At 58.4% G+C, this 113,156-nt stretch carries 116 protein-coding genes, 2 tRNA genes and 1 riboswitch (1 of these 119 only partly in view); of the genes, 52 read left to right on the top strand and 66 right to left on the bottom strand.

All coding sequences use genetic code 11. The features are described from left to right. On the bottom strand, positions 1-534 hold the 5' portion of the coding sequence (locus tag BM079_RS01110) for a rhomboid family intramembrane serine protease (RefSeq protein ID WP_090129985.1). 63 nt of this gene lie to the left of the window's left edge; the window shows 534 of its 597 coding nt (coding positions 1-534); the start codon lies at positions 532-534; its stop codon lies beyond the left edge, outside the window. 158 nt (positions 535-692) lie between these two features. Here BM079_RS01110 and BM079_RS01105 point away from each other — a divergent pair, with 158 nt between their 5' ends. Next, a complete protein-coding gene (locus BM079_RS01105; RefSeq protein WP_090129983.1) occupies positions 693-2,081 on the top strand; it encodes an ethanolamine ammonia-lyase subunit EutB in 1,389 nt (462 codons plus the stop codon). Between the two features lie 15 nt (positions 2,082-2,096). After that, entirely contained in the window at positions 2,097-2,927 is an 831-nt protein-coding gene (gene eutC, locus BM079_RS01100) for an ethanolamine ammonia-lyase subunit EutC (protein ID WP_090129981.1), read from the top strand. Here the strand turns inward: eutC and BM079_RS01095 are convergent. From BM079_RS01095 to BM079_RS16685, 7 genes are all read right to left on the bottom strand, one after another. Continuing rightward, positions 2,915-4,441 carry a cobyric acid synthase gene (locus tag BM079_RS01095; protein ID WP_090129980.1) on the bottom strand — a complete coding sequence of 509 codons (1,527 nt, stop codon included), beginning with the start codon at positions 4,439-4,441 and terminating at the stop codon, positions 2,915-2,917. The genes eutC and BM079_RS01095 overlap by 13 nt on opposite strands. Next, on the bottom strand, positions 4,438-8,319 hold the full coding sequence (gene cobN, locus BM079_RS01090; protein ID WP_090129978.1) for a cobaltochelatase subunit CobN: 3,882 nt from the start codon (positions 8,317-8,319) through the stop codon (positions 4,438-4,440). The genes BM079_RS01095 and cobN overlap by 4 nt, the downstream gene beginning before the upstream one ends. Positions 8,320-8,357: 38 nt before the next feature. Then, the gene (gene cobW / locus BM079_RS01085; protein ID WP_090129976.1) at positions 8,358-9,467 is read right to left on the bottom strand and encodes a cobalamin biosynthesis protein CobW; all 1,110 of its coding nucleotides are present in this window, start codon (positions 9,465-9,467) and stop codon (positions 8,358-8,360) included. Between the two features lie 23 nt (positions 9,468-9,490). Further along, complete coding sequence (locus tag BM079_RS01080) at positions 9,491-9,922, bottom strand: cobalamin biosynthesis protein (protein WP_090129974.1); 432 nt, start codon at positions 9,920-9,922, stop codon at positions 9,491-9,493. Then, positions 9,922-11,277 carry a cobyrinate a,c-diamide synthase gene (locus BM079_RS01075; RefSeq protein WP_090129973.1) on the bottom strand — a complete coding sequence of 452 codons (1,356 nt, stop codon included), beginning with the start codon at positions 11,275-11,277 and terminating at the stop codon, positions 9,922-9,924. The genes BM079_RS01080 and BM079_RS01075 overlap by 1 nt, the downstream gene beginning before the upstream one ends. Continuing rightward, positions 11,277-11,843, bottom strand: a complete 567-nt coding sequence (gene cobO, locus BM079_RS01070) for a cob(I)yrinic acid a,c-diamide adenosyltransferase (RefSeq protein ID WP_090130745.1) — start codon at positions 11,841-11,843, stop codon at positions 11,277-11,279. Before cobO ends, BM079_RS01075 begins: the two co-directional genes overlap by 1 nt. Before the next feature lie 62 nt (positions 11,844-11,905). Then, positions 11,906-13,858 carry an AAA family ATPase gene (locus BM079_RS16685; RefSeq protein ID WP_090129971.1) on the bottom strand — a complete coding sequence of 651 codons (1,953 nt, stop codon included), beginning with the start codon at positions 13,856-13,858 and terminating at the stop codon, positions 11,906-11,908. A 194-nt stretch (positions 13,859-14,052) separates the two neighbouring features. After that, positions 14,053-14,263: riboswitch (cobalamin riboswitch) on the bottom strand. Between the two features lie 132 nt (positions 14,264-14,395). Between BM079_RS16685 and cobT the strand changes: the two genes are divergently transcribed. The 13 genes from cobT (at position 14,396) to BM079_RS01005 (ending at position 22,718) form a co-directional block, all read left to right on the top strand. After that, entirely contained in the window at positions 14,396-15,427 is a 1,032-nt protein-coding gene (gene cobT, locus BM079_RS01060) for a nicotinate-nucleotide--dimethylbenzimidazole phosphoribosyltransferase (RefSeq protein ID WP_090129969.1), read from the top strand. Beyond that, positions 15,424-16,206 (top strand): adenosylcobinamide-GDP ribazoletransferase, encoded by a 783-nt coding sequence (gene cobS, locus BM079_RS01055; protein WP_090129967.1) that lies wholly within the window; start codon positions 15,424-15,426, stop codon positions 16,204-16,206. Before cobT ends, cobS begins: the two co-directional genes overlap by 4 nt. Continuing rightward, positions 16,199-16,720: a bifunctional adenosylcobinamide kinase/adenosylcobinamide-phosphate guanylyltransferase gene (gene cobU / locus BM079_RS01050; protein WP_090129965.1), complete on the top strand. Its 522-nt coding sequence runs from the start codon at positions 16,199-16,201 to the stop codon at positions 16,718-16,720. Before cobS ends, cobU begins: the two co-directional genes overlap by 8 nt. Further along, a complete protein-coding gene (locus tag BM079_RS01045; protein ID WP_090129963.1) occupies positions 16,717-17,385 on the top strand; it encodes a histidine phosphatase family protein in 669 nt (222 codons plus the stop codon). The genes cobU and BM079_RS01045 overlap by 4 nt, the downstream gene beginning before the upstream one ends. A gap of 40 nt (positions 17,386-17,425) precedes the next feature. Beyond that, positions 17,426-18,367: an adenosylcobinamide-phosphate synthase CbiB gene (gene cbiB / locus BM079_RS01040; RefSeq protein WP_090129961.1), complete on the top strand. Its 942-nt coding sequence runs from the start codon at positions 17,426-17,428 to the stop codon at positions 18,365-18,367. Beyond that, positions 18,364-19,470, top strand: coding sequence for an aminotransferase class I/II-fold pyridoxal phosphate-dependent enzyme (locus BM079_RS01035; RefSeq protein ID WP_175489552.1), 1,107 nt, complete (start codon positions 18,364-18,366; stop codon positions 19,468-19,470). The genes cbiB and BM079_RS01035 overlap by 4 nt, the downstream gene beginning before the upstream one ends. Beyond that, the gene (gene bluB, locus BM079_RS01030) at positions 19,467-20,111 is read left to right on the top strand and encodes a 5,6-dimethylbenzimidazole synthase (RefSeq protein WP_090129957.1); all 645 of its coding nucleotides are present in this window, start codon (positions 19,467-19,469) and stop codon (positions 20,109-20,111) included. The genes BM079_RS01035 and bluB overlap by 4 nt, the downstream gene beginning before the upstream one ends. A gap of 160 nt (positions 20,112-20,271) precedes the next feature. Next, complete coding sequence (locus tag BM079_RS01025) at positions 20,272-20,796, top strand: hypothetical protein (RefSeq protein ID WP_090129955.1); 525 nt, start codon at positions 20,272-20,274, stop codon at positions 20,794-20,796. A 50-nt stretch (positions 20,797-20,846) separates the two neighbouring features. Next, positions 20,847-21,002 carry a YqaE/Pmp3 family membrane protein gene (locus BM079_RS01020; RefSeq protein ID WP_090129953.1) on the top strand — a complete coding sequence of 52 codons (156 nt, stop codon included), beginning with the start codon at positions 20,847-20,849 and terminating at the stop codon, positions 21,000-21,002. Positions 21,003-21,075: 73 nt separating this feature from the next. Continuing rightward, positions 21,076-21,729, top strand: a complete 654-nt coding sequence (locus BM079_RS01015; protein ID WP_090129951.1) for a metallophosphoesterase — start codon at positions 21,076-21,078, stop codon at positions 21,727-21,729. An 87-nt stretch (positions 21,730-21,816) separates the two neighbouring features. Then, positions 21,817-21,893 (top strand) — tRNA-Pro (locus BM079_RS01010). A gap of 186 nt (positions 21,894-22,079) precedes the next feature. Then, entirely contained in the window at positions 22,080-22,217 is a 138-nt protein-coding gene (locus BM079_RS16680) for a hypothetical protein (RefSeq protein WP_175489551.1), read from the top strand. Positions 22,218-22,364: 147 nt separating this feature from the next. Beyond that, positions 22,365-22,718, top strand: a complete 354-nt coding sequence (locus BM079_RS01005) for a hypothetical protein (RefSeq protein WP_139215231.1) — start codon at positions 22,365-22,367, stop codon at positions 22,716-22,718. 151 nt (positions 22,719-22,869) lie between these two features. Here the strand turns inward: BM079_RS01005 and BM079_RS16675 are convergent, their stop codons facing one another. After that, positions 22,870-23,013 (bottom strand): hypothetical protein, encoded by a 144-nt coding sequence (locus tag BM079_RS16675; protein WP_175489550.1) that lies wholly within the window; start codon positions 23,011-23,013, stop codon positions 22,870-22,872. 173 nt (positions 23,014-23,186) lie between these two features. Here BM079_RS16675 and BM079_RS01000 point away from each other — a divergent pair, with 173 nt between their 5' ends. Further along, entirely contained in the window at positions 23,187-24,026 is an 840-nt protein-coding gene (locus BM079_RS01000) for an alpha/beta fold hydrolase (RefSeq protein WP_090129947.1), read from the top strand. A 342-nt stretch (positions 24,027-24,368) separates the two neighbouring features. Beyond that, complete coding sequence (locus tag BM079_RS00995) at positions 24,369-25,151, top strand: amidohydrolase (protein WP_090129945.1); 783 nt, start codon at positions 24,369-24,371, stop codon at positions 25,149-25,151. A 69-nt stretch (positions 25,152-25,220) separates the two neighbouring features. Here BM079_RS00995 and BM079_RS00990 read toward each other — a convergent pair whose 3' ends face one another. Genes BM079_RS00990 through gloB form a run of 5 tightly spaced genes read right to left on the bottom strand, consistent with a single transcriptional unit; the run spans position 25,221 to position 31,599 of the window. After that, on the bottom strand, positions 25,221-26,819 hold the full coding sequence (locus BM079_RS00990; protein ID WP_090129943.1) for an ABC transporter ATP-binding protein: 1,599 nt from the start codon (positions 26,817-26,819) through the stop codon (positions 25,221-25,223). Then, complete coding sequence (locus tag BM079_RS00985; RefSeq protein ID WP_281243918.1) at positions 26,816-27,892, bottom strand: ABC transporter permease; 1,077 nt, start codon at positions 27,890-27,892, stop codon at positions 26,816-26,818. The genes BM079_RS00990 and BM079_RS00985 overlap by 4 nt, the downstream gene beginning before the upstream one ends. A gap of 3 nt (positions 27,893-27,895) precedes the next feature. Next, on the bottom strand, positions 27,896-28,966 hold the full coding sequence (locus BM079_RS00980; RefSeq protein WP_090129939.1) for a microcin C ABC transporter permease YejB: 1,071 nt from the start codon (positions 28,964-28,966) through the stop codon (positions 27,896-27,898). Between the two features lie 5 nt (positions 28,967-28,971). Beyond that, entirely contained in the window at positions 28,972-30,816 is a 1,845-nt protein-coding gene (locus BM079_RS00975) for an extracellular solute-binding protein (protein WP_322787929.1), read from the bottom strand. 15 nt (positions 30,817-30,831) lie between these two features. After that, positions 30,832-31,599 (bottom strand): hydroxyacylglutathione hydrolase, encoded by a 768-nt coding sequence (gene gloB, locus BM079_RS00970; protein ID WP_090129935.1) that lies wholly within the window; start codon positions 31,597-31,599, stop codon positions 30,832-30,834. Between the two features lie 129 nt (positions 31,600-31,728). Here gloB and BM079_RS00965 point away from each other — a divergent pair, with 129 nt between their 5' ends. Genes BM079_RS00965 through nudC form a run of 4 tightly spaced genes read left to right on the top strand, consistent with a single transcriptional unit; the run spans position 31,729 to position 34,687 of the window. After that, positions 31,729-32,676, top strand: a complete 948-nt coding sequence (locus BM079_RS00965; RefSeq protein WP_090129933.1) for a methyltransferase domain-containing protein — start codon at positions 31,729-31,731, stop codon at positions 32,674-32,676. A gap of 34 nt (positions 32,677-32,710) precedes the next feature. Then, positions 32,711-33,178 carry a ribonuclease HI gene (gene rnhA, locus BM079_RS00960; protein ID WP_090129931.1) on the top strand — a complete coding sequence of 156 codons (468 nt, stop codon included), beginning with the start codon at positions 32,711-32,713 and terminating at the stop codon, positions 33,176-33,178. After that, positions 33,175-33,909, top strand: coding sequence for a DNA polymerase III subunit epsilon (gene dnaQ, locus BM079_RS00955; RefSeq protein ID WP_090129930.1), 735 nt, complete (start codon positions 33,175-33,177; stop codon positions 33,907-33,909). Before rnhA ends, dnaQ begins: the two co-directional genes overlap by 4 nt. 1 nt (position 33,910) lies before the next feature. Further along, positions 33,911-34,687, top strand: a complete 777-nt coding sequence (nudC, locus tag BM079_RS00950; protein WP_245742777.1) for an NAD(+) diphosphatase — start codon at positions 33,911-33,913, stop codon at positions 34,685-34,687. Positions 34,688-34,711: 24 nt separating this feature from the next. Here nudC and BM079_RS00945 read toward each other — a convergent pair whose 3' ends face one another. Then, positions 34,712-35,038, bottom strand: coding sequence for an SCP2 sterol-binding domain-containing protein (locus BM079_RS00945; RefSeq protein WP_090129926.1), 327 nt, complete (start codon positions 35,036-35,038; stop codon positions 34,712-34,714). Between the two features lie 133 nt (positions 35,039-35,171). Between BM079_RS00945 and sohB the strand changes: the two genes are divergently transcribed. Next, the gene (sohB, locus tag BM079_RS00940; RefSeq protein ID WP_090129924.1) at positions 35,172-36,221 is read left to right on the top strand and encodes a protease SohB; all 1,050 of its coding nucleotides are present in this window, start codon (positions 35,172-35,174) and stop codon (positions 36,219-36,221) included. 77 nt (positions 36,222-36,298) lie between these two features. On the opposite strand, the gene BM079_RS00935 is transcribed toward sohB, so the two are convergent. Further along, the gene (locus BM079_RS00935; protein ID WP_227876013.1) at positions 36,299-36,571 is read right to left on the bottom strand and encodes an ArsR/SmtB family transcription factor; all 273 of its coding nucleotides are present in this window, start codon (positions 36,569-36,571) and stop codon (positions 36,299-36,301) included. 252 nt (positions 36,572-36,823) lie between these two features. On the opposite strand from BM079_RS00935, the gene BM079_RS00930 reads away from it, so the two are divergent. Beyond that, positions 36,824-37,516: a 7-cyano-7-deazaguanine/7-aminomethyl-7-deazaguanine transporter gene (locus BM079_RS00930; RefSeq protein WP_090129922.1), complete on the top strand. Its 693-nt coding sequence runs from the start codon at positions 36,824-36,826 to the stop codon at positions 37,514-37,516. 63 nt (positions 37,517-37,579) lie between these two features. After that, on the top strand, positions 37,580-38,377 hold the full coding sequence (locus tag BM079_RS00925; protein WP_090129920.1) for an alpha/beta fold hydrolase: 798 nt from the start codon (positions 37,580-37,582) through the stop codon (positions 38,375-38,377). A gap of 7 nt (positions 38,378-38,384) precedes the next feature. Here the strand turns inward: BM079_RS00925 and BM079_RS00920 are convergent, their stop codons facing one another. The 5 genes from BM079_RS00920 to BM079_RS00900 form a co-directional block, all read right to left on the bottom strand. Next, a complete protein-coding gene (locus tag BM079_RS00920; protein ID WP_090130743.1) occupies positions 38,385-39,824 on the bottom strand; it encodes a 3'-5' exonuclease family protein in 1,440 nt (479 codons plus the stop codon). A 161-nt stretch (positions 39,825-39,985) separates the two neighbouring features. Continuing rightward, positions 39,986-40,438: a manganese-binding transcriptional regulator MntR gene (gene mntR / locus BM079_RS00915; RefSeq protein WP_090129918.1), complete on the bottom strand. Its 453-nt coding sequence runs from the start codon at positions 40,436-40,438 to the stop codon at positions 39,986-39,988. A 211-nt stretch (positions 40,439-40,649) separates the two neighbouring features. Further along, positions 40,650-41,660, bottom strand: a complete 1,011-nt coding sequence (locus BM079_RS00910; protein WP_090129916.1) for an ABC transporter substrate-binding protein — start codon at positions 41,658-41,660, stop codon at positions 40,650-40,652. After that, on the bottom strand, positions 41,657-42,448 hold the full coding sequence (locus BM079_RS00905; protein ID WP_090129914.1) for an ABC transporter permease: 792 nt from the start codon (positions 42,446-42,448) through the stop codon (positions 41,657-41,659). The genes BM079_RS00910 and BM079_RS00905 overlap by 4 nt, the downstream gene beginning before the upstream one ends. Next, complete coding sequence (locus BM079_RS00900; RefSeq protein WP_090129912.1) at positions 42,445-43,215, bottom strand: ABC transporter ATP-binding protein; 771 nt, start codon at positions 43,213-43,215, stop codon at positions 42,445-42,447. Before BM079_RS00900 ends, BM079_RS00905 begins: the two co-directional genes overlap by 4 nt. Before the next feature lie 324 nt (positions 43,216-43,539). Here BM079_RS00900 and BM079_RS00895 point away from each other — a divergent pair, with 324 nt between their 5' ends. Then, entirely contained in the window at positions 43,540-44,388 is an 849-nt protein-coding gene (locus BM079_RS00895) for an aminoglycoside phosphotransferase/kinase family protein (protein ID WP_139215230.1), read from the top strand. 112 nt (positions 44,389-44,500) lie between these two features. Next, the gene (locus BM079_RS00890) at positions 44,501-46,210 is read left to right on the top strand and encodes a potassium/proton antiporter (protein WP_090129907.1); all 1,710 of its coding nucleotides are present in this window, start codon (positions 44,501-44,503) and stop codon (positions 46,208-46,210) included. A 61-nt stretch (positions 46,211-46,271) separates the two neighbouring features. Here BM079_RS00890 and BM079_RS00885 read toward each other — a convergent pair whose 3' ends face one another. The 3 genes from BM079_RS00885 to BM079_RS00875 all read right to left on the bottom strand — a co-directional run bounded on the left by BM079_RS00885 (position 46,272) and on the right by BM079_RS00875 (position 47,128). Next, complete coding sequence (locus BM079_RS00885; protein ID WP_090129905.1) at positions 46,272-46,511, bottom strand: hypothetical protein; 240 nt, start codon at positions 46,509-46,511, stop codon at positions 46,272-46,274. A 97-nt stretch (positions 46,512-46,608) separates the two neighbouring features. After that, positions 46,609-46,854: a hypothetical protein gene (locus BM079_RS00880; RefSeq protein WP_090129903.1), complete on the bottom strand. Its 246-nt coding sequence runs from the start codon at positions 46,852-46,854 to the stop codon at positions 46,609-46,611. A 183-nt stretch (positions 46,855-47,037) separates the two neighbouring features. Then, positions 47,038-47,128, bottom strand: a tRNA-Ser gene (locus tag BM079_RS00875). A gap of 146 nt (positions 47,129-47,274) precedes the next feature. Here BM079_RS00875 and BM079_RS00870 point away from each other — a divergent pair. From BM079_RS00870 to BM079_RS00845, 6 genes are all read left to right on the top strand, one after another. Next, a complete protein-coding gene (locus tag BM079_RS00870; protein ID WP_090129900.1) occupies positions 47,275-47,940 on the top strand; it encodes a Bax inhibitor-1/YccA family protein in 666 nt (221 codons plus the stop codon). Between the two features lie 102 nt (positions 47,941-48,042). Beyond that, positions 48,043-48,450 carry a sulfurtransferase complex subunit TusD gene (tusD, locus tag BM079_RS00865; protein WP_281243917.1) on the top strand — a complete coding sequence of 136 codons (408 nt, stop codon included), beginning with the start codon at positions 48,043-48,045 and terminating at the stop codon, positions 48,448-48,450. Positions 48,451-48,480: 30 nt separating this feature from the next. After that, on the top strand, positions 48,481-48,834 hold the full coding sequence (locus tag BM079_RS00860) for a DsrE family protein (protein ID WP_090129895.1): 354 nt from the start codon (positions 48,481-48,483) through the stop codon (positions 48,832-48,834). Between the two features lie 31 nt (positions 48,835-48,865). Beyond that, on the top strand, positions 48,866-49,153 hold the full coding sequence (tusB, locus tag BM079_RS00855; RefSeq protein WP_090129893.1) for a sulfurtransferase complex subunit TusB: 288 nt from the start codon (positions 48,866-48,868) through the stop codon (positions 49,151-49,153). Positions 49,154-49,203: 50 nt separating this feature from the next. Further along, positions 49,204-49,554, top strand: a complete 351-nt coding sequence (locus BM079_RS00850) for a TusE/DsrC/DsvC family sulfur relay protein (RefSeq protein ID WP_090129891.1) — start codon at positions 49,204-49,206, stop codon at positions 49,552-49,554. Between the two features lie 8 nt (positions 49,555-49,562). Next, a complete protein-coding gene (locus tag BM079_RS00845; protein WP_090129889.1) occupies positions 49,563-50,141 on the top strand; it encodes an acyl carrier protein phosphodiesterase in 579 nt (192 codons plus the stop codon). Here the strand turns inward: BM079_RS00845 and BM079_RS00840 are convergent. From BM079_RS00840 to wrbA, 7 genes are all read right to left on the bottom strand, one after another. Beyond that, entirely contained in the window at positions 50,127-51,326 is a 1,200-nt protein-coding gene (locus tag BM079_RS00840; protein ID WP_090129887.1) for a molybdopterin molybdotransferase MoeA, read from the bottom strand. The genes BM079_RS00845 and BM079_RS00840 overlap by 15 nt on opposite strands. Next, positions 51,316-51,840: a molybdenum cofactor biosynthesis protein B gene (moaB, locus tag BM079_RS00835; RefSeq protein ID WP_090129885.1), complete on the bottom strand. Its 525-nt coding sequence runs from the start codon at positions 51,838-51,840 to the stop codon at positions 51,316-51,318. Before moaB ends, BM079_RS00840 begins: the two co-directional genes overlap by 11 nt. Then, positions 51,837-52,157: a DUF1244 domain-containing protein gene (locus BM079_RS00830; RefSeq protein ID WP_090130741.1), complete on the bottom strand. Its 321-nt coding sequence runs from the start codon at positions 52,155-52,157 to the stop codon at positions 51,837-51,839. Before BM079_RS00830 ends, moaB begins: the two co-directional genes overlap by 4 nt. Before the next feature lie 129 nt (positions 52,158-52,286). Then, positions 52,287-52,922 (bottom strand): helix-turn-helix domain-containing protein, encoded by a 636-nt coding sequence (locus BM079_RS00825; protein WP_090129883.1) that lies wholly within the window; start codon positions 52,920-52,922, stop codon positions 52,287-52,289. Positions 52,923-52,964: 42 nt separating this feature from the next. Beyond that, on the bottom strand, positions 52,965-53,609 hold the full coding sequence (gene pdxH, locus BM079_RS00820) for a pyridoxamine 5'-phosphate oxidase (protein WP_175489549.1): 645 nt from the start codon (positions 53,607-53,609) through the stop codon (positions 52,965-52,967). A gap of 81 nt (positions 53,610-53,690) precedes the next feature. Beyond that, positions 53,691-54,101 (bottom strand): DUF2069 domain-containing protein, encoded by a 411-nt coding sequence (locus tag BM079_RS00815; RefSeq protein WP_090129881.1) that lies wholly within the window; start codon positions 54,099-54,101, stop codon positions 53,691-53,693. Positions 54,102-54,103: 2 nt separating this feature from the next. Further along, positions 54,104-54,715, bottom strand: a complete 612-nt coding sequence (gene wrbA, locus BM079_RS00810; RefSeq protein ID WP_090129879.1) for an NAD(P)H:quinone oxidoreductase — start codon at positions 54,713-54,715, stop codon at positions 54,104-54,106. A gap of 172 nt (positions 54,716-54,887) precedes the next feature. Here wrbA and BM079_RS00805 point away from each other — a divergent pair, with 172 nt between their 5' ends. Both BM079_RS00805 and smrA read left to right on the top strand, forming a co-directional pair. Beyond that, on the top strand, positions 54,888-56,132 hold the full coding sequence (locus BM079_RS00805; protein ID WP_090129877.1) for a YihY family inner membrane protein: 1,245 nt from the start codon (positions 54,888-54,890) through the stop codon (positions 56,130-56,132). A 137-nt stretch (positions 56,133-56,269) separates the two neighbouring features. Beyond that, positions 56,270-56,866: a DNA endonuclease SmrA gene (gene smrA / locus BM079_RS00800; protein ID WP_090129875.1), complete on the top strand. Its 597-nt coding sequence runs from the start codon at positions 56,270-56,272 to the stop codon at positions 56,864-56,866. Between the two features lie 118 nt (positions 56,867-56,984). Here the strand turns inward: smrA and metH are convergent, their stop codons facing one another. Then, positions 56,985-60,692 (bottom strand): methionine synthase, encoded by a 3,708-nt coding sequence (gene metH / locus BM079_RS00795; protein WP_090129874.1) that lies wholly within the window; start codon positions 60,690-60,692, stop codon positions 56,985-56,987. A 263-nt stretch (positions 60,693-60,955) separates the two neighbouring features. Here metH and nfuA point away from each other — a divergent pair, with 263 nt between their 5' ends. Beyond that, positions 60,956-61,543 carry a Fe-S biogenesis protein NfuA gene (nfuA, locus tag BM079_RS00790; RefSeq protein ID WP_090129871.1) on the top strand — a complete coding sequence of 196 codons (588 nt, stop codon included), beginning with the start codon at positions 60,956-60,958 and terminating at the stop codon, positions 61,541-61,543. Positions 61,544-61,656: 113 nt separating this feature from the next. Here nfuA and BM079_RS00785 read toward each other — a convergent pair whose 3' ends face one another. Then, a complete protein-coding gene (locus BM079_RS00785; RefSeq protein ID WP_090129869.1) occupies positions 61,657-62,622 on the bottom strand; it encodes a DNA-binding protein in 966 nt (321 codons plus the stop codon). Between the two features lie 315 nt (positions 62,623-62,937). Here BM079_RS00785 and BM079_RS00780 point away from each other — a divergent pair, with 315 nt between their 5' ends. The 3 genes from BM079_RS00780 to BM079_RS00770 are packed head-to-tail and all read left to right on the top strand — an operon-like array spanning position 62,938 to position 64,934. Beyond that, positions 62,938-64,035: a tyrosine-type recombinase/integrase gene (locus BM079_RS00780; RefSeq protein WP_245742776.1), complete on the top strand. Its 1,098-nt coding sequence runs from the start codon at positions 62,938-62,940 to the stop codon at positions 64,033-64,035. A gap of 37 nt (positions 64,036-64,072) precedes the next feature. Beyond that, entirely contained in the window at positions 64,073-64,483 is a 411-nt protein-coding gene (locus BM079_RS00775; protein WP_090129865.1) for a SufE family protein, read from the top strand. 55 nt (positions 64,484-64,538) lie between these two features. Beyond that, positions 64,539-64,934, top strand: coding sequence for a DUF2628 domain-containing protein (locus BM079_RS00770; protein WP_175489548.1), 396 nt, complete (start codon positions 64,539-64,541; stop codon positions 64,932-64,934). Here BM079_RS00770 and yidD read toward each other — a convergent pair. Genes yidD through BM079_RS00750 form a run of 4 tightly spaced genes read right to left on the bottom strand, consistent with a single transcriptional unit; the run spans position 64,925 to position 67,543 of the window. Then, a complete protein-coding gene (gene yidD / locus BM079_RS00765; protein WP_380059492.1) occupies positions 64,925-65,206 on the bottom strand; it encodes a membrane protein insertion efficiency factor YidD in 282 nt (93 codons plus the stop codon). The two genes, BM079_RS00770 and yidD, sit on opposite strands and share 10 nt — an antisense overlap. A 43-nt stretch (positions 65,207-65,249) precedes the next feature. Next, a complete protein-coding gene (gene hisI / locus BM079_RS00760; RefSeq protein ID WP_090129859.1) occupies positions 65,250-65,699 on the bottom strand; it encodes a phosphoribosyl-AMP cyclohydrolase in 450 nt (149 codons plus the stop codon). 20 nt (positions 65,700-65,719) lie between these two features. After that, positions 65,720-67,054 carry a dihydroorotase gene (locus tag BM079_RS00755; RefSeq protein ID WP_090129857.1) on the bottom strand — a complete coding sequence of 445 codons (1,335 nt, stop codon included), beginning with the start codon at positions 67,052-67,054 and terminating at the stop codon, positions 65,720-65,722. A gap of 45 nt (positions 67,055-67,099) precedes the next feature. Beyond that, on the bottom strand, positions 67,100-67,543 hold the full coding sequence (locus BM079_RS00750) for a Fur family transcriptional regulator (RefSeq protein WP_090129855.1): 444 nt from the start codon (positions 67,541-67,543) through the stop codon (positions 67,100-67,102). Positions 67,544-67,810: 267 nt separating this feature from the next. Between BM079_RS00750 and BM079_RS00745 the strand changes: the two genes are divergently transcribed. Next, entirely contained in the window at positions 67,811-68,326 is a 516-nt protein-coding gene (locus BM079_RS00745; protein ID WP_090129853.1) for a DUF1161 domain-containing protein, read from the top strand. A gap of 101 nt (positions 68,327-68,427) precedes the next feature. Here the strand turns inward: BM079_RS00745 and BM079_RS00740 are convergent, their stop codons facing one another. The 4 genes from BM079_RS00740 to gorA all read right to left on the bottom strand — a co-directional run bounded on the left by BM079_RS00740 (position 68,428) and on the right by gorA (position 72,385). Beyond that, positions 68,428-68,823 carry an ectoine synthase gene (locus tag BM079_RS00740; protein ID WP_090129851.1) on the bottom strand — a complete coding sequence of 132 codons (396 nt, stop codon included), beginning with the start codon at positions 68,821-68,823 and terminating at the stop codon, positions 68,428-68,430. An 81-nt stretch (positions 68,824-68,904) separates the two neighbouring features. After that, positions 68,905-70,167 (bottom strand): diaminobutyrate--2-oxoglutarate transaminase, encoded by a 1,263-nt coding sequence (ectB, locus tag BM079_RS00735; RefSeq protein ID WP_090129849.1) that lies wholly within the window; start codon positions 70,165-70,167, stop codon positions 68,905-68,907. Between the two features lie 53 nt (positions 70,168-70,220). Continuing rightward, positions 70,221-70,733: a diaminobutyrate acetyltransferase gene (gene ectA / locus BM079_RS00730; RefSeq protein ID WP_380059491.1), complete on the bottom strand. Its 513-nt coding sequence runs from the start codon at positions 70,731-70,733 to the stop codon at positions 70,221-70,223. Between the two features lie 290 nt (positions 70,734-71,023). After that, positions 71,024-72,385 (bottom strand): glutathione-disulfide reductase, encoded by a 1,362-nt coding sequence (gorA, locus tag BM079_RS00725; protein ID WP_090129845.1) that lies wholly within the window; start codon positions 72,383-72,385, stop codon positions 71,024-71,026. A 161-nt stretch (positions 72,386-72,546) separates the two neighbouring features. On the opposite strand from gorA, the gene can reads away from it, so the two are divergent. After that, complete coding sequence (gene can / locus BM079_RS00720; RefSeq protein ID WP_090129843.1) at positions 72,547-73,188, top strand: carbonate dehydratase; 642 nt, start codon at positions 72,547-72,549, stop codon at positions 73,186-73,188. A gap of 169 nt (positions 73,189-73,357) precedes the next feature. Beyond that, positions 73,358-74,395 carry a hydrolase gene (locus BM079_RS00715; protein ID WP_090129841.1) on the top strand — a complete coding sequence of 346 codons (1,038 nt, stop codon included), beginning with the start codon at positions 73,358-73,360 and terminating at the stop codon, positions 74,393-74,395. 20 nt (positions 74,396-74,415) lie between these two features. Here the strand turns inward: BM079_RS00715 and msrA are convergent, their stop codons facing one another. The 4 genes from msrA to BM079_RS00695 all read right to left on the bottom strand — a co-directional run bounded on the left by msrA (position 74,416) and on the right by BM079_RS00695 (position 81,780). Next, positions 74,416-75,021 carry a peptide-methionine (S)-S-oxide reductase MsrA gene (msrA, locus tag BM079_RS00710; protein WP_090129839.1) on the bottom strand — a complete coding sequence of 202 codons (606 nt, stop codon included), beginning with the start codon at positions 75,019-75,021 and terminating at the stop codon, positions 74,416-74,418. A gap of 123 nt (positions 75,022-75,144) precedes the next feature. Then, positions 75,145-79,239, bottom strand: coding sequence for an autotransporter assembly complex protein TamB (gene tamB / locus BM079_RS00705; protein ID WP_090129837.1), 4,095 nt, complete (start codon positions 79,237-79,239; stop codon positions 75,145-75,147). After that, positions 79,239-81,119 (bottom strand): autotransporter assembly complex protein TamA, encoded by a 1,881-nt coding sequence (gene tamA / locus BM079_RS00700; RefSeq protein WP_090129836.1) that lies wholly within the window; start codon positions 81,117-81,119, stop codon positions 79,239-79,241. The genes tamB and tamA overlap by 1 nt, the downstream gene beginning before the upstream one ends. Before the next feature lie 61 nt (positions 81,120-81,180). Continuing rightward, on the bottom strand, positions 81,181-81,780 hold the full coding sequence (locus BM079_RS00695) for a hypothetical protein (protein ID WP_139215229.1): 600 nt from the start codon (positions 81,778-81,780) through the stop codon (positions 81,181-81,183). A gap of 306 nt (positions 81,781-82,086) precedes the next feature. Between BM079_RS00695 and BM079_RS00690 the strand changes: the two genes are divergently transcribed. After that, entirely contained in the window at positions 82,087-82,716 is a 630-nt protein-coding gene (locus BM079_RS00690) for a superoxide dismutase (protein WP_090129832.1), read from the top strand. A gap of 72 nt (positions 82,717-82,788) precedes the next feature. Here BM079_RS00690 and BM079_RS00685 read toward each other — a convergent pair whose 3' ends face one another. Together BM079_RS00685 and galU are read right to left on the bottom strand one after the other, a co-directional pair. Then, complete coding sequence (locus BM079_RS00685) at positions 82,789-84,099, bottom strand: nucleotide sugar dehydrogenase (protein WP_090129830.1); 1,311 nt, start codon at positions 84,097-84,099, stop codon at positions 82,789-82,791. 2 nt (positions 84,100-84,101) lie between these two features. Next, positions 84,102-84,992, bottom strand: coding sequence for a UTP--glucose-1-phosphate uridylyltransferase GalU (galU, locus tag BM079_RS00680; protein WP_090129828.1), 891 nt, complete (start codon positions 84,990-84,992; stop codon positions 84,102-84,104). A gap of 640 nt (positions 84,993-85,632) precedes the next feature. On the opposite strand from galU, the gene ubiG reads away from it, so the two are divergent. Both ubiG and BM079_RS00670 read left to right on the top strand, forming a co-directional pair. Next, a complete protein-coding gene (ubiG, locus tag BM079_RS00675) occupies positions 85,633-86,352 on the top strand; it encodes a bifunctional 2-polyprenyl-6-hydroxyphenol methylase/3-demethylubiquinol 3-O-methyltransferase UbiG (protein WP_090129826.1) in 720 nt (239 codons plus the stop codon). Beyond that, the gene (locus BM079_RS00670) at positions 86,349-87,041 is read left to right on the top strand and encodes an HAD family hydrolase (protein ID WP_090129824.1); all 693 of its coding nucleotides are present in this window, start codon (positions 86,349-86,351) and stop codon (positions 87,039-87,041) included. Before ubiG ends, BM079_RS00670 begins: the two co-directional genes overlap by 4 nt. Positions 87,042-87,115: 74 nt before the next feature. Here the strand turns inward: BM079_RS00670 and ybgF are convergent, their stop codons facing one another. The 13 genes from ybgF to BM079_RS00605 all read right to left on the bottom strand — a co-directional run bounded on the left by ybgF (position 87,116) and on the right by BM079_RS00605 (position 98,020). Beyond that, the gene (gene ybgF / locus BM079_RS00665; protein ID WP_090129822.1) at positions 87,116-87,886 is read right to left on the bottom strand and encodes a tol-pal system protein YbgF; all 771 of its coding nucleotides are present in this window, start codon (positions 87,884-87,886) and stop codon (positions 87,116-87,118) included. A 14-nt stretch (positions 87,887-87,900) separates the two neighbouring features. Next, the gene (gene pal, locus BM079_RS00660) at positions 87,901-88,419 is read right to left on the bottom strand and encodes a peptidoglycan-associated lipoprotein Pal (protein ID WP_090129820.1); all 519 of its coding nucleotides are present in this window, start codon (positions 88,417-88,419) and stop codon (positions 87,901-87,903) included. 49 nt (positions 88,420-88,468) lie between these two features. Continuing rightward, positions 88,469-89,764, bottom strand: coding sequence for a Tol-Pal system beta propeller repeat protein TolB (gene tolB, locus BM079_RS00655; protein ID WP_090129818.1), 1,296 nt, complete (start codon positions 89,762-89,764; stop codon positions 88,469-88,471). Positions 89,765-89,868: 104 nt separating this feature from the next. Next, a complete protein-coding gene (tolA, locus tag BM079_RS00650; protein ID WP_090129816.1) occupies positions 89,869-91,110 on the bottom strand; it encodes a cell envelope integrity protein TolA in 1,242 nt (413 codons plus the stop codon). 9 nt (positions 91,111-91,119) lie between these two features. Beyond that, entirely contained in the window at positions 91,120-91,557 is a 438-nt protein-coding gene (gene tolR / locus BM079_RS00645; protein ID WP_090129814.1) for a protein TolR, read from the bottom strand. A gap of 10 nt (positions 91,558-91,567) precedes the next feature. After that, entirely contained in the window at positions 91,568-92,257 is a 690-nt protein-coding gene (tolQ, locus tag BM079_RS00640) for a protein TolQ (protein ID WP_090129812.1), read from the bottom strand. A gap of 11 nt (positions 92,258-92,268) precedes the next feature. After that, entirely contained in the window at positions 92,269-92,673 is a 405-nt protein-coding gene (ybgC, locus tag BM079_RS00635; RefSeq protein WP_090129810.1) for a tol-pal system-associated acyl-CoA thioesterase, read from the bottom strand. Positions 92,674-92,678: 5 nt separating this feature from the next. After that, on the bottom strand, positions 92,679-93,725 hold the full coding sequence (gene ruvB, locus BM079_RS00630; RefSeq protein ID WP_090129808.1) for a Holliday junction branch migration DNA helicase RuvB: 1,047 nt from the start codon (positions 93,723-93,725) through the stop codon (positions 92,679-92,681). Beyond that, entirely contained in the window at positions 93,722-94,360 is a 639-nt protein-coding gene (gene ruvA, locus BM079_RS00625) for a Holliday junction branch migration protein RuvA (RefSeq protein ID WP_090129806.1), read from the bottom strand. Before ruvA ends, ruvB begins: the two co-directional genes overlap by 4 nt. A 77-nt stretch (positions 94,361-94,437) precedes the next feature. After that, entirely contained in the window at positions 94,438-94,974 is a 537-nt protein-coding gene (ruvC, locus tag BM079_RS00620; RefSeq protein WP_090129804.1) for a crossover junction endodeoxyribonuclease RuvC, read from the bottom strand. A gap of 28 nt (positions 94,975-95,002) precedes the next feature. Continuing rightward, a complete protein-coding gene (locus tag BM079_RS00615; RefSeq protein WP_090129802.1) occupies positions 95,003-95,761 on the bottom strand; it encodes a YebC/PmpR family DNA-binding transcriptional regulator in 759 nt (252 codons plus the stop codon). A gap of 138 nt (positions 95,762-95,899) precedes the next feature. Then, complete coding sequence (gene aspS / locus BM079_RS00610) at positions 95,900-97,678, bottom strand: aspartate--tRNA ligase (RefSeq protein ID WP_090129801.1); 1,779 nt, start codon at positions 97,676-97,678, stop codon at positions 95,900-95,902. A 99-nt stretch (positions 97,679-97,777) separates the two neighbouring features. Beyond that, positions 97,778-98,020, bottom strand: coding sequence for an FmdB family zinc ribbon protein (locus BM079_RS00605; RefSeq protein ID WP_090129798.1), 243 nt, complete (start codon positions 98,018-98,020; stop codon positions 97,778-97,780). A 200-nt stretch (positions 98,021-98,220) separates the two neighbouring features. On the opposite strand from BM079_RS00605, the gene BM079_RS00600 reads away from it, so the two are divergent. The 5 genes from BM079_RS00600 (at position 98,221) to BM079_RS00580 (ending at position 103,317) form a co-directional block, all read left to right on the top strand. Further along, entirely contained in the window at positions 98,221-99,156 is a 936-nt protein-coding gene (locus BM079_RS00600; RefSeq protein WP_090129796.1) for a D-2-hydroxyacid dehydrogenase, read from the top strand. Positions 99,157-99,341: 185 nt separating this feature from the next. Further along, positions 99,342-99,941, top strand: coding sequence for an undecaprenyl-diphosphatase (locus BM079_RS00595; RefSeq protein WP_090129794.1), 600 nt, complete (start codon positions 99,342-99,344; stop codon positions 99,939-99,941). A 192-nt stretch (positions 99,942-100,133) separates the two neighbouring features. Beyond that, the gene (locus BM079_RS00590; protein ID WP_090129793.1) at positions 100,134-101,090 is read left to right on the top strand and encodes a nucleoside hydrolase; all 957 of its coding nucleotides are present in this window, start codon (positions 100,134-100,136) and stop codon (positions 101,088-101,090) included. Between the two features lie 24 nt (positions 101,091-101,114). Next, positions 101,115-101,885 (top strand): trehalose-phosphatase, encoded by a 771-nt coding sequence (gene otsB, locus BM079_RS00585; protein WP_090129791.1) that lies wholly within the window; start codon positions 101,115-101,117, stop codon positions 101,883-101,885. A 28-nt stretch (positions 101,886-101,913) separates the two neighbouring features. Next, positions 101,914-103,317, top strand: a complete 1,404-nt coding sequence (locus tag BM079_RS00580) for an alpha,alpha-trehalose-phosphate synthase (UDP-forming) (RefSeq protein ID WP_090130738.1) — start codon at positions 101,914-101,916, stop codon at positions 103,315-103,317. A gap of 112 nt (positions 103,318-103,429) precedes the next feature. Here BM079_RS00580 and yccX read toward each other — a convergent pair whose 3' ends face one another. Both yccX and BM079_RS00570 read right to left on the bottom strand, forming a co-directional pair. After that, positions 103,430-103,696, bottom strand: a complete 267-nt coding sequence (gene yccX / locus BM079_RS00575; protein WP_090130737.1) for an acylphosphatase — start codon at positions 103,694-103,696, stop codon at positions 103,430-103,432. Positions 103,697-103,788: 92 nt separating this feature from the next. After that, the gene (locus BM079_RS00570) at positions 103,789-104,706 is read right to left on the bottom strand and encodes a LysR substrate-binding domain-containing protein (RefSeq protein WP_090129788.1); all 918 of its coding nucleotides are present in this window, start codon (positions 104,704-104,706) and stop codon (positions 103,789-103,791) included. Positions 104,707-104,841: 135 nt separating this feature from the next. Here BM079_RS00570 and BM079_RS00565 point away from each other — a divergent pair, with 135 nt between their 5' ends. Next, a complete protein-coding gene (locus tag BM079_RS00565) occupies positions 104,842-106,086 on the top strand; it encodes a dicarboxylate/amino acid:cation symporter (protein WP_090129786.1) in 1,245 nt (414 codons plus the stop codon). Positions 106,087-106,115: 29 nt separating this feature from the next. Here the strand turns inward: BM079_RS00565 and cls are convergent, their stop codons facing one another. The 3 genes from cls to uvrB form a co-directional block, all read right to left on the bottom strand. After that, positions 106,116-107,537 (bottom strand): cardiolipin synthase, encoded by a 1,422-nt coding sequence (cls, locus tag BM079_RS00560; protein ID WP_090129784.1) that lies wholly within the window; start codon positions 107,535-107,537, stop codon positions 106,116-106,118. A gap of 91 nt (positions 107,538-107,628) precedes the next feature. Further along, positions 107,629-108,456 (bottom strand): endonuclease VIII, encoded by an 828-nt coding sequence (nei, locus tag BM079_RS00555; protein WP_090129782.1) that lies wholly within the window; start codon positions 108,454-108,456, stop codon positions 107,629-107,631. Positions 108,457-108,538: 82 nt separating this feature from the next. Further along, entirely contained in the window at positions 108,539-110,569 is a 2,031-nt protein-coding gene (uvrB, locus tag BM079_RS00550) for an excinuclease ABC subunit UvrB (protein ID WP_090129779.1), read from the bottom strand. 482 nt (positions 110,570-111,051) lie between these two features. Between uvrB and BM079_RS16530 the strand changes: the two genes are divergently transcribed. Both BM079_RS16530 and BM079_RS00545 read left to right on the top strand, forming a co-directional pair. Next, positions 111,052-112,056 (top strand): hypothetical protein, encoded by a 1,005-nt coding sequence (locus tag BM079_RS16530; RefSeq protein ID WP_139215228.1) that lies wholly within the window; start codon positions 111,052-111,054, stop codon positions 112,054-112,056. Next, positions 112,031-112,384: a hypothetical protein gene (locus BM079_RS00545; protein ID WP_090129776.1), complete on the top strand. Its 354-nt coding sequence runs from the start codon at positions 112,031-112,033 to the stop codon at positions 112,382-112,384. The genes BM079_RS16530 and BM079_RS00545 overlap by 26 nt, the downstream gene beginning before the upstream one ends. 354 nt (positions 112,385-112,738) lie before the next feature. Here BM079_RS00545 and BM079_RS00540 read toward each other — a convergent pair whose 3' ends face one another. Beyond that, on the bottom strand, positions 112,739-113,152 hold the full coding sequence (locus BM079_RS00540; RefSeq protein ID WP_090129773.1) for an OsmC family protein: 414 nt from the start codon (positions 113,150-113,152) through the stop codon (positions 112,739-112,741). Between the last annotated feature and the right edge of the window lie 4 nt (positions 113,153-113,156).

The raw sequence follows: 113,156 nt of genomic DNA, 5'->3' as shown, positions 1-113,156 counted from the left end.
GACAACGCCGTAGGCAGCTCCCCACAGATGCGCACTGTGGTTGACGTTGTCGCCACCGCGGCGGCCGGCATAAATCGACCAGGCGGTGTAGACGATGGCAAAGACGATGGCGGGTACCGGAATGACCAGCACATAGAGCGTGGTCCATGGTGCGGCCAGAATGAAGGCGAACAGTACCGCAGATACAGCGCCCGAGGCGCCGAGACTGCGATAGTTGGGGTCGTTTCGATGCGCCAGATAGCTGGGAATGATCGCCGCGACAATGCCGCCCAGATAGAACGCGATAAATCCTGCCGCGCCGATATAGGAGACAAAAAAGCGCTCGATGGCACGACCGAAGAAAAAGAGCGTGAACATGTTGAAAAACAGGTGCGCGCCGTTGGCATGCACGAAGCCGTGCGTCACGAAGCGATAGACCTGACCGCGTGCCACGGCCGGGGGCCAGAACAGCAGTTTTTCGATCAGTCGATGATTGTTGAAACAGGGCAGGGAGACCGCGCAGGTCACCGCGATAAGTAAAAGCGTCAGCGTCATGCCGTTCTCGCATCCGGGAGGGGTCGGGCTCGATCATAGCGCAGTCTGCCGGGCTGTGCCTGTGTCGACGGCAGCCGTACCGATGGGCATCGCCGTTCGGTCTCGTTTATGCTGACACTCGCCATCACGACAAGACCAATAACGATTCGGAGGTGTGCATGAGCGGTTATTACCATGATGTCGGCAGCAGACGCTATCGCTTTGAAAGCCTGAAAACGCTGATGGCCTGCGCCACACCCGAACGCTCCGGTGATCAGCTCGCAGGCATTGCCGCCCCGGACAGTGAAACACGGGCGGCGGCCCAGCTGGCGCTGGCTGAGGTGCCGCTGACGCGCTTTCTCGAAGAGATGCTGGTGCCCTATGAAGACGATGAGGTCACGCGTCTGATCGTTGACAGCCATGATCAGGCAGCCTTTGCACGCGTGGGACATATGAGCGTGGGCGAGTTTCGCAATTATCTGCTGTCTCATGAGGTCGACAGCAACGCGCTGGCGGCCCTGTCAGCTGGATTGACTCCTGAAATGGTCGCGGCCGTGGCCAAGCTCATGCGCCTGCAGGATCTGGTGCTGGTAGCGCGCAAGTGTCGCGTGGTGACCGCCTTTCGCAATACGATCGGGCTGGAAGGGCGTTTGTCGACCCGGCTGCAGCCCAACCATCCCACCGATCATCCGACCGGCATTGCAGCCAGCATCCTTGACGGGCTGCTGTACGGCAACGGCGATGCGGTCATCGGCATCAATCCGGCCACCGACAGTACCGGCGCCGTCGTCACCCTTCTGAAAATGCTCGACGACATCATCAGCCACTACGGGATTCCCACCCAGAGCTGCGTGCTCACCCATGTCACGACCGCCATCGAGGCGATTAATCGTGGTGCGCCGACTGATCTGGTTTTTCAGTCCATTGCCGGCACCCAGGCCGCCAATCAGGGATTTGGTATCGATCTGGCCGTACTGCGCGAAGGCCGGGAGGCGGCGCTGTCGCTCAAGCGTGGCACGGTGGGCAACAACGTCATGTACTTTGAAACCGGTCAGGGCAGTGCGCTGTCGGCCAACGCCCATCACGATGTCGATCAGCAAACGCTTGAGGCGCGCGCGTATGCGGTAGCGCGTGAATTCAGCCCATTGCTGGTCAATACGGTAGTGGGCTTTATCGGCCCGGAATATCTGTTCAACGGTAAGCAGATTACTCGCGCAGGTCTCGAGGATCATTTCTGCGGCAAGCTACTGGGCGTGCCGATGGGCTGTGATGTCTGTTACACCAACCATGCCGAAGCCGATCAGGATGACATGGACGCGCTGCTGACCCTGCTGGGGGCCGCCGGCTGTAACTATGTGATGGGCATTCCCGGGTCTGACGACATCATGCTCAACTATCAGACCACCTCCTTTCACGACGCGCTCTACGTGCGCGAGGTGCTGGGCCTGCGCGCGGCACCGGAGTTTGAAGCGTGGCTCGAGCGCATGGCCATCACGAACCGGCAGGGTCGAATCATCGTCGATCAGCACCTGCCGGCCCCCTTTGCCCATGCCCTGACGCGAGCCTGATGACGGGAGCACACCATGACAGACCATCCTGCCGGAAAAGACGCCTCCGATACGGTCACGGACAACCCGTGGCGACAGTTGAGTGAACACACCGATGCCCGGATCGGGCTGGGTCGCGCCGGCGGCAGCCTGCCGACCGCGCCGCATCTGGCCTTTCAACTGGCCCATGCGCAGGCCCGTGACGCCGTGCATCTGCCACTGGATACCGAGCAGATGATGGACGCGCTCAATGCGCGGTTTGATCAGGTGGTACGCCTGCACAGTCGGGCCGGTGATCGAGGCGAATATCTGCGTCGTCCCGATCTGGGGCGCCAGCTTGATGAGAAAAGTCTCGAACAGCTGAGTGCCATGAACGTCGAGCAGTGTGATCTATCCATTGCGGTCGTGGATGGCCTGTCGGCGCGCGCCATTCACGAGCACGCCGCCACGCTGCTGGATCACCTGATCCCGGGTGTTGAATCGCGCGGCTGGTCGGTGGGGCCGGTGGCACTGGTTGAACAGGGACGGGTAGCCATCGGCGATCCGATCGGCGAGGTGCTGGGCGCGCACATGGGACTGGTGTTGATTGGCGAACGCCCGGGGCTCAGCTCGCCGGACAGCCTGGGCGTTTATTTCACCTGGCAGCCACAGAACGGGCGTCGTGACAGCGAGCGCAACTGCATCTCCAATATTCGCCCGCGCGGGCAGTCATTCGAGAGCGCCGCAAAGCTGATCCTGTATCTGCTGGATGAAGCCAGCCGCCGGGAGGTCTCCGGCGTTGAGCTCAAGGATGACTCAGTTGTGGACTCCGAACTGGGAGATGGGAGTCAGGGCAATTTCCTGTTGCCTCGAAATCAGAGATCTTGAATTAGCGTTACCGGATCGGTTGGAGTCGAAACATCCTCAGGCATCGGCCATTTTTCCCAGTCAATTGCCGCCTCGACATGGTCGGCCAGCCGGTCGATCTCACTCATGCGATGGGCGTCGTAATCAAAGGGCACAGGTTCCACGAGACCTGCCCACCCCAGTAGCGCTTTCAGCGTGGCCGGATGATCGAATACCCCATGTAGATAGGTGCCGAGAATCCGGCCGTCCTCGGAAATGGCGCCGTCCCGCCGGCCGTCATCAAGCGCAAACACGCCGCGCGTGAGTCCTTCGCCCAGGCTTTCTCCGACGTGAATCTCATAGCCCGTGACGGGGGCGCGCGCCTCTCCCAGCAGGCAGTGCCCGGTGACGCGATGCAGCTGCTTGGTGGCCCTGAGCGTTGTGGCAAGATCCAGCCAGCCCAGCCCCTCGCTGGCACCGGCCGGGCCTTCCACACCTTCAGGATCTTCAATGCGCGTGCCCAGCATCTGATAGCCCCCGCAGATCCCGATGATCCGCCCGCCGTAGCGCAGGTGGCGCGCCAGCACGTCTGACCAGCCTCGCTCGCGCAGCCAGTCCAGATCGGCGCGCACATGCTTGCTGCCGGGCAGGATGATCACATCGGCCGCGCCGAGCGCTTCGGGATGGCGCACAAAGCGCACGTTGACCTGCGGGTGCAGACGCAGGGCATCAAAATCGGTGTGATTGCTGATGCGGGGCAGCAGAATCACCGCAATGTTGAGCCCTCCAGGCACGCCTGTACTGTCACCTCCGCGGGACAGACCGTCCTCGGCCTCCAGATGCAGATCCTCGAGCCAGGGCACCACGGCCAGTACCGGCTTGCCGGTACGCGCTTCAAGCCATTCAAGCCCTGGTTTGAGCAGATTGATGTCGCCGCGAAAGCGATTGATGACCAGCCCCACGATGCGCTCACGCTCCGAGGCGCTGATAATGTCCAGCGTGCCCACCAGATGTGCAAATACACCGCCGCGGTCGATGTCGGCAATCAGAATCACCGGGCAGTCAACGGCTTCGGCAAAGCCCATATTGGCCAGATCGTGCTCGCGCAGGTTGATCTCGGCGGCGCTGCCAGCACCTTCAACCACGACGCGATCATGGCCGCTGTAGAGTCGATCATGGGCGGCCACGACCTGTTCCAGCAGTTGAGGCTTGTAGGCGTAATATTCGGCCGCCTTCATGTGGCCGATGGCGTGGCCGGCCACGATGACCTGAGAGCCCTGATCGCAGGTCGGCTTTAACAGCACCGGGTTGAAATCCACGTGGGCATCGACCTCGGCGGCCATGGCCTGTACCGCCTGAGCGCGACCGATTTCACCACCATCGACCGTGACGGCACTGTTGAGCGCCATGTTCTGCGGCTTGAACGGGGCGACCCTGTGTCCGCGACGCCTCAGTATTCGGCAGATCGCGGTGACCAGCGCGCTCTTGCCGGCATCCGAGGTGGTGCCCTGTACCATCAGGGTACGGGACGACCGGAACCGATGTATCCGACTCATGATGCGCGCTCCTCCTGTTCATCAATGCTCAGCAGCAGATCGCGCAGACGCGCCTGATACGCCGCCGGAGACTGCCACAGGCCTCGAGAAATGGCCTCCATCAGGGTTTCCCCCATCTCCTTGAGCGCCTGCGGATTGTGGTCGTTCAAAAAGCGCTGGTTGTCTTCATTCAGCACCAGCGCCTCGGAGATCTGCTCGTACTGGTAGTCGCTGACCAGCGCGGTGGTGGCATCCCAGGCAAAGAGATAGTCCACGCTGGCGGCCATCTCGAAGGCGCCCTTGTAGCCGTGGCGCTGCATGGCGCTGATCCATTTCGGATTGGTCACGCGCGAGCGCATGACCCGATTGAGCTCTTCCTTGAGCGTGCGCATGCGCGGGCTGGCGGGATTGGCGTGATCGCCGAAATAGAGTGCCGGTCTTGCACCCTGCTGGTGGGCGGCGGCACTCATGCCCCCCTGAAACTGGCTGTAATCGCCGGAATCGAGCAGATCGTGCTCGCGGTTGTCCTGATTCTGGACGATGCCTTCAAGTGTCGAGAGCCGCTTCTGAAACGCCTCCATGGCGGGCTCGCCCTCAACATTCTTGCCGTAGGCGTAGCCGCCCCAGTTGACGTAGGCCCGGGCCAGGTCGGCTTCCTCCTGCCAGTGACCGTTGTCCAGCAGCTTTTGAACGCCGGCGCCGAATGTGCCCGGGCGCGCCCCGAAGATGCGAAAGCCGGCCTGACGACGCGCCGTGGCGTCATCAAATCCTTCGGCGCGCAGGGCCTGGCATCTTTCCGAGACGTTGGTGGCGATGGTATTGCCGTTGCCGGGCTCATTAAGATCGACCAGCTTCTGAACAGCGCTGTCATAAAGTGCGATCAGCCCCGGGAAGGCGTCACGGAAAAAGCCTGAGACCCGCAGGGTGACATCCACCCGCGGCCGGCCGAGCAGAAAGCCGGGGATGACTTCAAAGTCGATGACCCGCTGGGACCCGGACGCCCAGATCGGACGTATCCCCATCAGGGCAAAGGCCTGAGCGATGTCATCGCCGCCGGTGCGCATGGTGGCGGTGCCCCAGACCGACAGCCCCAGGCTTGTCGGGTAGTCACCGTGCTCCTGCAGATGACGCATGATCAGTGCCTCGGCCGATTTCTGTCCCAGCGTCCAGGCGGTTCTTGTGGGCATGGCGCGACTATCGACGCTGTAAAAATTGCGCCCCGTGGGCAGCGTGTCGAGCCGGCCGCGGCTGGGCGCGCCGCTTGCCCCGGGGGGCACGAATCTGCCGGAAAGACCGTCCATGAGCGCCGAGAGTTCGTTGTCCACGCTCTGGTGCAGCACCGGCAGCAGCGTCTCTTGCATGAAATCGATCACGGCACGTGTCTGCGGCCACTCCTGATCGCAGAGACGAGCAGCATCAGACGTCAGGAGGTGTTGCTCGATCAGCCGCGCGCCCAGCAGCTCAAGACGCTCACGGGTATGGCTCGAGCTGCGCCAGCCGGTCGCCTCGATCGCCATCAGCCTTTCGGGCCACGGGCCCTGCCAGGGCCAGGCATCCGCAGCGAGCAGATCGAAATTGTCATGCACGTCGAAAAGCCCGAGATCCACGGCCATCGCCTGCAGGAGACTCTGCTCGTGGGGCTGGCTGCCCCGGGACAGTCGCACCAGCGCCATCAGCGTATCGCGAAGCGCGTCGTGATCGGGCAGCTTGCCCAGCACGTGCAGACCGTCACGAATCTGGGCTTCCTTGATATCGCAGAGATAGTTGTCCAGCGCGTCCAGCAGCACCTGATCATCCTTGAGCGCTTCATCCACGGTGGGCCGTGTGCCTTCGGCCGCCGAAGGCGACAGACTCAGTTCCTCAAGCACGTGGGTGTTGCGCACCCGTTCGATGATGGCCTCGCGCAGAAACTGCTCGCGGCGCTGATCAAGGCCAAGGGCCTGATAGTACTCATCGGTGAGGCGTTCGAGTTCGGCCAGGTCGTCGTGAATGCCGGCACGCGTCATCGGCGGCATCAGGTGATCGATGATCACTGCCTGGGTACGGCGCTTGGCCTGGGCGCCTTCACCGGGGTCATTGACGATGAACGGATAAAGGTGCGGCATGGGGCCGAGCACAATGTCCGGCCAGCAGGCGTCCGAGAGCGCCGTGCCCTTGCCTGGCAGCCACTCGAGGTTGCCATGCTTGCCGACATGAACGAAGGCATCAACGCCGTAGACGTGACGCAGCCAGAAATAGAACGCCAGATAGCCGTGAGTCGGCGGCAGGTCCGGATCGTGATAGGCGGCGTTCTGATCGATATCAAAACCGCGCGCTGGCTGGACGCCGACAAAGGTCTCGCCCAGCCGCATGCCGGCAATCATCAAGCGCCCATGACGATGGAGCGGGTCATTCGTGGGTGCCCCCCAGCGATCAAGCACGGCCTGCTGACAGGCTTGAGGCAGCTGCGAGAAATACTGTTCGTACTCACCCAGCGACAGGCTCTGCGCGGCGGGTCGGGAATCGCGGTGTTCTGCATCGTTGGTGACGGTCTGCGTCAGCCACTCGATCAGTGCCGTCGGATCATGGGGCAGGGCATCGCTGACCGGATAGCCGGTGTCGCGCAACTGAAGCAGAATATTGAGCGTCGAGGCCGGCGTATCAAGCCCCACGCCGTTGCCGATACGGGCGTCGCTTGAGGGGTAGTTGGCCAGTACCAGCGCCACGCGCTTGTCGCGGTTGGCCTTTTCGGAAAGCCGCACCCAGCGCCGTGCCAGTTCGGCGACAAAGCGGGCGCGCTCTTCATGAAGGGCGTGAATCACGATATCGTGCTGACAGCGCGTGGAGTAATAGTGCGCTGACTTGAAGGCGATAGGGCGGGTGATGATGCGCCCGTCCAGCTCTGGCAGTGCCACCTGCATGGCGATATCGCGCGGTCGAAGCCCCATGGTCTGGCCCTGCCAGTCCTCGAGCGTGGTGCCTACCATGATCAGCTGCAGGATCGGGATGTGGCGCGTCCAGGGATGCTGATAGCCCGTCTGTGCGGCCTCCGAGCCGCCGGCCAGGGCAAAGCCGGTGGTGTTGAGCATGATCGAGGCGTCGCTTTGCTCAATGAGCTCATCGAGCGTGTCCAGACACAGGCGTTCCTTGAGTGAGGCCACGGCCACCGGCAGGACGTTGAAGCCGCCGGATTCGAGAATCTCGATCAGCGCATCGAAGACGCCGGTATTGCCCTGCTGAAGGTGGCTTCGATAGAACACCAGTGCCGCTACCGGGGATTCCGGCTGCCAGCGCGCTCGCCAGTCGGCCAGCGTTACCCGGCCAGGGCAGGCACTCTCCTCACAAGGCGGGGCATGCAACACAACCCTCGGCAGCGGTCGAGGCTCTCGAAAGACGCGGGGGCGCTGTAAAAAGCGATCCTCGAGCCAGTCGAGCATGGCACGGGTATTGTCCGGGCCGCCCTCGCGCAGGTAGCGCCACACCCGGTGGGCGTCCTGGTAGCTGACGGTGCCGGCACGGAGCAGGCTGTCATCTTCGACGTCTTCGCCCGGCACCACGATCAGCGTACGGCCTTCGCGCTGCGCCCACTCTGTCAGCTGCTCGAGACCGTAGCGCCAGTAGGATGCACCGCCCAGCAGCGACAGCACGACCACGCGAGCACCCCTGGGCGCCTCAGCGCCGCGTTGATCCAGCACCCGGTCGCGATAGAGGTCAAACGCGGCGGGCTTTAAAAGATTCATCCAGTTCGCAAGGCGAACGCTGGTCAGGCGCTCGGTCTCTTCGGCTTCGATCACGGTGGCCAGCAGGGCCAGCACGCTGTCGGCCGCCGACAGGATCACCAGCTCGGCAGGCGACTGGCCGAGATCGACAATGCCGTTGTCATCGCTGAATCCGCCGGGCTGGGCGGCGAAAAGGTGCATGCCTTACGCTCCGCTATGCAAGGGACGAATCAATCGCATCAGCTGACGCGCTCGTGGTGCTCGGCTGCAGACAGCAGGCTCTGCAGGCGGTCACGGTCCAGATCCTTGCCGATAACCACCAGTCGGGTCTGGCGTGTTTCATCGCTGCGCCACGGCCGGTCGAAGTGATGGGCAAGGCGATTGCCGACAGCGTGCAGCACCTGGCGCATGGGTTTGCCGACATCAACAAAGCCCTTGACCCGGTAGATGGTCTGCTCGGCCAGCGCCTGCTCCAGCGCCGGAATCAGTGTGGCGCTGTCCACGCTACCCAGCGTGACCACGCAGGCGTCGAAATCATCATGGGCATGGTGGTGCTCACGCCCGTGCGCGTGATGATCGTCGTGATGGGTATGAATATCATCGGCTCGACCTTCCGAGGCCAGCTGCATGCCCATGACAGCGGCCACATCGACTTCGCCATGGGTGGCCCAGAGCGTCTTGACGCGTTCGGGCAATTCGCCGCGCAGCTGTTGCTCGAGAACACGTCGCGCCTCATCATCCAGCGCATCGCCCTTGCTGATGATCACCAGATCCGCCGAGGCGAGCTGATCATCAAGCAGCTCCTGCAGGCTCGGGTCGTGATCCAGACTTTTGTCGGCCTGACGCTGCGCTTCGATACGCTCGTGATCGTGGGCGACCCGTCCGGCGGCCAGTGCCGGGCCGTCGACGACAGTAATCACGCTGTCCACCGTGCAGAACTGCTTGATATCGGGCCAGTTGAACGCCTGTACCAGCGGCTTGGGCAGCGCAAGGCCGGAAGTCTCGATCAGAATGTGATCGATCTGGTCGCGTCGTTCGACCAGCTTCTGCATCACCGGCAGAAACTCTTCTTCCACCGTACAGCAGATGCAGCCGTTGGCCAGCTCGAATACACCTTCTTCGCGCTCGACAGCCTCGTTCTCCTCGCAGGCCTCGAGCTGGCAGCTGCGCACCAGTTCGGCGTCGACATCCAGTTCGCCAAACTCGTTGACGATCACGGCGATACGCTTGCCGCCGGCGTGACGCAAAAGATGGGACAGCAGGGTGGTCTTGCCGCTGCCGAGAAAACCGGTCACCACGGTGGCGGGAATCTTGTGCAGCTCGGGGCGGGAGGTCTCAATGGATGTCATGATGTTCTCCTGAATCATGGAAATTATTCGGCCATGGGCGTCGTGGCGACCGGTATGGCCAGCGCACAGGTGGCGCGGTCGCAATGCTGGCGGCCGACCAGCAGCTGCGCCTGTCGGCCGGTATGATCGTGAATGGCGGCCAGCGCGGCGGCCTCGGCCACCCCCGGTACGTTGTGGACGCGCCGGGTGGTGTCGCTGACATGGCTCATGGCCGACTCGCGCGCTCTCAATGCTTCGGGCGGTAGCGCCATTAGTGGGCAGTGGCACCTTTGCGCCAGTGAAGTGATGGCGGCTTCGTGCTGACGGCCGGCCAGCGTCGCCACCAGCGTGACCTGATCAAGATGTAGACCGGCGCGTGCCAGCGTGGTCATGGCAAGCGCCTCGAGCACCCCGGGCGGACAGTCACGTCGACAGCCCACCCCCATGGCCACCGGGCCAACGCCATCACTCTGCATTAGAGAGGCTGCCCGGTGGGCGTCGAGCGTTCAGGTTCTGCCACTCCGCCCAGCAGGGCCGCGACGGCCGCCGGGTTGGAGGGGAAGAACAGGTGCAGGTAGCTGGCTGTCAGCCGGCCGCGGCGGAAAATGGCCTCGCCCGGCGCCGGATGACTGGCGCGTCGGCCGTGGGCCATCGGCGTCAGCGTGTCGTGGCTTCGCGAATGGTGATGGGCATGACCGCGAATCTCGCCTTCCGGCAGGGGCGCGCTCTGCATGCCCTGACAGCCGCGTTTGGTGCGCATTTCGCCGTGACCGGGCAGCACGCCTGCCATGGGGTAGCAGGTGCCGGCCCGGTCGGTCAGGGTCTCCTGCAGATAGAGCATGCCGCCGCACTCGGCCACGATCGGCAGGCCACGCGCATCGACATCACGAATGGCCTGACACATGGCGTGATTGCCGCCCAGTGTCTCTGCATGGAGTTCCGGATAGCCGCCCGGCAGCCACAGGGCATCAAGGCCTTCTGGCAGGGTCGTATCGGCAAGCGGTGAGAACCAGCAGAGCTCTGCACCCATGGCTTCCAGCAGTCGGACATTGGCGGCGTAGACAAAGCTGAAGGCGGCATCCCGCGCGATACCGATGCGTTTGCCGGCCAGCGCTTCAGGCGGCGTATCGATCGATTGGGAGGCGAAAGCCACCGCGGGCGGCAGCTCGGTCAGCGTCTGGCCTTCCAGCAAATCGGCGGCAGCCTCCAGTCGTGCCTCGAGCGACAGATTATCCGGGTCATCCTGTTCACCGGGCTGGACCAGTCCCAGATGGCGCGAGGGCAGGGCAAGGCGTTCCTCTCTGGGCATGGCGGCCAGCAGCTGGACATCCTCGGGCAGGCTGTCCTCGATCAATTGGCGGTGTCGCTCGCTGCCGAGGGCGTTGGCCACCAGTCCGTGAAAGCGCATTTCGGGGCGATAGCGAGCCAGCCCGAGGCCAATGGCGGCAACGGTCTGAGCCATGCCTCGGGCATTAATGACACAGACCACCGGAATATCAAACGCCACGGCCAGATCGGCGCTGGAGGGCGTGCCGTCATGAAGTCCCATCGCACCCTCGATCAGAATCAGATCGGAGGTCAGTGCGGCGCGATGAAGCTGCTCGCGGCAGAAGGCATCGCCGGCCATCCACAGATCCAGTGGCTCGACCGGCGCGTTGGAGGCCTGGGCCAGAATCTGCGGGTCCAGATAGTCCGGCCCGGTCTTGAACACCGTGACCCGACGCCCCTGACGCCGATGATAGCGGGCCAGAGCGGCTGTGACGGTGGTCTTGCCCTGGCCGGAGGCCATGGCGGAGAGAAAAAGTGCCGGGCAGTACGCGGTATCCGCCATCAGTATTCGATCCCCGCCTGTGCCTTGACGCCCAGCCGGAAGGCGTGGCGCTCGTCCTGAATGATGCTGATGGTGTCGGCGATGTCCTGAATTTCGCGTGCCATGGTACGCCCGGTCATCATCACGTTCTGGTGTGCCGGCCGTTCACTGAGCGCCCGGGCGATTCGTTCGGCGTCGAGATAGCCGTACTTGATCATGTAGGAGAGCTCGTCAAAGAGCAGAAAGTGATACTGCGGATCACGAAGGAGCCGTTCTGCCAGCGCCCAGGCTTCCTGTGCGGCCTGGCGCTCCCGCTCGGGGTCGCGCACCTCCCAGCTGAAGCCGTGGCCCATGACGTGGAAGTCAACGCGAGGATGCTCATTGAAAAACAGGTATTCACCGGTGGCGCGCCGCCCCTTGATGAACTGAATCACCGCACAGCGCTGACCGTGCCCGAGGGCGCGCGCCATGGTGCCGAATGCCGAGCTGCTTTTGCCCTTGCCGTTGCCCTTGAGCACGATCACAACCCCACGCTCCTGATCGGCGTTGGCGATGCGCTCGTCGACAATGCGCTTTTTGGTGGCCATGCGCTGTTGATAGCGGGCGGGGTCCTGATCGGTCGCACGGGTATCGTCGTCGCGATGCTGAGTCACGGAGTTCTCCAAGGCGAGATCGCCGTATGGCAATGGGAGCGCGGCGTGTTCGAGGTGGTGTCCATCAGGGCATCAAGGGTGTGGCAGGTCGCATCAAGGGATGTGGCCAGCTCTCGTGCTCGACCCAGCGACTGCCCTACGGATTCACAGTCCACGACATGGGTGTCACAGCCAAATGGTGCGAGCTGAAGATCGTCCCGACTGCGGGCATCGGTCAATATCCAGAGTCGAATCATCGCAGAAGCCTGGCGTTGATATCGGGTCAGGCGTTGTCGAGTCTCTTCGAGCCCCTGTCGAAGGGGGGTGCCGCCGCCCGGTGCAAGCCCGGCCAGCAGAGTGGCGATCGTGCGCGGTGCGCGGCCGGGCGCCATGATCTCGTTAATGCCGTCGCCTCCCAGTGTCAGCAGCATCAGCTTTTCACGTGCGGGGTAGGCGCTGGCAGTAATTCGCTCGACCAGCGCCATGGCTTTCTCGAGCTGGCGCTGATTGCTGCTCTGGCGGCTGAGGCTGGAGCCGGAAATATCCAGCACGATGCAGGTCAGTGTGTCGGGACGGCGACGGTCGCGCCGGTGAACCAGCGACTGCGGTGACGCGGGTATCGGGTGGTCGTGAGCGGTCGCTGCCCGACGAAAGCTACCGGGCCAGTCGATACGCTGACGGCCGAGGGCATGACGGCCTTTCAACTGGGTTAATGCCTGTCGCTGGGGGAACCGCCCCACAGCCTGTTGCAGGACAGAAGGAAGCTGAATGGTCCCGCTGGCAGCGTTTTCCAGCACGGGAGAGACGGGTCGAGCCGGGAGGCTGCCCCAGTCACCGCTGCTCTGATCACCAGGGGCCTGCTCGTGGATGTGGTGCTCGTCAGAGCGGGTTGACGACAGCTGCTGTTTCGACTCGCTCTCGGCATCGGCACTCGAGGCATCGTGACCCGGGGCAAGGTCCGGACGATTCGGCGCATCGGATGGAGGGCGGCGGCCCTGATAGCGGCCTGGTGAGTGATCAGGGGACGGGGCACTCGCTGATTCGTCGCCGTCACTACCCTTGCCCTGATGACCGTCATCGCCGTCTTCGGGCGTTTCGTCCGGTGTCCATGCCGGGGCCCGATGCGCCATGACCAGCGGCGCCAGGGCGTCAATGTCCTCGAGCGTCACAGCGCTTCTACCCTGCCAGGCCGCATGGGCCAGTGCGCCACGCCGCCAGGCCAGATCGGCACGAACGCCTTCCACACCGGCCTCGACGCAGCGAATGGCAATGACACGCGCCAGCTCGGGGGGCAGAGTGACCATTGCGAGTCTGTCACGAGCCGCCTGCAGCCGATCGCTCAAATGCGACTGCGCCTCCTGCCATACCGCCATGAAGTCCTCGGGGTCATGATCAAAGGCCAGCCGGCGCTCGACAATCTGCAGACGTTGTTCGATATCCGGGGCGGGGTGATCCAGTACGGCGAGTCCGAAGCGATCCAGCAGTTGGGGGCGCAGATCGCCCTCATCCGGGTTCATGGTACCGATCAGCAGAAATTCCGATGGGTGTTGATGGCTGATGCCGTCACGTTCGATATGGTTGATGCCGCTGGCGGCGACATCGAGTAGCAGATCCACCAGCGCATCGGGCAGCAGGTTGACCTCATCGATATAGAGTACGCCCTCGTGGGCGCGGGCAAGCAGCCCGGGCTGAAAGGCCACTTCACGCTCCCCGAGCGCTCGCCCCAGATCAAGCGTACCGGTCAACTGGGCTTCATCGGCGCCCAGCGGGAGCGTCACCAGAGACGATCGGGAAAAGGGAAGCAGTTCGGCCAGGCTGCGTGCCAGCGTGGATTTGGCGGTGCCTCGCGGGCCACTGACGAGCACGCCGCCTAGACGGGTATCCAGCGCGGCCAGAATCAGAGCCAGCTTGAGACGCTCATGGCCGGTAACGGCGGCGAAGGGAAAAAGAGGACGTGTGGCGCGAGTCATGTCACCTCCCCATGGGCGAGGTGTGACGGCATGACATGACCATGCACGGCTCCCTGATGGGCCGTGGTGGCACCAGAAGGCGCAGCGGCTGTCGGCAGGGACAGCCACCCGGGCAGATAATGTGTCAATCGTATGCTCCTGCGTATCGACCCGTACGCGTGGCAGTCGTTACTGATGATGTCGTGAGCATCACCACCCTGTATTATCGCCGGGCCGGTCTCCGGGCTGACGAGCTGGCAGAGCATTGTTCTGCCGGGCCGAAGCACCTTCCCGACCATGAGGGTCAGTGGTGATATGCCTGCTTCAGGCCACTCGATTACCGTTGCGGGGACAGCAGTGAACTTGCATCACTTTCCCGATTATCCCGTGCAGACGACACGGGCACCCGAGCGCTGCTCATCGTGGGCCGGGGCAATCATGGAGTCAAGTCTGGCGCGGTGGCACGCGGGCCCGCCCGGCGGATGAGATCACTTCATTATTATTGTTCCGGTGCCGGGTGCCTGGTAGCGTCTGTGCACGTTTATCCGAGCCAATGTCATGACCTTTCACATTTCACCCCCTGACGGTGCAAGCGATGCCAGTATTCAGGCCCATATTGATAGCCGGCTGAAGCCGCCGGGATCGCTGGGCACGCTGGAGACCACCGCCGCATCACTGGTGCGCATTCTGGGGCCATCCCGGACTACCATCGACGCCCCGGTCATGCTGCTTTTTGCCGGCGATCACGGCGTGGCCGCCGAGGGCGTCTCCATCGTTGATCCCTCGACAACACAACTGATGGTGCATCATTTTCTTGAGGGGAATGCCGCCATCAATGTTTTTTGTCGCCAGGCCGATCTGGCGCTACGGGTAATCGACTGTGGGACACTGACAGCGCATGACCCGCATCCGCAGCTGGTCAGTCATCGGCTGGGCGAAATGACGGCACCCTTTCATCGCGAGCCCGCCATGACGCTCGAGCAGCTCGAGACAGCGTTTGCCAATAGTCGTCGACTGGTCGATGAGCTGCACGCCGATGGCTGCAATCTGATTGCGCTGGGTGAGATGGGTATCGGCAACACGACCAGCGCCAGTGCGTTGATGGCGGCGCTGACGCATCTGCCGTTTGACGTGTGCATCGGGGCCGGAAGCGGTGTGACCTCCACCATCATGAAGCGCAAGCAGGATATTGTTCAGTTGGGACTTCAGCGTCACTCGCAGGCGCTCAAGGACACGCGCTCGGCTCTGGCAGCGCTGGGCGGGTTTGAAATCGCCAGCATGGTAGGGGCGATTCTGGCGGCGGCCGAAAAGAGCATGGTGATTCTGGTCGATGGTTTTATCACCACTGTGGCAGCGCTTTGCGCCTGTCGTATCGAGCCGGCAGTGCGGGGTTACCTGATCTTTTCACATTGCGGTGACGAGCGCGGTCACAAGCCACTGCTGAACCAGCTCGAGGCGGAGCCGCTGCTGCACATGGGGCTACGGCTGGGAGAGGGATCAGGTGCCGCGCTGGCGCTGCCGCTTCTGCGTTCGGCACTGGCCTTTTATCATGAGATGGCCTCGCTGGATGACGCCGGTCTGACGCTATGAGTCATGAGGATCTGAAGCGCCAGTGGCAGTGGTTCTGCCTGTCGATGAGCTTTCTGACTCGCCTGCCGGTGCGCGTTCATGGCGAGGTGACACCGCAGGCACTGGGGCGCTGCCATCGCTGGTTCTCGCTGGCTGGCGCCTTGATTGGTCTGGCCCTGGCTCTGGTGTACGCCAGCCTCGAGCTCTTTCTGCCAGCACCGGTTGCGGTGTTCCTGATCCTGGGCCTGTCGCTGTGGCTCACCGGTGCTCTGCATGAGGATGGGCTGGCAGACTGCATGGATGGCCTCGGTGGCGGGCAGAGCGTGGCGCAGCGGCTGGCCATCATGAAGGACAGCCGGGTGGGCAGCTACGGTGTACTGGCGCTGATCGTGAGTCTGGTCGGGCGTTGGCTGCTGTTGAGCGCGCTGGCGCAGCAGAACGCTGTGCTGGTGATGACTGCCCTGATCGTTTCTCATAGTCTGAGCCGCGGTCTGGCGGCTTGCATGATGGGTCTGTTGCCATATCTGCGGTATGACAGTGACAGCAAGGTGCACGCGCTGACCGGTCATCACCGCCCGAGTGACCGTGGCTGGCTGATCGGCGTGGCTGCCGTTGTGGCCCTGCTCGCTGCCGGTCTGGCGTCGGGCGCGATGCTCCTGCTGGTCACGGCGTTGTCGGGACTGGTCCTGTATCGCTGGCTGAGCCGGCAGCTTGGCGGCGTGACAGGAGATACGCTGGGCGCGGTTCAACAGATCACCGAAATTCTTTTATACCTGACGCTGGTGACGCTGCATGCATGAGCTGATTCTGGGAGGCGTACGCAGTGGCAAGAGCGCTCATGGCGAAGCGCTGGCTGTACAGAGCGGCTGTCATGTGACCTATATCGCCACAGCGCAGGTCCATGGCGACAGCGAAATGCACTCGCGTATCGAGGCGCATCGTCTCCGCAGGCCGGAGCACTGGGCGCTGGAAGAAGCGCCGCTTGCCCTTGGTGATGCCATTGATCGCCATGCCCGAGCCGACCACCTGCTGCTGGTGGATTGTCTGACCCTGTGGCTGACCAACCTTCTGCTTGATGACGAGGCGCGATTCACGTGCGAGCGCGCCCGGCTGCTGGAAGCACTCGATGCTGCTCCGGGGCGTGTCGTCATGGTCAGTAATGAGGTCGGACAGGGCGTGGTGCCCATGAATGCGCTGTCACGACGTTTCGTGGATGAAGCCGGCCGCCTGCATCAGGCACTGGCCGCGCGGTGTCAGCGTGTGTGGTGGGTGGTCGCCGGTTTGCCTCAATGCCTCAAGGGTGACGGGGCATGACGTTTCAGACCCTGATGATTGACTGCTTGCGTCATGGTGCCTGTGAAGGGCCGCAACAGTGTCTGCGCGGGCATACCGATGTGGCCCTGAGCCGTCAGGGCCGTGAGGACATGCTGGCGGCGGCAGAACGATTACAGCGCCCCGATGCCATCATCAGTTCGCCGCTGGTGCGTTGCGCAAGCGTAGGGGAGATGCTGGCTGACGCCTGGGACACACCGCTGCATATCGTCCCGGACATCATGGAGATGAACTTCGGCGCATGGGATGGCATCCCGACGGAGACACTTTGGCAGCACTCCCATGCGGCGCTTGAAGGTTTCTGGTCGGATCCCTGGGCTTTTCCACCTCCGGGAGGGGAGACGCTCGATGTGTTTCTGGAACGCATTGAGCGGGGCTGGCAGAGCATTTTGAATCAGGGCCTGGCGCTGGCGGAGCAGCAGCCCAAAAGCAACGGGCAAAATCCTGTACGGCTACTGGTCTGCGGCCACGCCGGCGTGATCAAAAGCTGGGTGGCCATGCGCCTGGGTATGTCAATGCAGCAGGGCGCCTGGCTTCATCGCCTGTCGCTGCCTTATGCCGGCGTGGCACGGATACGAATCGATATTGATTTAGATAGTGAAGAACGGTTTGAGCAGCTGAGCTATCTGGGTGCATCGGGGCAGTGATGATGTGTGACTTTATAATAATTTTATACCGTTATCTATAATGTGGTTAATGATTTTGGCTCCTCTTTTATTTGATCAATGGTGGGGGGAACCTCGACGATTTCATCCGCTGATTGGTCTGGGATGGTGGATCAGTATCGTTGAGGAAAACCTTTATCCTTTGAAACAGCACAATGCAGCCATGTTGATGACTGGCTCAGTAGGATGGGTGCTGGTCATTGCGCCTTTCATGGGCTTTGCAGTCTTGATTGACCATTTCCTTGAGGGCTTTTGGCATACTTTGCTGGCCGTGCTTGTGCTCTATCTGGCTATCGGTCGCAAAAGTCTGATCGAGCATGCTCGGCGTGTTTATCAACCGCTCGCCAGGGGAGACCTGAATACCTCACGCCGGCAGGTAAGCATGCTGGTCAGTCGGGATACCCAACAGCTTGATGCCTCTGAAATCTCTCGCGCAACCTGTGAGTCCGTACTCGAAAACGGCAGTGACGCACTCTTTGCTGCCATTTTCTGGTTCGCCATTGCAGGCATTCCCGGCGTCGTTCTTTACCGGATCGTCAACACCCTTGATGCCATGTGGGGATACCGTAACGAGCGCTATCTGTATTTCGGACGTACTGCAGCCCGTATGGATGATGCCATGAACTGGATACCGGCACGATTGACCGCGCTTTCCTATGCGCTGGCCGGCTGGCACTGGCGCGCCTCGCAAAATACCCTTGGCTCGGCCATCAAGTGCTGGTGGCAGCAGGGCAGAAGCTGGAAAAGCCCCAATGCCGGGCCCGTCATGGCCGCCGGCGCCGGAGCGCTGGGTATACAGCTGGGTGGCGGCGGTATCTATCATGGTCATCACGTTGAAAGTCCAGTTCTGGGCACAGGTCGGCCTGCTGTAACAAGAGATATTCAGCGTACCTGCACGCTGATTTTCAAAGCGCTTCTGATATGGCTGACAGTGCTTCTTTTCATCGAGTGGGTACTGGCATGACCAGGGTTTTTGATGCGCCCCCTGAACATGGCGGCAGGCTGTCGGACATGAGCCAGCACTACGGTATCAAACGCCATGAGTGGCTGGATCTGTCTACCGGCATCAACCCCTGGCCCTATCCGATAACGCCGATCGATGCGAAGGCGTGCCAGTCGCTGCCGGATCAGGACCAGGCCCTTCATGAGGCGGCGCTTCACTATTACTTTGGTAAGGTGATCAACAGCGACGATGGCCGGTCACTCATGCTCCTGAACATTCCTGGTTCTCAGTGGGCCATAGAGACGCTGCCATTGTGCTTTGAGCCAGGCCGTGTGGCACTGCCCGATATCGGCTATCGAGAGCACCAGTGGCACTGGCAAAAGGCCGGGCACACACGATGTTTTTATGATGCGGATCATCCCGAGGCCGTGCGGAGTATCGCTTCAGATGCGGATAATCTGCGTGCCGTGGTGGTGGTCAATCCCAACAATCCCGGTGGTCAGCATATCGCGCCCGACGCCCTGCGGGCGCTGGCTGACGAACTGAATCAAAAAGGCGCCGTGCTGATTGTCGATGAAGCCTTTGTAGATGCCACTCCCGGGCAGAGTCTGCTGCCGAATATCGCTGACAACATCATCGTGTTGCGTTCGCTGGGCAAGTTCTTCGGGCTGGCCGGGCTACGGCTGGGGGCTATTGCAGGGGCAGGACGGTCAGCCATCATGCAGCAACTGTCATCGATGCAGGGCCCCTGGCGGGTAACTGCGCCTTCTCAACGAGCCGGCCAGGAAGCTTTGAACGATCATCACTGGCAGATTGAAATGCAAACCACGCTGGAGCGTGCCAGCCGGGAGCAGGGGCGCTGGCTGGCAGAGCGGCTCATGGGCTGTGATGGAGCGACACGCTGGCGTCAGAGTGCGCTTTTCAACGGATTTGATATGCCACTTGCTCACGCGCAACGATGGCACGACGGATTTCTGCAGCAGGCCGTACTGACCCGCCTGTGGGTGGTCAACGAGCAGCACGCTATCCTGCGCTTCGGCCTGCATGATGAAAGCCTACGGGCAGGACAGCAGCTGCGTCATGCCATGCGGGCAGTTCAAAGGACCACCAAAGGATACTCATGAGTCAACAGGGCTACAGCCATGCAGAGCGTGAGGCCATCTATCGGACGATTCGCGAACGCCGGGACATGCGTCACTTTCTGCCGGACCCGGTGGATCAGGATGTCATACGACGCATGCTTGAAGCAGCCCACAACGCGCCCAGCGTGGGGTATATGCAGCCTTGGCGATTTGTCTGCATTCGCGACCCTGACCTGCGCGAGGCCATGGCACAGCTCGTCGATGATGAACGTCATGCCACGGCGCAGGCACTGGATGAGCGCGGGCAGGCGTTTCTCGAGCTCAAGGTCGAAGGCATACGAGAGTGTCCGGAACTCTGGGTGGTGGCGCTTTGCGAAGCACGCGAGCAGTACGTATTTGGACGGCGAACCATCAACGAAATGGATCTTGCCTCTGCCAGCTGCGCGATCCAGAACCTCTGGCTGGCCGGTCGAGCCGAAGGCATCGGCGTTGGCTGGGTATCCCTTTTTGATCCCGACGCTCTGGGTGCGCTGATCAACGCACCAGAGGGGGCCTGGCCCATCGCCATTTTATGCATGGGTCACGTCGAGGCCTTTTACGATGCTCCCATGCTGGCGCAGCAGGGGTGGGATCAACGCCGCTCGCTGATGTCATTGATCGGCACTGATGGCTGGCCTGAATAGTTTCAGCACCGGCGTTGGCGTGTCCGTCCACCTTTTCTGATCTTGATGCCCGGATTAGTACTTTAAAATTAATACTTCAGAAGTCACCAGAGTATTTGTTAAATCATGATATGGACTATATTGATTTGTGCAGGACTTATTGACTCAAGGAGGATGCTGGATGTCTTTTACTAAAAAAGGGGCCACCGCGCTGGCCATCGCAGGTGCCATGTTCGCCGTGGCAGGCTGCTCAAGCTCCGAGCCGAAGCAAAATGATCCCAACATTGACAGCGTGATCCAGTCGTCCCAGCAGGGCTATCGAAACACGACTGTAGGTTACACCTTCACCTATCCCGAAAGCTGGCAAAACAGCGTTGTGCAGCGTGACACCTTTGAGTGGAACAATCAGCGCATCGAAGCCCGCAACATGGCGGTGTTCTACTACAAGAACTACGAGATCGACAGCACGCCTGCGCCGCTGCTGGCGCTGGTCGCCTATCCTCAGCAGGAGTGGGATCAGATGCAGGATCAGGCCAGGGATCGCAGCGGTTCAACGCCGGCTCACGTTATCGGTACCAAGAATGATCAGGTGCTGGTCGCCTACATCAATACGCAAAATCCGTACGATGCGTCTTCCATGCTGGGACAACAGTTTGCACGTCATGTGTTGAGTCCCGAGCAGGTCAAAAACGCCATCAGCTGGTAAGCTCTTGTGTCGGCAGGGCATTGTATGGCCCTGCCGGCGGGACCGCACTCATGGATCCCCTGTCACTGATCGTTCTCTCCTTTTTGTTGCCACCTCTGGCAGTTTATCTGGCCGTTGGCGCAGGCGATGCGCTCTGGCTTAACCTTCTGCTTACCCTCATGGGCTACATACCCGGTATTATTCACGCCCTGATCGTTGTGACCTGATGTCATCGCGTCAAAAATACTGTCTGCATCGTTTATGATGTGGCGTTTGCTCAATAATTTCTGGAGTTCATGAATGCTCAAGCGATTCGAGCGCAATGTCAGCGGTCATGACTATGTGGTGGGCGATCTGCACGGGCATTACGCGTTACTCGAGCAGGCGCTGACTCGGGTTGAATTCGACGCCGATAAAGACCGGCTTTTCAGCGTGGGCGATCTGATCGATCGTGGGCCCGATTCGCTGCGGTGTCTTGAGCTGGTCCACCAGCCGGGGTGTCATGCGGTGACCGGCAATCACGAAATGATGGCGCGCAACGCGCTTTTCGATAACCACTGGGGACAGTGGCTGAGCAACGGGGGAGAGTGGTCACAACAGTATGACAAGGTCTCACTGAGAAACCGCCTTGCCGAGGCCATGATGAAAATGCCGCTGGCCTTTGAGGTCGAAACCGCTCATGGCGTCGTGGGCATCGTTCATGCCGAACCACCGCTGGACTGGGCCGATATTCGAAAAACCTCTCGAGAAACGCTGTTATGGTCGCGAAAGCGTATCGAGTCCAGCGACCAGCGTGTGGTTGCCAATATCGATGCCGTGGTCGTAGGGCATACTCCAGTGCCCGAGCCCAGAACGCTTGGCAACGTACGCTATATCGATCTTGGCTCGTTTTTCAGCGGTCGGATCTGTCTGACGCGTATTGATGATATCGCAGCAATGATGACCTCGGAATGATTTCCTGAAAGTTCGTGAACATCCCTTTCCTTTTGCAGAACAGTAATGTAGGATACGCACCGTTCTCGGCGATATCGGGAACAGTGTCGGGGCGTAGCGCAGTTTGGTAGCGCGCCACAATGGGGTTGTGGAGGTCGCAGGTTCGAATCCTGTCGCCCCGACCAGAAACATCATGAACAAGCCGCTTACGGTTAATTGCCGAAGCGGCTTTTTCGTGTCTGTATGCCTCCTTGTATGGCGGTGACCTTTCTCTATCCTGCTGGACATGCTCATTCACACCTCAAGATATCGCCTCCAGGGGTGAAGTGGCCGCTTGAATGGGTCGGAATTTACTGATCAGGACAAATGCGATGAAAAAACTTCCGGGTATGCTGGTCGGCACCATCATCGGTCTGGCGGTATGGTTACCTACCCAGAGCGTGGCGCCTTCCATTCTTCTTGGCGTTGCCTGTGGTGTCGCCTGGGATCTATGGCGCAAGCGAACCTGATCGCATCGCGACGAAAGTCGATGGATGCCTGCGAAAATACTCGGGACAAGCCTTGAGCATCACGGTTATGCTGGCGCCCGCGCCCGATACCTTTTCTGGCGCTTAAGCATTATTGATCCTTGTCCATTGCAGGTTCAGGAGAAAGGCGTGGCTCGTCAATTGAAAAGCGCAACACTGTGGCTGGGTATTACGGTCGCCATCGGTGCACTATCAGGCTGTTCCCTGTTTTCTTCAGACAAACCCCAGGGTGCTGCGGCTGTGCCGCCTCCGCCGACACTGGTGGGCTATAACGGCATGAATGTCTGTCAGCCCTATAGCGACAAGCTGTGGGGCAACTTTCTGATGATCGGAAAAGTGGTTTCCGTGGACTCACCGGACAACATGCACGTCAATGTCCTGCGCGCCGAGGCGATGAAACAGCCGTCCATTCAGATGACCGGCTATCCGCGTGAGATCATCGACCAGCGCAACAAGTGGTATCCCTGTGAAGGTCAGGGGTGATTTGTATTTTTTAAATCTGCCAATGGACCCCATTGGCAGATTTACGTTAAATCCCCACAAATTGTGCGGTATACTGCTTTTATCAAATTACTGCTTGATGAGGAGCAGCGACAGCCGACTTACCCTGACTAAACGGTTGGCTGTCCAAACCTCACACCGCCTCGATGAGGCGGTTTTTTTTGGCCGCAGGAATGTGGATGGCATTACGTATCAAATAAAAATAATTCTCTTTTGCATTGATTTCCTTTTCTGAATCGTCCAGAGTGTTTCTCAGACGCCACGGCGTCTGGTTCATTTCAGTATGTCAGGTGCTGAAATGGATTCTCTCCTCATCATCAGGTCCTTTCGCCGCCTTTCCTCCGGGAAGGCGGTTTTTTATGCGCGCTGCCATGACATGCAGCCATCACGCTGCTGAGCTACCTTGCAGACTGTGCCTTATATTACCCATCGGACAAGGGAGGCTGATTCATGGCTTACGCCAATATCATCGACAGCAACAACAACGCTATCGATCTCTATTATCAGGATTGCGGTCAGGGCCCCGCCGTAGTGCTGATTCACGGCTGGCCCCTGAGTCATCGCATGTGGGAGTACCAGATCAACGCGCTGACCGACGCCGGCTATCGCTGCATAGCCTACGATCGCCGCGGCTTTGGTGACTCGGAAAAGCCATGGCACGGCTATGACTACGATACGCTCGCCGATGATCTGGCCGGACTTCTTGAGCATCTGGACATCGACGATGCCACGCTGGTCGGTTTCTCGATGGGCGGCGGCGAGGTTGCTCGTTATCTGGGGCGTCATGGCAGCAAGCGTGTTCGCGGTGCCGTTCTGGTGGGCGCTGTGCCGCCCTTCATGCTCAAAACCGATGACAATCCGGAAGGCGTGGATCAGTCCATCTTTGATGACATGCTGGCCAACGTTAAAAAGGATCGCCCCGGTTTTCTGGGCGGCTTTGGCAAGCTGTTTGTCAATCACGAGGGCAGGGCACCCACGCTTTCCGATGAGCTTCTGGCCTATAACCAGAGCATTGCCAACCTTGCTTCTCCGCGTGCTACTCAGGAGTGCATCAAGGCCTTTGGCTTTACCGATTTCCGCCGGGATCTGGAAACCATCGATGTGCCGACGCTGGTTATTCACGGCGACGATGACCAGATTGTGCCTCTGGCAGCGAGCGGTCAGCGCTCAAGTGAAATGATCAGGAACGCTCGTCTCGAGATTGTGAAGGATGGCCCACACGGCCTGAATTTTACCCATGCTCAGGAGCTCAATACGCTTTTGATCGACTTTCTCGAGAAGGGGCACTAATCAAAAAGAAACACTAACCGAGAATAAACACTAGTGAAAAAGGGGAAGGCCCTTGCAGGCCTTCCCCTTGAGAAAGATCCGACCAGCAGATTCGCTGGCCGCCAGGCATGACACGTGCCACTGTTGTCGGAAGTCGTGCTGAGCCCGGTCAACCTCCTGTTACCGTTGGACTCCCTGTCCATGTGCTTCCCTGCACGATCTTCTTTTCTTTCCCGGCATGACCACCATGGCCGATCAAGATGACAGGAATGTGATAGGGCCATCATCTTCGACCAAAGAAGACCACTGTCAGGTGCCACGCCGGGACTCGTTTAAACCGCTTGCAGGCACTGGATTATCATCATGAATGAACTGAGAACCACACTGGTACAGGCCGATCTGCGCTGGGAAGATATTGACGCCAACTGCCAACTGCTGGATGAGTGGCTTCAGGACGTCACCACCAGTGACCTGATCGTTTTGCCGGAAATGTTTGCCACCGGCTTCACCATGGCGCCGGAGCGCATGGCCGAATCCATGCAGGAGAGTCGAGCCGTCGCGTGGATGCAAAAAACCGCGCAGTCGCATAATGCGGTGGTCACCGGCAGCGTGGCGATTGTCGAAGACGGCCATTACTTCAATCGCCTGATCTGGGCTCGCCCCGATGGCACCATGGCCACCTATGACAAGCGTCACCTGTTTCGCATGGGTGAGGAAAACGATCACTACACGATGGGCAGCCAGCGTGCGGTCGTCTCGCTCAACGGCTTCAACATCCTGCTGACCGTCTGCTATGACCTGCGTTTTCCCGTCTGGCTGCGCAACATTGATTGCGAATACGACGTGCTGCTCTGCGTCGCCAACTGGCCTTCAGCGCGACGTCTCCCCTGGCGCACGCTGCTGCAGGCGCGTGCCATCGAAAACGCAAGCTATGTGATTGGTGTCAACAGAGTGGGAGATGATGCCCGGGGACTGAATTACAGCGGCGACTCGATGCTGATCGATTACCGCGGTGATGCGCTGATCGACGAGGCACCCGACCGAGCCTTTGTGCGCACCGGGGTAATCGGCAAGCAGAGTCTGGAAGATTTCCGCGAGAAGTTTCCGGTCCATTACGATGCGGATCGTTTTACGCTGCATCCCTGATATCGATTGCCCTTCGCCGACAAACCATCGTACAAGAGCCCCGGCAACAGCACTCGGGGCTCTTGTCGATCAGCTCGACCGATAAAACGCCGCTTCTATAAGCTGACGCGTATAGACGTGGCGGGGCTGCTCGATTACCTCCCGGGTCGATCCCTGCTCGATCAACTCACCTTCTTTCAAGACCATCAGGCGATGGGCCATGGCCCTGACCACAGCCAGATCATGGCTGATAAACAGATAACTGATCTGACGCTCCTGCTGGAGCGTCCGCAGCAGTTCGATCAACTGGCGCTGCACGGTACGATCCAGCGACGATGTCGGCTCATCGAGCACCAGAATGCGCGGTTGCAGAATCAGCGCGCGTGCCAGCGCGATGCGCGCGCGCTGACCGCCGGAAAATTCGTGCGGATAGCGCGCCAGCGCGTCCAGTGAAATTCCAACCGAAGACAGTGTCCGAGCCACCTGATCACGCAATGCATCACGATCCAGTTCGGGAAAGTGAAAACGCAAACCCTCGCTGACGATATCCTCGATAGTCATGCGCGGGGAAAGCGCGCCGAAGGGATCCTGAAAGACGATCTGCACATGCCGGCGCTCTGATCGCAGCGCGCGGCCACCCAATTGATCAAGCCGAGTATCTCCCAGTCTTATCTCGCCGGTTGAAGCCACCAGACGCAGCAGTGCCTGGGCCAGCGTGCTCTTGCCGGAGCCGGACTCACCCACAATCCCGAGCGTTTCTCCCTGCCGCAGGGTCAGTGACACGGGATGAAGCGCCACGAAAGGTGACGGGCGAGGTCTGAACAGCGCTTTCGGCCTTTGAAAGGCCACCGATAGATCGCGCGTCGACAGGACCTCGGGGGCCTGTGCCAGCACGGGGGCCGGCGTGCCTTCCGGTTCGGCATCAATCAGGGCGCGGGTATGGATACTGGTCGGGCGCACGAGAACCTCATCCGTGTTGCCGGTCTCCTGAACACGCCCTCGATGCAGCACACAGACACGATCTGCCCAGCGCCGTACCAGATTGAGATCGTGCGTAATCAAAAGCATCGCCATACCCAGCGAATCTGCCAGCTCCTTCAGCAGCAGTAGAATGTCGCGGGCCACGGTGACATCAAGTGCGGTCGTGGGCTCGTCAGCAATCAAAAGCTCTGGACGATTGGCAATCGCCATGGCGATGACCACACGCTGGCGCTGTCCGCCGGAAAGCTCATGCGGCCAGGCATCGATCAGCTGCTCGGGGCGGGGCAGTCGGACCTGCTGCATCAGCTCGAGAGCGCGCTTTCGCAGGGCCCGACCACGAAGCGGCTGGTGCAGGGTAATGGCCTCGCCAATCTGGCGCCCGATGCGATGTAATGGGTTCAGAGCGCTCATCGGCTCCTGAAACACCACGCCCACCCGGCCGCCATGGAGGTCCTCCCAATCACGTGGGGACAGCGTCTCAAGCGAGGTATCACCCAGTGTTCGACGACCTTCAACCCGGATGCCGGGGGGCACCAGATCCAGCGCTGCCATGGCGGTCATGGTCTTGCCGGACCCGGATTCTCCTACCAGTGCCAGCGTCTCACCGGCCGCGACGGTGAGACTGACGCCGTGGACCAGCGGTATATCGCCTGCCAATACCCGCAGTTTTTCCAGTGAAAATACAGGCCTGCCGGAAGCGTGGGTCATGCCGTACTCCCGCGCATGGCAAGCGCCGCGTGGCGTGGGTCAAAGGCATCCCGCAGCCCTTCACCGATAAAGACCAGCAGCGACAGCAGTATCGCCAGCGTCATGAAGGCGGTCATGCCCAGCCAGGGCGCCTGCAGATTGTTCTTGCCCTGCGCCACCAGCTCGCCCAGCGAGGGCGATCCCGGCGGCAGGCCAAAGCCCAGAAAGTCCAGCGCTGTCAGTGTGGTGATCGCGCCTGTAAAGATGAAGGGCAGAAAGGTCAGCGTGGAGACCATGGCATTGGGCAGAACGTGGCGCCACATGATCAATCGGGCCGGCAGCCCCATGGCACGGGCGGCGCGGACATAATCGAGATTGCGAGCCCGCAGAAACTCGGCACGCACGATATCGACCAGCCCCAGCCATGAAAAAGCGATCATGATCAGTGCCAGCCACCAGACGCTGGGCACTACCAGACTCGAGAGGATGATCAAAATGAACAGCATCGGCAGCCCGGCCCAAAGCTCGATCACGCGCTGTCCGACCAGATCCACTCGCCCGCCGAAATAGCCCTGTACAGCGCCTACGATAACGCCAATCAGGACCGACCCCAGCGTGACCAGACCGGCAAAAAGCACCGACAGTCGAAATCCGTAGATCACGCGGGCCAGTACATCGCGGCCCTGGTCGTCGGTGCCCAGCCAGTGGGTCAGGCTCGGCGGCGCCGGTGCGGGAGTATCAAGCATCATGTCGATGCTTTGCCAGGAAAAGGGAATGGGGGGCTGGATCAGCCAGCCTTGATCGCGGATCAGGGCCAGTACGGCCGGATCGCTATAGAGCGCAGTGGTCGGCAAAAAACCGCCAAAGGTGGTTTCGGGGTAGTCGACCAGCAGCGGCCAGTACCACTGGCCATCAAAGCGCACCACCAGAGGCGTATCGTTGGCAATCAACTCGGCGGGCAGGCTTACCACCAGCAGGGCCAGAAACACGACGCTTGCCACCATGGCTCGCCGGTTGGCGCGAAAGGTGGCCAACCGGCGACGCATGATGGGGGAAAGTCGTGACCCGGCAGCAGACGAGGCATGAATCGGCAAGGGCTAGCTCTCCCGTCGTTCAAAATCGATACGCGGATCGATGGCCACGTAGGTCAGATCGGAGATCAGTTTCAGCACCAGACCGATCAGCGTAAAGAGAAACAGAGTGCCAAAGATTACCGGATAGTCGCGCTGCAATACGGCCTCGTAACCGAGCATGCCGAGGCCGTCGAGGGAGAAGAGCACCTCGATCAGAAGCGCCCCGGTAAAGAAAATGCCCACCAGCGCAGAGGGCAGGCCCGCAATCACGATCAGCATCGCGTTGCGAAAGACATGGCCGTAGAGCTGGCGCCGCTCCGAGGCGCCCTTGGCGCGAGCGGTCATCACATACTGTCGGTGGATCTCTTCGAGAAAGCTGTTGCGGGTCAGAAAGGTCAGGGTGGCAAAACTGCCGATGGTCAGCGCCGTCACCGGCAGCGCGATATGCCAGAAGTAGTCGATGATCTTCCCGCCCCATGAGAGTTGATCAAAATCGGGCGAGGTCAGCCCGCGCAGCGGAAACCAGTTGAGATAGCTGCCGCTGGCAAACACCACGATCAGCAGCAGCGCGAACAGAAAGCCGGGAATGGCGTAGCCCACGATCACCAGTGCCGAGCTCCATAGATCAAATCGGCTGCCCTGGCGCACCGCCTTGAGAATCCCAAGCGGTACCGAGATGAGATAGACCAGCAGCGTGCTCCAGAGCCCCAGCGAGATGGACACCGGCAGTCGATCAATGATCAGGTCGGTGACCGAGCGGCCTCGAAAAAAACTCTCGCCAAAATCCAGCCGCGCATAGTTACCGACCATGGTCACAAAGCGCTGCCACAGTGGTTTGTCAAAGCCGAACTGCGTGTTGAGCTCTTCGATAAACACGGGATCGATGCCCCGGGTGCCCCGGGTGGCGTCACCGCTGGCCACGACGCCGTCGCTGCTGCCCCCCAGAGCGGCACCGCTGTTCATCCCCTCGATGCGCGACAGCATCTGCTCGACAGGCCCTCCGGGAGCGGCCTGTACGATGATGAAATTGAGCAGCAGCACCGCCAGCAGTGTCGGCACCATCAGCAGGAGCCGCATCACGATATAGCGCGCCATGAGCGTTACTCCTGACGATTATCAATGGCGCGGGCACCCTTCGGGTCGACCCACCAGCTGTCGAGATCCATACCGTACTCCGGGCTTTGATCGGGCATGGCAAATTTTTTCCAGTAGGCCAGTCGAGTGACCGGCGAATGATACTGGGGAATCACGTAAAAGCCCCAGCGCAGCACGCGATCCAGCGCCGATACGGCTGTGTCCAGCGCCTCGCGGGAATCTGCCCGGATGATATGATTGATGAGGTCATCGACGGCCGGACTGTCGATGCCCATGAGATTGCGGCTCTGCGGCTGGTCGGCGTACTCGCTACCCCAGTATTCGCGCTGCTCGTTGCCGGGGTTGGTGCTCTGGGCAATGACGGTGGTGGTCATGTCGAAATCAAACTGGCGCAGTCTTACCAAGTACTGGCTCGGGTCCACGGTACGCAGATTGACCTCGATTCCGAGGCGCGCCAGATTGCGCACCATCGGTAGCGCCATACGCTCAAGACTTGAATCGCTCAGCAGCAGCTCAAAGCGCAGCGGCCGGCCCGTCTCCCGATTCACCATCCGGTTATCACGCACCTCGTAACCGGCGTCCCGAAGAAGGCTCAGTGCCTCCTTCAATCTAGGACGCAGCGCCTCGGGCGCCTTGATGGGGAGAGACGCCTTGAAGACCTCCTCGGGGAGTCGATCACGCCAGGGCGCCAGCAGGGCGCGCTCGGCGGCACTCGGTAGCCCCCTGGCCTCCATGGAGGAGTGGTCAAAAAAACCCCGGGTACGGGCGTAAAGGCCATAAAAAAGATTGCGGTTGAGCCAGTCAAAATCGAACGCCAGCCCCAGCGCCTGCCGAACGCGCCGATCCTTGAAAATATCCCGACGCAGGTTCATCACGAACCCCTGCATGGGCGCCGGATTGTGATCCTCGACTTCAACGCGCTTGACCAGCCCCTGACGAGCCGCGGGGAAGTCATAGCCGGTTACCCAGTTACGTGCGATGTTTTCGACACGCAGGTCGACCCTTCCGGCCCGGAAGGCGGTGAAAGCCACGCTCGGGTCGCGGTAGTAGTCAAAGATCAAACGATCGATATTGTAACGCCCGCGATTGACCGGCAGGTTCTTGCCCCAGTAATCATCACGCTGATAGACGATCCGCTGTCCGGGCTGAACCGAGGCAATGCGATAGGGGCCGGAACCCATCAGCGGATCAAGCGTGGGGCGAGTAATGTCGCGGCTGCGAATATCCGAGGCCGACAGTACCGGCAGTTGCCCGACGATCAGCGGCAGCTCGCGCGAGTTGTGTTCGCTGAACTCGAAACGCACGGTAGAGGGCGACAGCATCTCTACGCCAGTAACGTCGGCATAGTAGGCCCGATACATGGGCGAACCCTTCGTCTTCAGGGTTTCAAAAGTGGTCACCACGTCCTCGGCCGTAACCGGGCTGCCGTCGTGGAATCGGGCTCTCGAATCGAGATCGATCTCCATCCAGCGCCGATCCGGGTCCAGCCGAATACCCGCTGCCAGCAACCCGTACAGGGTAAAGGGCTCGTCAGGGCTTTCCACCATCAGCGTGTCGAAAGGCAGTCCGCCAAAGGCGGTGAGTCCGCTGGCCGGATCACCGCGGACGATAAAGGGATTGAGCGAATCGAAACTGCCTTGAGCGGCACGCACCATGTCGCCGCCCTTTGGTGCCTGTGCGTTCACCCACGGGAAATGATCGAAGTCGTCGGGAAGCGCCGGTGCGTCATACAGTGAAATGCCGTGCACGGTTGGCACATCACTGACGGGCGCGGCCTGCACGCCGCAGGCGAAAAGCCCCATCACAAGGCCGGCCCGGAGCCGGCCGTGCCATCGAGTCATACGGCTCATGTCAGGCACTGATCCTCAAAATCGATCCTTCCATGCGCGGAGGGTAGTAAAGGTAGACTGCGCATCGTGCGCCTCTCCCTGCTCGGCGGCACCGCGCTGTACACTTTCCAGATGCGTACGCATGAACGGGTTGATGTCGCGCTCACGACCGATGGTGCTGGGCAGGGTAGGACGGTCGAGCTCGCGCGCCTTCTGGCACTCCTCAAACAGCGCATCACGCGTGCTGTTGTCCGGCTCGGCGGCCTTTGCGAACTTCAGATTGGCCAGCGTGTATTCATGTGCACCGAAGACCAGCGTGTCATCATCAAGCTCGGCAAAACGCGTCAGGGCCTTATACATCTGCTCGGGGCTGCCCTCGAAAAGGCGTCCACAACCGCCGCAGAACAGGGTATCGGCGCAAAAGAGCAGAGACGGCGTACCGCTGGAGAGAAAGGAGATATGATCCAGGGTGTGACCGGGGGTCGCCATGACCTCGAAATGACGGCCCATCAGCCGGAAGCGATCACCTTCTCCCACGGTCTCGTCGATACCGGCAATGGCCGGGTTATCAGGCCCTATGACACGTGGGGAATACCGGCTCTTGAGCTCGTTCAGCCCACCAGTGTGGTCCTGATGATGGTGAGTGATCAAAATGGCTTCAAGTCTGGCACCCGTGCGCTCCAGATAGTCGATGACCGGCTGGGCTTCACCCGGATCGACCACAACAACGCTGCCCGTATTATCCTGTTGCAGGACCCAGATGTAATTATCCTGGAACGCCGGCAGTGGTTTGACGGTCAACATGACAATCCTCGATAAAGTGGGTTGAAAAAAGGTGTAATGTGCCCGGGATAATGAACGTTTCGGGTCGCCGCCAGCCTCGACAACCGGGGTAGTCATTAAAAGCGATAACCATGCGATCAGGGGCCCTGCATGTCAAATCACCACGAAGATCAGGAAACGTTACGAGAACAGTTCCTGGCCGGGCAGCGGTACTGGCAGACATCCCACGGCAAACGACAGTGGCAGGCCGAGCAACATTGTCTGCGTCAGGCACTGGGTCGCTCTGGCATGCAGCATGCGCTTGAGCTTGGCACAGCACCGACGCTTCTGCCGCATGACAGCATTCGCCATCGCATCAGCTGGGCGCCACAGCGTGATCTGGCCGAACACCCCTCGACGTTGATCTGTCGCCCGGAGGCGCTACCGCTGGCTGATGAGGCCCTGGAGCTGGTACTGGTGCATCATCTGCTGGAAGTCTCGCCCCAGCCGGGACCGGTACTGCGCGAGGCGGCTCGCGTGACCAGCGACAGTGGTCGCCTGATCCTGATCGGCTGGCATCCGCTGGGTATTGCGGGCCCGGCACGGCTCAAGCGCTGCCATGAGCGTTTCTATCAACGCAGCCGCTGGCTGACGCCGCGCCGGCTGCGCGACTGGCTGGGCTTTATCGACTTCGATATCGAGCGGATCGACTACTGCGGCTTCGTTCCCTTCGAGAACACACCGGACTGGCTGCTCATGGAGCACTGGGGCCGCCGTCACAATCTGCCGCTGGGTCGGGCATGGATCATCAGTGCAAAGCGTCAGATGTGTAAAATGATTCCGCTGAAAAAACGCTTTGATCCTACCGCCGTGCTCGGCGCCAGAGCCTCGACACTGGCGCGCGTAACTCACGGTCCCGAAACATCGACCGGCATACTCGCCGGCACTGACCCCGCGACCCGGCTGGCAGGACGCGGTTACCCGGTCGATGGCGCTTTCGAGGGTAGCACTTCAGACAGTAGTGTTTTGGACAGCAGTACCTTGAACAACAGTACTTTTGAAAACAGCGCGTCGGACAGCACAGGCCATCCGACAGTCCCCCCGGCTGTCGTGGCATAATGGACACCTGATCCCGAAGACCACGAGGCGCGCAGTGAGTGATGAACAACGTCCCCATGTCGTTATCCATACGGACGGCGGTTGCCGTGGCAATCCGGGGCCGGGCGGATGGGGCGCTGTTCTGCGCAGCGGCTCTCATGAAAAGTGTCTGAAAGGCAGCGAAGCGCATACCACCAATAACCGCATGGAGCTGATGGCGGCCATTTCCGCGCTGCGGGCGTTGACCCGTCCGTGTCGCATCGAGCTCTGGACCGACTCCCAGTATGTCCGCCAGGGCATTACACAGTGGGTCCATAACTGGGTCAAAAAGGGCTGGAAGACGGCCTCGAAGGCACCGGTCAAAAATGCCGAGCTCTGGAAGATGCTGCTGGAAGAGTCCCATCGCCACGACATTGAATGGCACTGGCTCAAGGGCCATGCGGGCCATGAAGGCAATGAACTGGCCGACCGACTGGCCAATGACGCCATGGATGAACTCAGGACAAGCGAGAAAACGTCATGAGACAGATCGTTCTCGATACCGAAACCACCGGTATTGAAATCAGGGACGGGCATCGCCTGATCGAAATCGGCGGGGTCGAGGTCATCAATCGTCGACTGACCGGCCGTCACTATCACCAGTACATCAATCCCGAGCGCAACATTGATGCCGAAGCCGTCGAGATTCACGGCATCACCAACGATCGCGTGGCCAACGAGCCGGTCTTTGCCGACATTGCCCATGAGTTCTGGGCGTTCGTGCAGGGGGCCGAGCTGGTCATTCACAACGCGCCCTTTGACGTCGGATTCATCGATCACGAATTTTCGCTGGTCAATCGAGCGCGCGGTAACGATGCCCTGGGGCCGCTGGCCTCGAAGTGCAGCATTCTCGATACCCTGAAAATGGCGCGCGACCGCCATCCCGGCCAGCGAAACAGCCTGGATGCGCTGTGCAAGCGCTACGATATCGACAACGGCCACCGCGAGCTTCACGGCGCCCTGCTGGACTCCGAGATTCTGGCCGACGTCTACTTGGCAATGACCGGCGGACAGACGGCACTGACGCTGGGCGCCGAACAGGAGAGCGCCGGCAGCGGCAGTGGCAACACCGGCTTTGCCATTCGTCGGCTGAGCAGCGAGCGCTCGCCGCTGCGCGTGATTAATGCCAGCGATGAGGAAGTACAGGCTCATCAGCAGAAACTGGCCAGAATGCGCGAAAAGGGTGCCTGCCTCTGGGACACGCTGGGAGATTGAGGTGCTGACACGCGACATTCGCACGCTGGCCAACTGTCACGAAGGTTATCTGATTCGCATCGGCGAGCACGGCATTGCCGACAACGGCCAGGGCGGTATCCTGCAACCCCGCGCTCGCTGGCCTGACGGCGCCATTGCCATCGGCTACTGGGACAACGCACCGGTGGCCGTGCTATCGGAGCAGGGCGATGAGCAGTGGCCACCGGCACGACACTGGCTGGGCACGCTGCCCGAAAAGTCCTTCGGGCTGCTTTCCACAGCCCTGCAGATCGTGCGCTGGGCGCAGGATCATCGATTCTGTGGGCGATGTGGCAAGCGCATGCGTCGCCGTCCCGGTGAGTTCATGATGGCGTGTCCATCCTGCAGCTTTCGAAGCTATCCCAGGATTTCACCCTGCATCATTACGCTGGTGACCTGGCGCGACCAGCTCCTGCTGGCGCGCAGTCCGCGCTTTCCTGCCGGGCGCTTCAGTACGCTGGCCGGCTTCATCGAACCTGGTGAATCCGCCGAGGAGGCCGTCAGGCGTGAGGTGTTCGAGGAGGTCGGGGTACAGGTAGGGCGTGTCAGCTATTTCAAGAGTCAGTCGTGGCCGATGCCGCACTCTTTCATGATGGGCTTTTACGCCGAGGCAGCCAGTCGTGACATCCAGATCGACGGGATCGAGATCGAGGCAGCCGACTGGTTCACAACAGATCAACTGCCGGGGCTGCCGCCATCCTATTCCATCTCGAGCGCTCTGATCGAAAATTTTCTTCGAGGCAGTGCTGCCAGAGAGTAGCAGGGCATGGCGGCGCCGAAAGACTCAGGCGCCGCCACTGCGGCGGAAAAGGCGAGTCAGGCGTGAAGCAAGCATGATATCGCCGCGGGCGCGGACCTTGCCTGACATGACGGCCTGCATACCGCTGAGCTCCTTGTTGATCAGCCGCTCGAAGGTGCGGGTGTCTGTCATCAGGGTCACGGAGGGAGCATCATGATTGCCTTCCTGGATGTCCAGCGTGCCATCGTTGATCGCCACGAAATAGCGTGGTCCCTCATCCAGCTCGAGCTGCAGGGTCTCATGGACGCCCGCTGCCGCTTCAGCGTCAAAGCGGTCGTGAAGTTTTGCAATAAGTGGCGCGGTGTCGACCATCGTCATATCCGGTTGATGATTAAAGAGTCCATGATAGCCAGGTCATGGTACGTATGCGTGTGGCTCAGCAGATCAGAGCGTCCTGTGCGATGATGGCGCGCATTCTATCCGTTATACCCGGGAGGTTGAAAACGTGGGCGAATGGTTATCCAGCTACGCGCTGTTTCTGGCACAGAGTATTACGGTCGTTGTGGCCATTGCCGTGGTGCTGATGCTTGTGGTTAGAGCACGCGGTCAGCGTCAGGAGCGCAGTGCCCGACTTCATGTGCGCAATCGCGGAGAATATTTTCGGCGTCATCGCGAAACACTTGAGGATGCCACCTGCAAAGACGGCGAGCGCGAGCGTCACATCAAGGCCCGCCTGAAAGCACGCAAGGCAGAACAAAAGCGTGCGAAGAAGCAGAAACAGTCCGATGACGCACATCACACGCTCTGGGTACTCGATTTTGACGGTGACCTGCGCGCCTCTCGCGTTCCCGCCTTCACGGAGGAGATCACCAGCATACTGATGGCCGCCAGGACCGACGATCAGGTGCTGGTGCGTCTGCAATCGGGCGGTGGGCTGGTCCATGCCTACGGTCTGGCCAGTGCCCAGCTTGATCGCCTGCGCGAGGCGGGTCTCAAGCTGACGGTCAGCGTCGACAAGGTAGCCGCCAGCGGCGGCTACATGATGGCCTGCTGCGCGGATCATTTGATCGCGGCTCCCTTTGCCGTCATCGGCTCGATCGGGGTGGTGGCTCAGGTGCCCAACGTGCATCGACTGCTCAAAAAAAATGATGTCGATGTCGAGATCCTGACCGCCGGGCGTCACAAGAGAACGCTCACGATGCTGGGGGAAAATACCGAAGAAGGGCGTCAAAAGTTTCTGGACGATCTTGAAAAGACACATGACCTTTTCAAGTCATGGATCGCCCAGCGGCGGCCGGCGCTTGATATCGAGCAGGTCAGTGAAGGCGACATCTGGTACGGTCAGCAGGCCATCGATCTGAAGCTGATCGATGAAGTCAATACCAGCGAAGCCTGGCTGCAGGCACGCAGTGAGCAGTGGCGAATTCTGGAAGTAGGTCTCAAACCGCAGCGCTCGATGCTCGAGCGTCTTGGCAAGGGCGCCGAAAACAGTCTTGAGCGTGGCGTCGATCGGGCAATTGAGCGGGTGGTGCGACTGCGCTGGGAAAAACAGTAACCAACAAGGCCTGCCAGACGACAAGCGGCCCGCTCCTGTCAGGGGAGCGGGCCGCTTATTGAAACCACGCGTTAGGGTCAGGACCGATCAAGTCCTGCCAGCGTATCGATGACTGCCTCGGCGTGTTTGCCACGCAGGGAGTAATAGATCGTCTGGGAAGCACGGCGTGTATTAACAAGCTCCTCGCGACGCAGCACAGCAAGATGCTGTGACAGCGCTGACTGGCTCAGGTCAAGTTTGCTGTTCAGTTCCGATACGGACATTTCACCTTCTCTGAGAAGACAGAGAATGCGCAGCCGATTTTCGTTGGCCATGGCCTTGAGCAGCGGTGCAGAATCGAGAATGACCATTTCGCACCCCGCTGTCGCGATCGGTGCAGTGGCACATACACTCATTTTTAACTCCTTGTGAATAAAAACGCTCTGCATGTCGACGCGCTGTTACCGGTAAAATATCCGGTAAATCCTTGGCGTTCGAACATTGCAGCACCGTGTCCCACGGCATTGATGAACTCTCTCATCAAAGGGCCTCTGGATTAGCGCTCACGGTTAGATGATTTTATACCTTTCTGGTTCACGGAAATCGATTAAAAAAACCTTATAATGCTCATATTTGACTATGCCAGAATGCGCTTTGCGCTTTTTTTACTCTGTTCCTTCCATATTCTGGTGATTGCCGCCAGTAATTATCTGGTTCAACTTCCCATCACGCTACTGGGCTTTCATACCACTTGGGGGGCCTTCAGCTTTCCCTTTCTGTTTCTTGCCACCGATCTGACGGTGCGTCTGATGGGTCGCCACGCAGCAAGGCGTCTTATCGCCCGCGTCATGCTGCCTGCTCTGGTGATTTCCTATCTCGTCTCCGTGGTATTCCAGCAGGGGCAGTGGCGCGGGCTGGAATCGCTTGGCTCGTTCAATCTGTTTGTCGGTCGTATCGCGCTGGCAAGTTTCATGGCCTATGCACTGGGGCAGGCGCTGGATATCGCAGTGTTTGATCGTCTCCGCCGGCAGCGCCCCTGGTGGCTGGCACCGGTCGGCTCGACCATTTTCGGCAATCTACTGGATACCTTTATCTTTTTCTTCGTGGCGTTCTGGCACAGTCCCGACCCCTTCATGGCGCAGCACTGGATTGAGATAGCGCTGGTCGACTATGGTGTGAAACTCACCATCAGCCTGCTGCTGTTTCTGCCACTCTACGCCATGCTGCTGGTCTGGCTGAAGCGTTGCCTGCTGCGACTCTCGGGTGTTGAAGCATCACGAGAAGAAGCCTCACAGGAGCAGGGCGAACGAATATAGGATGCGTGTTCCAGGGAATATGGAGCACCATGGTGCGGACACGTACAGGGTTACGGAGACTTCATGAGCATTGAGCTTCATCATGCGGATTCAGGCCTGACAGATCAGTCACAGGCTCCGCCACTCATCGTGTTGCATGGCCTTTTTGGCAGTGCCGACAACTGGCGCTCTCACATCAAGCACTGGCGTCAGATGCGCCGCGTTGTGGCCATCGACCTGCGCAATCACGGCCGTTCACCCCATGCTCCCGGTATGGTCTATGACGACATGGCAGAGGAGGTTCTGGCAGTCATGACGCGCCTTGAGATTCAGCAGTGTGATCTGCTGGGACACTCCATGGGCGGCAAGGTAGCCATGACGCTGGCACGTCGCCACCCGGAACGTGTAAATCGTCTCATCGTGGGCGATATTGCGCCGGTTACCTACGACCATGGCCACGACGATATCTTTCGTGCTCACCGGCTGGTAGAGGATGCATTGCCCGAATCCCGCAGCGAGGCCGACGAGGCCATGGCCGAAGCCATCGATAACAAGGTCACTCGACAATTTCTGGCCACCAACCTGCTACGCGATGATCAGGGCATTCTGGGCTGGCGTGTCGGGCTCGATTTCATCGAGGAAGGGTACGGCGACATCGTGGCGCCGCCCGGTGGAGACGCGCCCTACGACGGACCCACCCTGGTACTGCGGGGTGAACATTCCAATTACATCAGCGATGACATGCTCTCTACTATTGCCGATGTCATGCCGCACTCTCGGGTTGAGACCATTCAGGGCGCCGGCCACTGGCTTCACGCCGAGCAGCCCGAAGCCTTCCTGAAAGCCATTGATACGTTTCTGAACGCTGACCGGAAGACGTAAGACGCTGTCACGTTGTCCCGACTGGACGCTGATCTTCCAGCGGGATAACGCTGACGCAGTCATGCTCATTGGCAAGAAAGCGCGTCAGGATCCGGTAGGTATCGACATCGAAGGCGATATCATTCGCCGTCGGTGCCTGATCCAGATTCTCGACGCTACCGAGATAGCACCACTGATCCACGAGGTGATAGACCACGTCCTGCTCACTGGCCGCTTCTCGGAAGGCTACCCGTCCCTCCCAGGGCCAGTGTCGAATGCGCAGACTCTCAAGTGCGTCCCGGGCGCGAGCTGTATGCGATTCCAGACTTTCCTCACCGCAACAGGCGCCCGCGCAGCGTCCGATCTGATAGGCAAAGCAGCGCCCCCTGCCTCGCTCAAGCCCCATGACCCTTGGGCATAGACGCTGCTGCTCAACAATGCCGGTCAGGGCGTGAGTAGCCTCGCGCCGGGATCGGAACATGCCATAGCGCGCCCCGGTGGCTTCCTCCTGCAGCATTTTCTGCCCCGCCAATTGTGGTGCCTGAGCGTCTGTAGGCCAGTACCAGGTGTGCAGACCGGCGCTGCGCCTCAGGCGCCGGTTGTAGATGGGCGAGAGCTTTTTGACCAGACGCGCCTCGAGCAACTGCGCCCCCAGATCTCCCGCCGTTTCGTGCCACTCCAGATGACGGGTCTGCTGGCATATCTTCATTTCACGATCGTTTCGATGATCGTTGTTGAAATGACTCAGCACCCGTGAGCGCAGATTGACACTCTTGCCGACATACAGCGGTAGCTGATTATGACCATAAAAGAGATAGACCCCGGGCCTTGCGGGCAGCTCATCCAGCAAGCCCGGATCAAGCTGGGCAGGGAGGCTGCGCCGTCGCTCCTGATCAAGCACCAGGGTCTCGATCTGCTCGACGTAGTGATGTCTGGCCCAGTACTGCCAGACTGAAAACAGCGTCATGGCGTCCCCCAGCGCCCGATGGCGCGGCGCGTGAGGCTCGAGCTGATAACGCGTCAGCAGGGCATCCAGCCCGTGGTGATGCGAGCTCTTGTCCAGCGCTCGGGACAGCTTGAGCGTGCAGACCACACGACGACGAAACTCCCGCCCCAGCCGGCGAAACTCGTTGCGCAGGAAGCTGTAATCAAAGCGGGCGTTGTGCGCCACCAGCCAGCCATCGCCCAGCCACCGTTCAAAATCATCAGCAACCTCTTCAAAACCGGGGGCACCGGTCACCAGAGCATTATCGATGCCGGTCAGCGTGGCAATACGGGCTGGAATATCGATGCCGGGATCCAGCAGCGTGACAAAACGATCCACAATCTGCCCGTCGATAACACGCAGTGCAGCAATCTCGGTAATTCGATCACGCGTGGCACGTGTGCCGGTGGTTTCAAGATCGATGAAGATCAGCGGCGTATCCGCCAGCGGCGGATGCGAGCGCTCTCCCGGATGAGACGACATGAAGGACATCCCCGACGCCTGCGGCGTTTTGGTGACTCAAGAAAAAACAAAAGTGTGCCCGCTCACAGCCGCTCACGGCTGAAGTCAGGGGCAGGCCTCATTGAGGATAGACATTAAAGCGAGGATGGACATTAAAGCGTCAGGGCGTGAAAGGGCAGGCGTCAGCGGCTGGTCATTCGAGAGATGGAGTCGGGAACCAGATGAGGGTTATCGGCCAGAAAACGGTGCATGGCGGCCACGGTTTCATCACTGCAGTGATGCTCGATACCTTCGGAATCTGCCCGTGCAATGCTTTCGGGCACCCCAAGGGCGAGTAGTGCCTGAAGTACCACTCGATGGCGTGCGGCCACCTTATGGGCCAGTTCCTCACCCAGTTCGGTCAGAAAGATACCGCGATAGGGACGGGCATTGACCAGGCCATCACGCTTGAGACGCGTCACCACCTTGGAAACAGCGGCCGGGCTGACACCGAAACGATCGGCGAGGTCACTGGCCCGCGCTTCCCCCAGATGACGATGCAGATGCGCTATTTCCTCGACATAGTCCTCCACCAGTTCACGCTGGTGATCCTGGCGCACGCGCTCAAAGTGTTCGTGGTGGGACGTTGATGGCATGACTCTCTCTTGATCGATCGCCGAAACGGGAATAAAAGTAACACAGAAAAGTTGACTGTTATAATAAGGATTGTAAACGCCGCCATCTGCGGCGGCGTCTGTCAGGGCGGACACATGATGGCATTCATGAAACGTTATGTCCCTGATTTTTATGGTTATCCCGGTTTCGATCAACCCTTCTGTGCCGTTAACGCCCCATGACGGCATCCTGTCAGTTACCGGTGGCGTTGACGTCCTCCGCCAGACGCTCGACGGGCACCCGCTTTTTGATGACCCCACGATCCAGCAGGAAATTCTCGAAATCCCGATAGCGTGCGGTATCCAGCGCCGCGGGGCGCAGCGCAAAGCGCACAATGCTGGCCTCCCATGCCTTGTGGTTGACTTCATTGTCCAGTGAGGCGTCGTAGCTCTTGAAAAGTGTCCAGCCCTCTTCGGGATGATTCACGATCCACATGGTTGCCTTTTCGACGGCCCTCATGAACCGCGATATCAGAGCCCGCTGGTTATCGAGCGTGTCGGTGTTGGCGAGAAAGATCAGTTCGTCATAGATGGGGACGCCTTCCTCCTCGATATAAAAGGCACGGCCCTCAACACCTTCCTGTGCCATCTGCGCCGGCTCGAAATTGCGAAAAGCTCCCGTGACCGCATCGACCTGCCGGCTCAGCAGGGCAGGCGTCAGGGCAAAGTTGACGTTGACCGGCTCGACATCGTCCATATCGAGTCCAGAGTGGTTAAGCATTGCCGCCAGCAGTACTTCTTCGACGCCGCCAACCGAGTAGCCCACTCGTTTGCCCTTGAGATCGCTGACCTGATGGATATCGCTGTCGGCCCGCACCATGAGCGCGTTCAGTGGCGTACCGATCAGCGTACCCACTCGCTTGACCGGCAAGCCTTCATCAACCTGCAGATGGAGCTGCGGCTGATAGCTTAACGCCAGATCTTCTCGACCGGCAGCGACCAGCTTGGGCGGAGCGGTCGGGTCGGCCGGCGTATCGATGGTGACCTTTAACCCGAGATCACGAAAAAAGCCCTTTTGCTGCGCGATGATGATCGGTCCATGAGTGGGATTGACGTACCAGTCCAGCATCAGGTTGAGGGAGGCCTCGGGGGGCGACGACAGGGGCGTCTGTGTGTCGTCGGTGTCCGTATCGGCTCTTGCAATACCAGCCAGCAAAGCGGCCATGAGCGCCGTGAAACACAGTCGATCCAGCAGTTTTTTCATATTTTCTCTCCATTGATCAACGTCTGCCTGCCGGTACGGTCCGGCTGCCAGGGCATGGCCAAACGACACAGGCGATCGACAGTGAAATAAAGGGTGATGGTGATGACCAGCAGTACGATCAGCGCAGCAAACATCAGGTCGGTCTGCATACGGCCGTTGGCCTGCAGCATGAGATAGCCGAGACCGGCGCTGGAGCCGACCCATTCACCGATGATGGCGCCGATGGGCGCCGCCGTTGCAGCCATGCGAAGGCCTGAAGCCAACGAGGGCAGGGCCGCCGGCAAACGTATATAGAAAAGGCGTCGATTGGCGCTGGCGCCCATGGTCGCGGCCAGATCGAGCCAGCCGGGCTGGGTCTGACGCAGGCCGTCATAGCAGGTCGAGGCGATCGGAAAGTAGATGATCAGCGTGGCCATGACGACTTTCGATCCCGGGCCATAGCCGAACCACAGCACCAGCAGCGGGGCAATGGCAAACACCGGAATGGCCTGGGTCAACAACAGCAGCGGCAAAACGGTAGAGCGCAGAAAGGCCCATCGCGACAGTATCAGCGCTGTTCCGATGCCCAAGAGCGTGCCGCAAAGAAAGCCGGCCACGATTTCTCCCAGGGTCACCAGGGCGTGATGCCACAAAAGCGCCGACTGAGCGACAAGCGTCTGCACAACACTTGAGGGCGCCGGCAGCATGTAGCGCGGTGCCCCCATAAGCACCACCAGTTGCCAGAGCCCCACCAGCAGTGCGGTCGCGAGCACCAGCCGCATCGCAGGCAGGAGCAGGGATCGTATCATGCGGTCTGCTCCGTCAGCGCCTTTAACAGGTCATCATGATGTCGACTCATCGAATCGGTGGCCGGGTGACGCGGTGGCGTGCCTTCCGGTGGGGCAAAATGCTCGATTCGGGCCGGACTGCCGCGCATGACCAGCAGTTGATCGCCCAGCCGCAGGGCTTCAATCGGGTCATGCGTGACCATCACAACCATACGATCGGCCAGCAGTTCACAGGCCCGCTCATGAATATCCAGACGCGTCAGGGCATCCAGCGCGGCAAAGGGCTCATCCATCAGCACCAGTGGAGCCTGTTCATAGAGTGTCCGGGCCAGTGCCACCCGGGCCCGTTCCCCGCCGGAAAGGGTCTGGGGGTAGCGGCGCGCCGCCCAGTCCAGACCGGTTCTTTCAAGCAGCGCCATGGCACGCTCGGGGTCACTGCGCTCACCGCGCATGGTCGATCCGAGCTGTACGTTATCGATCACGCGCCGCCAGGGCAGCAGCAGATCCTGCTGCCCCATCCAGGCAATGCGCTGCCGCCAGGGCCGCTGTGAGGCATCCTCCAGAGTCAGCTGCGCATCGTTTGAGACCTCAAGCCCCGCCATCAGACGCAGCAGCGAGCTTTTGCCACAGCCGCTGCGACCCAGCAGGCAGCTCCAGCTGGCTGATGGCAATGACAGGGAGATATCGTCAAAAAGCACCCGTTCGCCGAAGGCCAGGCGCGCGTTCTGGACATGGAGAGCACCGGGCGCATGAGCGTCGGTAGAGACCTTGTGTCGGGAGTGCTGCATAAGAGCCCTTTTTAAAGGGCGAAGGGCACGGCTGGCGTGATTCGAAATCCCTCCGCCGGTATGAACCGGATCAGGTAATGGGCGCGCTGCAGGCACCTTGCGGGTTGTGGTCAGCCACTCTCAGCATCGACATGCGTCGACACACCCCGTTCGAACACCGCAGAGTCTAGCGCTCAGAGCCTTCCATCACCAGCGAACATGTCACTGGCGCAGGCGATATCGACGGATTCATTCACATGAAGCGCTTTTTAACGAATCATTGCCTGCATACCTGGAAAAAAACTGACGACACCACGGCTTCCCGGCCACAAGGACCGCTACTGCATGTCACCATCGTGCGAAATGACCGAACGACTCTCCTTCTTTCTGGGGCGACCGCTCATTGCCCAGCCGCTGGACTGGGAAGACGCTTCCAACTGGCGCTGGAAAAGCGATGCCCTGTCTCCGGAAATGATTCGCATGGCGCGAACCACCATCAATGATCCCTTCTGGCACGGGCTATGGGCGCTTTTCGGTTTTGATCGCTGGGCGCATGCCGAGCGCCTGACGCGTCTGGCGGGCAATCTGCCGGCGCACCTGCCCATGCTGCCATTACCGATGACCTGGCTGGGCACCCTGCAAGGCGCACCGATATGGAGTCTCCCATGGTGCGCCGGCCAAACCGCCACCATGAATACTGATTTCAGCGCTCGTCTGGGAGAACAGATCGGCCGACTGCACGCCGCTCCGGTGTCGGGCTGGGGGCATCCGCTGGCGAGCGTATGGCCATTGTCGGACTGGCCCCAGCGGGCAAGACACTATCTCCGACAGTACGCGCCACCGGAAGTGCTTCAGGACCTGCCGGATCAGGTGCCCGTGCCGAGCAGTGCGGTATGGTGCCTGCCGGATCTTCGTGAGGATCAGTTCATACAGGGGGCCATCGACTGGTGCTGGAGCGACTGGGAGGCGCTGGTATGGGCACCACGGGAGTTTGACTGGGCGTTGATCGAACTATTGATCACCCGGTCCGATCAGCAACGCGCTTTTCTGGATCGCTACTGGCCATTCTGCGAGATTATGGACATCAGTGCGCATCGACGGGTCTGCCGGGCCATTCTGTGGTGCTTCAACTGTTTTGGTCCTGTCCCCTGGACACGAATACGCGATGCGCAACGCTGGCTCGGTGATCAATAAGGATGTGTCGCGACATGAAATGTTCGATCATGGTCATCGGGAAGCGTGGATGATAAAGGCCTGCGTTCATGGCACACTATGGCTTATTACCAGAGGTTATTAAAGAAACGCCGTGATCGACTTTAACAGCATATTCCTGCTTGGCGGATTACTGGTGGCCATGAGCATTCTGGCCAGCCGCGTCTCTGCGCGTATCGGCCTGCCACTGCTTCCGCTGTTCCTTGGCATCGGCATGCTGGCCGGTGTCGACGGCCTCGGCCTGATCAATTTCGACGACTACAATCTGGCCTACCTGATCGGTCAACTGGCCCTGGCCATGATCCTGCTGGACGGCGGCCTTCGAACGCGCATGAAAACCTTCAGGGTGGGTCTGCGACCGGCGCTGTCGCTGGCCACCCTGGGCGTGTTTCTGACCAGTGGCCTGACCGGGCTGTTTGCGATGTGGGTGTTTGATCTCGATATTGTTGAGGGGCTACTGGTCGGTGCCATTGTCGGCTCCACGGATGCCGCGGCCGTTTTTTCGATGCTCAGCGGTCAGGGCATCCGCCTCAATGAGCGCGTTGGGGCAACGCTTGAGATCGAATCGGGCACCAACGATCCGATGGCCATCTTCCTGACGCTGATCCTGTCGCAGATGCTTGCCGGCTCCATCGACAGCGTTTCCGGCACGCTTTTAATGTTTGTCGAACAGTTCGGCATCGGTGCGCTGGCCGGCATTGCCAGCGGCTGGCTGCTGGGCCGTCTGCTGCGCTGGCTGGATCTGGCGCCAGGGCTTTATTCATTGCTGGCAGCCGCCATGGGTTTCAGCGTTTTCGCCCTGACCAACATGCTGGGCGGCAGTGGTTTTCTGGCCATTTACCTGGCCGGCGTCATGATCGGCAACATTCGTGGCAAGCATCTCGAATTTATTCTGCCTGTCCATGATGGTCTGGCCTGGCTGAGTCAGATCGGACTTTTTCTGACGCTGGGGCTTCTGGTGACGCCCAGCGAAATGGTGGATTACGCATGGTTCAGCGTCATGGTCGCCGTGGTGCTGATCTTTATAGCGCGTCCTCTGTCAGTACTGCTGAGCCTCAAGCCGTTTTTCGGCTTTCGCTGGCGAGAGCTCGGCTTTATTTCATGGGTCGGCCTGCGTGGCGGCGTGCCCATCGTGCTGGCCATCTTTCCGGTCATTGCCGGGGTCGAAAACGCCTCGCTTTATTTCAACGTGGCCTTTTTCGTGGTGCTGATTTCGTTGATATTGCAGGGCACTACCATTGGTCACATGGCGCGCTGGCTGAAGGTCGAGGTGCCCGCGGAAACAGCGCCGGCGCGACGTCGACTGCTGGGTGTTCTCCCTGAAGATGACTATGAAATGTTCGTCTACAAGGTCGACAGCAAGCGAGTTGAAAACACGCAGCTGAGAATGCTGCGCTTTCCGTCCGGTGCAGTCGTGGCGGCCATCTTTCGCGAACACGTCATGATTCATCCTACCGGCAGTACGCGGCTGCAGGCCGGGGACGTTGCCTGTGTCATCGCCCGCACGCATGATCTTAATGCCATCAACCATCTGTTCAACGGCGATGCCGAACTCAAGCGTGAGCGAGATTTCTTTGGGGCCTTTGCGCTGTCAGGGGAAGCGCTGATGGGGGATGTCGCTGATGCTTATGGCCTGACCCTGTCGCGATGGGAGCGTGAAGAAATGCTTGGTGCCTTTATCGCGCGCCGAGTAGGGGGGTATCCGGTCGTTGGTGACGATATCGACTGGCATGGTATTCACTGGATCGTGCAGGACGTTGAAGGCAATACGGTGACGCGGGTAGGGCTTCGACTGCACGGCTAGCAGGGCATACCTATCAAAACGCCCGCTGATCAGCGGGCGTTTGAAACAACAGGGCGGCGTCTCAGTTCATCATGCGCCACTTGTTGTTTTTCTGTGAAGTCGGCGGCAGAGGCTCGTCGTCATGATCGAGCTGGATGCGGGTAGATTCATCCAGCAGATCCCCCTGCGGGGTGCACTCCTGAAATTCACCCGCATGTCCCGGGCGATCACCGACGTCGTAAACGGCGGGCGGGTTGCTGCCCTGATGCTCGTTTTCGCGATCCATGTTGCCCTTGGTAAAACCACGTCCGCTGTTGGCCATCTCGATGCCTCCATGTATCTGATTATCCTGAGATGAGCCTAGGCAAGGCGACGTAACTCCGCAACCAGCACCTTTCCTGTCGCCTTTCATCGATCTGTCAGGACTGGCTCAGCTGGCGAAATGCCATGATAGCGCTGTCGCCCAGCCCCTGCTGACGATAAGCGGCCTCAAGATCGAGAAAAACTTCCAGCATATCTGCCTCGAGGCACAGCGTCGCCACGCCATGACCATTTTCACGCAGTTCCAGACAGGCGGCGTGTGATTCGCAGGGCACCTGAATGACCTCGAGTACGGTATCGTCATGAGCGGCGTCAGAAGCCTGCCGAGAACGTGCAGATGCCAAAGCCTGTTGCCTCGTATATTCATTTATCAGGAAGGACAACAGTAAGTGTAGGTGTCTTTAATGTAAATTTTCAGCAAATGAAAGTTGTTTGCGATACGTCATCGTACGTATGCCATGCGCCTGATAAGCATACAAACAAAAAAGCCTGTCGATCACTGATGATCGACAGGCTTTCTCAAATAGTGGCGGAGGGACAGGGATTCGAACCCTGGAAGGGCTACAAACCCTTGGCGGTTTTCAAGACCGCTGCAATCGACCACTCTGCCATCCCTCCGACTTACGGCGATGCATCTTAACAGCCTGTCAGCAAAGGTCAAGGAGCTTAATTCAATCAAAAGGGACATGGCTTGCAGAGAGTGTGTTTGAGGCTCATTCTTGGTTAAAATTCCACCACAATCAGACACAAGGCAGGGAGTAACCATGGTCGATAGAGCCTATGGCGTCTCGCAGACCGGGACGAAAAGCGTTGAGTCGCACAAGGTGTTGCGTAATACCTATATGCTGCTTGCCATGACATTGATGTTTTCGGCCGTCACCGCCGGGATCGCCATGTCGATGGGCATTCAGCGCATGAACATTTTTATCTTTTTCATTGGCGCCTACGGACTGATGTTTCTGGTCCACAAGACCGCCAACTCGGCAGCGGGTCTGCTGTCTACCTTCGCATTTACAGGGTTCATGGGCTTTACCCTCGGGCCGATCCTGAGCGCCTACCTGACCCTGTCCAACGGACCGCAGCTGATCATGACCGCCCTGGGCATGACAGCAGCAACCTTTGTGGGCCTTTCTGCCGTGGCGTTGATTACCCGCAAGGACTTCAGCTTTTTGGGCAACTTCATCATGGCCGGTGCCATCGTGCTGATTCTGGCCATGGTCGTGGCGATGATCTTCAACATCTCGGGTCTGGCACTGGCGGTATCGGCAGGCTTTGTGCTGTTTGCCTCGGCGGTCATCCTGTTTGAAACCAGCCAGATTATCCATGGCGGACAGACGAACTACATTCTGGCCACCATCAGCCTTTATGTGGCGATCTATAATCTGTTTATCAGTCTGCTGTCACTTCTGGGGCTGTCCTCCAGCGACTGATCAACGTCCTGCCGTGATCTGTTAGTATGGGACCCTGCTTTCGAGCAGGGTTTTCTTGTTTCAAGGACTGGTATTCCAAAGGCGGATTTCAGGAGAGACGGTTTGGCCTCACAAGGATTGACCTACGCCCTGATGGTACAGGGGGCGCCCTACAGTCAGCAGGCATCTCACAGCGCCCTGCGCTTTGCCGAAGCCCTGCCGGCACAGGGGCATCGTGTGGCCACGGTCTTTTTCTATCATGATGGCGTCTACAACGCTGCCAGCATGATGACCCCACCAACGGATGAACCTCATCTTCTCGAGCGCTGGCGTGCGCTGCATCAGACGCAGCAGTGCGAGCTGCTGGTCTGCGTCGCGTCCGCTGTTCGCCGCGGTCTGCTTGATCATGGTGAAACGAAACGCCATGGTCATCCGCATCCCACACTTGAAGCACCTTTTGAACTAACGGGACTCGGCCAGCTCATGCAGGCCGCCCACCATCACGATCGATTGATCACCTTTGCCCCTTGAGGCAGGTTTCGCAGGCAGGGCAGTGACACCATGAGCTCCAAAAGCATACTGGTCATCGTACGCCATCCACCCCACGGCTCGAGCTGGGTACGGGAAGGGCTTGAAACAGCGCTGGTGGGTGCCGCACTGGGACAGCCCCCGACGCTGCTGTTCAGCGGCGACGGTGTGCTTGCACTGCTCGCCGGCCAGCAGCGAGGCGCGCTGGGACAAAAGGGCAGTGCCGCCATGCTGGAAGGGTTGTCGCTCTATGATATCGAGCCACTCTGGTACGACCGCTATTCACTTGAGGCACGAGGCCTGACGCTGGATCAGTTGATGTCCGGGTGTCAGCCGGCAGATATTGCCGGCATGATCGCCCGGCACGACGTCGTCATGAGTTTTTAAACCGTTATTCCCTGCATCGACGAGTGTTACCATGAGCACACTGCATCTGATCAATCGCTCCCCCTTTGCGGCCAGCGCCCTTCAGGAGCTCGTCTCGGCCGTCTCTGAAGGTGATCATGTCCTGCTGATCGAAGATGGCGTCTATGCCGCGCTGGGCACGGCGGCCAGCAAGTGGCCGGAGGGCGTTGAGATCCGGGCGCTCAGGGAGGACTGTGTGTCGAGAGGCATTGCGCCAGCCTCGACCCTGCTTGAAACGATCGATGTAGCGGGCTTTGTCGCACTGACCGCCAGCACCGATCGCACGGTCAGCTGGTTTTGATCTGCAGCAGCCACCTTTGATAATTGCCGGTTTTCATGATGCCCGACCCCATGCCCCAGAACACGGATGCCCTGACACTTGCCGATGGCACTGAAATCACGCTCGATAGCGACGGTCATCTGCAACGTCCCGAATGCTGGTCGCCCGAGGTGACCCGAAAGATGGCCGAACGCGAAGGGCGCGAGCTGACACCCGCTCACTGGGAGATCATCGAGCTGCTGCGCGATTTTTACACACGCTTTGAAATGGCGCCTGCCATGCGCGCGCTGGTCAAGACCACCCGCCAGCAGCTGGGCGAAGAGAAGGGCAGTTCGATTCATCTGATGTCGCTTTTTCCTGAAAGTCCGGCACGCGTGGGTGCACGTCTGGCCGGCTTGCCACGTCCCACCAACTGCCTGTAGGACCACGCTTGAACTTTCTTGCTCATGCCCGGCTGGCCCGCCATGGCAGCGATCTCTTCATGCTGGGGAACCTGGTCGCCGACGGTATCAAGGGCCCGGTATCAGATACCGCAGATGCCGAGTTCGCTCATGGCGTCCGGTTTCATCGTCGAATGGATGCCCTGATCGATCAGCACGAGATCACCCTGACGCTCAGACGACAGGCGCCTGATACCCAGCGCCGGGTCTGCGGCATCGCGCTGGATATCGTCTGGGATCATTTTCTGGCCAGACATTGTCATGACGGCGCCTTGAATCAGCGGGTTTATCAGGTGCTGGCCGACAGGGCAGACATGATCCCCGAACGCCAGACAAGGCTTTTCAAATCCCTGCGTCGCGAGCACTGGCTGGAAGCCTATGCCGACTTCGATTTCACCTGCCGAGCCATCGCCGGCGTGGGCACGCGTCTGTCGGGGCCCAATCGGCTGGCCGAGCTGACGCCCTGGCTTGAGCGGGAGTATTCACTGCTGGAAGAGAGTTTTCACGAGCTCTGGCCGTGGATGCAACGTGCGGCATGCGAGCATGCCGCCACACTAGCTTGCCAGTAGCAGACACCTGATGCGCTCCCCCGGGGAAACCTGCGAATGGGCGCCGACCACGGCCAGCGCATTGGCACTCACGCACGAGCGCAGAATAGAGGAATCCTGATCCTCGAAGGCATGCGCCCGATAGCCGTCACTGTCCCACGTCAGAGTGACCCGCATGTAGTGGTCGCGCCCGGCCGTTCGGGTCGTAAAGTCCGCTCGGGCGATGACCTCCGGCAGGGCCTTCATATCGTCACACCCCTGCAGGCCACCCAGCAGCGGGCGTAAAAAAAGCCACGCTCCGACAAAGCTCGATACCGGATTGCCCGCCAGACCGACAAAGCGACACTGATTGATATGCCCCAGCGCCAGCGGCTTGCCGGGTCGAATCGACAGGCGCCAGAGATCCAGCTCCCCCAGCGACTCCAGCGCGCGCCGGACATAGTCGGCATCACCGACCGAGACACCACCGGTCGTGACGATGACATCTACATGGTGTGATGCGCGCTCAAGCGCCTGTGTCATGGCTTCAAGCGTATCCGGCACCTGTTCGACCAGCGCAATCTCGGCGCCAAAGCGCGGCAGAAGATCCATCAGCATGAACCGATTGCCGTTATAGATCTGTCCGGGCGCCAGCGGCTCCCCCGGCAGCTTTAGTTCGTCGCCAGTAAACAGCAGTGCCACCCGGGGCTTTCGATACACCGGTATCCGATCAAACCCCTGGCCGGCCAGAAATCCGAGCGCCGCACTGTTGAGTCGGAGACCGTGGGACATGAGCGTCTCGCCGGTTCTGATCTCACGTCCTTTCAGACGAACGCTGTTGCCCGGCTCCAGCCCGGCCGGAATGAAAACACCGCCGTCACGAACGTCGACCTCCTCCTGCATGATGACGCTGTCCGCGCCTTCGGGCAGGGGGGCGCCGGTAAAAAGGCGCGCACAGGTGCCTTCTTCCAGCGGCGCGGCGCGCTGACCGGCCATGATGCGCTGACTGACGGGCAGTACCCTGCCGCTATCCGAGGCCCGCAGGGCATAGCCGTCCATCGAACTGTTATCAAAGGGCGGGGTATCGTGTTGCGCATGAAGCGTTTGCGCCAGAACCCGATCGCCGGCCGCCTCCAGAGCGACCCACTCCGGAGGCAGAGGTGCAAGCCCGCTTGAAAGGGACTCAAGCGCCTCCTGCGGCGTATGCAGCCGGCCGCTATCCGCCATGCTGCCTCCGCCCGGGAATCACCAGGTTGGCAAAGTTGCACGGTTTGTGCCGGCTATCAAGCTGCTCGGCCAGAATACCGTCCCAGCCGGTGCGACAGGCGCCGGTGGAGCCAGGCAGACAGAACACCGCCGTGTGATTGGAAAAGCCTGCCAGCGCGCGACTCTGTATGGTCGAGCTGCCAACATCCTCCTGCGAAAGCCGACGAAACATCTCGCCAAAGCCTTCGATATGACTGTCGAACAATACGCCAACGGCCTCGGGAGTGGAGTCGCGCCCGGTAAAACCGGTGCCCCCGGTGGTGATCACGATCTGGACCTGCGGATCGGCGATCAGGCGCGCCACTTCCGCCCGGATCTGGTAGAGCTCATCGCGAATGATCTGACGATACACGCAGCGGTGCCCGGCATGTTCAAGCGATTCGATCAGCAGGGCACCAGAGCGGTCACTGCTTTCATCACGCGTGTCGGAAATGGTTAGAACGGCAATGTCGAACGGGATGAAATCATCATTCACGAGGCAGTGTTCTCCTTTGCCTTTTGACGTGCTTCAAGCGCCTTGAGCTGTTCTTCGGTCGCCGGTGGCTGATGATTGGCCTTCCACTCGCTGTAGGGCATGCCGTAGACATGCTCCCGGGCGCTTTCCAGATCGAGTTCGACATTACGCTCTTCGGCGGCTGTTACCAGCCACTTGGAAAGGCAGTTGCGACAGAAGTCGGCCAGAATCATCAGGTCAATGTTTTGCACATCGCGGTTGTCATCGAGATGCTTGAGCAGACGACGAAAGGCGGCTGCCTCGAGCTCGGTCTGAGTCTGCTTGTCCAGTTGTTCCATGTTCAGCTCCTGTAAACGCGTCCTGAGGCCAAAAAACAGATAACGGATGAGCGCAGCATTATTGTAGGCCGTCATCCAGCCCCACAGTAGTGATAGCGTCATCGCGACAGCCTATCACCAGCGCTGGGTTCAGGTGAGCTCGCCCGGCGCGCACACTGACAAGACGATGGCGTCGGCATCGCTGATGGAGACCTTGGCGTGCCCCATATCGCTGTCGAAATAGAGACTGTCGCCGGCATCAAGCTGAAGAGGCTCATAAAATTCGCTGTAGAGCAGAATCGAGCCTTCCAGTACCAGCAGAAATTCTTCACCACCATGACGCACCCAGTCCGGAAAGGCGTTGATGCTGCGCGCGCGAACGATCGTCTTGAATGGGGTCATGAGCTTCTGGGTCAGCTGCGCCGATAAAAGCTCGTGCTCGTAGGTGGGTGTGGGGTGCTGCTCACCCTGACCGCGACGCGTCAGATCACGTCGGCCGGCATTGCGAGGCGTATTGCGCGGGCTTTTTAAAAGCTGCGGCATATCGAGTTCCAGCCCGATCATCAGCTTTTGCACCACCACAAAGCTTGGCGAGACCAGATCGTTTTCGATCTTGGAGAGGGTTGAACGGGCCACCCCGGTACGACGGCTGACATCTTCAAGCGTCAGCTTGCGGGTACGGCGAACCTCCCGCAGCCGTTCACCCAGGCGCAGGGGCTCGACGAAGGGTTTTTCGCCGCGGGCCACGCTCATGCCGACCACCGTTGTTGCATCACGATCCGTCATTCTGTCACGAACACCCCGTGTCAATTCTGATCTTTTGCTGGATCAGGGGGCCAGTCGGCTCTTCAGCCACTGACCGTCGGAGGTTTTCAGGCGATAGCGAATGCGATCGTGCAGGCGGCTGGGCTGGCCCTGCCAGAACTCGATCATGTTCGGCACGACCCGGTATCCGCCCCAGTGCGGCGGACGATCAATCCTGCTGTCCTGGTAGGCACTCTCGAAGCGGCGGGTCCGCTCCTCCAGCCATTGTCGGTCGGGAATTTCCACACTCTGCTGGGAAATCCAGGCACCCAGCTGGCTGCCTCTGGGGCGCGAATGGAAATACTCATCCGACATCTCATTGCTGACCTGCTCGACATGGCCTTCAACACGCACCTGACGCTGCAGACCCGGCCACCAGAATACCAGCGCCGCATGAGGGCAGGTGCCCAGCTCACTGCCCTTGTGACTCTGGTAGCTGGTGTAAAAGACCATGCCATGTTCATCGAACCCCTTGAGCAGCACGATGCGGGCATGCGGAGTGCCTTCATTGTCGGCCGTGGCCAGCGTCATGACGTTGGCATCGTCACGCTCGCTTTCCAGCGCTGCGTTGAGCCATTCCGAAAAAAGAGGCCATGGCGTTTCGGGGGTATTGTCACGGTCAAGCGCGTCTCCGGCATAGTCACGACGCAGATCAGAAATGTTGCTCATGAGCAGTTTCCTTGAAGCTTTGGGAGGCATCATATGATCTGCCTCGCAATGGTGTTCTGAGCGCCCGACGAAAAGATCGGTTCACTCACCGCCCGGGGCGTGGCCAGCGCGCTGCCAGCGATGAATGTAAAACGCATAGCTGCCGGCACTGAGCAGCAGGGTCAGGGCCGCGAGCGCCTCGATCAGTCCCAGCCACCATATGCCCGGCAGCTGAAGCATGGCAGCACCCTGAATGATATAAAGCACGCTGACAAACGCCAGCCAGCCATAGCCGCGCCGACGCTCGGTACGCAGAACGATGCCCAGCAGCACCAGTGGTATAATGCGCACCAGTACCGGCAGCAGCGAATCGGCGCCGCCGCGCTGGGCCAGCATCAGTCCCGTCATCAGCGTAATGGCCGTCAGGAAGGCCCAGCTGACGGCCACGACCCTGCGGGCCTTTTGGCGGGCGACAGTGGCGCCATAGCGCTGCTCGAAGGTGCGAAACAGCACGATTATTGCCCTCGGGTTGATTCTAGCGCCAGCGCCAGCCGTGCCAGACGCTTGCCCTGAGCCATCGCCAGTGCCCGCTCGTGCTCATCGATGCTGCGATCGTTGTCCGGTCCGGCAAAGTGGCTGGCACCGTAGGGCGTCCCACCGGTTCGCGTGGTAAACATCTCGTTGACGCTATAGGGAATGCCTGCGATCACCATGCCGTGGTGCAAAAGGGGATTCATCATCGTCAGCAGTGTGCTTTCCTGACCGCCGTGAATGCTGGAGGTCGAGGTGAAGACCGTGGCGGGCTTGTCGACCAGCGCGCCGTTGAGCCAGAGCGTACTGGTGCCGTCGAGAAAGTGCTTGAGCGCCGCGGCCATGTTGCCAAAGCGGGTCGGGCTGCCCAGGGCAAGGCCCGCACAGTCGCGAAGATCGTCATGGCTGGCATAAACCGGACCCTCTTCAGGAATGTCACTGGCAACCGCCTCACACTCACTGGACACGGACGGCACCGTTCGCAGACGCGCCTCGATACCGCCGACCGATTCGATGCCGGCCACAATGTGACGTGCAATGTCGCGCGTGGCACCCTGACGGGAGTAGTAAAGCACCAGTACGTAGGGGCGTGTCATGACATATCCTTGTGTAGACCGTGAAGGCCAATTCTGGCAGGTATGCTGCCATTGTGCCCATCGAGACCCGGGTTGTCAGGCATCACCGGCAGCGAATCAGGTTGATGACAGCACATGGCAGGCGCCATGTTTCTGACTACAATCAAGTGGTTATTGTCAGGAGCCGGACAAGGTGAGACGTTTTTCCATACCCCAGCCCCTGTGGCTGTTTCTGACGCCATTCAGGGCACTCATCAAGCTCGTCAAACGCTTCAATGCGCATGACGGCCTGCAGACGGCGGCCTCGCTGACCTATACCACACTGTTTGCGGTGGTGCCGCTGACCACCGTGGTCTATTCGCTGTTTGCTGCCATCCCGGAATTTCAGGATGCCGGCGATCGAATCCAGCAGTTCGTGTTTCAGCAGTTCGTGCCCGAAACGGGACAGACCATTCTGGATACGTTGCGTGAATTTACCCAGCAGGCCCGTGGCCTGACCATGGTTGGTGTCCTTTTTTTGCTGGTCACTTCAATTCTGATGATGATGACCGTGGAGAGCGCGCTCAACAGGATCTGGGGCGTGCGTCATAATCGGCATGGTCTGATGGGATTTCTGGTGTACTGGGCCGTACTGACCCTGGGGCCCATTCTGATCGGCAGTGGTTTTCTACTCTCGTCCTATCTGGCCTCCATGACGGTGCTCACCTCGGCGGCCTCCTGGCTGGGCGGCAGCGATTTCATCCTGCATTTCCTGCCGCCGATGCTGAGCTTTCTGGCCTTCTGGTTCATCTATATCACCGTGCCCAACGCGCGTGTACGCTTCAAGCACGCTGCTGCTGGCGCGCTGCTGGTGTCAGTGTCGCTGGAGCTTGCCAAGTGGGGCTTCTCGATCTATGTCACCAACTTTCCCTCCTATCAGATTCTTTATGGTGCCTTCGCTGCAGTGCCATTGTTCCTGCTCTGGATATTTCTGAGCTGGTTTATCATTCTCATGGGCGCCGAACTGTCAGCCTGGCTGGGAGAAACCCAGCACGCCGACTGGCGACGCTGGCCGCTGTTCTGGCAGGCGCTTGGCATGCTGACGCTCCTGCATGAAAGGCAGGCAAGCGGTGAGGGCGCCCTGAGCGCTTCCAACGCGCGTAAACGCCTGGGCGGACACTATCACAAGCTTTTGAATGTGCTATCCAGGCAGGGCTGGGTCGTGATCAGCGACGAGGATGAATGGGTGCTGGCCAGACCGCTCGAGACGCTGACGCTCAGCGAGGTAGTGGCCGGCCTTCCCTGGACAATGCCCGAGCAATATCGTCCACCTCAGGGCTATAGTAGAGTGGCTGATATCATGCGTGCAGCACAGCAGCGCTATCACGACGCCCTGGATGTCTCGATGTCTTCCGCCCTGACGGAAAACGCCGAAGACAGGCACGCCACCCACCCATGACGGCACTGGCCGGGAGGTTCGGCACTTCACACCTTATTCCCGACGCGACGCTCTGACACTGATGCTGACCGGATGGCAGCCCCCTGTTTGAACGACAAGCCTGCTGGCACCACAGCCAGTACGCGAGGAGTAGCCCGATGAATGCCAATCAACGCGATGAGCAGCTTTTTTCCCGTGAAATGGCTGACGTTATTCCGCTCAAGGGACGTAATCACGCCGATGCCGGCAACGCCGGCGCCCAGGCGCCCAGCGAGGCCCAGCTGGCAAGACGAGCCAGCGCTCAGGATGGTGAAAAGGAGAGCAACTTCCTCTCCGATGAGTTTGTGGATCTATTGCCTGTCAACGACCCGATCGAGTTTCGCCGGGACGGTATCCAGACCGGCGTGATCGAGAAGCTGCGTCACGGCGGCTATCAGGTTGACTCCCAGCTCAACCTGTTGAAGTGCCCGGTGGCCGAGTGCCGACGCGAGCTTTTCAATTTCATTCGTCAGGCCCATGAGCACGAACTGCGCTGCGTCATGGTCATCCACGGCCGCGGCAAAAGCGATGAAAGCCACGCCAACGTGGTGCGCTCCTACGTTGGCAAGTGGCTGGCGCAGTTCGACGAGGTTCAGGCCTACGCCACAGCCCAGCCGCGCCATGGCGGGCTGGGCGCAACCTACGTCATGCTGAGGAAGTCCCATCGGGCCCGCCAGCGCAACCGCGAGCTGCACCAGCGTCGCCGCGCTCCTTGAGCACAACAGCTCCCTGACGACATGTTGCTACTGGCGCACCAAGGGTAAAAAAAGGCCTCTCGATCGAGAGGCCTTTTTCATTCAGGTGCAGACGACAGCGCTTTGTCAGAAGCCCATCCTATTCATCCGGATTGTAGGAAAGGATCGGCGACAACCAGCGCTCCATGGTGTCGCGAGACATCTCCTTGCGCGCGGCCAGCGCATCGATCTGATCACGGCTGATCCGCCCGGTCGAGAAATAGCGTGACTGCGGATGAGAAAAATACCAGCCCGAAACCGCTGCCGCCGGCCACATGGCAAAGCTCTCGGTCAGGGTAATGCCGGCGTTGTCAGGCGCCTGAAGCAGGTCGAAGAGGGTAGTCTTCTCGGTATGATCCGGGCAGGCCGGATAGCCCGGGGCCGGACGAATACCGCGATACTTTTCGTTGATCAGGGCATCGTTATCCAGCGTTTCTTCCGGTGCGTAGCCCCAGTACTCGCGACGTACCCGCTCGTGCATGTATTCAGCCAGCGCCTCTGCAAGCCGGTCTGCCAGCGCCTTGATCATGATGGCGTTGTAATCGTCGCCGTTTTGTTCAAATCCCCGGGCCAGTTCGTCAGCACCATGACCGGCGGTGACGGCGAAGCCACCGATCCAGTCAGGCCGCCCACTCTCTTTGGGTGCAACGAAATCCGCCAGGCTGTAGCAGAGCCCGTCACGATTTTTGGTGGTCTGCTGTCGAATATGATTGAGACGCTGCACAACCGTCTGGCGCGTTTCATCCTCATAGACCTCGATCACATCGTGATCGACGCTATTGGCCGGCCAGAAACCGATCACGCCGCGCGCCTGCAGATAACCCTCTTCGATGAGCCTGTCGAGCATGACGGTGGCATCCTGATACAGGTTGCGGGCCGCTTCCCCCACCACGTCATCTTCGAGAATCTTCGGGTATTTGCCGACCAGCTGCCAGCTCATGAAAAAGGGCGTCCAGTCGATGTAATCCACCAGTTCACGCAGGTTGATATCATCGAACACGCGCAGCCCGGTAAAACCGGGGGCCGGGGGTTCGTAGTTGTCCCAGCCGCCGTCAAAGCGACGCTCGCAGGCCTGGGCGTAGTCGAGATCGGCCGATTTGGGACGACGCTTGCTGTTGCGCTCGCGCACCTTTTCATACTCGGCGCGGATTTCGCCGGCGTAGGCCTCTTTCAAGCCGGGCGAGAGCAGGCGACTGGCCACGCCTACCGCACGGGAAGCATCAGTGACATAGACCACCGGATGGCTGTAGGCCGGCTCGATCTTGACCGCCGTATGCGCCTTGGAGGTCGTGGCACCGCCAATCAGCAGGGGAATGTCAAAGCCCTGGCGCTCCATCTCCTTCGCCACGTGCACCATTTCATCCAGCGACGGCGTGATCAGACCGGACAGACCGATGATATCGGCGTTGTGTTCCCGGGCGGCGGCAAAAATCTTCTCGGCCGGCACCATGACGCCAAGGTCGATCACCTCATAATTATTGCACTGCAGCACCACGCCCACGATGTTCTTGCCGATATCATGAACATCACCCTTGACCGTGGCCATGACGATACGGCCCTTGCTGTAGTCGTCGTCACTCTTTTCGGCCTCGATGTGAGGAATCAGATAGGCCACGGCCTGTTTCATGACGCGCGCCGACTTGACCACCTGAGGCAGGAACATCTTGCCGGCGCCGAACAGATCGCCGACCACGTTCATGCCATCCATCAACGGGCCTTCGATCACCTCGATGGGACGATCCGCCCGCTGGCGTGCCAGCTCGGTGTCTTCCTCGATATAGCTGGTAATGCCCTTGACCAGCGCATGTTCGATGCGCTTTTCCACTTCCCAGCTGCGCCATTCAAGGTCTTCCTTTTTTGGGGCGCCGCTGCCGTCATCCTTGTAGCGCTCGGCGATGTCCAGCAGCCGCTCGGTGGCGTCCTCGCGGCGGTTGAGTACGACATCTTCCACGGCGTTGCGCAGTGCCTCGGGGAGATCGTCATACACCGCCAGCTGGCCGGCATTGACGATACCCATTGTCAGACCAGCGCGAATGGCGTGATAGAGGAAAACAGAGTGAATGGCCTCGCGAACCGTGTTGTTGCCGCGAAAGGAGAAGGACACGTTGGAGACGCCACCGGAGATCATGGCGTGCGGCAGGTTCTGCTTGATCCAGCGCGTGGCCTCGATGAAGTCGACGGCGTAATTGTTGTGTTCCTCGATGCCGGTCGCGATGGCAAAGATATTGGGGTCGAAGATGATGTCTTCGGCCGGAAAATCGATCTCGTCGACCAGAATACGATAGGCTCGCTCGCAGATTTCGGTCTTGCGCGCCATGGTATCGGCCTGGCCCTGCTCATCGAAGGCCATGACCACGATGGCCGCGCCGAATCGGCGGCACTGCTGCGCCTGGTGACGGAAATTGTCCTCGCCTTCCTTCATCGAGATCGAGTTGACCACCGCCTTGCCCTGTATGCACTTGAGGCCGGCTTCAACGATCTCCCACTTGGAGGAGTCGATCATGATCGGGACCCGGGAGATGTCAGGCTCCGAGGCGACGAGCTTTAGAAAGTGCTCCATGGCGCCTTTGGAGTCGAGCATGCCCTCGTCCATGTTGATATCGATAACCTGAGCGCCGTTGTCCACCTGCTCAAGCGCCACTTCCAGCGCCGTGGTGAAATCCTCCTCCTTGATCAGGCGCTTGAAGCGTGCGGAGCCGGTCACGTTGGTCCGCTCACCCACGTTCACAAACAGCGACCTTGCATTGATATTGAATGGCTCGAGCCCGGAGAGGCGGCAGGCCGGGGCAATATCCGGCACCATCCGCGGTGGCAGATCCTTCATGACGCGCTTGATGGCCGCGATATGCTCTGGCGTGGTCCCGCAGCAACCGCCCATGATATTGACCAGCCGCTGCTCGCCGAAGGTCTTCACGATGGCTGCCATCTCGTCGGCTTCCTGATCATACTCGCCGAATTCATTGGGCAGCCCGGCATTGGGGTGAACCGAGACGTGAGTATCAGCCCGGCGTGACAGCTCTTCGAGATAGGGGCGAAGATCCTCGGCACCCAGCGCGCAGTTGAGTCCGACACTGAGCGGACGGGCATGACGCACGGAGTTCCAGAATGCCTCGGTCGTCTGGCCCGACAGCGTACGCCCGGACGCATCGGTGATAGTCCCCGAGATCATGACCGGCGTACGCTGGCCCGACGCCTCGAACAGCACATCGAGGGCATAGATGGCCGCCTTGGCGTTGAGCGTATCGAAAATGGTTTCGATCAGGATCAGATCGCAGCCGCCCTCGATCAGGGCCCGTGCTGCTTCGACATAGTTGTCGACCAGCGCGTCAAAGGTGACGTTACGCATGGCCGGGTCATTGACGTCGGGCGAAATCGAGGCCGTACGGCTGGTCGGACCCAGCACACCCGCCACAAAGCGGGGCACGCCGGTTTCGTTGGCGACCTCATCACATACTTCGCGGGCCAGCCGGGCCGCTTCACGGTTGAGCTCGACCACCAGCTCTTCGGCGTGATAATCGGCCTGCGAGAGGCGGGTGCTGTTGAAGGTGTTGGTCTCGATGATGTCTGCACCGGCTTCGAGATACTCGCGATGCAGACGCTTGATCACCTCGGGCTGGCTGAGTACCAGCAGGTCGTTGTTACCCTTGAGATCACTTTCCCAGTGTGTGAAGCGATCGCCGCGAAAGTCCTGCTCGGTCAATCGCTCGTTTTGAATCATGGTGCCCATGCCACCATCGAGAATCAGTATGCGATCCGACATCAGACGAGTCAGCGTCTCGAGAACCGGCGAATCGGCGGCGGTTGGCATGGGATGGGATCTCCGGATAAGGGCATGGGCCTGCATGAAAGAGGGCGTATTCTAGCAAACCCCGGTCGCGCGGACAGACCCGTGCCCTGAAAGACATTCACGCCGGACATGAGCCCGGATCATGCCGGGGCTTCTGGCGGTACTGGCCGACAGTCAGACGCTATATTCATTTACCCGAGTGTTGCACTCGGATTTGTCGCGAGCTGCTGGCTGGCATAAAATATCGACAGACTTTGTTATTGCGATTGCGCATGAGGCCGCCAATGAGTCAAACCATCGAAATTACCGAAAGCGCGCAGGATTATCTCGCCGATCTGCTCTCGCGTCAGGATGTTGAAGGTATCGGCGTGCGTGTCTTTATCACTCAGCCGGGCACGCCCTATGCCGAAACCTGTCTGGCCTACTGCAGGCCCGGTGAGGAAGAAGAGAGCGATGAGTGCATTCCACTAGAGAAATTCAATCTGTTTCTTGAAAAGCACAGCGTCACCTTCCTCGAAGATGCCGTCGTGGATTTCAATGCCGATCGCATGGGCGGGCAGTTGACCATCAAGGCACCCAACGCCAAGATGCCCCAGGTCAGCGAGGACAGTCCGCTGGAAGACCGCGTCAACTATATTCTTTACAGCGAAATCAATCCGGGGCTTGCCGCCCACGGTGGTGAAATTCGTCTGATCCAGCTGACCGAGGACAATGTGGCCGTACTGCAGTTCGGCGGCGGCTGTCAGGGCTGTGCAGCCGTGGATATTACGCTCAAGCAGGGTGTCGAGAAGACGCTGACCGAGCGTATCCCCGAGCTGACGGCAATCCGTGACGTGACCGACCACACCGACACGACCAACGCCTACTACTGATGACAGTGCAGTCTGCTGGCCTTGCTGAATATAAAAACCCCGGTTCGCCGGGGTTTTTATATTTCAGAGCATCCGGATTACCAGCCGTCCTTTGTGGTCAGCATACAAAATGATTAGTACACAAAGGGCGGCATGGGCGATCTGGAAAGGCGTTCCTGCAGCACCCTGAGCTCGGTGCGAAGGCGGGCTATTTCCTGATCGCGTTCGGTCAGAAGACCGGACAGATGATCCTCCCGCCCGCGGCTTTCCTGAAGCTGCTGCTCACTGTAGCGGGCCTGCTGCCCCAGATCGCGCATCTTGCGCTCTTCTTCCTGCAGGGTGCGGCGCTGCTGCTCCAGCTGGGTATTGATCTTCTCGATACGCTCTTCAAGCTGCTCCTGTCGGCGCCGTGCCTGTTTCTCGACTTCCTGCTTTTCATGGCGCGCGCTGTCCAGCAGCTGCATCAGTCGATTCTCGGCGCTTTCGTGGCGTGACTCCTCCTGAGCCAGGCGCCGCTTGTGCGTCTGCTCCTGCTCTTCGAGCGCTTCATGATGCTCTCGCTCCATGCGATCCCGCTCTTCGCTGAGCGCGTTGATCTGCCGGTCACGCATGGCCAGGCGCTGATCACGCTCCTCAAGCTGGCTGCGCAGATGCGCTGCTTCGCTTTCAAGCCGCGCCAGACCCGTTGCCTTCTCCTCGAGCCGGGCCGCCGTACTGTCGAGTCGCTCGCCAAGGGCTTCAAGCCGCTGCTCGGTATCCTCGACACGCCGCTGCGCCTGGCGGGCTTCTTCTCGGGCCTGCTCGACCTGCTCATCGGACTGCTGACGATAGAAGGAGAGCGCCTCACCGGCTTCCTCCTGCGCCTGCTGCCAGAGCCCGGCCAGTGCGTCATGCAAACGCTCCGGAATGGCCTGCGGCAGGGGAACATCGCGATTTTCCTCGCGCCGTGCCCGCCATTCGCGCAGATGATCACTGATGGTGGTGAAACTGCCGGTGCCCAGCACCTCGCGGATGCGCTGCACGCTGGGGACGTCACCGCGCTGTATGAGGGTTTCTATTGCCCTTTGTACGTCTTCGAACTGCACGCCATTTCGTGCCATGACGGCCTCCTGAGTTCCCTGTTGTTGCCCATGGTTGCTGTTATTGGAGAAGGGCTGCGTTTTTTGATCACTATAGCGCTTTATTGTGACAAATACACTATTACGTAAATACGTATTACGTAAATATATTTATGAAAATACCAATAAAATCATGATTACGCGTCTTATCATGATTTTATCGGCTGTAGCAGCTACAATGACGCCTCAGAATATCGATGCAAGCAGGGCAAGGATGCGATGAAAACACCGTTGAGCGCTGAACCTGCAAACGATTTGCCGAAGGAAGCGGCCCTGATCAAGAGGACGACGCTTGCCATGCCCGGTCAATTGGTCGAGGCAGAGAGCGATCGAGAGATCGTAGCGGCATGGCTCATGGAATATCGCACCAGCCCACAGACCTTCAGACAGTACCGCAAGGAAGCCGAGCGGCTGCTGTTATGGCTGGAAGACAAGGGAAAACGCCTTGAACACCTTGATCGGCGAGCGCTGGATGCATTCGAGGCCTTTCTTGCCGACCCCAGGCCAACCGCTGAATGGATTGGCCCCCCCAGCCCCCGGAGCAGTGAGGCGTGGCGACCATTTCGAAAAGGGCTTTCTGCCGCCAGCCGCCGTCAGGCCCTGGTCATTTTGCAGACCCTGTTTGGCTGGCTGATCGAGGCGGGGTGGCTGAGCCAGAATCCGTTCAGGCTGATGCGCGACAAACGTCGCCGACTCGATAACACGTCAAATACCATCGAGCGCTACCTAGAGCGCCCGCTTTGGCGATGGTGCTGGCAGCAGCTCAATACGCCGCCGCCCGCGGACGCCACGATTCGAGTGCGCTATGAGTGCGAGCGCCAGCGTTTTGTTTTCGCCTTTGCCTATCTGCTGGCCCCACGCATCAGTGAAATGAGCCATGCCCGCATGAATGATTTTCGAATGCGTGAAGGTCAGTGGTGGTGGCAGGTAACCGGAAAGGGCGGCAAGCAAGCCAGCATCCCGGTGCCGGATGCCATGATGGCGGCGCTAGGGCAGTGGCGCGACATGCTTGGACTGTCCGCCACGCCGTCGCCTGAAGAGGAGACGCCGGTCATACGTACGCTGGATGGCCAGCGAGGCGTCGGGGACAATCAGCTTTATCGCATGATCAAGACAACCTTTGAGGGTCTGGCGCAAACAAGAGAGCGAGAAAGCGACTCGACGTCACATGAAGCGCAGCGCCTTCGACAGGCCACGCCTCACTGGCTGCGCCATACTGCCATCACTCATCAGGCTCAGCAGGGCGTCGAGCTGCGCTATCTATCGCGGACGGCGCGCCATTCACGACTTGAGACCACCGCCCGCTACCTCCACGCTGAAGCGCAGGAGTGGCACGGACAGATCAATCGACACGCGCTTGATCTTCCGGACGATGCCTCCGATGACGCGTTATAATGCACTCCTTCTCACAACACCAGCACAGGGAGCCGGCATGACTCCGCAAGAGGCCCAGCAGGAACTGATCGAAGAATTCGACATGTTTGATAACTGGATGGACCGTTATCAGTACATTATCGATCTGGGCAAACAGCTGCCTGCCTTTCCTGACGAGTGGAAAAACGATCACACCCGTCTCGACGGCTGCCAGTCCAATGTATGGGTTCATGGCGAGCTGCAGGGGGCAGAGCTGCACTTTGATGCCATTTCGGATGCGGCCATCGTATCGGGCCTGATCGCTATTTTGCTGCGCATCTACAATGATCGCACGCCACAGGAGGTCATCGACACGCCACCCGATTTTCTGACGGCGCTGGATCTGGACAAACACCTGTCGCCGACCCGCAGCAACGGACTGCACGCCATGCTGGAGCGCATCAAGACCACGGCGCAGGCACACACCTGATGCATCGTGATTCAAACAAACGTAAGCTATCCCTGATCAAGCAAGGGATAAGTTTGTGAAACAGTTTGACATTTATCAGCATGCTGACGGACGCCTTCAGGCGGTCAAGCAGGGCTGGAACTGGCCGGCCTTCTTTTTCGGAACGTTATGGGCCCTGTGCTGTCGTCTATGGAGGATTGCTGCACTGACGATCGTGGGAATCCTGATTCTGTCGGTAGCCGGCGCGCTGGAAAAGAGCGGCCTGCTCGATGTGGTGGCCAACATTGTCTGTCTGGGCGTTTACGTGGCCTTTGGCCTTAATGGCAACCAGTGGCGGCGGCGTCAGCTGCTTTCAGGCGGATTTCATTTTGCAGGCAGCATCGAGGCCGGCAGGCGTGACGACGCCATCAGGCGCCATGCTGAATGTCAGCCACCCGAGACAACCATCGACAGGCCCACCTTTCAGGCCTGATCGTCGTGCCGGTGCAGCAGGGCGCGCTCATTGCCTTGGCCATGATCGCTGCAGTGTCGGCATGATGCGGGAGGCACTGGATCAACGCCGCCGGCGCAGAAGGGATGGCAGCGCAGAATCCGTTTCAGGGCGAGCCATCCGCCACGAAGCGGGCCATGCAGCTGGATGGCCTCGATCGCATAGTTTGAACAGGTAGGCCAGAAACGACAGCGCGGTCCGATCAGGGGGCTGATGCCGTATTGATAAACGCGCACCAGTGCAATCAGCAACATGGCAAGCGTTTTTTTCAGCCCCCGCAACAGCAGACGCAGCGCATCAGCTGTTGCCATACAGCGCCTCGAAAGACATCAAGGGCGCAGTGTCCACCCGAGCGTTTTTCTCATCAAGCGCCAGATAAAAGCAGGTGCGTCGGCCGGTATGGCAGGCGGGACCGGTCTGATCCACCTTGAGCAGCAGGGTATCACCATCGCAATCCAGCCAGGCCTGCTTCAGCATTTGAACCTGACCCGATGACTCTCCCTTGCGCCATGGTCTATGACGCGAACGAGACCAGTAGCAGACCCGACCGGTCTGCAGCGTCTCCTCCAGCGTTTGCCGCGTCATCCAGGCCATCATCAGCACTTCACCGCTGTCGAACTGCTGAGCGATGGCCGGCATCATACCGTCATCATTCCAGCCAGCTGCGTCCAGAAGTGTCTCAAGCCCGGTTTCGGTCCCGGGCTCGGCCTGCTCCAGCGCCTTGTAGGTAGGGGAGGATGCGCTCATGTTCCTGTCTGCTCCGTTGATTATTGACGACGATAGGTCACGCGCTCACCCGCGGGGGCGCTGGCAAGGTTTTCACCATCCCAGGCAATCCTGCCGTTGACGATGGTGGTATCAATACTGCCTCGCAGCGCAGTGTTCTCGAAAGGGCTCCAGCCGCATTTGTAAAGCAGTGCATCGCGGGTGACGTTAAAGCGCTTGTCCAGATCCACCAGTACCAGATCCGCCATGTAACCTTCACGAATAAAGCCACGATCAGCCAGCTCAAAGCGCCGCGCCACGTTGTGGCTGGTTTTCTCGACAATGGTGGTCAGCTCAAAGTGACCGGCATTGACCTGATCCAGCAGAGAGGAGAGGGCATGCTGCACCAGCGGCATGCCGGAAGGCGCCTTGAAATAGCTGTTGTTTTTTTCTTCCAGCGTGTGCGGAGCGTGGTCGGTGGCCACGATGTCGATACGGCCATCGTTGACCGCATCCCGAATGGCCTGACGATCTGCCGAGGTCTTGATGGCCGGGTTGCACTTGATCCAGGACCCCAGACGCTCGTAGTCCTCGTCACAGAACCACAGATGATGCACGCAGGCTTCGGCTGTGATCAGCTTGCCCTCCACGGGGCCGGGCTCGAAAAGCGCCATTTCATCAGCCGTGGTCAAATGCAGCACGTGCAGGCGCGTACCATGCTTGCGCGCCAGCTCGATCGCCATGCTGGAGCTCTTGTAACAGGCCTCGCGTGAGCGAACCTCGCCATGAAGGGAAAAGGGAACTTGCTCTCCAAAACGCTCACGCGCCTGGCGTTCGCTTTCCTGAATCATTGGCGTGTCTTCACAGTGCGTGATGACCGGAATTTTTGCGTTGGCAAAAATGTCCTCGAGCGTCTGCGGCGCATCTACCAGCATGTTGCCGGTTGAGGCCCCCATAAAAATCTTGATCCCGCAGGTCGTCGACGGATCGAGGGCCTTGATGGCCTCCAGATTGTCATTGCTCGCACCGTGATAGAAAGCGTAGTTGGCATGCGAGCGACCACGCGCCAGTGCGTACTTGGCCTCGAGCGCATCGCTATCCAGCGTCGGCGGCTTCACATTGGGCATTTCCATATAGGTCGTGATACCGCCGGCAACGGCCGCTGCCGACTCAGTGGCCATATCCGCCTTCTGGGTCAGGCCCGGCTCACGAAAATGCACCTGATCATCAATCATGCCGGGAAGCAGATAACGACCGCGTGCATCAATGACCTTTCTGGCATCGCGTGACAGGGAAGTGCCAATGGCGTTGATACGCCCATCCAGCACGCCCACGTCGAGTTCGCGGATAGTACCTTCGTTGACAACACGAGCGTTGACGATCAGCAGATCAAACATGACGGGGGACCTGTGTTATTGGACAAAAACGGGCAGCGGTGGCGATCAGCCTGACTGCTGACATTGCTGGCAAACGCCGGAGAGCTCGATGGTCTGGCGCTCGATGCGAAACCCATGGCCGGCAGCCGTCTCTTCCAGACGCGCCATGGTGTCGTGATCGTGCATCTCTTCGACAAGACCACAGTGCCGGCAGATCATGAGCTGAAAACCACGCGAATGATCCGGGCACGGACAGGCCACATAGGCATTGAGTGATTCGATGCGATGTACCAGTCCCTGTTCGAGCAGAAAATCCAGCGCGCGATAGACCGTGGGCGGCCGCGCAGAGGCATGCTCGCTGGACAGGAGATCCAGAAGCTCGTAGGCCTTCAGGCCGCTGGAGTGCTCACTGATGATTTCAAACACTCGGCGACGAATGGGAGTGAATCGCACGTCGTTATCGCGACAGCGTACTTCGGCCATGCGCAGCAGGCTGGATACATCAGGCATTGAATGTTCTCATCGTTGAAAGCGCAGGACAGCATGAAAAAATATGCGCTCATGGTAACGTTATCGGGCAGGGCTCGCACCTTGGTAAACATCACAAATGATCAGGCAGGCTTCACGGCAAGGGTTACCGAAAAACTGTCCAGATATAGAATTTAACATAATATATATTATGCGAAGTATTGACACACGATAAGTAGATTGGCACATGACCGATGCCAGAATGGTTTATATTCACCATATTGAATAATTCTTGTCAGGAGTCATGTCATGAAACTCTCACGCACGGTGTCGGGTTGCTCGACCCTTGGACTGGCACTGGCCACTCTGTGCCTCCCCACGCTGGCGTTCGGTGCCTGCCAGGATGTTCGCGACCGGATTGCGCAAAATATCGAATCCAACGGCGTCGAACCCATGGGCTATTCCCTTGAGGTCATTCCCACAGCGGATGCCGATCAGGCCGAAGGTCAGATTGTGGGTCACTGTGACAACAACCAATACCAGATCGTCTACAAGCGCCACTATCGCCACAGCAGCGCCGAGACCATGGAAGATTCTTCCGCTGATGAAGACGAGATCGATGGCGCGCCATCGCCGGCAACCAGTGATACGTCATCTGAAATGCCCAGCGCTTCATCGCATCCTCCCGAGACTTCCAGCAGCGTGTCCGGCGATACCGGAACTTCGATGTCAGAGTCGACGCAAGCGCCGTCCGGTCAGAATAACGCCTCGGACAGCCGTCGGGTTCAGACCTCCGACATGCCGGTGGATGCCGAAACTCGATAAGACTCGATCAGCGCTGTTCGAGACACACCGCTTTTGACGCTAAAAAAGCCTGCTCATGTGAGCAGGCTTTTTGATGGTTAACGTCGAAAAATCCCGAACGTTCAATCATCGGCCGGTGCGTAGGAGCCGTCCTCGCGATGAACTTCGCGACCGGTCAGCGGCGGATTGAACACGCAGGCTACCGTCATTCCCTTTTCCTTGCCGCGTAGCCAGTGCTCATCGTGCTGATCCAGCAGATACATATCACCGGCCCTGATGGTGTGCTTTTTGCCATCGGCAATCGTTTCCACTTCGCCTTCGCCTTCATAGCAGAAGACAGCTTCGATATGGTTCTTGTAGTGAATGTGGGTCTCTGTACCCGGTTTAATGCGGGTAATGTTAAAGGAGAAACCACAGTTGTCTTCGGCCAGCATCAGTCGCGTGCTGTCCCAGTTGCCGTTTTCGGCCTCAACAAAGCGGTCGGTATTGCGGCACTCTTCAAGGTTACGAACGATCATCGATCCGGCTGCCTTTTCTGGTCACAATCAACAAACATCGTTATCAAGGCAGACGCCATGCGCCCGCCCCGCTCTGCATGATTACTCGATGAGGCTGCGAATGCTTCTTTCAAGAAGGGTCAGTCCCTGCTCGAGCTCGTCATCGGTAATGGTCAGTGGGCAGAGACACTTGACCACTTCGCCTGCCTGACCGCTGGTTTCAATGACAAGCCCGCGCTCAAAGGCGCCATGAGTGATATCGTCTGCAAGCTCACCGCTGCCGACATCGATACCCCGCATCATGCCACGTCCGCGCTCCTTGGCCGGGTGACCGGCATCGCTGAGCAGTCCGGCCAGCATTTCAAAGCGCTCGCGAATGACCTCGCCCTTGCGCTGGACTTCCTTCTCGAAGGTGTCGTCTTTCCAGTAGTGACGCAGCGCTTCAGTGGCGGTCACCATGGCCAGCGTATGGCCGCGGAAAGTGCCGTTATATTGCCCCGGCGTCCACTTGTCGAGATCACGACGCATCATCAGCATGGCAAACGGTAGACCATAACCGGACAGCGACTTGGAATTGGTGACCATGTCCGGCTTGATGCCAGCATGTTCAAAGCTGAAGAACTTGCCGGTGCGGCCGCAGCCGGCCTGGATGTCATCCACGATCAGCAGGATGTCGCGTTTTTTGCAGATTTCGGCCAGCCGTCGGGTCCATTCAATGGACGCTGCGTTAATGCCGCCCTCGCCCTGTACCAGCTCGACAATCGCGGCTGCCGGACGGTCGAGACCGCTGGATTTGTCATCCAGTGCCTTTTCAACGTAATCGAGCGTGTCCACGCCCTCGCCCATGTAGCCATCATAGGGCATGAACTGTGCGCCCATGGCCGGTACGCCCAGCGCATCACGAAATTTGGCGTTGCCGGTGGTCGCCAGCGCGCCCATGGTGACGCCATGAAAACCGTTGGTGAAGGTCAGAATATTGGAACGACCGGTAATACGACGCGCCAGACGGATGGCGGCTTCGACGGCGTTGGTGCCGGTGGGACCGGGCAGCTGAATCTTGTAGTCCAGACCGCGCGGCTTGAGGATCAGCTCCTCGAGCGTCTGATAAAAATCCTGCTTGCCGTGCGTCCAGAAATCGAGGCCGTGAACGATACCGTCACGCTCGATGTAATTCATCAACGCCTTTTTGAGCACCGGATTGTTGTGGCCGTAATTGAGCGTACCGGCGCCGGCGAGAAAATCGATGTATTCAGTGCCCTCAGTGGTCCAGAGATGAGCCCCGCGGGCGCAGTCAAAAATGGTGGGAAAGGAGCGGGAATAAGTGCGAACTTCAGATTCCATCCGTTCAAAGTACTGTGTATCCATTAACAACATTCCCCCTGTGGCTGGTAATTCGTTAAAAACTCGCTGTGTCGTGATCAAATCTGCTGCGGATCGAAGGGTCCTATCCGTACCAGATTTTCGGGATCGTGCTCTCCACCCAGTTGTTCTTCAGAAAAGTATTCCCGGCTGTTCAGCGGTGCCTGCCAGCGCTGTGCCAGACGCCTGAAAAGCCCCCATGACGCTTCGTTATCCGGAGTGATGGTCGTTTCCAGATGGCGCACCCCGGCCTGGTGTTCACGTCTTAAAACGGTCTCGACCAGCTTGCGCGCCAGCCCTGTGCCTCTGGCCTTCTCCCCTACGGCAACCTGCCATAAAAAGAACGTATCCGAGGCATTGGTCTTGATGTAGCCCGAGACGAAGCCAACAATTTCGCCGTCGGTCAACGTCGCCACGGCACAACGGTCACGAAACTGTGTGGCAAGCAGTAGATAAGCGTAGGCAGAATTAACGTCCAGCGGCGGGCAGGCCCGGATCAGTTCATAAATGCCCCACCCGTCATCAGTGCCGGGCGGACGAACCAGAATGGGCGTTTCCCCTTCGATAATCATCTCGGCCAGATCAGGATGAGAGATATCGGATGAAGCCGTTGTCGTTTGATTGTTTGGTGTCATGGATATTTCGCAGTTGGCGAATCAGGGATGCAGGATAACAATAACTTATAAAAGCATCAAATCATAAGATTATTAAAAAAACACAATTTTATAATTATGATTTATGTTGCACGGCGCGCCTGTTGTTTCCTTCGATCATGTTGGGGATCTTTCTGGCGCCTGATTCACTATAGACAAGAAAAAGCCGCCTGCAGGCGGCTTTCAAATTCAGCGTATAAATCAGTATGTTACGTTCTCGTGACGCTGCGCAGGGTGACAAACTCTTCGGCACTGGTGGGGTGCACGCCGATAGTGGCATCAAAGTCACGCTTGGTCAGGCGAGCACGTACAGCGATGGCAAGCCCCTGAATCAACTCACCAGCCTCTTCGCCCACCATGTGGGCACCCAACACGCGATCGGTACTGTCATCGACAACCAGCTTCATCAGGCAGCGCTCGTCACTTCCGGAGAGCGTATGACGCATCGGCTTGAAGTCCGTGGTGTAGACACGAATGCTCTCGCACTGCTCTCTGGCCTGCTCTTCGGTGAGACCGACAGTGCCCATGTTGGGATGACAGAAAACAGCTGTGGCCACGCTATCGTAATCGATGGGCTCTGCGCTGCCGCTCCCGTAGTGGAGCTCTACCAGGCGCATGGCCTCTTCCAGTGCCACCGGCGTCAGCTCCGGGCCTTCAATGATATCGCCCAGCGCCAGAATCGACGGCACGGAGGTCTGGTAGCGGTCATCGATTTTCAGCTTGCCATCGAATTCACGTTCGACATCGACGTTTTCAAGACCAAGACCTTCAAATCGCGGGCGACGACCGGTGGCGCCGAGGATGGCGTCCACTTCCAGCGTTTCGCCGTTGCTGAGGGCTACCTGATAGGCACCGTCCTGCTTTTCGACCCGGGTAATGGTGGATTCAAAATGCAGGTCAACGCCCTTTTTAATCATTTCATCGCGGATGAAATCGCGCAGTTCATGGTCGAAACCACGCAGGAAAAGCGGCCCGCGGTAGGCCAGATGCGTCTGGGCGCCGAGCCCGTTGAAGATGCTGGCAAACTCGACGGCAATATAGCCACCGCCCATGACCAGAAACCGTTTTGGAAAGGTGGGCAGATCGAAAATCTGATCCGAGGAGAGTACGTGCTCTCGCCCTTCAAACTCCGGCATCCAGGGCGTTCCGCCGGTGGCGATCAGAATCCTTTCAGCGCTGACATGTCGACCATTAATGGTGACCGTATGTTCATCAACGATTTCGGCGCGCCCCTGAATCAGCTCCACGCCGGAGTTGATCAAAAGCTTTTCGTAGATACCGTTGAGGCGTGAAATTTCGGCTTTCTTGTTGTCCCTGAGCACCGACCATTCAAAACGGGGTGCACTGTCAAAATGCCAGCCAAACCCCTGGCTGTCCTCGAAGGCATCGTGAAAGTGGGCTGCATAGGAGTAGAGTTTCTTGGGCACACAGCCGACATTGACGCAGGTACCGCCCAGGTATCGATCCTCGGCGATGGCTACCCTGACGCCCTTGCCGGCTGCGGTGCGAGCAGCCCTGACACCACCTGATCCTGCACCGATGACAAAAAGATCGACATCATATTGCGACACGGTTGTTGCTCCCGCTGAAAAATATTTGAAACGAAGGCGCTTCCGTTGGAATCCTGCCCCGGGAATAATGGGTCATGATGCTATCACATGAGTGTGCGCCATGGCCGTTCTGGCGTGTTTACCATTCTCTATGTTGTTCATTGAAAAGGCCGTAAAAAACGATGTGTGATCACAAGAGTTGTCAGGATATTTCGCAGCTTCTCGAGCAGAATCGGCTCTGGGCCGATCAGATGGTCGAAAACGACCCTGACTTTTTCAGACGTCTTTCGGATCAGCAAAACCCCGATTTTCTATGGATCGGCTGCTCGGATAGCCGGGTGCCTGCCAACCAGATCATCAACCTTCCGCCGGGAGAGGTGTTTGTCCATCGCAATGTGGCCAACGTGCTGCATCACAATGACATGAACGCCCTTTCCGTCATTCAGTTCGCTGTTGACGTCCTCAAGGTCAAGCACATCATGATCGTGGGTCACTACGGTTGCGGCGGTGTCAAGGCCGCCGTTACCGGTGGTGACAACGGCATTGTCGATTACTGGCTCAATACCGTTCGCAACCTGTATCACCAGCATCAGGAAAGTCTGGCGGATCTGTCGCTTGATGAGCAGGTCAACCGCATGTGCGAAATCAATGTCAGAGCACAGGTGTCCAATCTGTGTCAGACCAAGATCCTGCAGCGTGCCTGGGAGCGGGACCAGCCCGTCAGCGTTCACGGCTGGTGTTACAGCCTGGCCAACGGTCTGGTCAAGGATCTGGAGTGCACCGTGACCAACCATGAAGAAGCTGAAGCCTTTCGACTTCGGTAACGGCATTCGCTTTCAGAGATACCAATCTCGGATCACTGGTCTCGAGACAGACTGATCCATGAACGCACGGGTCCGGCAGGGGTCACATCAATACACACGACATGTCTTGACCTGCTGCCGGCTCTCGGTGATAACTGACGCTCATCGTTTGCTGGCATAAAGAGTCAACATGTCGGGCATGATCCAGAAGGCCGACTTTCGCCCCCCGCGCGGGCTGGCCAATCCACACATCCAGACTCTGCTGCCGCTGCTGCTGCCACGCGACAGGGTTCGTCTTGACACCGAACTCTTGACGCTACCCGACAACGATGTCGTGGAGCTCAGCTGGACGCAGCCTGCGCCAAAGGATGCCAGAGCGCCGATCATGGTGCTCTTTCACGGACTGGAAGGTTCCATTGATTCGCCCTACGCGCGCATGCTCATGCGCACGGCAGCCAATATGGGCTGGCGTGCCGTCCTGATGCATTTTCGCGGCTGCGGACGCGTGCCCAATCGCTATCCGCGGAGCTATCACGCCGGTGAGACGGCCGATGCCTACTGGATGCTTTCTCAATTGACCCGGCGCTATCCCAATGCCCTGAAGGTGGCGGTAGGCGTGTCTCTGGGCGCCAATGTGCTGCTCAAGCTGGCCGCAGAGCAGGGAGGCGACGGGCTTGATCTGGCCGGCGCCATTGCCATCAGCCCGCCACTGGATCTCGCGGCCTCGGCCGATGCCATCAATATCGGTTTTGTCCGCTGCTACCAGCGTCATATCCTCAAATCCATGAAGCGCAAGGTCATTCGCCATCTGGAGGACGGCAGTCTGGATCATCTCGATGTACAAAAGCTCAGAGAGCTGGATACCTTCTGGGCCTTCGATAATGAAGTCACGGCACCGCTGCACGGTTTTGGATCCGCCACGGACTACTATCAGCGAGCGTCGTCAGGGTTCATGCTTCATCGTATCGAACTCCCGACGCTGATATTGCATGCCGCCGACGACCCGTTGATGCCCAGACATCTACTGGATCGCCTGCCGATGCCGTCCAGAAGTGTCCGGATTGAAATGGCCGAACACGGCGGGCATGTCGGATTCATTGAATATCGCCAGGGACTGTTGCGCCCTTGGCTTGCAAGACGTGTGGCACAGCAGCTTGAAAACTGGCGCTGTGTGCCCGGAAGACGCCAGCAGGTGCAGCCTCTGGGGCGCAATCAGCCACTCGACTGACCACGCCCATGACCTGCCCATCAGATCGGGCAGCTGACGCCAGTACCCTTGAGACCGCAGTACCCCATGGGGTTTTTGCTCAGATACTGCTGGTGATACTCCTCGGCGTAGTAGAAGACTTCGAGAGAGGCAATCTGCGTGGTGATCGCTCCCTTGCCGCTCTGCTTCAGCGCTTGTTCATACTCCTCGAGACTTTTACGAGCAATCTCGCGCTGCTGTTCGTTGTGCACCAGGATCACGGAGCGATATTCGTTGCCGATATCGTTACCCTGACGCATCCCTTGGGTCGGGTCATGCGCTTCCCAGAACGTTTTAAGCAGCTCCGCCAGGCTGATTTCTGACGGATCGAACACCACCCGCACGACTTCAGCATGGCCGGTCCTGCCAGTGCAGACCTCATCGTAGGTCGGGTTGGGCGTATAGCCGCCGGCGTAGCCAACCGCCGTAACCCGGACGCCCGGCAGCTGCCAGAAAAGACGTTCGGCGCCCCAGAAACAGCCCAGCCCGAGGACAATGTCGTCAAGGCCTTCGGGCGCCGCCGTGATGTCGCGATCATTGACATGATGGACACCGCTTATCGGCATGGGCGTCTCCCGACCTGCCAGCGCTTCTTCCGCGCTGGGCATACGCGTCCTGTCGTATCCGAGCATGGTGCCTCCCATCGGTTATCGAATCAGCGTAAACGTTAACAGGCTATTGTTTATCGGGGCTAGCGGAGGAAAACACAAGCCCCCTCGCCCCGTTTCGTCTCAATTTGGACTGTCCGGTGTCCGCCCCAGACTGAAGGTATAGATGAGATCAACCGCCTGATTGGCCCCCGAAACGGCCTGGAGATACAGGTTCTGGATCAGCTTATAGCGCAGGGTCAGCTCGGCAATCGAGGAGAAAAGCCCTACGCCATAGCTGACCTGCAGGTCATCAAAGAGATAACCGCTGACCACGACCTGACTTTCATCGCCGCTGCCGGAAGTATCCAGCGACAGGTCGTCGATACCGAAGCTCTCGCCCAGCTGGCCGATCGCCTTGCCGCTTCTGGATAGCGACAGTCCGATCAGGGCCGAGGTCAGCATGCCGTCACTGTCGCCGCTGGCATCCGGGGCGCGCCCGCGCAGCAGATAGGAGAGCGCCCTCGATTCGTTCATGCCCGGTTCGGAGAAGATCTCAAGCTCCGGCTGATCCGCGGGTCCGGTGACTCGCAGGCCGGCAATCACGTTATCGGCCGTATTATCCGGATTACGGATGGCCTCGATATTGAGATAGGGCTGTCCGGGCGGGCCACTGAACAGTACCTGGCCACGACGAATCAACAAATCCTGCCCCAGTGCCTGAAAACGGCCATCTTCGAGAGCCACATCGCCAAAGAGCTGGAGCTGGCTGGCGCTCTGGCGAACGTTGAGCCGACCTTTCACGTTGGCATTCAGACCATAGGCTGCCAGCTGAACGTCATCGCCCACGATAATATTGACGCCGACGTTGACTTCCATACCCGCCGCTTCAAGATCCTGGGTGTTGGCCCATGCCAGCTGGCGATCAATGTCGTTGCCCGCCTCGACCGTGGCCATCTTCTGCTGGCGAGCTTCATACTCCTCGCGGGTGACGATCACCTCATCAGAGGACGGCTTGACGGCGGATGCCGGAATCTGTCCGATCTCGAGACGCGCCCATGGGATGCGCACGTCGCCATTGATATCCAGACGCTGCGGATTAGCAGCTACCTGGATATCGGGCGCAACCCTAAGACGCCCGAACTCCGGCATGCGGATTTCAAGCGGTGAGTTACCACCGCGCAGCGCCATATTGGCCTGCCAGTTCTCGGTCGTTGGCCAGTTGGCATTGCCATCAAGGTTCCAGCGGGCATTGCCGACCTGCAGATACCCATCCAGCGTGCCGCGGTCGCCCTGGAAATTCATCGCCACGCGAGCATCATCCAGACTGACCGGCAGTTGATCACCACGGGCGCGAACATCGCTGAGCGCCATGCTGCCATTGAGACGAGGCTCGATCAGCGTACCGGCAAGGGCCACATCACCGTTGAGCTGCCCCTGCAGTTCGTTCAGGGCGGCGACCAATGGCGTATAGGGCGACAGGGTCACGCCGTTGACCTGCAGACGACCAGCCAGCGTTCGACTGCCGAGTGGATCGCCAATGTCGGCATTGAGACGAACCGAGCCGGCATCACGCAGCGTCATGTCGATGCGCGCCTGCGCCCGGTCAGGAGTGGCCTCGGCATTCAGCTGAAGGCCGAGGTGTGGCAACGAAAACGGCTGCCCTTGGGCATTCTGACCGCGGACATCCACCTGGCTGCTCAGATCGGTATCGACATTCCACCGGCTGCCCGCCTGGGACCACTGTGCGTTGATATCTCCTTCGAGCCCGCCGGCAAGACGCCATTCAGGCGGAAGATAATCGTTGGCCAGCGCCAGATCGATATCGGACAGACGCAGCGCAGCACGTCCGCTGTCGGCGCTGGCCTGCAGCGTTTCCACGGAACACAGCCGACCGCCCTGTCGTCGAACCAGGCAGAACGGACCTGCCGTCACGCTGGACTGATCCAGCAACGCCGTAAACCTGAGCGGCCCCTCCAGTGCAATATCGCCACCCTGTGGGGCACTGACCTCCAGAGGCGTTATCGTACCGGTATAGCGCTGCGCAACCTGATCCAGGCCGCCCTCCAGTGCCATGTCCACGCGGCTGACCGGCAGGCCATCACCACCGTCGATGTCCAGCGTCATCCGATGCTGCTTCAGCGTGCCGTTCAGCGTCGTACTCACGCGACGAATCCGTTGATCGACGGCGCTGATGTCGCTGACATCGAGATCGACATTGAAGCTCGGATTGTCGATCCCCTGTCCCTTTGCCATCAGCCGAAATGCACCGATGCGATTATTCTGATAGCGAAGTCCCTGTCCTCGAAGATCAACGTTGCCGGCCGGATTATCCAGAGTTCCCGCAAGCCTGATCTGACCGTTGGCACTGCCGCCCAGCTCCGGCAGGATCGTGTCCAGCGCCGGTGCCGAAATGTCGGCATTCAGGGACAGTCGATCGCCGATATCGCCACTGGCAGAGATCCGATTGCTGCCCTGTCGCAGGTCCAGCTGATCGATATGCCACTGCATGTTGCTGTTACCGTTCAAGCGGCCCTGCAGGGAAAGCGCCCGCCCCTGCAGTGTTCCCTTGATGGCAAACTCGGGAAGCTCAACGCGCCACGCCTCGCCCTGCTGATGAAAACCGGCGCTCAGTTTTCCGTTGAGGCGTCCAGTAACGGCATCGGTAAAGTCCTCCAACCGCAGATTGTTGAAATCAAGCGATGAATTCACATCCAGAGCGGGTGACCAGGTTGCCGTACCGCTGGCTTCCACCCTGCCATCGCCTGTCGTGACGGCCAGCGGCGCCCAGTTGAAATGTCGGATATCACCATCACCGTCAAGACGGATATCCAGCGGCGAGATGTTCGGCGCTTCCACGTGAGCGCCCACGCCAAGCTGATAGCCATCCAGCGAACCCTCGGCATTGACAGCGATATCGCGGGCAAGCCAGGGCGCCACACCGGGCGTCTCCTCGAGCGGCCAGCGCACCTGCGGGCTGGAAAGCTGTAGCCTGAACGGCAGATTCGGCGCGAGAACATCAGCATGTGCGCTCAGGGCGGCGTTAACGGGGCCACTGGCGTTAACGGAAAGATTCAGATCGGAAAGTGCGCCGTGAGCGTCAACCTCGACATGCTCGCCCCGGGCTGGTGCCTGCAGAATGTCGGCCGCCAGTGACAGGGTCAGTGGATAATCATCCTTGAGCGACGCCTTGGCACTCATGGATGCCCGCGCGACAGAGGAATCGAGCGTCAGCTGTTGCAGATCGATGTCAGATTCCCGGGTCTGAACGGCCAACGCCAGCTGATGCACCACAATCGGTGTCTCGCCGTCGACTCTTACACGGTTAATGGCGACATCTTCAGCATCGATATCCAGTGGCAGCGTGATCTCGGGCATGACGATGCGCTCCTGATCGTCTGTCTTGCCGATGATGTCGATCAGCGGGTTGGCCAGTGGCTTCTGCCCAAGCTCGGCCAGCGTTTCCAGCACGGTGGGTGGCTCGGGGCTGGCGACCTTCATGGCCCCTTCAACGGCGCCCTGTGACAGCACCGTGGTCGCGTCATCGGTCAGCAGCACCGGAGGTGCCGAGGCTGCAATCGTTTGTGCCGAGGCGATCGCTTCGCCCGTAATCATGTCGGGGCGTACAACGCGTCGCGCCACGCGAACGTCCACACTTGAATCAAGAAGATCCGGCTGATCAAGGCCGGGCGTTGAGGCAAGCACCACGCGGCTGTCTTCCAGACGTGTTTCTCCCAGAGTGAGATGACTGCCTTCCAGCACGGCGCTGGTGTGAAAATGGCCCAGCTCAACACGTGTGCCGTCAGCCAGACGCACATGGATATCGTCCAGACGCAGATCGCGCACCTCGACAGGCAGCGGCGTCCCCAGTCGACTCATGGTCGAATCATCGTTGCCGGCCTTCTGCGTCTCGCTGTTACCACCGCGCAGGACGACATCCACATCGCTCACCTGTAGCTGATCCATGCACAATCGACCGCGCAGCAGGCAGTCACTGCTCCAGTGCAGAGCGAACTGATCCACATCGAGTCGAAGCGCGGGCAGATCCAGATGCAGCCCCTGGATCGTAAAATCATCCAGCAGCGCACCCTCAGCGTGATCATAGGTGATGAAGCCGCGGGACTGCGCCTGTTCGAGCAGCTTCGAGGTCCCCCACGGGGAGAGAACAACGCCTGCCACAATCAGAACCAGCGCTATCAGTGTCACGACTATCCAGAGGATAGCGCGAGGCAGCAACATTAAAACTCGGGACCGATGCCGAAATGCAGACGCCAAGAGTTTTCCTCACTATCAAAGGGATGGGCAATATCCACGCGAACCGGCCCAACGGGTGAAATCCACCGCAGGCCTACACCTGCGCTTGTCTTGAGCTGATCCGGCCACCAGTCGTTGAAAGCGTTGCCGGCATCCACGAAAGTGGCCGCCCACCAGTTGTTGGCCACCTGCCGCTGATATTCCAGAGAGCCGACCAGCAGGTGCTTGCCACCCAGCAGATCGCCATCGCTGTTTTCAGGCGAAATGGTTTCATATTCATAACCGCGGACGCTGCTGTCACCACCGGTGAAAAAGCGCAGCGAGGGCGGCACCTTGCTGAAATCATCAGTACTGGTGGCCCCAACGGTCGCACGGCCCACGAAACGGTTGTCGGGTCCGAGACTTCTGATCCACTGACTGTCGAGCCGGGTGCGCAGGAAGTTGGCATCCGATCCCCAGGCATCGCTTGAGCCTTCTACCAGAATGTCCTGTCGATCGCCCCACATGGGAAATCGGGTATTGTCCGTACGGGTACGCGACCAGCTCATGCCGGGAATGAATAGCAACACCTTGTCTTCTTCATCCCCCTGGGTGAAGTCTTCATAGGTGGTACGCAGATAGGCGTTTTGTATCCAGTCATTTTCAAAACGCCATTCACGGCCAAACGATACCGAGCTTTCAAAGCTGCGGGTGTCGCTTTCGGTGCGGTCGGTATTCTTGAAGCCATAACGCATGTAGTAATTATCACGCGCCGGGTTGGCCAGCGGCACGTTGTACTCGCCCGTCAGGGTCTGTTCAGGCCCTGACAGCACCAGATCATTGTTGAGACTGTCGCCCCGGTCATTGAGCCATGGCATGTTCCAGCCAAAGTTGACCCGCGGTCCCACGTCCGTCGAATAACCAATACCGGTTTCGAACTTGTGACGGTCTTCTGGTGTAACACTCACATCGATGGGAACGGTGGCGCGCTGCGGCCTCTCCCGAGCTCTCAGATTGTCCATGAAGGTCTGCTGCTCGGACTGACCGTTTTCATTTTCAATACGGGCATCGGGTGACGAGGTTACCCTCGGAGAAGGAGTACGGCTGGAACGCTCCTCAAGTCGAGGGCGAACGCTGATGCTTCGAAACCAGCCCGACTCGCCAAGACGCTGGCTATAGCGCGCCACGTCCGTGGCCAGATAGCGGTCATCGGGATCAAACGGTGCCATCCTGCGCAGACGGTCTTCCCGGATCTGGCTACCGGTAACGAAGATATCGCCAAACCGATAGCGTTCGCCGCTTTCGAATACCAGCGAGATGTAGGCCGCGTGCTCCCACGGATGCACCTCAATACGGCTCTGGCGATAGCGGGCATCGAAATAACCCCGCTCCAGTGCCAGCGCTGTCAAACGCGATTTGAGTGTGTCGTAGGGCGTGTGAAGAAGCCGCCTGCCTTCCATCTCTGTCAGCGGACTGGCCTCTAGTGCCTGCTGAAACGGCTCATCGTTTTCGGCTGGCCCTTCAACGCGAACCACGACCGAGCGGATGCGAACGGGCTCGCCGTGATCCACCTCGACCGTCACCTTTTCACGGTTTTGAAAGCTGACCGAAATGTCAGGTTCATAGTAGCCATAAGGTTTCAGTGCATCCTTCACTCGCTGGATGACCTCGGCGCTATAGCTCTGCGTCCCGGCGTTTTCGGGAATATTCAGAGACTGAAGATAATTGCGGATATTGGTGGCCAGCTCACTACGCACGCCCTTGACGTCTGTATCGATGGCAAACACTGGCGATGACTGACCAGGGCTGGTCACCAGCAGCGCCAACACCAGCACTCCCCGGGCAGAATTACCGGCGATCAGACGGTTACGAAAAAAGGATCGCATAACGGTCAGGATATTCCTTGATGATATGAATCACGTTACGTTTTACGGGCTCACCAACCCTTCAGGGGTTCAGGATATCCTGAAGCGACTCCAGAGTAGCATGAAGACCTGTCTGGGCCTTTTGAAGCCGCTCGATCTGTTTCGTCAGATCACTCGCTTGCGTTTCAACCGAGTCCAGCGTCTTCCTTTGATCGGCCACACTGTCAGCAAGTGACTTTAGCTGCTCGCTATTTTTATCAATCTGCTGCAGCTGCTTCGCCTGCTCGGCGTTAGTATTGTCCAAATCTTCAAAACGCGCACCATAGGTGCTTTCAAGCCCCTTGATAACATCATCCAGTGAATCCAGCGACTGCTGCAGTGACCCAAGGGTTTGCTGGCGCAGCGCATCAGCCTCTTCCAGCTGGCTCAGACGCGCTTCCAGTTCGTTGCCATTCGCCTGCTGATCGAATTGCTGCTTCAGGGACTCGATGCCGGAACGCTGATTCTGCTGCTCATCGCGTATACCTTCGAGGACGTGATCAAGGTTGGTCGTCATCTCCTGACGGTCGGTACTGACCTGCTGCGCCCGATCTGTCAGTGCCGATATTCTGGCATTCCAGCGCTTGTGGTCCTGATAATACTGAATGCCCATGGCAACGATGGTCGCGGCAAGCAGCAACACAAGGACATACACGGGCCAGATCGGCGCCCGGCGCGGGGCTCGATAAGTGCGGGCATGTCGTGATTCTGTCCGGGTTGAATACGCAGCATTGCGATCAGCGCCTATGACGGGCTCTTCATGATCTTTTGGCGGCATGAAAGTCTCGAGAAAAATGGCGGCCAGAGAGATGACCTGCCCTCATCGGCAAGGTCATGACACTGCATGCATGCTACGATGCATGGCCCGTGAAATGCCAGTACAGGCTATCCGGCAGACAGGTTTGAACGGTAACACCAGGGGCTCCCTGGTCGGAATGGAACGGTGATCATGGCCCTTGAACTTCCCTCTCTGCCCTACGCAGCAGATGCACTGGCGCCCGTAATTTCCGAGCGCAGTCTGCGCATGCATCACGAAGGTGTTCATGCGAGCTACGTCAAGCGCCTGAATACGCTGCTGGAAGGCAGTGACCAGGCACCTCAATCGCTTGAACATATTATGGCCACCGGGCGCGGTGAAGCTCAGGCCTGCGCCTGCCAGGCATGGAACCACACTTTCTTCTGGCAGTGTCTGACCCCTTGGCACAGCCCCATGGGGCAATCCCTTGAGCATGCCATATCAGAGCGTTGGGGAAGTATCGAGGCGTTCCAGCAGGCTTTCACAGCCAGCGCCATGGCGCACTTCATGGGGGGATGGACATGGCTTGTCTATACGCCGCAGGGCCGGCTGGACATTCACAATGCCGTGGATGCCGGCTCTCCGCTATTGAGAAAACTGTCGCCGTTGCTGGCCGTCGATATGTGGGAGCATGCCTGGTATGTCGACTTCGGCAGCGATCGACGCAAGTATCTTCAAAAGCTCTGGGGGATTATCAACTGGTCGTTTGTCGAGCAGTGTCTTGAAGATGCTGTGGCCACCTCACAGGGCAGACGCAACCTGCGCCCCTCATGGGAAGTTTGACAGTACGGAGCAAAAAGGCGCTCCGACATGACATGCCATAGTGGCATCTCGATACCGGACCGCCTTCAGACGTCAGCGATCTTCCCTGCCTTCGCTCTCCTCAGGGTCAGCACTGCGACCGATGCCCCGATAGACAAAACCGTGCTGTGCGACAAATGACGGATCATAGATGTTGCGACCGTCAAGAATCAGCGGCGTTGTCATCAGCGTCGACAGACGTCGCCAGTCGGGATTCCAGTACTCTTTCCACTCCGTTACCAGCAGCAGCGCGTCAACGTTTTCACAGGCTGACTGCGCAGTTCCTGACAGCGTCAGAAGAGGATGCTGACCATAGTAATGCTCAATGGCCGGCAGCGCGGCAGGATCATGCAGCCTGACATGCACGCCCTGTGCCCACAGGGCATCCAGTAAACGAAGAACCGGGGCATGCGCGATGCGTGCGGTGCCTGGTTTGAAGGCGGCGCCCCATACGGCAACCGTGCGCCCTTTCAGGTCGCCATCGTAATACTGCCAGAGCTTGCGAAAGAGCTCTTCCTGCTTTTGCTCGTTGACCTGTACCACATGCTCGATTAGACCATTGTGCTGACCTTCACGAGCTCTGATATTCGAGAGACGGTAAAGATTGCGAGCAAAGCTGGGGCCACCAAAACCACATCCTGGATAGAGATACTCGCGGCCGATACGGCGATCGGATCCCATCGCCTGACGTACCAGCTCGATGTCCACGTCCAGACTGTCGGCCAGGCTGGCGAGTTCATTCATGTAGCTGACGCGCGTGGCCAGCATACCGATCACGGCAAGCTTGGTCAGCTCGGCTGCCCGCCTTGGCATCAGACGAACATTGTTCTCACGACGGTTGAAAGCCCTGAGAAGCTCGCCGATCTGACGGGTAGCCCACTCATCCTCGCTACCCAGGATCCAGCTGTCGGGACGCGTGAAGGTGGCCATGGCACGCCCTTCTTCAAGCATATCAGGCAGTGCAACCGCAATCTGGCGCTCCTTGCGAAGCAGCGATTCAAGCACTTCCGTATGACCAATCGGAAAGGTACTGTTGTTGACCAGTACAAAATCGTGCGGCTCGCGACCGAGCGTCTGCTCGACCCACTGGTCAGCATCATTACGCTGATCCGCCGATACGGCCAGCCAGTAAACACTGGCGCTGGGCAACGATTTTGAGCTTTCGCACAGTGTCAGTGAGCCATTATCGATACTCTGGGACAGCTGGTGATAAAGTCCCGGTTCGTTTCTGATCCAGTCCGTTTCGGCCAGAACATTCCATGGCTGAGCAGGATGGGGCCACCAGTAGACCTGGTGACCCACCATTGAAAGTGCAGCGGCTGCCGTTGCTGCACTCAGTTCGCTTCCATGCACTACCACCTGCATGATTATGCCTCGCTTTGATAGCGCTTCAGCAGCTCGCGGAATCCTTCGCCATATTTGGGATGACGACGGGCAAACGACAGTGTCGCTTCCAGATAACCAAGCTGATGACCGCAGTCGAAAGTTTCACCTTCCATACGATAGGCGGCAACATCCTGCTTGCCACGCAAGGTATCGATGGCGTCGGTCAGCTGGATTTCGTTACCTGCGCCTGGACGCGTTTCAGCCAGTACCGGGAAAATGCTGCCCGGCAGCAGATAACGACCGATCACGGCCAGAGTCGATGGCTCCGTACCGGCTTCGGGCTTTTCTACCATACCGGTAATCTTTTCACTCTTGCCGGCTTCCGGGGTATCACCTTCAAGCGCCACGATGCCGTACTTGTAGGCCACTTCGGCCGGAACATTCTGTACCATGATCTGAGCAGCGCCGGTCTGCTCGTGAGCATCAATCATGCCACCCAGATCGTTGCGCGTCATGCCCTCGTCATCAACCAGCACATCCGGCAGCAGCACGGCGAAGGGTTCGCTGTCGCCAATGACAGGACGAGCGCAGAGAATAGCGTGACCAAGACCAAGAGCTTCCGGCTGGCGAACGCTGATAATGGAAACATCGTCAGGGATAATATTGCGCAGCTCGTTCAGCAGCTCCTGCTTGCCTTTTGCTTCCAGCTGGGTCTCAAGCTCGAAATGCTTGTCGAAGTGGTTTTCAATCGCTGATTTTGAAGAGTGAGTGACCAGCACAATTTCCTTGATGCCGGCTTTTACTGCTTCCTGAACGACATATTGAATGACCGGTTTGTCGACAATCGTGATCATCTCCTTGGGGATCGCTTTTGAAGCGGGGAGACAACGCGTGCCAAAACCGGCGACAGGTAATACTGCTTTACGAATCATTCTTTCTTCCCTTTTTCATCCAATATAAGAAATGCATGTGATCATGACAGGTACATGCTGGCCATGACGCCATCGTGACCGACCGGTGGCTTAAAATCTTGCCTGAACCGACGACATTGCTTCGAAATGCCACATGCATGGTAATGGCCACATAAAATACCGGACCCTGGCTTTCATATCCGCGGCGAAATGTTTCATTTTGTTGCAAACGAACATTCAGATGCCACGTTTTTCATTTTGGATGAAGAATAACGGTATAAAAAAAGACATGTTTTCGATTTGCCATACCGTTGATCAACATCGATAGGTTAAACCGATTCTACAAGCCCTTTTGGCTGAGCCACAAAAATTGTCTTATCTTGCACTTTTCAACTTCATCCATAACGCCTTCGCGCAGATGGGCTAAATTTGAAGCCTGCCCACTATCGCGTCTGACATCGCAGTACAGAATTTATAGCACTTTATTGAATACATTCACGTCAAACGCCTGAGTGTCTGTCCACTTCACCTTTTTCCCCTGTGCACTGCCAACAGGTTGCAGCGATAAAATCGCTGCGGGTTCATGAACCGCGCAGACCCTATACAATACAAACGATATGATGGCAGCCCACATTGCCCCACTGTTTACAGGAGCTCTTTGATGAGCGAAAAACATCATTCCAACGTTGACCCGGGTGAAATTGCCAAGTTTGATGATCTGGCCAGTCGCTGGTGGGATCGTGATGGTGAATGCAAGCCGCTTCACGACATCAATCCCCTGCGTCTTGATTACATCGATCAGCGAGCCGGCCTGACTGGGCATCGCGTTATCGATGTTGGCTGTGGGGGTGGCATTTTAAGCGAGGCCATGGCGCATCGTGGCGCCGAGGTTACTGGCATCGATCTGGGTGAGGCACCGCTTTCCGTTGCACGTCTTCATCAGCAGCAAAGCGGTGTTGAAGTGGATTATCAATGCATCAGTGCAGAAGACATGGCGGCACAGCAGCCAGGCAGCTTTGATGTGGTGGTATGTTTTGAAATGCTTGAGCATGTTCCTGACCCGGGCAGTGTCATCAAGGCCTGTGCTCGTCTGGCCAGGCCCGGTGGCCATGTCTTTTTTTCCACAATCAATCGCAACCCCAAATCATGGGCAATGGCCATAGTCGGCGCCGAATATATCCTGAACCTTCTTCCTCGTGGTACGCACAGCTATCAGCGATTTATACGCCCTTCCGAACTCGCACGCTGGGCGCGTCAGGCCGATCTTGATGTTCGCGATATCACCGGCATGATTTATAACCCTGTCACGCGCCGTTACCGCCTCTCTGATAGTGATCTGGACGTCAATTATTTCATGCATACTCGTGTGGGCCATTCATGAGTTGGGATGCGGATATTCCCAGGGCCGTATTGTTCGATCTGGATGGCACTCTCGTTGATACGGCGCCGGATCTGGCACGCGCTGCCAATGCACTTCGAAGGGAGCGCGGGCTTGATCCGCTGCCCTATGAAGACATTCGACGTGAAGTGTCCCACGGCGGGAGCGCACTGGTCACTCTGGCGCTGGGGCTGGAAAAGGGCGCACAGGGTCACGATCAAGCTCGAGACAGCCTGCTTGAGTACTACGGTAACAACGTTGCTGAAGAAAGCTGTCTTTTTGGGGGATTTTCGGAGGTACTGACTTACTATCGCGCGATCAAGCGACCATGGGGCATTGTGACCAACAAGCCCAGAGCATATGCGGTTTCGCTGCTTGAAGCGCTGAAAATAACGCCGGATGTACTGCTGTGTGCTGATGACCTTCCGGTCAAAAAACCGGATCCTGCTCCACTACTTGAAGCCGCAAGGCGCTTGAATGTGACCCCAGAGGATTGCTGGTATATCGGCGATCATTTGCGCGACATCCAAGCGGCCAACAACGCCGGCATGACAGCTATTGCGGTGAAATATGGCTATTTACGTCAACAGGACAACCCTGATGCATGGCCTGCCAGCCAATTTTACGAAACGCCCGAAGAGCTCTGCGAAGTATTACTGCAGCACAACGCCTGCAGTTCAACGCTTGGCTAAATCACCGGAATTTTCATGGCAAGCAGCGGGCATTTCGTCATCCACGAACTGCCCGCGAATTCCGACTGACATCATCAACCGCTGGTTTTTTGCATAAATTCACGTGCAAGCCCGGCAGCATCGCTGTCTGAATGCTCGCTGACGACCTTTTTCAGCATGCTCTGGCTTTCAGAGCTTTTACCCTGACGAGCATAGACAAGACCCAGCTTGTACATGGCATCAGGCACCTTGTTGCTTTGAGGATAGTCACTGATGACTTTTCCAAACGCGGTGGCCGATTTGTCCAGCTGTGATTTGGCAGAATAAAGCTCACCGAGCCAGTACCAGGCATTGCCATTCAGACCGGACTGCGGATAGTCACGATTAAAGGTTTCAAAAGCAGAGATGGCCTGGTCGAACTCACGTTTTTGCACATGTGAAAACGCGGCTTGATAGGCACCCTGAGCATCATTGGAAGAAGAAGCGGCCTCTCCCCCTGACGATGACTGACCACCACCGGAAGCGGCCTGATTGATGGGGTCATTGCCAGCCGAAGCACCATCATCGCTGCTACTGCCCTGCGCACTATTTCCCTGCGCGTTGCCAAGACGTTCTTCAAGGTCCAGATAGCGCTGCTGAGACAGCCGTGTCTGCTGCTCCAATTGATGACGGAGCTCTTCAATCTGCCCACGGAGCTGGTTGATATCCTGCTCCTGGCTTTGCAGACGATTGAATATCTGCAGCGTGCCGGTACCGGAATTTGTGGTGGCCTGGTTATAAAAGGAATCTGTTTGTGCGGATGCCCAAACGGACAGCGGGAGCACCAGGGCTCCCGCGCCGCACAGTCGAACAAGACTGTGTTTCATTACTTACTCCGGGATCAGTAGTCGATAACGACGCGACGATCCTGAGCATAGGCCTGTTCAGAGTTGCCGGACGCTGCCGGGCGCTCTTCGCCATAGCTGACAACTTCGATCTGTGAAGCAGGTACGCCCTGAATGGTCAGGTATTGACGTACGGCGTTGGCACGACGCTCGCCAAGGCCCAGGTTATATTCACGAGTACCACGCGGATCGGTGTGGCCTTCCAGTACGATATTGGTGCTGGAATTACGCTGCAGGTACTGAGCATGCTGGTTCAGCATGGATTCGTACTGCGGACGGATGCTGTCGCTGTCGAAATCGAAGTAGACGCGATTTTCACTCGGCATTTGTGCCTGCTGACCGGTGCCCTGACCGGAAGCACCAGAGCTGCTGCTCATGCCCTGAGTGGAAGAACCGCTGTTCATGCCGGCATTCTGCTGGTCGCCATCCTGTGTACCGCCGCCGCTGGAACAGCCAGCAACAACAGCCAGAGAGAGTGCGGCCGCCAGAGTCTTGGCGTAGGAAGAAAACTGCATGATGATCTCCTTGCTCTTATTAAAGAATGACGAAATTCATTCTAGTCGTTTAATTCAAAAACGGCGACCAGGAAGGTTCTCGAACTTCACCCCTTGGTGAAGGTATTACAAAAGAAGCTCTTCCATCGGCCGAAACAGCACCAAGCACACCACGTGCTCCCTGCTGAGTGGCATATACCACCATTGTACCATTGGGCGCAACTGCCGGCGCCTCATCATGATAAGTATTGGTTAATATTGTCACACGACCTGACGACAAATCCTGCTTTGCCACCTGAAAACCACGGTCTGTACGAGTGGTCATGAAGATGAATTTATTGTCGGGGCCATACAGGCCACCGGCATTGTAATTGCCGGTAAACGTCATGCGTTTTGCATTTCCACCGCTGGCATCCATCTGATAAAGCTGCGGCTGACCACTACGATCGGATGTAAACAGGATTGATCGACCGTCATGACTCCAGTCCGGCTCGGTATTAATAGAGCTGGAGTTGGTCAGGCGCGTCAGGGAGCGCGAAGCGACATCCATGACATAGATTTCCGGGTTGCCATCCTTTGAAAGCGACATGGCAAGCTTACGGCCATCCGGCGACCATGCTGGTGCGCCATTGATGCCCTTGAAGGATGTCAACTGGACGCGACGTCCGCTGGACAGCTGTTGAACATAGATGGAAGGTCGGCCTGATTCAAAGGAAACATAGGCCAGCTTTTGACCATCTGGCGACCAGGCCGGCGATAGAATGGGCTGATCGGACGATAGAATCTGTTGTGGCCGATGACCATCCTGATCAGCAACATACAGGGCATAACTGATATTGGGATCGACACCATTGGCGGTGACATAGGCAACACGCGTCTGGAAAGCGCCACGAATGCCGGTAATTTCTTCAAAGATCTGATCGGCAATATAGTGCGCACGAGAGCGCAGTTGATCCTCGCTTGAGGTCACGACTTCTCCGAGTTCGCGACGCTGTCCGGCCACGTCGTGCAGCTCATAGCTGATCTTGTAGCCGTTACCCGAGGATTCGACGCGTCCGACAACAAGATAGTTGGCCCTGACCCGGCGCCAATCACCATAATTGATGTTGTCTCCACTGGCGGGCCGGGAAATCAGATCCTGTGGCGCCAGCGGTGCAAATTGTCCACTGTGCTCGAGATCGTCGGCCACAATCTTGCCGATGTCCTCGGAAGGGCTGACACCTTCGCCACGAAAGGGCACCACCGCAATCGGGATTGCGTTGTCGTTACCACGGGTGATCTCGATGGTGAGATCCCCTGCTGCCTGTGCCATCAAGCTGGTCATCATGAGCATCATGAAACCGGCCAGTGCCATTAGTCTTTTCATCAGCACACCCTCGGGGTTTAACAATCCTTGATTTTAGCGACCTGCCATCAAGACAGGTACTCTATCGACCACATCCTTGCACTGCCTGGTTCAATCCCGTTTTTCTAGCGTACATCTTCGGGATTAAAGCGCAGATTAAAGCTTCTAAAGTTCTGCCGTGCTTCGGGGGGCAGTTTGCTCATTTCAGTAAATGGAGCTGCCCTTTCTACCGCCTGAACTGCGGAGCGATCAAACCCCGGATCACCGCTGCTGCTGGAAACATTGGCAGACAGAAGCTCTCCCGTCGGCAAAAGCTGTACCCTGACGATCGTGACCAGCCCCGGGGATGCATTGGGCGGACGTGACCAGCTCTGTTCGACGGCGCGGCGCACCAGATTCATGAATCCATTGGAGGCTTGCTGCGCCTGACGCGCATTGGCGATGGATTCTGCTTCGTTGGTGATTTCATCACCAAAGGCATTCTGGCTGGCCGCAGCTGCCGCTTCTGCTGCGCGCTTCCGGTCCGCTTCTGCTTTCTTTTTGGCGGCGGCTTCTGCCTCGGCTTTCTTTTTGGCTGCCGCCTCGGCTTCTGCCTTACGTTTAGCTTCGGCTTCTGCCTTACGTTTAGCTTCGGCTTCTGCCTTACGTTTGGCTTCGGCTTCTGCCTTACGTTTAGCTTCGGCTTCTGCCTTACGTTTGGCTTCGGCTTCTGCCTTCTGTTTGGCTTCGGCTTCTGCCTTCTGTTTGGCTTCGGCTTCTGCCTTCTGTTTGGCTTCGGCTTCTGCCTTCTGTTTGGCTTCGGCTTCTGCCTTCTGTTTGGCTTCGGCTTCTGCCTTGCGTTTGGCCTCGGCTTCTGCCTTCTGTTTGGCCTCGGCTTCTGCCTTCTGTTTGGCTTCGGCTTCTGCCTTCTGTTTGGCCTCGGATTCGGCTTTCTGCTTTGCTTCAGCGGCTTCTCGTGCCTGCTGCTCCTGAGCCTGCTGGGCAGCGACTTCCTTTGCCTGCTCGGCGCGACGCTGTGCAGCCTGCTGCGCTTCGCGAGCAGCCTGCTCTCTCTCCTGACGGGCCTGTTCGGCGGCATCGGCCTGCTGGCGCGCCGTCTCTTCAGCCGCGTCATCCTGCGTGGCTTCAGGCTCGGGCTGCTCACGGTCGGGTCCCTGCTGGGCTCGTGGCTGTGCCTCGGTAGCCTGCTGCGCCTGATCTGTAGCCGTTTCCATCGAAATCAGTTCGGCCTGCACAACGGCATTGGAGGTCTCAACGGGATCGCTCTGCGGCCAGCGAAAGGCCATCAGCCCGATAACCCCCACGTGCAGCAGGACCGCAAGCACGGTAGGCAATGCATAGCCTGCACGGCGATCGTGTCTGGCCATTGTCTCTCCCTACTGCTGGTCGCCGGGCGGTGGATCGGAAATCAGTCCCACATTGGGGACACCTGCATTTTGCAGCGTGCCCATCAGTGTGACGACCTGACCATAGGAGACGTTGCGATCGCCGCGCACCATGACGGGGGTACCAGGGTTGCGATTGAGCACCGCCATGACCTGACTGCTGATGTCATCGAGTGATTTGCTCTGCTGCTCATCGCCCAGGCTGATGTAATACTCGCCCTCACGATTGACCGTCACGACCAGTGGCTCGTTATCGCTTTGCACCGGCTCGGAACTGATCTGGGGCAGGTCGACATCGATTCCCTGATTGATGGTGGGCGCCGCAATAATAAAGATGACCAGCAGCACGAGCATGACGTCGATGAACGGTACAACGTTCATCTCGCTGGAGAGCTTTTTGCGCCGGTTGCGTCGATAGGATCCCTGCATGAAATGCTCCTCAGGTGTTCTCGCCAGCGCTGCGGTTTTGCAGATTACGATGCAGGAAGGCATGGAATTCTTCAGCGAAATTCTCCATGCGTACCATCAGCTTGTCAGCCTTGTGCGTCAGGCGGTTGTAGCCAATGTTGGCAGGAATTGCGGCAAAAAGGCCCATGGCCGTAGCGACCAGCGCCTCGGCAATGGCCGGAGCGATGGTACCCAGAGACACCTGTTGAGCACCGCCCAGCGCCTGAAAGGTACCCAGTATTCCCCAGACCGTACCAAAAAGACCGACATAGACGGCAGACGAGCTGATGATGGCCAGTACAGCCAGATGCGCTGTCAGACGCTCTTCCTCGCGCGAGACAGACACCCGCATGGAGCGCTCGACACCTTCAAGTACGGCGTTGTGACTGCGCGACTTGGGAAGCAGTCGATTGAACTCACGAAACCCTGCCCGAAAGATGTGGGCCGCGCCCTGCGGGTTATCGGAGGGCACTTCCCGGTACAGTTCATTGAGGTCCACGCCCGACCAGAAGTGGGATTCGAACTCGTCCAGTTCCCGAGCATCACGTTTGAGGGCAAAGGCGCGCTGAAAGATCAGCACCCATGACACGACAGAGGCTGCAAGCAGTATCAGCATGATCAGCTGAACAACCAGACCAGCGTGGAAAAACAGCGAAATGACCGACATGGAAGAATCGTTCACGAAAAACCCCTTCAGGCGTTCTGAGAATCAAGCGTCATGGCCGAAAGCAGATCTTCGGGCCAACGAGCCGGTTTGTAACCTGTTGCATCGATACAGGCAATATCGACCATGCCGCGAAAAAGAAGTTTTCCATGTCGCATGATCTGTTGTTCAAAGGCCACAGTGTACTGCCGCGGTGCGCCTGCCCGGGTTTCGACCGTCACGTAGTCATCCAGCCGCGCCGGGAGGCGATACTGGCACTCCAGGCGTCGAACGACCAGTGCAATGTTTCGCTCAAAAAGCGAATGCTGATCAAAACCCTTGTCACGCAGCCATTCGGTACGGCCGCGTTCAAGATAGTTGAGATAGTTGGCGTGATAGACGATGCCCCCGGCATCGGTATCCTCGATGTAGACGCGTAGATCAAGAGAGGTCATGACGCTCAGGGCTCCGCTGTCGCTGAGCCATCACCCTCATCCGGAATATCATCCGTGGGTGAAAGATCAAAGTGCAGATAGGCCAGCCGCGTCACCATACGACCGCGGGCCGTGCGCAGCATGAAACCCTGCTGAATCAGATAGGGTTCAAGGACATCTTCGATGGTGTCACGCTCCTCGCTGATGGCCGCCGCCAGACTCTCCACGCCGACCGGTCCGCCGCCAAACTTTTCGATCATGGCCAGAAGCAGTCGACGATCCATGTGATCAAGCCCATGACGGTCCACGTGGAGCATATTGAGCGCCTTGTCGGCAACCTCGGCAGTCAATCGGCCATCGCCACGAACCTGGGCAAAATCGCGGACACGTCGCAACAACCGATTAGCGATACGCGGAGTCCCCCTGGAGCGACGCGCCACCTCGATGGCACCGTCGTCATCGGCTTCAAACCCCATGAGACGGGCACTGCGATTCACGATGTGCGTCAGATCGGTAATGTTGTAAAACTCGAGACGCTGCACGATGCCGAAACGATCGCGCAGTGGCGCCGTCAAAAGCCCGGCTCTGGTTGTTGCGCCCACCAGAGTGAATCTGGGCAGATCCAGCTTGATGGAGCGTGCCGCTGGCCCTTCGCCGATCATGATGTCGAGCTGAAAGTCCTCCATCGCTGGATAGAGCACTTCTTCAACCGCAGAAGAGAGACGATGAATCTCGTCAATAAAGAGAACATCGCCCGGCTGAAGATTGGTCAGCATGGCAGCAAGATCACCGGCCTTTTCGAGCACGGGTCCGGAGGTAGACTTGATGTCAACGCCCATTTCGCTGGCGATAATGTGCGCCAGCGTGGTCTTGCCAAGCCCTGGAGGGCCAAAGATCAGCGTGTGATCAAGGCTGTCCTCGCGCTGGCGAGCAGCCGTGATGAAGATATCGAGCTGTTCACGCACCGCTGCCTGCCCGATATAGTCATCGAGCATGCGCGGACGAATCGCATGATCCACCCGTTCTTCTTCAGGGCGTTCGGCGCCGGCAATAAGCCGATCAGTTTCTATCATGATGCCCTGCCTTTCCCGCTGCGCGTTTCACTGCCGACGAGTCGGTCGGAAAGCGCCATCTTGATCAATGCTTCGGTCGAAAGCGTTGTGTCCAGCCCCGACAGCATTCGGGTGGCTTCGGTCGGTTTGTATCCAAGCGCGATTAATGCCGCCTCGGCGTCGGCGTGATTGTCGCTCTCCAGTGGCAGCTCGGCCTCTTCAACGCCCTGCTCCAGCTGTTCGAATTCGGGCCAGTGCCTGAAGCGATCCCGCATTTCGATGATCAGGCGCTCGGCGGTCTTCTTGCCCACGCCCGGCAGGCGAGTCAGCGTTTTGGTGTCATCTTCCATCACGCTTTTCATGAACTGCTGTCGCTCCATGCCGGAGAGAATGGCCAGTGCCAGGCGAGGCCCAACGCCCGAGATCCGAATCAGCTCACGAAAAAGACGACGCTCGGCCTCATCAATGAAGCCATACAGCAGATGGGCATCCTCACGAACGCTCAGGTGCGTATAAAGCCGAACCGTTTCGCCCGGCGCCGGTAGCGCCAGGAGTGTGTTCATGGACGCTTCAAGCTCATAGCCCACGCCATGAACGTCGATCACGATCAGGGGCGGTTTCTTTTCAAGCAGTTGACCGTGCAGGCGACCTATCATGCGTTGTATATCCAGGCAGAAACAATAAACGAAAAAAAGTACATGGCTCTTGAACACACCACTATCCAGAGACCGTATCAGGGCCGATAGTGGCGCCAGCTTGACGAGCGCTGTCCTGTGGAGCGTGATCGCGACGGCAGGCTCAGCCCGCCACGACAGGCAAAAAAATGGGTCAGCGCGATGGCCAGAGCGTCTGCAGCATCTTCCTGGGGCAGCCCTGACAGCCTGAGCGTTGACTGTACCATATGCTGTACCTGCGTCTTGTCTGCCCCGCCATTACCCGTCACCACCTGCTTGATACGTCGGGCGGCATACTCGTGAACGTCCAGTCCGTGATTGGCAGCGCAGACAATGGCGGTACCGCGCGCCTGCCCCAGTTTCAGGGCAGAATCGGCATTCTTGGACAGAAACACCTGTTCGATGGCCATCTCGGCAGGCGCATGTTGAGCGATGACTTCTGCTACGCCGGCATAGACCTGAGCCAGTTTCTGGGCAAGCGTTGCGGCCTCGATTCTGATACAGCCGCTGGCAACATAGCGCGGCGTGGGCGTGGAGATGTCGATAACACCAAAGCCGGTGCGCCGTGAACCCGGGTCAATACCCAGCAGCATCATTGGAACATGTCCGTCATTGCATCCGGCATCATGATGCTTCCTCGAGAGCCTCCAGCACATGAGACTCAAAATCGACGTTGGAATAGACGTTTTGGACGTCATCCAGATCCTCGAGCCGATCGAACAGCGCCACTACTCGTCGGGCAGTCTCGACATCATCAATGCTTGAGTAGCTGTCCGGGAACATGCCCACTTCGCCACGTGTTACCTCGATGTCGGCCTGGTCGAGGGCATCGCGAACCGGGCCAAACTCATCGGGGGTAGTGACCACCTCGAGCGTACCATCCTCCCGGGGCTGAACATCCTCTGCACCGGCCTCCATGGTGGCCTCGATCACGCGCTCTTCTTGCACGCCAGGCGCCAGAGCGATTCGCCCCTGCTTATGGAAGAGAAAGGCGACCGAGCCGCTCGTACCAAGGTTGCCGCCATGCTTGTTGAAGGCAGCGCGTACTTCGGAAACGGTGCGATTGCGGTTGTCGCTCATGCACTCCACCAGAATGGCTACACCATCGGGGCCATAGCCCTCATACACCAGCTCTTCCATGGCATCGCTGTCGCTGTGACCAACGCCGCGGGCAATGGCGCGCTCGACGGTATCGCGCGTCATATTGCTGGACAGCGCCTTGTCGATCGCAGCCCGTAGACGCGGATTATCCTCGGGCACACTGCCGCCCTGGCGTGCTGCCACGGTCAGCTCGCGAATCAGACGCGTAAAAATTTTGCCCTTTTTCGCGTCCTGAGCCGCCTTTCGATGTCTGATGTTGGCCCATTTACTGTGTCCGGCCATAGCGCATCTCCTTACCCGCCTGCCATTGCCGATGCAATGACGTCATACAAAAATACGGGTGTGCAAGGCACACCCGTATTAACTCTAACACTCCAGAAAGGCGACGACAGAAACGGTTCGTTTCCGTTCGCCTGCCAATCAGGCCGTTGTGTTATCGGACGCTTTCTGACGCAGGCGGATGTGCAGCTCCTTGAGCTGTTCGTTGCTGACCGTACCCGGCGCATCGGTCATCAGACAGGCCGCACTCTGCGTCTTGGGGAAGGCGATCACATCACGAATGGTACGTCCGCCGGTCATGAGCATGACCAGGCGGTCGAGCCCGAAGGCCAGTCCACCATGCGGTGGTGCGCCATGAGCCAGACCGTCAAGCAAAAAGCCAAACTTCTCGCGGGCTTCCTCATCACTGATACCCAGCGCTTCAAAGACCTGACGCTGCATCTGCTGGTCGTGGATACGAATCGAACCACCGCCCAGCTCGGTGCCGTTGAGCACCATGTCATAGGCACGGGAAAGCGCATTTTCCGGATTCTGCTTGAGCGCTTCCGGATCACAGGCCGGTGCCGTGAACGGATGGTGCAGCGCCGCCAGACGACCATTGTCATCACGCTCGAACATGGGGAAATCAACCACCCACAGCGGCGCCCAGGCCCGGGTATAGAGATCAAGATCGCCGCCCAGTTTAACGCGCAGTGCTCCCAGTGCTTCGTTCACGACCTTCGCGCGGTCGGCACCAAAGAAGAGGATATCGCCATCTTCAGCCCCGGCACGGTCCAGTAGCGTTTCGATCACGCCTTCCATGAACTTGACGATGGGGGACTGGAGCCCCTCGATGCCCTTCGAACGATCGTTGACCTTGATCCAGGCCAGTCCGCGAGCGCCATAGATACCGACGAAGCTGGTGTACTCGTCGATTTCCTTGCGCGAGAGCTTCGCGCCACCCGGCACCCTGAGTACGGCAACGCGACCATCGTCGGCATTGGCCGGGCCCGAGAAAACCTTGAAATCAACATCCTTCATCAGGTCATCGACATCCACGAATTCCAGCGGGATACGCAGATCCGGCTTGTCGGAACCGTAGCGACGCATGGCGTCATGCCAGGTCATGCGCGGGAACTGCGGCAGCGATACATCAAGGACTTCTGTAAAGAGACGACGAATCATCTCTTCGGTGATGCCCATGACATCGTTTTCCTCGACGAAGGAAGCCTCGATATCGATCTGGGTGAACTCCGGCTGGCGATCGGCACGGAGATCCTCGTCACGGAAGCACTTGGCGATCTGATAATAGCGATCAAATCCGGCCACCATCAGCAGCTGCTTGAAAAGCTGAGGAGACTGGGGCAGTGCAAAGAACTCGCCGGAATGCGTACGGCTGGGTACGAGATAATCACGCGCCCCTTCAGGCGTGGCACGGGTCAGAATGGGCGTTTCGATATCCAGAAAACCGTTGTCTTCCAGATAAGCGCGAACGCTGTGCGTAATGCGCGAGCGCAATCGCAGACGATCAATCATCTCCGGGCGGCGCAGATCAATGTAGCGATGCTTGAGACGGACATCCTCGCCGACCTTGCCGTGCTCATCGAGCTGGAAAGGCGGTGTCACGGCGGTGTTGAGCACCTCGACCTGTGTGGCCAGTACTTCAATCAGACCGGTCGGCATATTGGCGTTCTGGGTGCCTTCCGGACGCATGCGAATACGACCGGTAATACGCAGTACATACTCGCTGCGGGCACGGTCGGCACTGGCAAAGGCATCCGGCGTATCCGGATCAACCACTACCTGTGCAACGCCTTCACGATCACGCATGTCGAGGAAAATCACCCCACCATGATCGCGGCGGCGGTGAACCCAACCGCAGAGTGTGACTTCCTGATCGACAAGGCTTTCGTTTAGCTGGCCGCAATAATGACTGCGCATCTTTAATCCTGTGTTGTAACGCTTGATGTAATACCTGAGCTGTTTTAATGCCGGATATCAAAAGGACTTCCCGGCACGGGGCGATCCCCCAGGGCCACGTCAACTGTCGGACGCGCCGCCCTTGTCTGACTTGCTGTCACCGGCAAGATTACGACGACCAGAGCTCTTGAAGTCGGTCTCGTACCAGCCGCCTCCCGAAAGCCTGAACCCTGCTGCCGAGATCAGACGCTCGAGTCCGTTCTCATGACAGGCCGGACATTCCACCAGAGGCGCCGCACTGATCTTTTGAATCTTCTCAAGGCGCGTACCGCAGGCCCGACACTCATATTCATAAATCGGCATGGTCTTTCATACCCGATATTTGATGTTACTGCAGGCGCCTTCAGGCAACCTGCTCCTGCCGGGAAACAATGGCCATCGGATGGCAGACATGATTCCCGATGTCTTGTTGACGCATCACCCCGGTGACACGACGATATGGCTTCATACAAGCTGCGCATTATAGCGCGGCAGGCAGCATGATGGGCAAGGAGTGCACAGCCATGAAAGCAGTAATTCTTGACAGCGATACACTGGGAAGTGATATCGACCTTTCGTCCATTTCCGGTCTGGTCGACCAGCTTGAGCGCTGGGGGACGACGCAGCATGATGACGTGGCCGAGCGCCTTGAAGGGGCCACCATTGCCATTACCAACAAGGTCGTCATTGACGGTGCCATCATGGCCGCACTGCCCGAGCTTGAAATGATTGCGGTCACGGCGACCGGGGCCAATAACATCGATATGCAGAGTGCCCGTGCACGCGGCATCACCGTAGCGAATGTCTCCGCCTATGGCACACAAAGCGTGGCCCAGCATACGCTGATGATGATGCTGACCCTGGCCAATCGACTTCCGCTTTATCAGCACGACGTCGCCAGCCATCAATGGGAAAAAGCGCCCTTTTTCTGCCTGCAGGCACATCCCACCATGCAGCTGTCCGGCAAGCATCTGGTCATCGCAGGCAGCGGTGAGCTGGGCAGTGCTGTCGCCGAACTGGCTCGAGCTTTTGGCATGCAGGTGAGCTTTTGTGCCCGAGCAGGGGCCAGCGACGATACGCGCCCGAGCCTTGCCTCACTGCTACCGCAGGCAGATGTCATCTCGATGCACTGCCCCCTGACGTCTGATACTCATCACCTTATCGATCATGATGCCCTGTCGCTGATGCAACCTCACGCGCTTCTGATCAACTGTGGGCGTGGCAGCCTGATCGACGAGCACGCTGCTCTTGAGGCACTGAAGGCCCAGCGTCTGGGCGGACTGGGGGTTGATGTCCTGCCGGAGGAGCCTCCGCGCAAGGGGCATGAGCTGATCGACGCCTTGAGTTCCGGCACGCTGAACCTGATTGTGACGCCGCATAGTGCCTGGATATCGCCCGAGGCACGACAGAACATCGTGGAACTGACAGCAAATAATATTCGCAACTTTCTGAAAAACTAAAAATTTTAGATCTGGCAGTTTTTACAGTAAAGATAACGGTATAAAATAAAATTACGTCACGTTACGCGATGACTGAGAAAATAAACGTCGATGTCATGTCGTACTCTGCATAATCCTTTGGTCTAAAAGGGCCTGATACTGGCAGATACAGGCTCTTCATTTATCTGCAGGTATGTGACAAGCGCATGGAAGCACTCAATCAACACCTTTTTCTGATCATGAATGCCCCGCCGCAGAGCAACCCTCTGGTGGTCTGGTTTGCCATCGTCATGGCGCAATATGCCATCTTCTGCGTGCCTCTGGTCATGATTGCGGGCTGGCTCAGCAAGGATGAGCATCACCACAAGATGATGCTGACCGCTCTGCTGGCTACCGCAGGCGCTCTGCTGATCAACAATCTGATCGGTTCATTGCTCTGGTATCATCCGCGGCCCTTCATGATGCCGCTGGGCCATACGCTGATTTCGCACGCACCGACCCCTTCTTTCCCAAGCAACCACATGACGATCATCTCGACCGTTGCCTTCAGCTTTCTCCTGCGTCCAACACTGCGAAAAATCGGGCTGGTGATGGCCATTCTTGCCTGCCCCGTCGCGTGGTCGCGCATTTATCTGGGCGTTCATTTTCCGCTGGACATGCTGGGCGCGGTCATTGTTGCCGGTCTGGCCTCGATCATGATGCTCTGGCTGCAGCCGCTGTATATCGAAAGACTCTATGGATTGACCCGCGGCCTGTATCGCATCGTGTTTGCGCCCTTGATCGCACGCGGCCTGCTGCATCGCTGATATTTCAGGATCTCTGCCGTACAAGGCCCGCCCCAGGCGGGCTTTTTGCGTTACCGGTTTTACACACGAGTGCCGGCTACGCATGAACATGACACTTATGTCAGACTTGCATTACATTATTTTCAGCGACTTAAAGAAATGACACCGCTGATAACGCGTTCATTTTCCTGAGCTACAAATCTGGAGACGCTCATGACACATACCATCATCTTTGATACAGACCCCGGCGTGGATGATGCGCAGGCCATCGCCCTGATCATGGCTCACCCCGACATTGAGGTGCTGGGTCTGACCACCACCTTCGGCAATGTCCGTGTCGAGACCGCAACCCGCAACGCCCTGCTGCTGACAGAGCTGGCCGGTCAGAACATTCCTGTCGCTCAGGGTGCCGATTACCCGCTGGTCAAAACGCCCTATCCGGTACCAGCGCATATTCACGGTGCCGATGGACTGGGTAACCAGACACTCCACACGCCTGCCGGCAAGGCGCATGAGCTCAGCGCTGCCCAGTTCATCGTCGAAAAGACACGCGAGCGGCCGGGTGAAATCACGCTGGTGGCCGTCGGGCCGCTGGGCAATCTGGCCATGGCCATTGCACTTGATCCGGACGTCGTCAACCGCGTCAAACAGGTGGTCATCATGGGCGGCTCGGCAGCGCGTGGTGGCAATGTAACGCCGCTGGCCGAAGCCAATATCTTCTCGGATCCGCACGCCGCCAAACGCGTACTGACGGCGGGATGGCCGCTGGTGATGGTCGGTCTTGATGTCACGCTGGAGACGGTCATTACCCCGGACAGCATGGCGCGAATCGCAGAAGGCCAGGGCGCACTGGGCAAAGTGCTGTCGCAGAGCTATGACTTCTATGCAGACTTCTATCGCAGTGCCATCGGTCTTGACGGCTGCTGTCCGCACGACAGCTGCGCCGTGGCGTGGCTGGTCCATCCCGAGCTTTTCGAGACCGTTACCGGTCATCTGGATGTCGTGACAGAAGGTACTGCCGAAGGTCAGACCATCTTTGCGCCGGCAGAGCGTGAGTTTGTCAGCGACCGCTGGTCACGGACACCGAAGGTTCAGGTCTGCATGAAAGTGGATGGCAAGGCCGTTTCAAGCTGGATCGAGCAGACACTGATCTCATCACCCAGCGCCTGATCGTCACGCCATGACAGGGAGGTAATGGTGAAATCGATAGCCAATGAAGATACGCCCGCGCTGCCCCGACAGGATCGATCGTGGGCGCTCTTTCTGGACCTGGATGGCACGCTGGTCGAGCTGGTGGACCACCCTGACCACATTGTGGTGGATGATGCGCTCAAAACGCGCCTCCAGACCCTCACCACTCTGCTTGACGGAGCGGTGGCGGTCATCAGCGGGCGCGCCATTGATGATCTGGATCGGCATCTGACGCTGCCAACGCTTGCCATGTCTGGCCAGCACGGTGCCGAGTGGCGTGACAGTCAGGGAGAGCGCCACATCGCAGAGCATCACCAGAAAGCGCTTGAAGCGGTCCGCCAGCGCGTCAACGAGCAGGTCCGTCGTGATGAAGCGCTCTATCTGGAAGACAAGGGCGCCAGCCTTGCCCTGCATTATCGCCACCACCCCGAGGCAGGTGACATACTCAAGTCTGAATTGAGTGCCCTGATCGAGGAGTATCCCGACGCTCTGGAGCTTCATCAGGGCAAACTGGTATTCGAGATCAAGGGCTGTGGCTATGACAAGGGCACGGCTCTTGAACGCTTTCTGACCGTGCCTCCGTTTTCGCAGCGCTGCCCGGTATTTATCGGCGACGATCGCACCGATGAAGACGGCTTTCGCACTGTCAATGCCCATCAGGGCATGGCGATCAAGGTCGGTACGGGCGACACCATTGCCGGCAGCCGGTTGAAGAATCCTGACGCCGTACACGAGTGGCTCGATCAGTGGATTGACCGGCTGCAACACTCATGAAGGCATCACAGATTTCACGGAGGAAACCTTGAAGCAATTGATCGTAGTGTCCAATCGCGTCCCTTCACCCGACAAGGACAGTGGCAGTCAGGGTGGACTGGCGGTAGGTGTCATGAATGCCCTGAGCCGCACGCGCGGGCTCTGGATGGGCTGGAACGGCCAGTTGGTGGACGATGCAGAACAGCATGCGCCTGAAAGCTATGAAAACGAGGGGGTGCAGTTTGCGACCTTCCCGCTGACAGAGCAGGAGCACGAGCTTTTCTACGTCGGCTATTCCAACGAGGTACTCTGGCCTCTTTTCCACTACCGCTCGGACATGGTCGAGTATTCGCGTGAAAAGGATGCCGGCTATCAGTACGTCAACGAGCGGTTCGCCCGTCAGGTCGCCGGTCAAATCCCCGAGGACGGTGACGCCACCATCTGGGTCCATGACTACCAGCTGCTTTCGACCGGTCATTATCTGCGCACGATGAACGTGGAGAACCCGATCGGCTTTTTCCTTCACATTCCCGTGCCGCCGTGGGAAGTGTTTCGCATCCTGCCGCATCATGAGCGCATGATCGAGCATCTGTGCGCCTATGACACCATCGGCTTTCAGACCGCTACCGACCTCAGGCATTTCCTCGAGAATGTCGAGCGCAGTGGCGTGGCCATCGTGGAAGGCAATACCGTCATTTATGACCATCGCCGCATCAATACCGGCGTCTTCCCCATCTCGATCGATGTGGATACCGCCCGCGAGATGGCCGAAAAAGGGGAACAGTCCTCTCGCAGCAAGCGGCTGAAGGATTCCCTGCAGGGCGGCCCGCTGATCATCGGGGTGGATCGTCTCGACTACAGCAAGGGGCTCTACAAGCGCTTTCAGGCCTTCGAGCAGCTACTGGAAAATACCCATACACGCTATGGCAACGTGACCTATCTGCAGATCGCTCCGCTGTCGAGAACCGGGGTGGAGCGCTATGCCAGCCTGCGTCGCGAGCTGGAGCGCGTCGCTGGGCACGTCAACGGTCGCTTTTCGACCTATGACTGGATGCCCCTGCGCTATCTCAACACCGGCTACGACCGTGAAACCCTGATGGGCTTCATGCGCCAGAGCCGTGTCGGGCTGGTCACGCCACTACGGGACGGCATGAACCTGGTCGCCAAGGAGTACGTGGCCGCTCAGGACCCCGAGGATCCGGGTGTTCTGCTGCTGTCCAACATGGCAGGTGCGGCCGAAGAGCTTGATGGCGCCATGCTGTGCAACCCCTTCGATGTCGAAGAAATGGCTGACATGCTGGATGCAGCCCTTTCCATGTCGCTGGAAGAGCGCAAGGAGCGCTGGCAGCGTCTGCATCGAGTGATCAGCACCAATGACATTCATCGCTGGGGAGAAAGCTTCGTGACCGCACTGGATCAGTCTGCGGCTGCGCGCCATGCTGACGGTCAGTAGCCACACGACTCATGTAGATACATGACATATGTGAGCATCAAAAACGCCATGCCGACAGGGCATGGCGTTTTTTATTCCGGCGAGTCGGGTTTCATGTCAGCGGACCTGGAAGTCAGCGGACCTGAAAATCAGACCACGACTGCGGTGCTATCGCCTCGCTCGCCACGTGATCGACCCGACTGGCAGGCGGCCCCGTCTTGAGCCATTCGACCAGGGCAATTACCTGCTCGTCACTGCCCGCGACGCCAACTTCCACGCTGCCATCATCACGGTTTCGCGCGTATCCCACGACGCCCAGTTCACGAGCACGCTGCACCGTGGCCTGACGAAACCCTACGCCCTGTACGTGACCAGTGATTCGCGCCTGCATGTATCGCATGGTGGTCTCCCTGCTGCAGATGTTGCCATAGAGCCTGGCACAGCCACGCGAGGGTGCGACACGCGACAACCAGGAAAACCATCTCCTGAAAGCTACATTTTCAAAAAATCGCGCGGTAGTTTCTGCAGCTGATGCCAGAGCCGCTCGACATCGGGCTTGTGGACCAACGAGCAGCGATAGAGCCGAATATCCAGCGGTATGTTCCATTTCTCGTCTCCGGCGCGCACCAGCCGTCCGGACGCCAGCTCCTCATGGATGCAGAAATCCGGAATCCACGCCATGCCCACCCCCTGCAACGCCATGCCCTTGAGCCCTTCCGCCATGGCCGTTTCATAAATGGTACGCAGCCGCAGTCGCAGCGGATCATTTTTCAAAAGCATGCGAACGCTGCGCCCCAGAAAAGCGCCCTGGGTATAGGCCAGATGCGGAATATTCTCGCCGGCTTCTAGGTCAAACAGCGGCTTGCCGTGATCATCCGGCACACAGACCGGCAGCATGCAGACCTGACCAATGGAAAAGGACGGAAAGACTTCGCTGTCCAGCTGCATGGTGGCGTAGGGGTCATGATAGGCCAGCATCAGGTCACAGTTGCCATCGCGCAGGACATGGATGGCATCTCCCACATTCATGGCAATGAGCCGCGTTGGCAGCTCCCCGACCCCCTTCTGCAATCGGGAAATCCAGCGCGGGAAAAAAGCCAGCGCCAGCGAATGCGCCGCCGCGATATCCAGCGCCTCATCGGCAATGTTCAGGCCACGAAGATGACTGATGCTCTCGTTGAGCTGCTCCACCAGACTGCGCGCCGTTACCAGAAAGAGCTGGCCTTCCGAGGTCAGGCTGACAGGCGTAGTAGAGCGGTCGACCAGCATGACACCGGTGGCCTGTTCCAGCGCGCGAATGCGTCGACTAAAGGCAGGCTGAGTGACGTGTCGACGACGAGCGGCGGCAGAAAAGCTGCGGGTAGCGTTCAACGCTACAAAGTCTTCCAGCCATTTGGTTTCCAGATTCAACGCGTCGCCCCTGCCCTGTTGTCCGCCTGATTCCATAAAGCACGAGGCCGCGATTCTAACCGCCCCGGGCCGTCAGGTGATAGGCTGCTTATCTGGAAAAGAATCACTATACCCAATCACAATAGAGACAGTCTCATGTCCCGAAACACAAGCGCACGCAGTGGCATTCCGCTGTGGCAGAAAATTATGGCAGGTCTGGTACTGGGCGTCATTGCCGGCTGGCTGCTTGGTGAGCACGCCCGCTGGCTCTCACCCATTGGTGAGCTTTTTATCAATGCCATCAAGATGCTGATCGTACCGCTGGTCTTTACTTCCCTGATCAGCGGCATCGTCTCGATGGGGGACCCGGGCAAGATGGGCAGAATCGGCGGCAAGGCCGTAGCGCTTTATCTGCTCACGACCGCCTTTGCGATCTCGCTGGGCCTGCTGGCGGCGACCATCTTCCAGCCCGGTACCGGCGTCGAGATGCAGATGGACAACAGCGTCTCACCGGGAGAAGCCCCTACCCTGACCGAGATCCTCGTCGGCCTAGTACCGACCAATCCAATCAGCGCCATGGTGGAAGGCAATATTCTGCAGATCATCGTCTTCGCCATTGCCCTGGGCATTTCGCTGGTGTTGATCGGCGAGCGCGGCCAGCCCGCCATTCGGGTTATCAACTCTGTCGCCGAAGCCCTTTACAAGCTGACCTCGCTGATCATGGCCTGTGCCCCGGTCGGCGTCTTTGCCCTGATTGCCGTGGTCGCCGGCCAGTACGGTCTTTCCGTACTGATTCCGCTGATCAAGGTCATCGGCGTTGTCTATCTCGCCTGCATTATGCATGTGCTGGTGGTCTACAGCGGCCTGCTGTCACTTTTGGCACGGCTCAATCCGATGCGCTATCTGACCGGCAGTCTGGATGCCATTGTGGTGGCCTTCTCTTCGGCCTCCAGCGCTGGAACGCTACCCGTTTCCATTCGCTGCGCGCGTGAAAAGCTCGGCATCTCTCAGGGCGTGGCGGGCTTTGTGCTGCCGGTCGGCGCCACCATCAACATGGATGGTACTGCCCTCTACATGGGTGTGGTTGCCCTGTTTGTGGCGCAGCTGACCGGTACGGACCTGAGCATGGTGGATTACGCCATGATCGTTCTGACCGGCACCCTCGCCTCGATCGGCACGGCAGGGGTGCCCGGCGCCGGACTGATCATGCTGTCGATCGTGTTCGCCCAGACCAATCTGCCGCTGGAGGCATTGGGCCTGATCGCCGGTATTGACCGGATTCTGGACATGGCAAGAACAGCCGTGAACGTTTCGGGTGATATCATGGTCACGACCCTGATCGGCAAGAGCGAGCGTGAAATCGATCTGGAAACCTACAACGCCGGACCGTCCCGCACCTGACCCGGCCTCTTCGCCTGTGGCATCACCGATCACTGTATCGGTGATGCCAGATAGGCCGCCCGCGCCGCCAGCTTGTGCCACAGCGGTCGCCTGGTAATCTCCTCGAGTGTCACCTGCCGGCAGCTGGCAAAGTCCTTTTCCAGCATCTGCGCCACGTCGGCCGCGAACCCCTGATCTGCCACGTAGGCCGTCACCTCGAAATTGAGCCGAAACGAGCGGTTGTCCAGATTGACGGTACCGACGGCACTGGTGTGATCATCGATCAGGAAAGTCTTCTGATGCAGAAAACCGGGTTGATAACGGTATATTTTAACACCGGCGCGAATCATTTCGCCCAGAAACGAAAAAGCCGATAAAAACACCAGCAGGTGATCGGGACGCTCCGGCATCATGACGCGCACGTCGACACCGCGCAGGGCCGCCAGCTTGAGAGAGTCCTGCACGCCCTGGTCCGGTACAAAGTAGGGGCTGGTCACCCAGAAGCGCTCATTGGCCTGGTTGATGGCGTGCTGAATCAAGAGACTTGCCGTCTCCAGAGGGTCCGAAGGGCCGGAAGGCACGATCACGACATGCTGTTGTGCCTCTCCCGGTGCCCGGCGCGGATGCCAGGCCAGCGACAGGATATCACCGGTTGCCCAGTGCCAGTCCTCCCAGAAGGACTCCTGTAGCCCCAGCACGGCCGGACCGATCAACTTCAGGTGGGTATCCCGCCAGTGGCCGTGCTTTTTGCTCTCGCCACGATACTCGACGCCCACGTTGAGACCGCCCACCCAGCCCTGCCGGCCATCAACCACCATGATCTTGCGATGATTGCGGAAGTTGACCTGAAAACGATGCCGCCAGCCCTTCGAGGAACCGAAAGGACTTACGGCAACTCCCGCCGTACGCAGCTCCTCAAAGTAACGATCCGGCATCGCGTGCGTGCCGATTTCGTCGTAGAGGAAAAAGACGTGTACGCCGCGCGCGGCGCAATCGATCAGTCGCCTCTTGAGCGCCTGCCCCAGAGCGTCGTTCCGCACGATGAAAAACTGGATCAGGACGTAATCCTCGGCCTGTTCGATGCCCTCGAACAGACTTTCGAAGGTGTCGTGACCGTTGATGAGCAGCTGACAGTGGTTATCACCGGTCATCGGCAGCATGGCCAGCCTTTCCACCGCGCGAAGACGGGCATCCTCGGGATGGGCAAAGGCCGGCTCGACCAGCGTTCGAAACCGATCAAGCACGCGCCTCAGTGACGTATCGCGCTGTTCACGCGCCGAGACATAGCCATAAAAGCGAGGCCGCCCCAGAAACCAGTAGGCCGGGATGGCCAGATACGGAAAGGTGACCAGCGAAATCATCCAGGCGATGGCCCCCTGGGACGTGCGACTCGACATCAATGCCATGAGCCCCGAAAGCGCGCCCAGCAGATGCAGACAGATAATGAACAGACCGCCCAGCAAGGCTGTCATTGAGGGGACCCACCCTTGTCATTGAAGCAGTGGGGAGAGCATAACCCACTACGACACATGAATCATTTCCCCGGATGGCCTGATGTCTGCATCAGGATCTGTCGGCCTGACAGTGCGGGCAGAAATAGAGCCGGCGTGAGGACACCATGATTTTTTCAATCGGCGTGGCACAGGCATGACAGGGCTCGGCAGCGCGATTGAACACCGCATGACGCCAGCGTTCTCTGGGCTTACCGGCCTCGATCATGGGGTCACGCCATGCCTTGAGATTGGTCACGCCAGCATGACGCCAGGCACGCGCCGTCACCTCCAGGACCTGCTCGGCCAGACAGCGACACTGCGAAGCGTCGAGATCCATGGGCCGATAGCGCTCGTGCAGGCCGGCAAAAAACAGAATTTCCGAGCGCAGATAGTTGCCGATACCGGCATAAAAATGCTGATCCAGCAGCAGCGCCCCCAATCGACGCCGCATGAAGCGCGCGTCCTGAAGACGGGCCACGACATCATCAATGCTGACATCATGGGTAAGCAGATCGGGACCCAGCCTTGATAGAAACGGGTGCTGATCAAGCTCTTCGCGGCGCCAGAGTGAAATATCGGAGGCACTCATCAGCCACGCCGAATGCGTCGCAGTGCTCAGGCGAAGACGAGGCGAGCGTTTGCCGGCAGGCTCACTGCCGCGGCGCATGATCCGCCAGACGCCATAAAGCTGATTGTGCGAGTAGATGACATGGTCATCTTCAAAGCAGGTCAAAAGCGCCTTGCCCCAGCTATCGACGCTTGTGACCTTCTGCCCCCTCAAGCGTGCCTCGAACGGCTTGAGCCGATCAAAGGCGAACCAGACATCCTCGATGGTGCGCCCCGCCAGCACCTTGCCGAGTCGATCGGCAACACGTCTTATTTCGGGTCCTTCCGGCATGTTCTGACGTCCATTGTCCTGTTAATCACCAATGCTCAACGACACAATGTCCCGTGCCTTCCCTGACACGGGACATTGAACGTCATTTCAGCTCGATCAGGCGCGCGTTGAGCGTCTGCATCTGATCGCGCAGCGACGCGGCGGTCTCGAACTCAAGGTTCTGAGCGGCTTCATGCATGCGATCCTCGAGCTTCTTGATCTCACGGTTGACATCATCAAGGCTCATTCGGCCGATCGCTTCAGGCGTGTACTGACCTTCCGACTCGGCTACCTGCCGTTCGTCCTTGCGCTTGCCGCGACGAGTTCCGGGGGCCTGCGCCGCCTCCATGATGTCCGCGACGTTCTTGGTGATGGTGCGCGGCGTAATGCCATGCTGCTCATTGAAGGCAAGCTGCTTCTCGCGTCGGCGTCCGGTCTCGTCCATGGCCCGCTGCATCGAGCCGGTGATGCGATCCCCGTAGAGAATGGCCTTGCCGTGAGCGTTACGAGCCGCACGCCCGATGGTCTGGATCAGGGAACGCTCGGCACGCAGGAAGCCTTCCTTGTCAGCGTCCAGAATGGCCACCAGCGACACTTCCGGAATGTCCAGCCCCTCGCGCAGCAGGTTGATCCCTACCAGCACATCGAACTTGCCCAGACGCAGGTCACGAATGATCTCGACACGCTCGACGGTATCAATGTCGGAGTGCAGATAGCGCACCCGGATCTCGTGCTCGCTGAGATAGTCGGTCAGGTCCTCCGCCATGCGCTTGGTCAGGGTCGTGACCAGCACCCGTTCGCCCACTTCCACGCGGGCCTTCACCTCGGAGAGCAGATCATCCACCTGAGTGCTGGCAGGACGCACCTCGATCTCGGGGTCGACAAGTCCGGTCGGACGCACCACCTGCTCGACCACCTGACCAGCGTGCGCTTCTTCGTAGGGCCCGGGCGTTGCCGAGACGAAAACGGTTTGCGGCAGGATGAGTTCCCACTCCTCGAACTTCATCGGGCGGTTATCCAGCGCCGAGGGCAAACGGAAACCGTATTCGACCAGCGTTTCCTTGCGCGAACGATCCCCCTTGTACATACCGCCTACCTGCGGAACGCTGACGTGAGACTCATCGATAAACACCAGCGCATCGTCGGGCAGGTAATCGAAAAAGGTCGGCGGCGCCTGCCCTGGATCACGACCGGAGAGATAGCGGGAGTAGTTCTCGATCCCGTTGCAGTAGCCCAGTTCCAGCATCATCTCGATATCGTAGAGCGTGCGTTGCTCAAGGCGCTGCGCCTCGACCAGACGGTCATGATCGCGCAGATACTTGAGCCGCTCCGCCAGCTCTTCCTTGATTGATTCGATCGCTCCGAGAATCGTCTCTCGCGGCGTGACATAGTGCGTCTTGGGGTAGATCGTCATGCGCGGCACCTTGCCGCGCACTTCTCCGGTCAACGGATCAAACAGGCTGATGGTGTCGATCTCGTCATCAAAAAGCTCCACGCGCACCGCTTCATCATCAGCATCGGCCGGGAAGATATCGATCACATCGCCCCGCACGCGATAGGTACCGCGCCGAAAGTCCGTGTCGTTGCGGGTGTACTGAAGCTCCGCCAGCCGACGCAGGAAATCGCGCTGGTTGATGAGCTCACCGCGATTGAAATGCAGACGCATCTTCAGATACTGATCCGGATCACCCAGACCGTAGATGGCCGAGACCGACACCACGATCAGGGCGTCACGACGCTCCAGCAGCGCCTTGGTCGCCGACAGGCGCATCTGCTCGATATGATCGTTGACCGAGGCGTCCTTCTCGATGAAGGTATCCGACGAAGGCACGTAGGCCTCGGGCTGATAGTAATCGTAATAGGAGACAAAGTACTCGACGGCGTTGTCGGGAAAAAACGACTTGAACTCGCCATAGAGCTGCGCCGCCAGTGTCTTGTTGGGTGCCATGACGATGGTCGGGCGCTGCAGACGCTCGACCACATTGGCCATGGTGAAGGTTTTGCCGGAGCCCGTGACCCCCAGCAGGGTCTGATGCGCCAGCCCGGCATCCAGTCCCTTGATCAGCCCATCGATGGCCGCCGGCTGATCGCCTGCCGGCTTGTAGTCGGAGGCAATGCGAAACTCACGATTCATGCGCACTCCGTGCAGGTAACATGTAAAGAAATAATGAATAAACTTAAGCGGTTGATGCGTATGAAAAAAGCCCCGACGCAGGGCTTTTAAGCGTTCCACTCTATGCCAGAATCTCACCTGTTCGTGACTGGCTGCTGTGGCGTCTCATGTGTGCCCATAATTTAGACCACGCTGCCTTTTGTGTCCTCTTCTGCCCTTCACTATTCGAACGTTTAGAACTCTCACACGATTACTGTACATTTAAACAGTATCCCGCAAAAAGTGAAAACGTTAGATTTTACTTAATTATTGAAGGTGGCCTGAATTATTGCCGATAACATAGGTAACAGGTCGCCGGGGGACTTCCTGACGCACTCGAATGGTGTGAATACACTTCCCCACCCTTTCAGCCCGGCTACGTTCCCTTCGTGCCGGGTTTTTTCATTGTCTACTTGATGTTGCGACTCAGGCATGAGGAAATGCTAAAAAATAGAGAGGTGAAAATGAGTCTTACAGCTTTTTTTATTGGTATTTTTGCATGTTCCCTAGTCTCTTTCGCAATGGGATGCCAATCATATTTGCTAGCTAAAAAGCTGAGAAAGAAAACTAACAAAGCATCTTCGATAGTTTTTAACTTTTTTAAAAAAACGGCATTTAAGCCGTCCAATATTATAACAAAAGAAAGAGCATTTGGCTTAATTATTGTTAGTGCCTTCGCTTTTGCGATAGTAACTTCAGCCTTTTACGTAATTTCAAATAACTTCACTTTTGGCGAAATGCTGAACCCACTTACCGACATTGAAAAGTGGTCTACTTTTGGAACTTTGCTCTCGGGACTATTCACCCTTGTCACTGCTTTTTCAGTAATAGGAACACTACTATATCTTAAAAAACAAGACAAAGCGTTCAAACAAAATCTTGCTGCACAGGAAAAAATAAACAAGCAACAGGCAAGAACTTTAAATTTTGAATTCTTTATGCATCACAAGAAAATGTTCTTCGAAATGCTTGAAAATTTTGAAAACTCAAGAAACAAAACCTTTGTGTTAAAAGATAAAGAAAAGCTATATAAAATGGCTTTCCCTAAAAACACGTTTGATCATATAGAAACTGATATCGATTTACAAAATACCGAACTGAAAGAAAAACCAAATCTAGGCTATCTAATTGAAAAAAGAAAAAAATGGATACCGGAAAGCGAACTTGAACCAATAGAGTTTGATGTGAATTACTATATAAGATTACACTCACTATTAGGCTGCGAACCTAAAAGTACGCTTAAAACTGGAGATGTAATATTTCACGGAAGGAATACAGGTATAAATGCTTACGACCTAAGTAAATCAGAACATTTATTCTCTTCGATTATAAATCAAATTCTTTCATTTGGCAGATGCGAGACCACATCAATTATAACCAAACTTTTCAATATTAACTCTGCGCGGGTTTCAATAATCCAGCTACACGAAAACACTAAAAGGGATGTTATATATACACAGAGAACTTGACAGCTTTAAGTTTTTTGAAAAAGTCTACTTACAATTATCAGGCGCAAATGATCATTATAAGCAAAAGTTCAGGACAAGCTATTACATCTCTGATAAAGCCATTAATAGCCAAGAATATAGAGAATTTGAGCTAAACACTATTGAGAAGCACATAGATAAATTTGAAGCTATTTACAGTGATTTTGATGCTGAAACAGAAGAATCCTATAAGGAATTTGAACAGGAAATGCTAGGCACTTTAGAAGAATATAAAGAATATTTTAACGAATATAAACGTACAAAATTAGCCTTATCAAGAATAAAGGCAAGCTCGGGCAAAGGAATATAGCGTTGAAATTCCCATATTACACTCAGTCGTATTGTTACTAACTAAATTAAATAATAATTTAAAAGAAATTAACTCTTAAGGGAAAAATTGTACATATCCGAGGCGCTTCAGATAGCGATGAGGTTGAAATACTCCGGAACCACCACGCACGCGCTGGCCGATGGACGGGTTATCGCCGATAAGCGTAGTCGATGGTCAGGATGGTGGAGCAGCGGAAAGCGTCACGAAGGACGTTTTACACCTACATGAAGACAGGCACAGGGGATTGCAAGCCATGCTGCCCGGGGAGGGCAGCATGGCGTTTGATGGCGTCCTGTCACAGGATCGTGTCGATCCGTGTCGCAAAAGCGCTGATCAGGCACCACCCAGATGGGCGCGCGTCTCGATATCGATCTGCCCGGAGGTCATCAGCTTCTGGATCGGACACTGCTCGGAGGCTTCCAGGAGACGGTCACGGGCCTGGGCGCTCAGATCACCGATCAGACCGATATCGACCTGTAGCCGATAATGCCCATCCCGCTCGTTGCTGCTGTCGCGGGTTACGCGAACGCTGACGCCATCGAGCGGCATCTCCTTTCTACGGGCGTACATCAAAACGGTCATTGCCTTGCAGGTCGCCAGCGAGATATCGAAGTAATCATGCGGGTCCGGCGCACTCTCCTCACCGCCGGCACTGGCCGGGGCGTCGGCATAAAGCGCGTCGTGATCGTTGAAGACAATGCGTTGACGCAGCGTCCCTTCACGTTCTGTTTCAACAAGAATGCTCATCGTT

Source organism: Kushneria avicenniae, assembly GCF_900112585.1.
Lineage (GTDB): Bacteria > Pseudomonadota > Gammaproteobacteria > Pseudomonadales > Halomonadaceae > Kushneria > Kushneria avicenniae.
The sequence above is the reverse complement of the archived record's forward strand: the minus strand, read 5'-3'. Positions and strand labels throughout refer to the sequence as shown.

Excerpts from the sequence above, each read along its gene's own strand:
- BM079_RS01045 (WP_090129963.1), top strand. The coding sequence starts at position 16,717 with ATGACGTTTCAGACCCTGATGATTGACTGCTTGCGTCATGGTGCCTGT.
- BM079_RS00755 (WP_090129857.1), bottom strand. The coding sequence starts at position 67,054 with ATGTTTGATCTGCTGATCGTCAACGCTCGTGTTGTCAACGAAGGTACT.
- BM079_RS00830 (WP_090130741.1), bottom strand. The coding sequence starts at position 52,157 with ATGGAACAACTGGACAAGCAGACTCAGACCGAGCTCGAGGCAGCCGCC.
- BM079_RS00745 (WP_090129853.1), top strand. The coding sequence starts at position 67,811 with ATGAAACTCTCACGCACGGTGTCGGGTTGCTCGACCCTTGGACTGGCA.
- wrbA (WP_090129879.1), bottom strand. The coding sequence starts at position 54,715 with ATGACACGCCCCTACGTACTGGTGCTTTACTACTCCCGTCAGGGTGCC.
- BM079_RS01025 (WP_090129955.1), top strand. The coding sequence starts at position 20,272 with ATGTCTTTTACTAAAAAAGGGGCCACCGCGCTGGCCATCGCAGGTGCC.
- BM079_RS00740 (WP_090129851.1), bottom strand. The coding sequence starts at position 68,823 with ATGATCGTTCGTAACCTTGAAGAGTGCCGCAATACCGACCGCTTTGTT.
- galU (WP_090129828.1), bottom strand. The coding sequence starts at position 84,992 with ATGATTCGTAAAGCAGTATTACCTGTCGCCGGTTTTGGCACGCGTTGT.
- eutC (WP_090129981.1), top strand. The coding sequence starts at position 2,097 with ATGACAGACCATCCTGCCGGAAAAGACGCCTCCGATACGGTCACGGAC.
- BM079_RS01080 (WP_090129974.1), bottom strand. The coding sequence starts at position 9,922 with ATGCAGAGTGATGGCGTTGGCCCGGTGGCCATGGGGGTGGGCTGTCGA.
- BM079_RS00975 (WP_322787929.1), bottom strand. The coding sequence starts at position 30,816 with ATGAGCCGTATGACTCGATGGCACGGCCGGCTCCGGGCCGGCCTTGTG.
- BM079_RS00595 (WP_090129794.1), top strand. The coding sequence starts at position 99,342 with ATGGAAGCACTCAATCAACACCTTTTTCTGATCATGAATGCCCCGCCG.
- BM079_RS00540 (WP_090129773.1), bottom strand. The coding sequence starts at position 113,152 with ATGAGCATTCTTGTTGAAACAGAACGTGAAGGGACGCTGCGTCAACGC.
- BM079_RS00840 (WP_090129887.1), bottom strand. The coding sequence starts at position 51,326 with ATGGCGGATAGCGGCCGGCTGCATACGCCGCAGGAGGCGCTTGAGTCC.
- BM079_RS01095 (WP_090129980.1), bottom strand. The coding sequence starts at position 4,441 with ATGAGTCGGATACATCGGTTCCGGTCGTCCCGTACCCTGATGGTACAG.
- pal (WP_090129820.1), bottom strand. The coding sequence starts at position 88,419 with ATGCAGTTTTCTTCCTACGCCAAGACTCTGGCGGCCGCACTCTCTCTG.
- hisI (WP_090129859.1), bottom strand. The coding sequence starts at position 65,699 with ATGAGCGCATCCTCCCCTACCTACAAGGCGCTGGAGCAGGCCGAGCCC.
- BM079_RS00870 (WP_090129900.1), top strand. The coding sequence starts at position 47,275 with ATGGTCGATAGAGCCTATGGCGTCTCGCAGACCGGGACGAAAAGCGTT.
- BM079_RS01035 (WP_175489552.1), top strand. The coding sequence starts at position 18,364 with ATGACCAGGGTTTTTGATGCGCCCCCTGAACATGGCGGCAGGCTGTCG.
- gloB (WP_090129935.1), bottom strand. The coding sequence starts at position 31,599 with ATGTTGACCGTCAAACCACTGCCGGCGTTCCAGGATAATTACATCTGG.
- tamA (WP_090129836.1), bottom strand. The coding sequence starts at position 81,119 with ATGCGATCCTTTTTTCGTAACCGTCTGATCGCCGGTAATTCTGCCCGG.
- BM079_RS16680 (WP_175489551.1), top strand. The coding sequence starts at position 22,080 with ATGAAAAAACTTCCGGGTATGCTGGTCGGCACCATCATCGGTCTGGCG.
- cobS (WP_090129967.1), top strand. The coding sequence starts at position 15,424 with ATGAGTCATGAGGATCTGAAGCGCCAGTGGCAGTGGTTCTGCCTGTCG.
- BM079_RS00605 (WP_090129798.1), bottom strand. The coding sequence starts at position 98,020 with ATGCCGATTTATGAATATGAGTGTCGGGCCTGCGGTACGCGCCTTGAG.
- mntR (WP_090129918.1), bottom strand. The coding sequence starts at position 40,438 with ATGCCATCAACGTCCCACCACGAACACTTTGAGCGCGTGCGCCAGGAT.
- ectB (WP_090129849.1), bottom strand. The coding sequence starts at position 70,167 with ATGGATACACAGTACTTTGAACGGATGGAATCTGAAGTTCGCACTTAT.
- BM079_RS00895 (WP_139215230.1), top strand. The coding sequence starts at position 43,540 with ATGTCACCATCGTGCGAAATGACCGAACGACTCTCCTTCTTTCTGGGG.
- ybgF (WP_090129822.1), bottom strand. The coding sequence starts at position 87,886 with ATGAAACACAGTCTTGTTCGACTGTGCGGCGCGGGAGCCCTGGTGCTC.
- tolA (WP_090129816.1), bottom strand. The coding sequence starts at position 91,110 with ATGGCCAGACACGATCGCCGTGCAGGCTATGCATTGCCTACCGTGCTT.
- BM079_RS00785 (WP_090129869.1), bottom strand. The coding sequence starts at position 62,622 with ATGGCACGAAATGGCGTGCAGTTCGAAGACGTACAAAGGGCAATAGAA.
- BM079_RS00920 (WP_090130743.1), bottom strand. The coding sequence starts at position 39,824 with ATGTCGTCTCATCCGGGAGAGCGCTCGCATCCGCCGCTGGCGGATACG.
- cobN (WP_090129978.1), bottom strand. The coding sequence starts at position 8,319 with ATGCACCTTTTCGCCGCCCAGCCCGGCGGATTCAGCGATGACAACGGC.
- BM079_RS00850 (WP_090129891.1), top strand. The coding sequence starts at position 49,204 with ATGCCCCAGAACACGGATGCCCTGACACTTGCCGATGGCACTGAAATC.
- BM079_RS00900 (WP_090129912.1), bottom strand. The coding sequence starts at position 43,215 with ATGCAGCACTCCCGACACAAGGTCTCTACCGACGCTCATGCGCCCGGT.
- BM079_RS00775 (WP_090129865.1), top strand. The coding sequence starts at position 64,073 with ATGACTCCGCAAGAGGCCCAGCAGGAACTGATCGAAGAATTCGACATG.
- BM079_RS00910 (WP_090129916.1), bottom strand. The coding sequence starts at position 41,660 with ATGAAAAAACTGCTGGATCGACTGTGTTTCACGGCGCTCATGGCCGCT.
- BM079_RS00825 (WP_090129883.1), bottom strand. The coding sequence starts at position 52,922 with ATGACGGATCGTGATGCAACAACGGTGGTCGGCATGAGCGTGGCCCGC.
- can (WP_090129843.1), top strand. The coding sequence starts at position 72,547 with ATGTGTGATCACAAGAGTTGTCAGGATATTTCGCAGCTTCTCGAGCAG.
- BM079_RS00545 (WP_090129776.1), top strand. The coding sequence starts at position 112,031 with ATGTTATATATACACAGAGAACTTGACAGCTTTAAGTTTTTTGAAAAA.
- BM079_RS00995 (WP_090129945.1), top strand. The coding sequence starts at position 24,369 with ATGAATGAACTGAGAACCACACTGGTACAGGCCGATCTGCGCTGGGAA.
- BM079_RS00780 (WP_245742776.1), top strand. The coding sequence starts at position 62,938 with ATGCCCGGTCAATTGGTCGAGGCAGAGAGCGATCGAGAGATCGTAGCG.
- msrA (WP_090129839.1), bottom strand. The coding sequence starts at position 75,021 with ATGCCCAGCGCGGAAGAAGCGCTGGCAGGTCGGGAGACGCCCATGCCG.
- BM079_RS00885 (WP_090129905.1), bottom strand. The coding sequence starts at position 46,511 with ATGGCCAACAGCGGACGTGGTTTTACCAAGGGCAACATGGATCGCGAA.
- cobT (WP_090129969.1), top strand. The coding sequence starts at position 14,396 with ATGACCTTTCACATTTCACCCCCTGACGGTGCAAGCGATGCCAGTATT.
- ectA (WP_380059491.1), bottom strand. The coding sequence starts at position 70,733 with ATGATTATCGAAGGGGAAACGCCCATTCTGGTTCGTCCGCCCGGCACT.
- BM079_RS00945 (WP_090129926.1), bottom strand. The coding sequence starts at position 35,038 with ATGGTCGACACCGCGCCACTTATTGCAAAACTTCACGACCGCTTTGAC.
- aspS (WP_090129801.1), bottom strand. The coding sequence starts at position 97,678 with ATGCGCAGTCATTATTGCGGCCAGCTAAACGAAAGCCTTGTCGATCAG.
- smrA (WP_090129875.1), top strand. The coding sequence starts at position 56,270 with ATGAATGCCAATCAACGCGATGAGCAGCTTTTTTCCCGTGAAATGGCT.
- BM079_RS00590 (WP_090129793.1), top strand. The coding sequence starts at position 100,134 with ATGACACATACCATCATCTTTGATACAGACCCCGGCGTGGATGATGCG.
- BM079_RS00930 (WP_090129922.1), top strand. The coding sequence starts at position 36,824 with ATGCTCATATTTGACTATGCCAGAATGCGCTTTGCGCTTTTTTTACTC.
- BM079_RS00685 (WP_090129830.1), bottom strand. The coding sequence starts at position 84,099 with ATGCAGGTGGTAGTGCATGGAAGCGAACTGAGTGCAGCAACGGCAGCC.
- ubiG (WP_090129826.1), top strand. The coding sequence starts at position 85,633 with ATGAGCGAAAAACATCATTCCAACGTTGACCCGGGTGAAATTGCCAAG.
- nfuA (WP_090129871.1), top strand. The coding sequence starts at position 60,956 with ATGAGTCAAACCATCGAAATTACCGAAAGCGCGCAGGATTATCTCGCC.
- BM079_RS00990 (WP_090129943.1), bottom strand. The coding sequence starts at position 26,819 with ATGACCCACGCTTCCGGCAGGCCTGTATTTTCACTGGAAAAACTGCGG.
- BM079_RS00750 (WP_090129855.1), bottom strand. The coding sequence starts at position 67,543 with ATGCCTGATGTATCCAGCCTGCTGCGCATGGCCGAAGTACGCTGTCGC.
- metH (WP_090129874.1), bottom strand. The coding sequence starts at position 60,692 with ATGCCAACCGCCGCCGATTCGCCGGTTCTCGAGACGCTGACTCGTCTG.
- BM079_RS01000 (WP_090129947.1), top strand. The coding sequence starts at position 23,187 with ATGGCTTACGCCAATATCATCGACAGCAACAACAACGCTATCGATCTC.
- BM079_RS16530 (WP_139215228.1), top strand. The coding sequence starts at position 111,052 with ATGAGTCTTACAGCTTTTTTTATTGGTATTTTTGCATGTTCCCTAGTC.
- bluB (WP_090129957.1), top strand. The coding sequence starts at position 19,467 with ATGAGTCAACAGGGCTACAGCCATGCAGAGCGTGAGGCCATCTATCGG.
- BM079_RS01020 (WP_090129953.1), top strand. The coding sequence starts at position 20,847 with ATGGATCCCCTGTCACTGATCGTTCTCTCCTTTTTGTTGCCACCTCTG.
- tamB (WP_090129837.1), bottom strand. The coding sequence starts at position 79,239 with ATGTTGCTGCCTCGCGCTATCCTCTGGATAGTCGTGACACTGATAGCG.
- BM079_RS00670 (WP_090129824.1), top strand. The coding sequence starts at position 86,349 with ATGAGTTGGGATGCGGATATTCCCAGGGCCGTATTGTTCGATCTGGAT.
- BM079_RS00925 (WP_090129920.1), top strand. The coding sequence starts at position 37,580 with ATGAGCATTGAGCTTCATCATGCGGATTCAGGCCTGACAGATCAGTCA.
- BM079_RS00935 (WP_227876013.1), bottom strand. The coding sequence starts at position 36,571 with ATGGTCATTCTCGATTCTGCACCGCTGCTCAAGGCCATGGCCAACGAA.
- ruvC (WP_090129804.1), bottom strand. The coding sequence starts at position 94,974 with ATGATGCTGCTGGGTATTGACCCGGGTTCACGGCGCACCGGCTTTGGT.
- tolR (WP_090129814.1), bottom strand. The coding sequence starts at position 91,557 with ATGCAGGGATCCTATCGACGCAACCGGCGCAAAAAGCTCTCCAGCGAG.
- tolB (WP_090129818.1), bottom strand. The coding sequence starts at position 89,764 with ATGAAAAGACTAATGGCACTGGCCGGTTTCATGATGCTCATGATGACC.
- ruvB (WP_090129808.1), bottom strand. The coding sequence starts at position 93,725 with ATGATAGAAACTGATCGGCTTATTGCCGGCGCCGAACGCCCTGAAGAA.
- BM079_RS00565 (WP_090129786.1), top strand. The coding sequence starts at position 104,842 with ATGTCCCGAAACACAAGCGCACGCAGTGGCATTCCGCTGTGGCAGAAA.
- BM079_RS00615 (WP_090129802.1), bottom strand. The coding sequence starts at position 95,761 with ATGGCCGGACACAGTAAATGGGCCAACATCAGACATCGAAAGGCGGCT.
- BM079_RS01105 (WP_090129983.1), top strand. The coding sequence starts at position 693 with ATGAGCGGTTATTACCATGATGTCGGCAGCAGACGCTATCGCTTTGAA.
- BM079_RS00980 (WP_090129939.1), bottom strand. The coding sequence starts at position 28,966 with ATGGCGCGCTATATCGTGATGCGGCTCCTGCTGATGGTGCCGACACTG.
- dnaQ (WP_090129930.1), top strand. The coding sequence starts at position 33,175 with ATGAGACAGATCGTTCTCGATACCGAAACCACCGGTATTGAAATCAGG.
- cobO (WP_090130745.1), bottom strand. The coding sequence starts at position 11,843 with ATGGCCACCAAAAAGCGCATTGTCGACGAGCGCATCGCCAACGCCGAT.
- BM079_RS00965 (WP_090129933.1), top strand. The coding sequence starts at position 31,729 with ATGTCAAATCACCACGAAGATCAGGAAACGTTACGAGAACAGTTCCTG.
- ybgC (WP_090129810.1), bottom strand. The coding sequence starts at position 92,673 with ATGACCTCTCTTGATCTACGCGTCTACATCGAGGATACCGATGCCGGG.
- BM079_RS16675 (WP_175489550.1), bottom strand. The coding sequence starts at position 23,013 with ATGAACCAGACGCCGTGGCGTCTGAGAAACACTCTGGACGATTCAGAA.
- pdxH (WP_175489549.1), bottom strand. The coding sequence starts at position 53,609 with ATGAGCAACATTTCTGATCTGCGTCGTGACTATGCCGGAGACGCGCTT.
- BM079_RS00600 (WP_090129796.1), top strand. The coding sequence starts at position 98,221 with ATGAAAGCAGTAATTCTTGACAGCGATACACTGGGAAGTGATATCGAC.
- tusB (WP_090129893.1), top strand. The coding sequence starts at position 48,866 with ATGAGCACACTGCATCTGATCAATCGCTCCCCCTTTGCGGCCAGCGCC.
- BM079_RS01075 (WP_090129973.1), bottom strand. The coding sequence starts at position 11,277 with ATGGCGGATACCGCGTACTGCCCGGCACTTTTTCTCTCCGCCATGGCC.
- uvrB (WP_090129779.1), bottom strand. The coding sequence starts at position 110,569 with ATGAATCGTGAGTTTCGCATTGCCTCCGACTACAAGCCGGCAGGCGAT.
- ruvA (WP_090129806.1), bottom strand. The coding sequence starts at position 94,360 with ATGATAGGTCGCCTGCACGGTCAACTGCTTGAAAAGAAACCGCCCCTG.
- BM079_RS00860 (WP_090129895.1), top strand. The coding sequence starts at position 48,481 with ATGAGCTCCAAAAGCATACTGGTCATCGTACGCCATCCACCCCACGGC.
- BM079_RS00690 (WP_090129832.1), top strand. The coding sequence starts at position 82,087 with ATGGCCCTTGAACTTCCCTCTCTGCCCTACGCAGCAGATGCACTGGCG.
- cls (WP_090129784.1), bottom strand. The coding sequence starts at position 107,537 with ATGACAGCCTTGCTGGGCGGTCTGTTCATTATCTGTCTGCATCTGCTG.
- nei (WP_090129782.1), bottom strand. The coding sequence starts at position 108,456 with ATGCCGGAAGGACCCGAAATAAGACGTGTTGCCGATCGACTCGGCAAG.
- cobU (WP_090129965.1), top strand. The coding sequence starts at position 16,199 with ATGCATGAGCTGATTCTGGGAGGCGTACGCAGTGGCAAGAGCGCTCAT.
- yccX (WP_090130737.1), bottom strand. The coding sequence starts at position 103,696 with ATGCGATACATGCAGGCGCGAATCACTGGTCACGTACAGGGCGTAGGG.
- BM079_RS00715 (WP_090129841.1), top strand. The coding sequence starts at position 73,358 with ATGTCGGGCATGATCCAGAAGGCCGACTTTCGCCCCCCGCGCGGGCTG.
- BM079_RS16685 (WP_090129971.1), bottom strand. The coding sequence starts at position 13,858 with ATGACTCGCGCCACACGTCCTCTTTTTCCCTTCGCCGCCGTTACCGGC.
- BM079_RS00905 (WP_090129914.1), bottom strand. The coding sequence starts at position 42,448 with ATGATACGATCCCTGCTCCTGCCTGCGATGCGGCTGGTGCTCGCGACC.
- BM079_RS01015 (WP_090129951.1), top strand. The coding sequence starts at position 21,076 with ATGCTCAAGCGATTCGAGCGCAATGTCAGCGGTCATGACTATGTGGTG.
- yidD (WP_380059492.1), bottom strand. The coding sequence starts at position 65,206 with ATGTTGCTGATTGCACTGGTGCGCGTTTATCAATACGGCATCAGCCCC.
- cobW (WP_090129976.1), bottom strand. The coding sequence starts at position 9,467 with ATGACATCCATTGAGACCTCCCGCCCCGAGCTGCACAAGATTCCCGCC.
- otsB (WP_090129791.1), top strand. The coding sequence starts at position 101,115 with ATGGTGAAATCGATAGCCAATGAAGATACGCCCGCGCTGCCCCGACAG.
- cbiB (WP_090129961.1), top strand. The coding sequence starts at position 17,426 with ATGTGGTTAATGATTTTGGCTCCTCTTTTATTTGATCAATGGTGGGGG.